113 protein-coding genes, 2 pseudogenes and 2 other annotated features (2 of these 117 only partly in view) are annotated in these 115,343 nt (G+C 45.6%); of the genes and pseudogenes, 86 read left to right on the top strand and 29 right to left on the bottom strand.

Features of this window, described 5'->3' with window-relative positions; all coding sequences use genetic code 11:
• On the top strand, positions 1–219 hold the end of the coding sequence (gene galT, locus NSQ12_RS20210; protein WP_339175484.1) for a UDP-glucose--hexose-1-phosphate uridylyltransferase. The gene continues 1,323 nt to the left of window position 1, outside the view; only the last 219 of its 1,542 coding nucleotides appear in the window; the start codon falls outside the window, past its left edge; it ends in the stop codon at positions 217–219.
• Positions 220–289: 70 nt separating this feature from the next.
• On the opposite strand, the gene NSQ12_RS20205 is transcribed toward galT, so the two are convergent.
• Entirely contained in the window at positions 290–535 is a 246-nt protein-coding gene (locus NSQ12_RS20205) for a GlsB/YeaQ/YmgE family stress response membrane protein (protein ID WP_009968363.1), read from the bottom strand.
• A gap of 515 nt (positions 536–1,050) precedes the next feature.
• Between NSQ12_RS20205 and qoxA the strand changes: the two genes are divergently transcribed.
• From qoxA to qoxD, 4 genes are read left to right on the top strand one after another with little or no spacing between them, the layout of a single operon-like run.
• A complete protein-coding gene (qoxA, locus tag NSQ12_RS20200) occupies positions 1,051–2,016 on the top strand; it encodes a cytochrome aa3 quinol oxidase subunit II (protein ID WP_010886637.1) in 966 nt (321 codons plus the stop codon).
• A gap of 27 nt (positions 2,017–2,043) precedes the next feature.
• Positions 2,044–3,993 carry a cytochrome aa3 quinol oxidase subunit I gene (gene qoxB / locus NSQ12_RS20195; RefSeq protein WP_003227407.1) on the top strand — a complete coding sequence of 650 codons (1,950 nt, stop codon included), beginning with the start codon at positions 2,044–2,046 and terminating at the stop codon, positions 3,991–3,993.
• A gap of 13 nt (positions 3,994–4,006) precedes the next feature.
• Positions 4,007–4,621, top strand: a complete 615-nt coding sequence (gene qoxC / locus NSQ12_RS20190; protein WP_003227409.1) for a cytochrome aa3 quinol oxidase subunit III — start codon at positions 4,007–4,009, stop codon at positions 4,619–4,621.
• A gap of 1 nt (position 4,622) precedes the next feature.
• On the top strand, positions 4,623–4,997 hold the full coding sequence (gene qoxD, locus NSQ12_RS20185; protein ID WP_003227410.1) for a cytochrome aa3 quinol oxidase subunit IV: 375 nt from the start codon (positions 4,623–4,625) through the stop codon (positions 4,995–4,997).
• Between the two features lie 42 nt (positions 4,998–5,039).
• Here the strand turns inward: qoxD and ywcE are convergent, their stop codons facing one another.
• Positions 5,040–5,303: a spore morphogenesis/germination protein YwcE gene (gene ywcE, locus NSQ12_RS20180; protein WP_339175482.1), complete on the bottom strand. Its 264-nt coding sequence runs from the start codon at positions 5,301–5,303 to the stop codon at positions 5,040–5,042.
• Between the two features lie 495 nt (positions 5,304–5,798).
• Here ywcE and rodA point away from each other — a divergent pair, with 495 nt between their 5' ends.
• From rodA to NSQ12_RS20165, 3 genes are all read left to right on the top strand, one after another.
• Positions 5,799–6,980, top strand: a complete 1,182-nt coding sequence (gene rodA / locus NSQ12_RS20175) for a cell shape-determining peptidoglycan glycosyltransferase RodA (RefSeq protein ID WP_015250943.1) — start codon at positions 5,799–5,801, stop codon at positions 6,978–6,980.
• Positions 6,981–7,085: 105 nt separating this feature from the next.
• Positions 7,086–7,835, top strand: coding sequence for an oxygen-insensitive NADPH nitroreductase (gene nfsA, locus NSQ12_RS20170; RefSeq protein ID WP_017696211.1), 750 nt, complete (start codon positions 7,086–7,088; stop codon positions 7,833–7,835).
• A 173-nt stretch (positions 7,836–8,008) separates the two neighbouring features.
• On the top strand, positions 8,009–9,010 hold the full coding sequence (locus NSQ12_RS20165) for an LLM class flavin-dependent oxidoreductase (protein ID WP_032722719.1): 1,002 nt from the start codon (positions 8,009–8,011) through the stop codon (positions 9,008–9,010).
• A gap of 37 nt (positions 9,011–9,047) precedes the next feature.
• Here NSQ12_RS20165 and vpr read toward each other — a convergent pair whose 3' ends face one another.
• Complete coding sequence (gene vpr, locus NSQ12_RS20160; protein WP_160221891.1) at positions 9,048–11,468, bottom strand: serine protease Vpr; 2,421 nt, start codon at positions 11,466–11,468, stop codon at positions 9,048–9,050.
• Between the two features lie 529 nt (positions 11,469–11,997).
• Between vpr and NSQ12_RS20155 the strand changes: the two genes are divergently transcribed.
• Both NSQ12_RS20155 and sacT read left to right on the top strand, forming a co-directional pair.
• On the top strand, positions 11,998–12,300 hold the full coding sequence (locus NSQ12_RS20155; RefSeq protein WP_003222155.1) for a hypothetical protein: 303 nt from the start codon (positions 11,998–12,000) through the stop codon (positions 12,298–12,300).
• 39 nt (positions 12,301–12,339) lie between these two features.
• On the top strand, positions 12,340–13,170 hold the full coding sequence (sacT, locus tag NSQ12_RS20150) for a sac operon transcriptional antiterminator SacT (RefSeq protein WP_103031203.1): 831 nt from the start codon (positions 12,340–12,342) through the stop codon (positions 13,168–13,170).
• A gap of 38 nt (positions 13,171–13,208) precedes the next feature.
• Here the strand turns inward: sacT and NSQ12_RS20145 are convergent, their stop codons facing one another.
• Entirely contained in the window at positions 13,209–13,979 is a 771-nt protein-coding gene (locus NSQ12_RS20145; RefSeq protein ID WP_033883421.1) for a formate/nitrite transporter family protein, read from the bottom strand.
• Between the two features lie 301 nt (positions 13,980–14,280).
• Between NSQ12_RS20145 and scrA the strand changes: the two genes are divergently transcribed.
• The 3 genes from scrA to NSQ12_RS20130 all read left to right on the top strand — a co-directional run bounded on the left by scrA (position 14,281) and on the right by NSQ12_RS20130 (position 17,444).
• Complete coding sequence (gene scrA / locus NSQ12_RS20140; protein WP_160221890.1) at positions 14,281–15,666, top strand: PTS system sucrose transporter subunit IIBC; 1,386 nt, start codon at positions 14,281–14,283, stop codon at positions 15,664–15,666.
• Complete coding sequence (gene sacA / locus NSQ12_RS20135; protein WP_160221889.1) at positions 15,663–17,102, top strand: sucrose-6-phosphate hydrolase; 1,440 nt, start codon at positions 15,663–15,665, stop codon at positions 17,100–17,102. The genes scrA and sacA overlap by 4 nt, the downstream gene beginning before the upstream one ends.
• A 93-nt stretch (positions 17,103–17,195) precedes the next feature.
• On the top strand, positions 17,196–17,444 hold the full coding sequence (locus NSQ12_RS20130; protein WP_088327213.1) for a hypothetical protein: 249 nt from the start codon (positions 17,196–17,198) through the stop codon (positions 17,442–17,444).
• 90 nt (positions 17,445–17,534) lie between these two features.
• On the opposite strand, the gene NSQ12_RS20125 is transcribed toward NSQ12_RS20130, so the two are convergent.
• The gene (locus NSQ12_RS20125; RefSeq protein ID WP_014665830.1) at positions 17,535–18,350 is read right to left on the bottom strand and encodes a bifunctional hydroxymethylpyrimidine kinase/phosphomethylpyrimidine kinase; all 816 of its coding nucleotides are present in this window, start codon (positions 18,348–18,350) and stop codon (positions 17,535–17,537) included.
• Positions 18,351–18,493: 143 nt separating this feature from the next.
• Between NSQ12_RS20125 and NSQ12_RS20120 the strand changes: the two genes are divergently transcribed.
• From NSQ12_RS20120 to NSQ12_RS20100, 5 genes are all read left to right on the top strand, one after another.
• Entirely contained in the window at positions 18,494–18,832 is a 339-nt protein-coding gene (locus NSQ12_RS20120) for a PadR family transcriptional regulator (protein ID WP_003227432.1), read from the top strand.
• On the top strand, positions 18,825–19,460 hold the full coding sequence (locus NSQ12_RS20115; protein WP_088327211.1) for a permease prefix domain 1-containing protein: 636 nt from the start codon (positions 18,825–18,827) through the stop codon (positions 19,458–19,460). Before NSQ12_RS20120 ends, NSQ12_RS20115 begins: the two co-directional genes overlap by 8 nt.
• A 47-nt stretch (positions 19,461–19,507) precedes the next feature.
• The gene (locus NSQ12_RS20110) at positions 19,508–20,041 is read left to right on the top strand and encodes a hypothetical protein (protein ID WP_088327209.1); all 534 of its coding nucleotides are present in this window, start codon (positions 19,508–19,510) and stop codon (positions 20,039–20,041) included.
• Between the two features lie 89 nt (positions 20,042–20,130).
• A complete protein-coding gene (locus tag NSQ12_RS20105; RefSeq protein ID WP_085185480.1) occupies positions 20,131–20,937 on the top strand; it encodes a glycosyltransferase family 2 protein in 807 nt (268 codons plus the stop codon).
• Between the two features lie 13 nt (positions 20,938–20,950).
• Positions 20,951–21,628, top strand: coding sequence for a uracil-DNA glycosylase (locus NSQ12_RS20100; RefSeq protein WP_014478341.1), 678 nt, complete (start codon positions 20,951–20,953; stop codon positions 21,626–21,628).
• 24 nt (positions 21,629–21,652) lie between these two features.
• Here NSQ12_RS20100 and NSQ12_RS20095 read toward each other — a convergent pair whose 3' ends face one another.
• Positions 21,653–23,023, bottom strand: coding sequence for an aldehyde dehydrogenase (locus NSQ12_RS20095; protein WP_088327207.1), 1,371 nt, complete (start codon positions 23,021–23,023; stop codon positions 21,653–21,655).
• 167 nt (positions 23,024–23,190) lie between these two features.
• On the opposite strand from NSQ12_RS20095, the gene NSQ12_RS20090 reads away from it, so the two are divergent.
• The 3 genes from NSQ12_RS20090 to NSQ12_RS20080 all read left to right on the top strand — a co-directional run bounded on the left by NSQ12_RS20090 (position 23,191) and on the right by NSQ12_RS20080 (position 25,283).
• On the top strand, positions 23,191–23,508 hold the full coding sequence (locus NSQ12_RS20090; protein ID WP_003243806.1) for a YwdI family protein: 318 nt from the start codon (positions 23,191–23,193) through the stop codon (positions 23,506–23,508).
• A gap of 19 nt (positions 23,509–23,527) precedes the next feature.
• Positions 23,528–24,850 carry a purine/pyrimidine permease gene (locus NSQ12_RS20085; RefSeq protein WP_015384975.1) on the top strand — a complete coding sequence of 441 codons (1,323 nt, stop codon included), beginning with the start codon at positions 23,528–23,530 and terminating at the stop codon, positions 24,848–24,850.
• A gap of 61 nt (positions 24,851–24,911) precedes the next feature.
• Entirely contained in the window at positions 24,912–25,283 is a 372-nt protein-coding gene (locus NSQ12_RS20080) for a DUF423 domain-containing protein (protein ID WP_003227446.1), read from the top strand.
• Positions 25,284–25,326: 43 nt separating this feature from the next.
• Here NSQ12_RS20080 and gerQ read toward each other — a convergent pair whose 3' ends face one another.
• Positions 25,327–25,872, bottom strand: coding sequence for a spore coat protein GerQ (gene gerQ / locus NSQ12_RS20075; protein ID WP_014481253.1), 546 nt, complete (start codon positions 25,870–25,872; stop codon positions 25,327–25,329).
• Positions 25,873–26,191: 319 nt separating this feature from the next.
• Between gerQ and spsA the strand changes: the two genes are divergently transcribed.
• The 23 genes from spsA (at position 26,192) to bacF (ending at position 51,027) form a co-directional block, all read left to right on the top strand.
• Positions 26,192–26,962, top strand: a complete 771-nt coding sequence (gene spsA / locus NSQ12_RS20070; protein WP_015250957.1) for a spore coat dTDP-glycosyltransferase SpsA — start codon at positions 26,192–26,194, stop codon at positions 26,960–26,962.
• A gap of 4 nt (positions 26,963–26,966) precedes the next feature.
• Positions 26,967–28,391 (top strand): CDP-glycerol glycerophosphotransferase family protein, encoded by a 1,425-nt coding sequence (locus NSQ12_RS20065; RefSeq protein WP_015714912.1) that lies wholly within the window; start codon positions 26,967–26,969, stop codon positions 28,389–28,391.
• A 20-nt stretch (positions 28,392–28,411) separates the two neighbouring features.
• On the top strand, positions 28,412–29,581 hold the full coding sequence (locus NSQ12_RS20060; RefSeq protein ID WP_088327205.1) for a DegT/DnrJ/EryC1/StrS family aminotransferase: 1,170 nt from the start codon (positions 28,412–28,414) through the stop codon (positions 29,579–29,581).
• Complete coding sequence (locus NSQ12_RS20055) at positions 29,582–30,451, top strand: GNAT family N-acetyltransferase (protein WP_003227457.1); 870 nt, start codon at positions 29,582–29,584, stop codon at positions 30,449–30,451. It abuts the gene before it with no gap.
• Positions 30,451–31,572, top strand: coding sequence for an N-acetylneuraminate synthase family protein (locus NSQ12_RS20050; protein WP_088327203.1), 1,122 nt, complete (start codon positions 30,451–30,453; stop codon positions 31,570–31,572). The genes NSQ12_RS20055 and NSQ12_RS20050 overlap by 1 nt, the downstream gene beginning before the upstream one ends.
• Complete coding sequence (locus NSQ12_RS20045; protein WP_085185486.1) at positions 31,565–32,287, top strand: spore coat protein; 723 nt, start codon at positions 31,565–31,567, stop codon at positions 32,285–32,287. The genes NSQ12_RS20050 and NSQ12_RS20045 overlap by 8 nt, the downstream gene beginning before the upstream one ends.
• 2 nt (positions 32,288–32,289) lie before the next feature.
• Positions 32,290–33,309, top strand: coding sequence for a PseG/SpsG family protein (locus tag NSQ12_RS20040; RefSeq protein WP_080529936.1), 1,020 nt, complete (start codon positions 32,290–32,292; stop codon positions 33,307–33,309).
• Between the two features lie 24 nt (positions 33,310–33,333).
• The gene (locus NSQ12_RS20035) at positions 33,334–34,074 is read left to right on the top strand and encodes a sugar phosphate nucleotidyltransferase (protein WP_017696230.1); all 741 of its coding nucleotides are present in this window, start codon (positions 33,334–33,336) and stop codon (positions 34,072–34,074) included.
• A complete protein-coding gene (rfbB, locus tag NSQ12_RS20030; protein WP_072173258.1) occupies positions 34,074–35,021 on the top strand; it encodes a dTDP-glucose 4,6-dehydratase in 948 nt (315 codons plus the stop codon). Before NSQ12_RS20035 ends, rfbB begins: the two co-directional genes overlap by 1 nt.
• Positions 35,022–35,034: 13 nt before the next feature.
• Positions 35,035–35,886 carry a dTDP-4-dehydrorhamnose reductase gene (rfbD, locus tag NSQ12_RS20025; protein ID WP_015250965.1) on the top strand — a complete coding sequence of 284 codons (852 nt, stop codon included), beginning with the start codon at positions 35,035–35,037 and terminating at the stop codon, positions 35,884–35,886.
• Entirely contained in the window at positions 35,879–36,334 is a 456-nt protein-coding gene (locus NSQ12_RS20020) for a dTDP-4-dehydrorhamnose 3,5-epimerase family protein (protein WP_014481242.1), read from the top strand. The genes rfbD and NSQ12_RS20020 overlap by 8 nt, the downstream gene beginning before the upstream one ends.
• 323 nt (positions 36,335–36,657) lie before the next feature.
• Entirely contained in the window at positions 36,658–37,122 is a 465-nt protein-coding gene (bslB, locus tag NSQ12_RS20015; RefSeq protein WP_003227472.1) for a biofilm surface layer hydrophobin BslB, read from the top strand.
• A gap of 177 nt (positions 37,123–37,299) precedes the next feature.
• Positions 37,300–38,574, top strand: a complete 1,275-nt coding sequence (gene rocG, locus NSQ12_RS20010; RefSeq protein ID WP_080529933.1) for a glutamate dehydrogenase — start codon at positions 37,300–37,302, stop codon at positions 38,572–38,574.
• Between the two features lie 226 nt (positions 38,575–38,800).
• The gene (pruA, locus tag NSQ12_RS20005) at positions 38,801–40,348 is read left to right on the top strand and encodes an L-glutamate gamma-semialdehyde dehydrogenase (protein WP_160221888.1); all 1,548 of its coding nucleotides are present in this window, start codon (positions 38,801–38,803) and stop codon (positions 40,346–40,348) included.
• A 73-nt stretch (positions 40,349–40,421) separates the two neighbouring features.
• Positions 40,422–42,122 (top strand): M20/M25/M40 family metallo-hydrolase, encoded by a 1,701-nt coding sequence (locus NSQ12_RS20000; RefSeq protein ID WP_088467436.1) that lies wholly within the window; start codon positions 40,422–40,424, stop codon positions 42,120–42,122.
• On the top strand, positions 42,122–43,534 hold the full coding sequence (locus tag NSQ12_RS19995) for an amino acid permease (RefSeq protein WP_172480949.1): 1,413 nt from the start codon (positions 42,122–42,124) through the stop codon (positions 43,532–43,534). The genes NSQ12_RS20000 and NSQ12_RS19995 overlap by 1 nt, the downstream gene beginning before the upstream one ends.
• 209 nt (positions 43,535–43,743) lie before the next feature.
• Positions 43,744–44,982, top strand: coding sequence for an MFS transporter (locus tag NSQ12_RS19990; RefSeq protein WP_088467434.1), 1,239 nt, complete (start codon positions 43,744–43,746; stop codon positions 44,980–44,982).
• Between the two features lie 151 nt (positions 44,983–45,133).
• A complete protein-coding gene (gene bacA / locus NSQ12_RS19985) occupies positions 45,134–45,748 on the top strand; it encodes a prephenate decarboxylase (RefSeq protein WP_009968341.1) in 615 nt (204 codons plus the stop codon).
• Complete coding sequence (bacB, locus tag NSQ12_RS19980; protein ID WP_003244300.1) at positions 45,738–46,445, top strand: 3-((4R)-4-hydroxycyclohexa-1,5-dien-1-yl)-2-oxopropanoate isomerase; 708 nt, start codon at positions 45,738–45,740, stop codon at positions 46,443–46,445. The genes bacA and bacB overlap by 11 nt, the downstream gene beginning before the upstream one ends.
• Positions 46,446–46,447: 2 nt before the next feature.
• The gene (gene bacC, locus NSQ12_RS19975) at positions 46,448–47,209 is read left to right on the top strand and encodes a dihydroanticapsin 7-dehydrogenase (protein WP_120363589.1); all 762 of its coding nucleotides are present in this window, start codon (positions 46,448–46,450) and stop codon (positions 47,207–47,209) included.
• 18 nt (positions 47,210–47,227) lie between these two features.
• Positions 47,228–48,646: an alanine--anticapsin ligase gene (gene bacD / locus NSQ12_RS19970; protein ID WP_038429808.1), complete on the top strand. Its 1,419-nt coding sequence runs from the start codon at positions 47,228–47,230 to the stop codon at positions 48,644–48,646.
• Entirely contained in the window at positions 48,643–49,827 is a 1,185-nt protein-coding gene (bacE, locus tag NSQ12_RS19965; RefSeq protein WP_339175459.1) for a bacilysin exporter BacE, read from the top strand. The genes bacD and bacE overlap by 4 nt, the downstream gene beginning before the upstream one ends.
• Complete coding sequence (gene bacF, locus NSQ12_RS19960; protein ID WP_338382419.1) at positions 49,828–51,027, top strand: transaminase BacF; 1,200 nt, start codon at positions 49,828–49,830, stop codon at positions 51,025–51,027.
• Positions 51,028–51,042: 15 nt separating this feature from the next.
• Here the strand turns inward: bacF and bacG are convergent, their stop codons facing one another.
• Together bacG and hemQ are read right to left on the bottom strand one after the other, a co-directional pair.
• Positions 51,043–51,822 (bottom strand): NADPH-dependent reductase BacG, encoded by a 780-nt coding sequence (gene bacG, locus NSQ12_RS19955; protein ID WP_339175456.1) that lies wholly within the window; start codon positions 51,820–51,822, stop codon positions 51,043–51,045.
• Positions 51,823–51,954: 132 nt separating this feature from the next.
• Positions 51,955–52,719 (bottom strand): hydrogen peroxide-dependent heme synthase, encoded by a 765-nt coding sequence (gene hemQ, locus NSQ12_RS19950; protein WP_003227507.1) that lies wholly within the window; start codon positions 52,717–52,719, stop codon positions 51,955–51,957.
• A 269-nt stretch (positions 52,720–52,988) separates the two neighbouring features.
• On the opposite strand from hemQ, the gene pta reads away from it, so the two are divergent.
• The 4 genes from pta (at position 52,989) to NSQ12_RS19930 (ending at position 56,957) form a co-directional block, all read left to right on the top strand.
• Positions 52,989–53,960, top strand: coding sequence for a phosphate acetyltransferase (gene pta / locus NSQ12_RS19945; RefSeq protein ID WP_003235941.1), 972 nt, complete (start codon positions 52,989–52,991; stop codon positions 53,958–53,960).
• A gap of 145 nt (positions 53,961–54,105) precedes the next feature.
• Complete coding sequence (cysL, locus tag NSQ12_RS19940; protein ID WP_014481233.1) at positions 54,106–55,005, top strand: cysJI operon transcriptional regulator CysL; 900 nt, start codon at positions 54,106–54,108, stop codon at positions 55,003–55,005.
• A gap of 48 nt (positions 55,006–55,053) precedes the next feature.
• Positions 55,054–55,899 (top strand): octanoyl-[GcvH]:protein N-octanoyltransferase, encoded by an 846-nt coding sequence (ywfL, locus tag NSQ12_RS19935; RefSeq protein WP_198878421.1) that lies wholly within the window; start codon positions 55,054–55,056, stop codon positions 55,897–55,899.
• A 167-nt stretch (positions 55,900–56,066) separates the two neighbouring features.
• On the top strand, positions 56,067–56,957 hold the full coding sequence (locus NSQ12_RS19930) for a carboxylate/amino acid/amine transporter (RefSeq protein ID WP_198878422.1): 891 nt from the start codon (positions 56,067–56,069) through the stop codon (positions 56,955–56,957).
• Positions 56,958–57,100: 143 nt separating this feature from the next.
• Here NSQ12_RS19930 and rsfA read toward each other — a convergent pair whose 3' ends face one another.
• Positions 57,101–57,877 (bottom strand): prespore-specific transcription regulator RsfA, encoded by a 777-nt coding sequence (gene rsfA, locus NSQ12_RS19925; protein WP_003243464.1) that lies wholly within the window; start codon positions 57,875–57,877, stop codon positions 57,101–57,103.
• A gap of 214 nt (positions 57,878–58,091) precedes the next feature.
• Between rsfA and NSQ12_RS19920 the strand changes: the two genes are divergently transcribed.
• The 7 genes from NSQ12_RS19920 to NSQ12_RS19890 all read left to right on the top strand — a co-directional run bounded on the left by NSQ12_RS19920 (position 58,092) and on the right by NSQ12_RS19890 (position 65,336).
• Positions 58,092–58,316, top strand: a complete 225-nt coding sequence (locus tag NSQ12_RS19920; protein WP_003222050.1) for a DUF1450 domain-containing protein — start codon at positions 58,092–58,094, stop codon at positions 58,314–58,316.
• A gap of 161 nt (positions 58,317–58,477) precedes the next feature.
• Positions 58,478–59,779, top strand: coding sequence for an HD domain-containing protein (locus NSQ12_RS19915; protein WP_015250978.1), 1,302 nt, complete (start codon positions 58,478–58,480; stop codon positions 59,777–59,779).
• A 35-nt stretch (positions 59,780–59,814) separates the two neighbouring features.
• Positions 59,815–60,315: a YwgA family protein gene (locus NSQ12_RS19910; protein WP_003227524.1), complete on the top strand. Its 501-nt coding sequence runs from the start codon at positions 59,815–59,817 to the stop codon at positions 60,313–60,315.
• A 111-nt stretch (positions 60,316–60,426) separates the two neighbouring features.
• Positions 60,427–60,897, top strand: a complete 471-nt coding sequence (locus NSQ12_RS19905) for an Rrf2 family transcriptional regulator (RefSeq protein WP_017696247.1) — start codon at positions 60,427–60,429, stop codon at positions 60,895–60,897.
• The gene (locus tag NSQ12_RS19900; protein ID WP_046664004.1) at positions 60,897–62,306 is read left to right on the top strand and encodes an MFS transporter; all 1,410 of its coding nucleotides are present in this window, start codon (positions 60,897–60,899) and stop codon (positions 62,304–62,306) included. The genes NSQ12_RS19905 and NSQ12_RS19900 overlap by 1 nt, the downstream gene beginning before the upstream one ends.
• A 46-nt stretch (positions 62,307–62,352) precedes the next feature.
• Positions 62,353–62,575: a binding site (T-box leader), on the top strand.
• 30 nt (positions 62,576–62,605) lie between these two features.
• Positions 62,606–62,827, top strand: a binding site (T-box leader).
• Positions 62,828–62,880: 53 nt separating this feature from the next.
• Positions 62,881–64,797, top strand: coding sequence for a threonine--tRNA ligase (thrS, locus tag NSQ12_RS19895; protein ID WP_339175450.1), 1,917 nt, complete (start codon positions 62,881–62,883; stop codon positions 64,795–64,797).
• Between the two features lie 119 nt (positions 64,798–64,916).
• The gene (locus NSQ12_RS19890; protein ID WP_003242889.1) at positions 64,917–65,336 is read left to right on the top strand and encodes a MarR family transcriptional regulator; all 420 of its coding nucleotides are present in this window, start codon (positions 64,917–64,919) and stop codon (positions 65,334–65,336) included.
• Positions 65,337–65,378: 42 nt separating this feature from the next.
• On the opposite strand, the gene NSQ12_RS19885 is transcribed toward NSQ12_RS19890, so the two are convergent.
• Positions 65,379–65,567: a 2-hydroxymuconate tautomerase gene (locus NSQ12_RS19885; RefSeq protein WP_003222038.1), complete on the bottom strand. Its 189-nt coding sequence runs from the start codon at positions 65,565–65,567 to the stop codon at positions 65,379–65,381.
• 108 nt (positions 65,568–65,675) lie between these two features.
• Between NSQ12_RS19885 and NSQ12_RS19880 the strand changes: the two genes are divergently transcribed.
• Together NSQ12_RS19880 and NSQ12_RS19875 are read left to right on the top strand one after the other, a co-directional pair.
• Complete coding sequence (locus NSQ12_RS19880) at positions 65,676–66,335, top strand: site-2 protease family protein (RefSeq protein ID WP_003243167.1); 660 nt, start codon at positions 65,676–65,678, stop codon at positions 66,333–66,335.
• 13 nt (positions 66,336–66,348) lie between these two features.
• Positions 66,349–66,867 (top strand): YwhD family protein, encoded by a 519-nt coding sequence (locus NSQ12_RS19875; RefSeq protein ID WP_014478300.1) that lies wholly within the window; start codon positions 66,349–66,351, stop codon positions 66,865–66,867.
• Positions 66,868–67,159: 292 nt separating this feature from the next.
• Here the strand turns inward: NSQ12_RS19875 and NSQ12_RS19870 are convergent, their stop codons facing one another.
• Positions 67,160–69,235 (bottom strand): transglycosylase domain-containing protein, encoded by a 2,076-nt coding sequence (locus NSQ12_RS19870; RefSeq protein WP_167408508.1) that lies wholly within the window; start codon positions 69,233–69,235, stop codon positions 67,160–67,162.
• A 201-nt stretch (positions 69,236–69,436) separates the two neighbouring features.
• Here NSQ12_RS19870 and speE point away from each other — a divergent pair, with 201 nt between their 5' ends.
• Together speE and speB are read left to right on the top strand one after the other, a co-directional pair.
• The gene (gene speE, locus NSQ12_RS19865; RefSeq protein ID WP_167408507.1) at positions 69,437–70,267 is read left to right on the top strand and encodes a spermidine synthase; all 831 of its coding nucleotides are present in this window, start codon (positions 69,437–69,439) and stop codon (positions 70,265–70,267) included.
• Positions 70,268–70,327: 60 nt separating this feature from the next.
• Positions 70,328–71,200: an agmatinase gene (speB, locus tag NSQ12_RS19860; protein ID WP_015250983.1), complete on the top strand. Its 873-nt coding sequence runs from the start codon at positions 70,328–70,330 to the stop codon at positions 71,198–71,200.
• Positions 71,201–71,267: 67 nt separating this feature from the next.
• Here the strand turns inward: speB and NSQ12_RS19855 are convergent.
• From NSQ12_RS19855 to rapF, 3 genes and pseudogenes are all read right to left on the bottom strand, one after another.
• Positions 71,268–71,682, bottom strand: a pseudogene (locus NSQ12_RS19855) (YbaK/EbsC family protein).
• A gap of 113 nt (positions 71,683–71,795) precedes the next feature.
• A complete protein-coding gene (gene phrF / locus NSQ12_RS19850) occupies positions 71,796–71,915 on the bottom strand; it encodes a phosphatase RapF inhibitor PhrF (protein WP_009968329.1) in 120 nt (39 codons plus the stop codon).
• Positions 71,899–73,044 (bottom strand): response regulator aspartate phosphatase RapF, encoded by a 1,146-nt coding sequence (gene rapF / locus NSQ12_RS19845; protein ID WP_029318693.1) that lies wholly within the window; start codon positions 73,042–73,044, stop codon positions 71,899–71,901. Before rapF ends, phrF begins: the two co-directional genes overlap by 17 nt.
• A gap of 2 nt (positions 73,045–73,046) precedes the next feature.
• Here rapF and NSQ12_RS19840 point away from each other — a divergent pair, with 2 nt between their 5' ends.
• From NSQ12_RS19840 to NSQ12_RS19830, 3 genes are read left to right on the top strand one after another with little or no spacing between them, the layout of a single operon-like run.
• A complete protein-coding gene (locus tag NSQ12_RS19840; protein WP_326256832.1) occupies positions 73,047–73,277 on the top strand; it encodes a hypothetical protein in 231 nt (76 codons plus the stop codon).
• A complete protein-coding gene (locus tag NSQ12_RS19835; RefSeq protein ID WP_088327185.1) occupies positions 73,274–74,629 on the top strand; it encodes a YncE family protein in 1,356 nt (451 codons plus the stop codon). The genes NSQ12_RS19840 and NSQ12_RS19835 overlap by 4 nt, the downstream gene beginning before the upstream one ends.
• Positions 74,630–74,668: 39 nt before the next feature.
• Positions 74,669–76,045, top strand: a complete 1,377-nt coding sequence (locus NSQ12_RS19830) for a YncE family protein (RefSeq protein WP_339175445.1) — start codon at positions 74,669–74,671, stop codon at positions 76,043–76,045.
• 5 nt (positions 76,046–76,050) lie between these two features.
• Here NSQ12_RS19830 and albG read toward each other — a convergent pair whose 3' ends face one another.
• From albG to sboA, 9 genes are read right to left on the bottom strand one after another with little or no spacing between them, the layout of a single operon-like run.
• Positions 76,051–76,752 carry an antilisterial bacteriocin subtilosin biosynthesis protein AlbG gene (gene albG / locus NSQ12_RS19825; RefSeq protein ID WP_015250988.1) on the bottom strand — a complete coding sequence of 234 codons (702 nt, stop codon included), beginning with the start codon at positions 76,750–76,752 and terminating at the stop codon, positions 76,051–76,053.
• Complete coding sequence (locus tag NSQ12_RS19820) at positions 76,749–78,029, bottom strand: pitrilysin family protein (protein WP_227058171.1); 1,281 nt, start codon at positions 78,027–78,029, stop codon at positions 76,749–76,751. Before NSQ12_RS19820 ends, albG begins: the two co-directional genes overlap by 4 nt.
• Before the next feature lie 4 nt (positions 78,030–78,033).
• Positions 78,034–79,194: an antilisterial bacteriocin subtilosin biosynthesis protein AlbE gene (albE, locus tag NSQ12_RS19815; protein WP_227058421.1), complete on the bottom strand. Its 1,161-nt coding sequence runs from the start codon at positions 79,192–79,194 to the stop codon at positions 78,034–78,036.
• Positions 79,184–80,494: an antilisterial bacteriocin subtilosin biosynthesis protein AlbD gene (gene albD, locus NSQ12_RS19810; RefSeq protein ID WP_227058172.1), complete on the bottom strand. Its 1,311-nt coding sequence runs from the start codon at positions 80,492–80,494 to the stop codon at positions 79,184–79,186. Before albD ends, albE begins: the two co-directional genes overlap by 11 nt.
• Positions 80,487–81,206: an ABC transporter ATP-binding protein gene (locus NSQ12_RS19805; protein ID WP_038429789.1), complete on the bottom strand. Its 720-nt coding sequence runs from the start codon at positions 81,204–81,206 to the stop codon at positions 80,487–80,489. The genes albD and NSQ12_RS19805 overlap by 8 nt, the downstream gene beginning before the upstream one ends.
• On the bottom strand, positions 81,203–81,364 hold the full coding sequence (gene albB / locus NSQ12_RS19800; RefSeq protein ID WP_003222006.1) for an antilisterial bacteriocin subtilosin biosynthesis protein AlbB: 162 nt from the start codon (positions 81,362–81,364) through the stop codon (positions 81,203–81,205). The genes NSQ12_RS19805 and albB overlap by 4 nt, the downstream gene beginning before the upstream one ends.
• Before the next feature lie 12 nt (positions 81,365–81,376).
• Positions 81,377–82,723, bottom strand: coding sequence for a subtilosin maturase AlbA (gene albA / locus NSQ12_RS19795; protein WP_024573031.1), 1,347 nt, complete (start codon positions 82,721–82,723; stop codon positions 81,377–81,379).
• Between the two features lie 24 nt (positions 82,724–82,747).
• Entirely contained in the window at positions 82,748–82,900 is a 153-nt protein-coding gene (sboX, locus tag NSQ12_RS19790) for a bacteriocin-like protein SboX (RefSeq protein ID WP_106073301.1), read from the bottom strand.
• The gene (sboA, locus tag NSQ12_RS19785; RefSeq protein WP_003222002.1) at positions 82,857–82,988 is read right to left on the bottom strand and encodes a subtilosin A; all 132 of its coding nucleotides are present in this window, start codon (positions 82,986–82,988) and stop codon (positions 82,857–82,859) included. Before sboA ends, sboX begins: the two co-directional genes overlap by 44 nt.
• Positions 82,989–83,300: 312 nt before the next feature.
• Between sboA and NSQ12_RS19780 the strand changes: the two genes are divergently transcribed.
• The 4 genes from NSQ12_RS19780 to fnr all read left to right on the top strand — a co-directional run bounded on the left by NSQ12_RS19780 (position 83,301) and on the right by fnr (position 87,534).
• On the top strand, positions 83,301–83,729 hold the full coding sequence (locus NSQ12_RS19780) for a DUF1934 domain-containing protein (RefSeq protein ID WP_017696263.1): 429 nt from the start codon (positions 83,301–83,303) through the stop codon (positions 83,727–83,729).
• Complete coding sequence (argS, locus tag NSQ12_RS19775) at positions 83,726–85,396, top strand: arginine--tRNA ligase (RefSeq protein WP_003227570.1); 1,671 nt, start codon at positions 83,726–83,728, stop codon at positions 85,394–85,396. The genes NSQ12_RS19780 and argS overlap by 4 nt, the downstream gene beginning before the upstream one ends.
• Positions 85,397–85,531: 135 nt before the next feature.
• Entirely contained in the window at positions 85,532–86,719 is a 1,188-nt protein-coding gene (gene narK, locus NSQ12_RS19770) for a nitrate transporter NarK (protein ID WP_339175440.1), read from the top strand.
• A 98-nt stretch (positions 86,720–86,817) separates the two neighbouring features.
• A complete protein-coding gene (fnr, locus tag NSQ12_RS19765; RefSeq protein ID WP_014481215.1) occupies positions 86,818–87,534 on the top strand; it encodes a fumarate/nitrate reduction transcriptional regulator Fnr in 717 nt (238 codons plus the stop codon).
• Between the two features lie 30 nt (positions 87,535–87,564).
• On the opposite strand, the gene NSQ12_RS19760 is transcribed toward fnr, so the two are convergent.
• Positions 87,565–88,284 carry a YwiC-like family protein gene (locus NSQ12_RS19760; protein ID WP_339175437.1) on the bottom strand — a complete coding sequence of 240 codons (720 nt, stop codon included), beginning with the start codon at positions 88,282–88,284 and terminating at the stop codon, positions 87,565–87,567.
• 143 nt (positions 88,285–88,427) lie between these two features.
• Between NSQ12_RS19760 and arfM the strand changes: the two genes are divergently transcribed.
• The 9 genes and pseudogenes from arfM to NSQ12_RS19715 all read left to right on the top strand — a co-directional run bounded on the left by arfM (position 88,428) and on the right by NSQ12_RS19715 (position 99,885).
• Positions 88,428–88,904 carry a Crp/Fnr family transcriptional regulator ArfM gene (gene arfM, locus NSQ12_RS19755; RefSeq protein ID WP_339175435.1) on the top strand — a complete coding sequence of 159 codons (477 nt, stop codon included), beginning with the start codon at positions 88,428–88,430 and terminating at the stop codon, positions 88,902–88,904.
• Between the two features lie 218 nt (positions 88,905–89,122).
• Positions 89,123–92,809, top strand: coding sequence for a nitrate reductase subunit alpha (locus NSQ12_RS19750; RefSeq protein ID WP_339175433.1), 3,687 nt, complete (start codon positions 89,123–89,125; stop codon positions 92,807–92,809).
• On the top strand, positions 92,799–94,262 hold the full coding sequence (gene narH, locus NSQ12_RS19745) for a nitrate reductase subunit beta (protein WP_339175431.1): 1,464 nt from the start codon (positions 92,799–92,801) through the stop codon (positions 94,260–94,262). Before NSQ12_RS19750 ends, narH begins: the two co-directional genes overlap by 11 nt.
• Before the next feature lie 25 nt (positions 94,263–94,287).
• Entirely contained in the window at positions 94,288–94,842 is a 555-nt protein-coding gene (gene narJ, locus NSQ12_RS19740) for a nitrate reductase molybdenum cofactor assembly chaperone (RefSeq protein WP_339175429.1), read from the top strand.
• The gene (gene narI, locus NSQ12_RS19735; RefSeq protein ID WP_003242665.1) at positions 94,839–95,510 is read left to right on the top strand and encodes a respiratory nitrate reductase subunit gamma; all 672 of its coding nucleotides are present in this window, start codon (positions 94,839–94,841) and stop codon (positions 95,508–95,510) included. Before narJ ends, narI begins: the two co-directional genes overlap by 4 nt.
• A 186-nt stretch (positions 95,511–95,696) precedes the next feature.
• Positions 95,697–95,902, top strand: a pseudogene (locus tag NSQ12_RS19730) (YitT family protein); the annotation flags it as partial.
• 130 nt (positions 95,903–96,032) lie between these two features.
• Positions 96,033–97,535 (top strand): cardiolipin synthase, encoded by a 1,503-nt coding sequence (gene cls, locus NSQ12_RS19725; RefSeq protein WP_041351299.1) that lies wholly within the window; start codon positions 96,033–96,035, stop codon positions 97,533–97,535.
• A gap of 88 nt (positions 97,536–97,623) precedes the next feature.
• On the top strand, positions 97,624–99,351 hold the full coding sequence (locus NSQ12_RS19720; protein ID WP_339175427.1) for an ABC transporter ATP-binding protein: 1,728 nt from the start codon (positions 97,624–97,626) through the stop codon (positions 99,349–99,351).
• A gap of 9 nt (positions 99,352–99,360) precedes the next feature.
• Positions 99,361–99,885 carry a dihydrofolate reductase family protein gene (locus NSQ12_RS19715; protein ID WP_339175425.1) on the top strand — a complete coding sequence of 175 codons (525 nt, stop codon included), beginning with the start codon at positions 99,361–99,363 and terminating at the stop codon, positions 99,883–99,885.
• Positions 99,886–99,926: 41 nt separating this feature from the next.
• Here NSQ12_RS19715 and NSQ12_RS19710 read toward each other — a convergent pair whose 3' ends face one another.
• The 3 genes from NSQ12_RS19710 to cls (NSQ12_RS19700) form a co-directional block, all read right to left on the bottom strand.
• Positions 99,927–100,199, bottom strand: a complete 273-nt coding sequence (locus NSQ12_RS19710) for a hypothetical protein (protein WP_086344433.1) — start codon at positions 100,197–100,199, stop codon at positions 99,927–99,929.
• An 80-nt stretch (positions 100,200–100,279) separates the two neighbouring features.
• Positions 100,280–101,242 (bottom strand): UV DNA damage repair endonuclease UvsE, encoded by a 963-nt coding sequence (gene uvsE / locus NSQ12_RS19705; protein WP_003227599.1) that lies wholly within the window; start codon positions 101,240–101,242, stop codon positions 100,280–100,282.
• Positions 101,243–101,254: 12 nt separating this feature from the next.
• The gene (cls, locus tag NSQ12_RS19700; protein WP_339175423.1) at positions 101,255–102,451 is read right to left on the bottom strand and encodes a cardiolipin synthase; all 1,197 of its coding nucleotides are present in this window, start codon (positions 102,449–102,451) and stop codon (positions 101,255–101,257) included.
• Positions 102,452–102,605: 154 nt separating this feature from the next.
• On the opposite strand from cls (NSQ12_RS19700), the gene NSQ12_RS19695 reads away from it, so the two are divergent.
• From NSQ12_RS19695 to pyrG, 4 genes are all read left to right on the top strand, one after another.
• The gene (locus NSQ12_RS19695; RefSeq protein ID WP_029318706.1) at positions 102,606–104,723 is read left to right on the top strand and encodes a heterodisulfide reductase-related iron-sulfur binding cluster; all 2,118 of its coding nucleotides are present in this window, start codon (positions 102,606–102,608) and stop codon (positions 104,721–104,723) included.
• A complete protein-coding gene (gene acdA / locus NSQ12_RS19690; RefSeq protein ID WP_032722686.1) occupies positions 104,720–105,859 on the top strand; it encodes an acyl-CoA dehydrogenase AcdA in 1,140 nt (379 codons plus the stop codon). Before NSQ12_RS19695 ends, acdA begins: the two co-directional genes overlap by 4 nt.
• A gap of 182 nt (positions 105,860–106,041) precedes the next feature.
• A complete protein-coding gene (gene rpoE, locus NSQ12_RS19685) occupies positions 106,042–106,563 on the top strand; it encodes a DNA-directed RNA polymerase subunit delta (RefSeq protein ID WP_003227609.1) in 522 nt (173 codons plus the stop codon).
• 241 nt (positions 106,564–106,804) lie between these two features.
• Positions 106,805–108,412 (top strand): CTP synthase (glutamine hydrolyzing), encoded by a 1,608-nt coding sequence (gene pyrG / locus NSQ12_RS19680; protein WP_003227612.1) that lies wholly within the window; start codon positions 106,805–106,807, stop codon positions 108,410–108,412.
• 81 nt (positions 108,413–108,493) lie between these two features.
• Here pyrG and NSQ12_RS19675 read toward each other — a convergent pair whose 3' ends face one another.
• Entirely contained in the window at positions 108,494–109,015 is a 522-nt protein-coding gene (locus NSQ12_RS19675) for a DUF2529 domain-containing protein (protein WP_014481199.1), read from the bottom strand.
• A 165-nt stretch (positions 109,016–109,180) separates the two neighbouring features.
• Here NSQ12_RS19675 and spo0F point away from each other — a divergent pair, with 165 nt between their 5' ends.
• The 7 genes from spo0F to rho form a co-directional block, all read left to right on the top strand.
• Entirely contained in the window at positions 109,181–109,555 is a 375-nt protein-coding gene (spo0F, locus tag NSQ12_RS19670) for a sporulation initiation phosphotransferase Spo0F (RefSeq protein WP_003227621.1), read from the top strand.
• A gap of 180 nt (positions 109,556–109,735) precedes the next feature.
• Entirely contained in the window at positions 109,736–110,593 is an 858-nt protein-coding gene (locus NSQ12_RS19665) for a class II fructose-bisphosphate aldolase (protein ID WP_003243339.1), read from the top strand.
• Between the two features lie 119 nt (positions 110,594–110,712).
• A complete protein-coding gene (gene fsa, locus NSQ12_RS19660) occupies positions 110,713–111,351 on the top strand; it encodes a fructose-6-phosphate aldolase (RefSeq protein WP_003227626.1) in 639 nt (212 codons plus the stop codon).
• Positions 111,352–111,729: 378 nt separating this feature from the next.
• A complete protein-coding gene (locus NSQ12_RS19655) occupies positions 111,730–113,019 on the top strand; it encodes a UDP-N-acetylglucosamine 1-carboxyvinyltransferase (protein WP_003227628.1) in 1,290 nt (429 codons plus the stop codon).
• 30 nt (positions 113,020–113,049) lie between these two features.
• The gene (glpX, locus tag NSQ12_RS19650) at positions 113,050–114,015 is read left to right on the top strand and encodes a class II fructose-bisphosphatase (RefSeq protein WP_003242962.1); all 966 of its coding nucleotides are present in this window, start codon (positions 113,050–113,052) and stop codon (positions 114,013–114,015) included.
• 214 nt (positions 114,016–114,229) lie between these two features.
• On the top strand, positions 114,230–114,391 hold the full coding sequence (locus NSQ12_RS19645) for a hypothetical protein (protein ID WP_003227632.1): 162 nt from the start codon (positions 114,230–114,232) through the stop codon (positions 114,389–114,391).
• A 30-nt stretch (positions 114,392–114,421) separates the two neighbouring features.
• Positions 114,422–115,343: the 5' portion of a transcription termination factor Rho gene (rho, locus tag NSQ12_RS19640; RefSeq protein ID WP_003221939.1), read on the top strand. It continues 362 nt past the right edge of the window; 922 of the gene's 1,284 nt are visible here — the first part of the coding sequence; the start codon lies at positions 114,422–114,424; its stop codon lies off the right edge, out of view.

Below are 115,343 nucleotides of genomic sequence, written 5' to 3'. Positions count from 1 at the left end.
CTCACTGCAAAGCATAGTGAATGGGCTCTTCGAATGATGAAAAAAAGAACCATAACAAAAGAGAATGCAGATCTAGTCATAAAAGAAGAGCTGGGACATGTATTCGCTCGCATTCTTGAACACGCCGGTGTGTTTAAACAGACAACGGAAGGAAAACAGGCCTTCAGAGGGTTTATCGACCAGTTGGGCGTCAAACCAGTCAAAAGCCTCAACCGCTAGGGTTGAGGCTTTTTCGATTTTTATGGCAAAACAAACACCCAAAGCGCTGACGCTTCGGGTGCTGCTGCTTTTATCCTCTTTTTCTGGTTAACAGGCTTACTAGAAAGACAACAATGGCTGCGCCAATTACCGCTGGAATAATGGCAAATCCCGCTAGGTGCGGCCCCCATGTTCCAAGCAGCCCGTGTCCGATCCAGGCGCCAATAAGACCTGCGATCATAGACCCGATAATTCCTCCGGGCATATCTCCTTTTACAAACAGGCTTCCAAGCCATCCGATAATAATAGCGACGATAAGTGAAATAAGAAAACTCATCATGCAACACATCCTATTTTTTATTTATTTGCTTATATCATTCCTCTTTTTTGTATAAGATAAACAACTGGATGCTCTCATAAAAAAATACGGACAATTCAGAGCATATTGGCTCTTCATTGCGCCTTTTCTTTCAATATTTGATGCGTTAAAATGGTAACCGTGTGAAAAGATGCTAGACAAGGAAAAAATAATTCCTATCTAGAATGTTTAACAAAATGAAATTTTTGATTGACCTAAGTTTTTTATTGTGGTAAACCTTAATTTGTCAGAATTAGTTCTTCATCATCTTTCTTTACTTTATATGCGGAAATAACTAGAAACTTTTCATCTTAAGCGATAGATGTGAATAAAGTTGGAGCAATTTTTGTCGATTTTATGACATTTAAGCGAAAATGGGATGAAGTTTATAAAAAAATAAAGCTAATAAGTGAAGTTTTTGATAGCATAACAAAGTAGAGAAAAGATTTTGAGGAAGTATGCACTTCAGATTTATTACATCAATAGGAAGGATGGTGATCTTCTTGTTCAGAGCATTAAAACCGTTGCTTGTATTAGCGCTGTTAACTGTGGTTTTCGTCCTTGGGGGATGCAGCAATGCTTCAGTACTAGATCCGAAAGGACCTGTAGCTGAACAGCAAAGTGATTTAATCCTGTTATCTATCGGATTTATGCTGTTTATCGTCGGGGTCGTCTTTGTTCTATTTACCATTATTTTAGTAAAATACCGCGACCGTAAAGGCAAAGATAATGGATCTTATAACCCAGAAATTCACGGTAACACGTTTTTAGAAGTAGTCTGGACAGTGATCCCAATTTTAATCGTCATTGCACTTTCTGTGCCAACAGTACAGACGATATATTCGTTAGAAAAAGCTCCTGAAGCAACAAAAGATAAAGAGCCTCTTGTTGTTTATGCTACTTCGGTAGACTGGAAATGGGTATTCAGCTACCCTGAACAGGATATTGAAACGGTCAACTACTTAAACATTCCTGTCGACCGCCCGATCTTGTTCAAAATCTCATCTGCAGATTCAATGGCTTCGCTATGGATTCCTCAGCTTGGAGGGCAAAAATATGCGATGGCAGGAATGCTGATGGATCAATACTTACAGGCTGACAAAGTGGGTACTTACGAAGGCCGCAACGCGAACTTCACAGGTGAACATTTTGCAGACCAAGAGTTTGATGTGAATGCAGTTACAGAAAAAGACTTTAACAGCTGGGTGAAAAAGACTCAGAACGAGGCTCCTAAGCTGACAAAAGAGAAGTATGATGAATTGATGCTTCCTGAAAATGTGGACGAATTAACGTTCTCTTCTACTCACTTGAAATACGTTGATCACGGACAAGACGCTGAGTACGCGATGGAGGCGCGCAAACGCCTTGGCTATCAAGCCGTTTCACCGCACTCTAAAACAGATCCGTTTGAAAACGTAAAGAAAAACGAATTTAAGAAGTCTGATGATACAGAAGAATGATATTGATCAGGAAAGGAGGAAGCCTGCATGAAATTCAAATGGGACGAATTTTTCGTAACTGGTGACCCATTAATTCTGGGCGCACAAGTTTCCATTGCGCTTTCAACCATTGCCATTATTTTTGTACTGACTTACTTCAAAAAGTGGAAATGGCTGTGGTCTGAATGGATAACTACTGTTGACCATAAAAAACTCGGAATCATGTACATTATATCTGCTGTAATTATGTTATTCCGCGGCGGTGTCGACGGTCTGATGATGCGTGCCCAGCTAGCGCTTCCGAATAACAGTTTTTTAGACTCAAACCACTATAATGAAATTTTTACAACTCACGGTACAATCATGATCATCTTCATGGCGATGCCGTTCTTAATCGGTCTTATCAACGTTGTTGTACCTCTTCAAATCGGTGCCCGCGACGTTGCGTTCCCTTACTTGAACAACCTGAGCTTCTGGACGTTCTTTGTAGGGGCGATGCTTTTCAATATTTCTTTCGTTATCGGAGGTTCTCCGAACGCAGGCTGGACGAGTTATATGCCGCTTGCAAGTAACGACATGAGCCCTGGGCCGGGTGAGAACTACTACCTCCTCGGACTTCAGATTGCCGGTATCGGTACCCTGATGACAGGGATCAACTTTATGGTAACAATCTTAAAAATGAGAACAAAAGGCATGACATTAATGCGTATGCCAATGTTCACATGGACAACACTGATCACAATGGTTATTATCGTGTTTGCTTTCCCTGTACTTACAGTAGCATTAGCACTTTTATCATTTGATCGTTTGTTCGGCGCTCACTTTTTCACATTGGAAGCAGGCGGTATGCCGATGCTTTGGGCTAACTTGTTCTGGATTTGGGGACATCCTGAAGTATATATCGTTATTCTTCCGGCGTTTGGTATTTTCTCAGAAATCATCTCAAGCTTTGCAAGAAAACAATTGTTTGGTTACAAAGCGATGGTTGGTTCTATTATCGCCATCTCTGTATTGAGTTTCTTAGTTTGGACTCACCACTTCTTCACAATGGGGAACAGTGCGTCCGTTAACTCATTCTTCTCAATTACGACAATGGCAATCTCAATCCCAACCGGGGTTAAAATCTTTAACTGGCTCTTTACAATGTATAAAGGCCGAATCAGCTTTACAACACCTATGCTGTGGGCGCTTGCGTTCATTCCTAACTTCGTTATCGGCGGGGTTACAGGGGTTATGCTTGCGATGGCAGCAGCGGATTATCAATACCATAATACGTACTTCCTTGTATCTCACTTCCACTATGTGCTGATCGCGGGTACTGTATTTGCTTGTTTCGCCGGATTTATTTTCTGGTATCCAAAAATGTTCGGCCACAAGCTGAACGAAAGAATCGGAAAATGGTTCTTCTGGATCTTTATGATCGGGTTCAATATTTGTTTCTTCCCGCAATATTTCTTGGGGCTTCAAGGCATGCCTCGCCGTATTTACACATACGGACCGAACGACGGCTGGACAACATTGAACTTTATCTCAACAGTCGGAGCTTTCATGATGGGTGTAGGATTCTTAATCCTTTGCTATAACATCTACTACAGCTTCCGTTACTCTACTCGTGAAATCAGCGGAGATTCATGGGGTGTGGGACGTACGCTTGATTGGGCGACTTCTTCTGCGATTCCGCCGCATTACAACTTTGCGGTGCTTCCTGAAGTCAAATCTCAAGATGCATTCCTGCATATGAAAGAAGAAAAAACTGAATTATACCCTGAAAGCAAATTTAAGAAAATCCATATGCCAAGCAACTCAGGCAGACCGTTCTTTATGTCTGTTGCCTTCGGTCTTGCAGGCTTTGGACTTGTCTTTGAATGGTACTGGATGGGCGTAGTCGGATTGATCGGAGTCCTGCTCTGCATGGTTCTGCGTTCATTCGAATACGACAACGGCTACTACATTAGTGTTGATGAAATAAAAGAGACGGAAAGAAAGATTTCCGAATAAGGAGGCGTGAGTTATGGAACATGCAGAACACGGCAATTCTAACGCGCCTATGGAATATCAATCTGAAACCGGCAGACTTAATATTCTCGGGTTTTGGATCTTTTTAGGGGCAGAAATTGTGTTGTTCTCAACACTATTTGCAACCTTCTTCGTTCTTAAAAACAGAACAGCTGGAGGTGTCTTGCCAGACGAACTATTTGAAGTCAATCTGGTAATGATTATGACGTTCTTGCTGCTGATCAGCAGCTTTACCTGCGGGATCGCTGTTCATGAAATGCGCCGCGGAAGTTTAAAAGGCGTAGTCATTTGGACAATTATCACTCTTCTTCTCGGTGCCGGCTTCGTCGGATGCGAGATCAACGAGTTTGTTCACTATGTACATGAAGGAGCGGCTCTCAGTACAAGTGCGTTCTGGTCTGGATTCTTTGTTTTACTTGGAACTCACGGAACTCACGTAACAATCGGGATTTTCTGGATCACAGGAATTCTGATTCAGTTGAAGAAACGCGGCTTAACTCCGCAAACTTCATCTAAAATCTTTATCTCAAGCTTGTACTGGCACTTCTTAGATGTTGTATGGATTTTCATCTTTACAGGTGTCTATCTCATGGGATTGGGGGGTCTGTAAAATGGCAAACAAATCTGCTGAACACAGTCACTTTCCATGGAAACACATTGTAGGTTTTATCCTGTCTATCGTTTTGACCCTGCTGGCTCTATGGGTTGCAGTGTATACTGACCTGAGCTCATCAGCAAAACTTTGGATTATCTTCGGCTTCGCCTTCATTCAGGCGGCGCTGCAGCTTCTCATGTTCATGCATATGACAGAGAGCGAAAACGGCACGATCCAAGTCGGAAACACACTGTTCGGATTCTTTGGCGCGATCGTTATCGTACTTGGATCCATCTGGATTTTCGCGGCTCACTATCACCATGGTGACCATATGGACGGAAATCCTCCTGGAGGCGCTGAACACTCAGAGCATTCTGGCCATAACGAATAATACAAAAAACCCTCTTCATTGGAAGAGGGTTTTTTGCTGTCTTCAGCTGCTTCGCTTTCTGCGAAGATACGGAAGGCCGTAAATGATAAATGCGGCGATATGAGCGACAAAGACGTTAACGGCAAACAAGATAATCATGAGAGTGTGTCCAAGTGGAGAAAGGCTTTCTGTTGCGTAAAAGAAGAAGAATACCCACATTAAAATGATTGGCGGAATAGCTGAGAGTGCGACTTTTTTGTTATCAAGCCAAATAAAGAGAGGCGTTGCGCTGGCAACCAGTAAGTAAGCAAAAAACATGTCCATCATACCCGTCTCCTTTCATTTTGTGATAACGTTTACAAAAATGAAATAGAGGAACTGAGTTGTGTCTGTTTTGTGATTGTTTTTTGAACATTCTGTTACAATTATTATACCATGTTTTCCAGAAATTGATACGTGTTTTTGCAGAAATGGACTGGATCTATCGTCTTATTTTTTTCGTTTAATGTGCTAGGAGAATGTATGGGCATGGGGCTCTGAATTTTTAGCTGTTTCTTATGAGGTATCACATTATTTGGGAACATAACACATTATCGCATTCGTTTTTTAACAAATTCTTTTGGTATGGCGTTTTTTTCATTTGAAAAGTTTTGTGTCAATCGAAACATTTCGGTTTATGATACGTCATATTTCGTGTAGCTGAAAAAGTGCCGCAAATGCTGAAAAAACATAAAAGGAAGCGAGCTTCACGTGTCATCTTGAACGTGGTTCATGTATAATAAACATTAGTGATTTTCCGATGAAAATGTAAGGCGGGATAGAATGAGTCGATATAAGAAACAGCAAAGCCCCTTTTATCAGGGGGATTTGATTTTTATATTTGGTGTGTTTTTTATTATAAGCGTAGTATCAATTTATGCTGCCGGTCAGTTTGGGCAGTATGGGAACACGGATTGGATTCAGCAAATTGTGTTTTATTTTTTGGGGGCTGTTGCCATTACAGTTCTTTTGTACTTTGATTTAGAACAGCTTGAAAAGTTAAGTTTATATATTTTTATCATTGGTATTTTATCTTTGATTATTCTTAAAATCAGTCCCGAGTCTATTGCACCTGTTATTAAAGGGGCAAAAAGTTGGTTTAGGATCGGTAGAATAACAATACAGCCGTCAGAGTTTATGAAGGTTGGTTTAATTATGATGCTTGCTTCAGTTATTGGAAAAGCTAATCCTAAAGGAGTTCGGACGCTTAGGGATGATATCCACTTGTTATTAAAGATTGCGGGTGTCGCAGTTATTCCTGTAGGTCTTATCCTGATGCAGGATGCTGGGACTGCGGGAATATGTATGTTTATCGTTCTTGTAATGGTTTTTATGTCAGGTATAAATTGGAAATTGATTGCGATCATAGCTGGTTCAGGTATCTTACTCATTTCATTAATTTTATTAGTAATGATAAACTTTCCTGACGTTGCTAAATCAGTTGGAATACAGGATTATCAAATTAAGCGGGTCACTTCTTGGGTGTCTGCTTCAAATGAGACACAGGAAGATTCAAATGACAGCTGGCAAGTTGACCAGGCCATCATGGCAATAGGATCTGGTGGTATTTTAGGTAATGGTATTTCTAATTTGAAGGTTTATGTTCCAGAGAGTACGACTGACTTTATCTTTTCTATAATAGGTGAGTCATTTGGCTTTATAGGCTGTGCAATTGTTGTCATCATGTTCTTCTTTTTAATCTACAGGCTTGTTGTTCTGATAGACAAAATACATCCGTTTAACCGTTTCGCTTCTTTCTTTTGCGTTGGCTATACGGCGTTAATTGTGATCCACACATTCCAGAATATCGGAATGAACATCGGCATTATGCCTGTTACCGGGATTCCGCTGCTGTTTGTCAGCTATGGGGGAAGCTCGACACTTTCCACGTTAATCGGATTTGGAATTGTATATAATGCAAGTGTGCAGCTGACGAAATACAGAAGTTATCTTTTTAATTCTTAATATGCAGACAGCCTTTACAGAGGCTGTCTTTTTTTGTGCAGAGCATTTCGCTTTTGAGATCACTTTTTTTCGGATATGATAAAAAGTGATAAGGAGGTTTTTGTGATGAATAACACAATCGAAACCATTTTGAATCATCGGTCAATCCGGTCTTTTACTGATCAGCTTTTGACAGCTGAAGAAATTGATACATTAGTGAAAAGTGCGCAGGCTGCGTCTACATCCAGCTATGTGCAGGCATATTCGATTATCGGGGTTTCTGATCCTGAGAAAAAACGTGAGCTGTCCGTGCTTGCTGGGAATCAGCCTTACGTTGAGAAGAACGGACACTTTTTTGTATTTTGTGCGGATTTGTACCGCCATCAAAAACTGGCTGAGGAAAAAGGTGAACATATTTCTGAGCTGCTCGAGAATACAGAAATGTTTATGGTTAGCTTGATTGATGCGGCGCTGGCAGCGCAAAATATGAGCATTGCCGCTGAATCCATGGGGCTTGGCATTTGCTATATCGGCGGCATTCGGAATGAACTGGACAAGGTGACAGAGGTGCTGCAAACGCCTGACCATGTGCTCCCGCTTTTCGGACTGGCAGTAGGCCATCCTGCGAACCTTTCCGGCAAAAAACCGAGATTGCCAAAGCAGGCCGTTTATCATGAGAATACGTATAATGTGAACACAGACGATTTCCGTCATACTATGAATACGTATGACAAAACCATTTCTGATTACTATAGAGAAAGAACAAACGGGCAGCGGGAAGAAACGTGGTCCGATCAAATACTGAACTTTATGAAGCAAAAGCCGCGTACGTATTTAAATGACTACGTGAAAGAAAAGGGCTTTAATAAAAACTAAAGCAAACCTCTCCGTCTGGAGGGGTTTTTATGTTTCACGTGTAACATATTCCGACAAATAGGGACAGGCTTTCACAAATAAATGGCGAATGATAGGAGACACTGATAAGCAGTGTGAGCGGCTTTGGAGAAAAAATAGAAGATCAGTGATACGATGAGGATGAGGTGGTAGGGATGGTTTCATTAAGTATATTAGATCAATCTCCAGTATCAGAGGGCAGCAATGCTGAAACGGCCTTACAGCAAACCGTTGCGCTTGCTCAAGCTGCTGAGGACCTTGGATATAAGAGATTTTGGGTTTCTGAGCATCACTTTTCAAAACGGCTGGCAGGGTCCAGTCCTGAGGTGCTAATCAGTCATATAGCGGCGAAAACAAAGCGAATCCGTGTTGGATCAGGAGGAGTCATGCTGCCGCATTACAGTGCTTATAAAGTAGCTGAAAACTTTCGTGTTCTGGAGGGGCTGACACCAGGAAGAATTGACCTAGGGCTTGGCAGAGCACCGGGGGGAATGCCGATTGCATCATGGGCGCTGAATGACGGCGGTAAGCGCAATGCTGATCAGTATCCGCAGCAAATTAAGGAGCTGACCATGTATTTGCATGATTTGGCGGATGACAAACACCGTTTTCCGAATCTGACGGCTGCGCCGCATATTTCAACGGCTCCGGATGTGTGGCTGCTCGGCTCATCTGGAGAAAGCGCGCTGCTCGCAGCTGAATCTGGCGCTGGCTATATGTTTGCCCATTTTATCAATGGAGAGGGCGGAGAGGGTACTGTCAGACAGTATAAGAGACGATTCAAACCGTCTGTGTTAGGAGATACGCCTCGAGCGGCAGTTGCTGTTTTTGTTCTTTGTGCTGACACGGAGGAGAAGGCAGAGGAGCTTGGGGCTGTGCTTGATTTTACACTTTTGGCGGGAGAGCAGGGTATTCCTTTAGAGGGAGTTCCTTCGTATGAAGCTGTTCGGAAAAATACGTATTCTCCTTATGAACAGAGACGAATTGCTGATAATCGAAATCGAATGATTGTCGGTACGAAAGAACAGGTTAAGGAGCGGCTGCTAGCTTTGAGTAAAGCGTATGAAACAGAGGAAATCATGGTGGTGACCATCACACATCATTTTGAAGATAAGCTCCGATCGTATCGATTATTGCAGGAGGCGTTTGCTGACTGATCTTTAAAAAGCCCTGCCGATTCGGCAGGGCTTTTTCTTATTCAACAGTGAAAGGTTCTTCGGTCAAAACCTGGCTTGACTTGCCTTTGTTCGCGGCATATGCGAGCAAGTAATACTCTCCGGCCGGAAGTTTGGTTCCGCCATTAATCGTGCCGTCCCAGTCAAAGTACTGGTAACCTTTATCTTGGTTTTTATAAATGCCGGCTTGGCCTGCGAAATCAAGGTTGCTGTCATAGACGAGGAACGCTAGCTCTTCCGCTCCCGCAGGAAGGTAGGTTTCAATTTGATAGGTACCTTGTACAGACCCTTCGCTGACAGAGACAGATGTGACTCTCGGATAATCGGGCTCTTTCACAATCAGCAATGTAGGTACCTTAGCGACCGTTTTTCCGCCTTCTCTGACGATAACCGTTCCTTCATAGGTGCCAGCTTTTGTTTTCTTCGTATTGACCTTTACTTTTGCAGTGGCTTTCCCGGTTTGATGTGCCGGAATCACAACACGACTTGTGCCGGATGTGGAGATGCCGCTGCCATTAAATGAGTATTCCAGTGTGTATGATTTTCTAATGGAAGATTGATTTTCAATCGTAAACGTTTCTTTTTTCGTTTCGTTTCCGTTTTCCTTCAAGAACGTGCCGTATGAATAGCTTCCAGGTGAGACGAGCGAATCTGCTTTGATTGCGTTCATGATTCTTGCGCTGCCTGCGCCTTGAGCGTTATGCGGATATACTTCCCCATCGCTATCCTTTAAAGTGACAGCGGTATTCATGATGGCGGTTTTAATCTGTTCAACGCTCCACTTTGGCTTGGCTTGTTTAATAACGGCAACCGCTCCGGCAATATGAGGCGATGCCATGCTTGTTCCTTGTTTTGATCCGTAGCCGTATGGATGGTCAGGATCGTGTGTTGGGATCGTGCTCACGATATTGACCCCTGGCGCGGAAATATCAGGCTTAATCATCCACGTATCCATAACAGGGCCGCGTGATGAGAAATCAGCCACTTGTTCACCGAGCGCTTTTGAGACCGTCAACTTGAATGTTGTTTTTGTCTCACCAGCTTTCAGGGCGCTGACGAGTTTTTCGCCGTCTTCTAATGAAAGCTTAATCGTTGGGACAGACATGCCTGGCACATTGGCTTCAATTTCTCCAGAGAGGTTGTTATACACAACCATGCCGATTGCACCGGCTTTTTTAGCGTTATCCGCTTTATCCACAAATGCAATGCTGCCTCGTTTGACAACGGCGACTTTGCCTGTCAGGTCTTTCCCTTCAAAATCCTTTGCTTCGCCGATTCCCGCTTCGACAAGCTCAACTTCTTTGTTATTGAGCGCTTTGACTTCGTCCTCCTTGTTATAGCCCATCACTTTTGCTGAAGAGTAGGAGCCGAATGTGACGGCGTATTCATTGAGCGGCAGCTGAGTCGCACCGACAGAAATCGCTTCTCTTGATGTGCCCGGCGATCCGACTGTCCAGCCGTTCGGTCCGCTGTTGCCGTTTGAGGTAACAGCGACAACGCCTTCTGACATGGCCCAGTCAAGCGCTGTGCTTGTCGCCCAGTCCGGGTTGTTTAAAGAGTTTCCGAGAGACAGGTTCATCACATCTGCTCCGTCCTGCACTGCACGTTCCACACCGGCGATGACGTTTTCCGTTGTGCCGCTTCCACCAGGCCCTAACACACGATAAGCAAGAAGTGTTGCATCAGGCGCTACGCCTTTAATTGTTCCGTTTGCAGCCACAGTTCCGGCTACGTGTGTGCCGTGGTCAGTCGCTCCGCCCCTCGGATCGCCTGTTGGTGTTTCTTTTGGATCGTAATCATTGTCCACAAAATCGTATCCTTTATATTGTCCAAAGTTTTTCTTCAGATCTGGGTGATTGTATTCAACCCCAGTGTCAATAATCGCCACCTTGATGCCTTTTCCTGTGTAGCCTAAATCCCATGCATCGTTTGCTCCGATATAAGGCGCACTGTCATCCATTTGCGGAGATACGGCGTCTTCGGAGATTGTGACGTCTTTATCCTTCATATTGTCTGTTTTATATGTGACGTTCGGGTACACTGCCTTAACGTCTTTTACCGCGAGAAGTTTTGGAATCTCATTAGCTGGAAGCTTCATAGAGAAGCCTGAGAATACCTGCTCATATTCCCGGTTTACTTTTCCGTTTTTCACCGCTTTGATTGCTTTGTTTTTTGCTTTTGTGCGAGCGGTTTTCAGCTTGCTTTTCGATTGGCTTTCTCCCGCTTCCTTCGCTTCTGCCAAGGATTTTTCTTTTAATTCCACTATAACGGTTGTTTTTTTGCTTGTCGTCATATCGATATCACCGAATACCTCGGCTTTTTCCAGATCAGCCGACGTTTTTGAAGAAGCCGGAGCTGCCTGGACGCCCGTAATACCTGTGGATAACGCAAAAAATAAGACGAAACTTACAAGCAGAAAGCGAATGATCCCCTTTTTCAATGTGTTTCCCCCTTTGTATTTAGAAAAAATGTGAAAGATCTAGTATATATTTCTTGAAAATTCAAAAAAATCCTTGTGTCATTTGGACCATTTATTGGATTTTGTTTGTGTATAACGAAGGAGTTATACACAGAACCCTGTGTATAAGTGAATAAACCTGTGTATATATATAGTTAGGAATATACGTTCGTATACAAAATATAGATAGAGTTTGTGGACATGTGGATATCTCTTGTGATTAAGTTGTTCTTATCTTTGGGATAACTTGTGTATAAAGTTTTTAAAGCGGTTCTCCAATTTTCATTTCAATTCTTTCAGCTTTCAACAAAACTTCTAAAAACTAGTTGGTTTTTTCACTCATATTGTGACAAAGAATTCTCTTTCCACGGTCTATCATAGAGTCATGAGTTTTGCTAGAGCTGCTAGTTTGCGAGAAAAGAAATCGGCCGTCTTTTCTTGCGGGCTGCGGCTGAGAAAACGGGCTGCTAAAAAGGCTGCCTGCCAAAAAGAAGCGGAGGGATGTTTTTCTATGAAACGTTTGCTTGTATCTTTACGGGTGTGGATGGTCTTTTTGATGAACTGGGTGACGCCGGACAGAAAAACTGCGGCTGCCGCGGTCTATTCGGCTCAGCGTACATACCAAAGAAAGGCGGCTGTGCAGGCCGCAGGACTCGTTTCGTTTTATGAGTGGCGGATGGCTGTGAATGAGGAAGAAAAGCAGAAAGCGAAAGCCGCCGCGCTTTATAAAAGAAGATGTTTGCAAGCCTTCAAGGAATCGCCAAAGCAGGAGAGAGCGGGCCCGCATCTTTACATGGCGGTCAAAAGGAGGTAAAATCCCAGTCAAAAGCAAATTGGCGGGAGAGATAACCTCTTGAAAATCTATAAAGTATTAAACAACAATGCGGCTTTAATAAAAGAGGATGATCAGGAAAAAATCGTGATGGGACCGGGAATCGCTTTTCAAAAAAAGAAAAATGATCTCATCCCTATGAATAAAGTGGAAAAAATCTTTGTCGTGCGCGACGAGAATGAAAAGTTCAAACAAATCCTGCAAACACTGCCGGAGGAGCATATAGAAATAGCTGAGGATATCATCAGCTATGCGGAAGGAGAGCTCGCGGCGCCGCTGAGCGATCACATTCATATCGCGCTTTCTGACCATTTGTCCTTTGCGATCGAAAGGATTCAAAATGGGCTGCTTGTGCAGAATAAATTGCTGCATGAGATAAAGGCGCTCTATAAAAAAGAATATGAGATCGGCCTGTGGGCGATCGGACATGTAAAAGAGACATTGGGCATGTCTCTGCCTGAAGATGAAGCGGGTTATATTGCCCTTCACATCCATACGGCGAAGATGGATGCGGAGAGCATGTATTCGGCGCTGAAGCATACGACCATGATCAAAGAAATGATAGAGAAAATAGAACAATACTTTAATCGAAAGGTGGATGAAAACAGCATTTCCTATCAACGCCTTGTCACGCATTTGCGATACGCGGTCAGCCGGTTGGAATCAAATGAAGCGCTCCATCGTATGGACGAGGAGATGCTTTATTTCATCCAAAAAAAGTATTCATTCGCCTATCAATGTGCGCTGGAGCTGGCGGAGTTTTTGAAAAATGAATATCAATTACATTTGCCGGAAACCGAGGCCGGCTATATCACGCTGCATGTCCAGCGTCTTCAAGATCTCTCGGAATAACCGATTTGACTTGCAGGGAGTGATCTCTGGAAGTTTTTTTATTGATCAGGATTCAGTGTGTAGTACATCCAGCCCATCATGACTATTCCCGCGGTCAGATTGCCGAGCGTAACGGGGATTAAGTTTCTGACTGCTCCCATCAGTGTCACTGTATCAGGGTGCTCGATCAAAAGCGAGATGGCGAATGTGCACATATTGGCAATGCTGTGTTCAAAGCCGGAAATAAAGAAGCAGAAAACGAAAAGCATCATGGTAAAAAGCTTTGCTCCTTCCCCTTTGAGAGACATTGGAATGAAAAAGGCGAGGCATACAAGCCAATTGCACAGCATTCCTCTGAAAAACAATTCGGAAGCCGGCGGCTCTATTTTGTGCTCTGCCAAATGAATCAAAAAGGAATGAACAGAAGGCTCCTCAAAAAGTCCCGTCGCGCTGATCAGGATGGCAAACAGAATGGCGCCGATTAAATTGCCGGCATAGCTTGACATCCACAAGTACAGGGTGTTGCGCCAGCTGAGTTTTTTCCGGAGCGCGGTATAGGTGAAATAAAAGGTGTTGCCGGTAAATAAATCTCCGCCTCCGTAAGCAATCATCAGAATAGCGGCCCCGAAAGTGACAGCGGCTGCCGGAAAGGCAAACGGAGAATCAGCCATAAAGAAATAGCTGCCTGTTTTGCTTGCGGCTGTAATGCCAAAACCAATAAACATACTGGCCAAAATGGACCGAAGCACATAACGGATTTTGCTTGAAGCGAATATGTTTTGTTTTTTCAAAGCATACTGTTCAACCTTTTGTAATGCTTGAGTTTCCATTGTCTTTTCCTGCTTTCTTTCATGATTGAGCATAGTATAGCACGATATTGTGAAGTATTTCACAATTAATTTTTACGAATTTTTGTCTACATGTTTTATCAAACTATTTAACTAAAAAAATAGTTGACGAAAACGCTGTCATGATTTATGATGAAAGCGTATTCTTAATCTGAATAAGCGGGATTGTGACTGGTAAAGCAGGCAAGACCTAAAATTTGCGTAAATGAAAAAGGATCGCTGTGTCCTTTATTCGTTGGCGAATTTTAGGTCTTTTTTGTTTAAATAAAAGGGGGAGAAATAGATGGATTACAAAGAGACTGCAAAACGCCTCATTGAGCTTCTCGGAGGGAAAGAAAATATTATCAGCGCGGCTCATTGTGCAACAAGACTGCGTTTAGTGATGAAAGATGAATCAAAGATAGATCAAGCACAAGTAGAAGAGCTTGATGGCGTCAAAGGGGCTTTCAGCAGCTCTGGCCAGTACCAGATCATTTTCGGAACAGGCCTTGTGAATAAAGTATTCGATGCCTTTTCTAAAGAAGCTGATATCGAGCGTGAAGAACACGTCAATCATCAGGATGCGGCAAAAGAAAAGCTGAATCCCGCTGCGAGATTTGCGAAAACGCTTTCTAATATTTTTGTCCCAATTATCCCGGCTATTGTGGCCAGCGGCCTGTTAATGGGATTGCTGGGTATGATCAATGCGTTTCATTGGATGAGCAAGGATTCTGCGCTTTTGCAGCTGCTTGATATGTTTTCAAGTGCAGCATTCATTTTCTTGCCGATTCTAATCGGGGTCAGCGCTTCAAAAGAGTTTGGCAGCAATCCATACTTGGGAGCGGTCATCGGGGGAATCATGATTCATCCGTCTCTTTTAAATCCATGGGGATTGGCGGAAGCCACACCTGATTATATGCATCTTTTCGGATTTGATATCGCGCTTCTAGGCTATCAGGGAACTGTCATCCCTATTCTGCTGGCGGTTTATGTAATGAGCAAGGTAGAGAAATGGACAAGAAAAGTGGTTCCGCATGCGGTAGACTTGCTTGTTACACCTTTTGTTACTGTAATTGTCACCGGGTTTGTTGCTTTTATCGCGATTGGCCCTCTGGGAAGAGCCCTTGGCTCCGGGATTACGGTTGCTTTAACTTATGTGTATGACCATGCCGGTTTTGTTGCAGGTTTGATTTTCGGGGGCACGTATTCACTCATCGTGCTGACAGGTGTTCATCACAGCTTCCATGCGATTGAGGCGGGGTTAATTGCAGATATAGGCAAAAACTACTTGCTGCCTATCTGGTCAATGGCGAATGTCGCACAGGGCGGGGCAGGCCTTGCCGTCTTCTTTATGGCGAAAAAGGCAAAGACAAAAGAAATCGCGCTTCCGGCAGCATTTTCCGCTTTTCTCGGCATTACTGAGCCCGTCATATTCGGAGTCAATCTTCGCTACCGAAAACCGTTTATCGCCGCGATGATCGGAGGCGCATTGGGTGGGGCATATGTCGTCTTTACACATGTAGCTGCAAACGCTTACGGGTTAACGGGAATTCCGATGATCGCCATTGCGGCTCCGTTTGGCGTCAGCAACTTGATTCACTATCTGATTGGCATGGCGATTGCAGCAGTGTCAGCGTTCATTGCAGCATTTGTCATGAAGATTAATGAGGATGAGGAGAGGAAAAAATGACAGCACATGACCAGGAGCTTCGTCGCCGGGCTTATGAAGAAGTGGAGAAAAAAGAGCCCATCGCTAACAGCGATCCGCACCGCCAGCATTTTCATATCATGCCGCCGGTTGGGCTGCTGAATGACCCGAATGGCGTGATTTATTGGAAGGGCAGCTATCATGTATTCTTTCAGTGGCAGCCGTTTCAGACGGGGCACGGCGCAAAATTTTGGGGGCATTATACGACACAGGATGTTGTGAATTGGAAGCGGGAAGAGATTGCGCTGGCTCCGAGTGATTGGTTTGATAAAAACGGCTGCTACTCGGGCAGCGCTGTCACGAAAGACGATCGGCTCTATCTGTTTTACACAGGAAATGTCAGGGATCAGGATGGAAATCGGGAAACGTATCAATGCCTTGCTGTTTCTGACGACGGGCTGTCCTTTGAGAAAAAGGGTGTTGTCGCCCGCCTTCCGGAAGGATATACGGCGCATTTTCGCGATCCGAAGGTATGGGAGCATGAAGGCACATGGTATATGGTGATTGGTGCGCAAACAGAGAATTTGAAAGGGCAGGCTGTATTGTTTGCTTCTGATAACCTGAGTGAGTGGAGATTTCTTGGCCCGATAACCGGCGCGGGCTTCAACGGGCTGGACGATTTTGGATACATGTGGGAATGCCCTGATTTGTTTTCCCTTCAAGGATCGGACGTGCTGATTGTTTCGCCTCAAGGGCTTGAGGCTGACGGTTTCCGTTATCAGAACGTATATCAATCAGGTTATTTTGTCGGCCGTCTTGATTATAACAAGCCTGAACTGAAGCATGGTGAATTTATGGAGCTTGATCAAGGTTTTGATTTTTACGCGCCGCAAACACTTGAAGATGATCAGGGCAGACGAATTTTGTTTGCATGGATGGCTGTGCCTGACCAGGATGAAGGATCTCATCCGACGATTGACTATCACTGGATTCACTGCATGACGCTGCCGAGACAGCTGACAATATCAGGCGAGAAGCTGATTCAGCAGCCGCTGCCTGAGCTAAAAGCCATGCGCAGAAATGAGAAAAAAATACACATCAACATGCATGGATCATCTGGTACGCTTCCAGTGGAAAAACCTGAAAGAACTGAGATTCTGCTGGAAGACATTCATACAGAGTCAGGCTTTTCAATCAGTATCCGCGGAACGGCTACGTTTTCCTTCCATAAAGACAAGGGGAATGTTACGCTGGAACGAAAGGGCTTTGACGGAAAAAGAACAGAAGCGAGACATTGCCGCATCAAGGATTTGCATACCGTGCACATGTTTATCGACGCATCCTCTGTTGAAATCTTTATCAATAACGGAGAAGAGGTCTTTAGTGCGAGATATTTTCCTTTCCCGGGAAATCATGAAGTAACAGCCAGTTCGACCGGGAAATCTGAAATGAATGTCAGAATTTGGACACTTATGTAGAAAATCCTTCTATTTTCTTATGTGAAATCTGAGCCATCTGTGCTATTCTTCAACGATAACCTACTATTTTTTTCTGTAAAAGGAGTTGTTTTCTTGAATATAAATGAACAGAAGATAACACCGGAATGTTTGGAAAAGGCTGCTAACCAAGTTGAAGATAAGCGGGAAGAATATAAGGATGTGCTGCTTCAGCTGAAAAAAATGCTTGGCGGAACAACGCCGCACAGTGAAACGGCGGAAATTCTCACGCGGGCATATGAACAAATGAAGGAATATGCACTTTTTGTTCAGTCGATAGAAACATTTTTGAGGAAATCTGCAAACAATTTAAAAATCAAATAAACAGGCTGCCGATGGGATCGGCAGTTTTTTCTGTGAAAAGTCTTCGGTGATTTAAAAAGGGCTGCCTCTTTGTTAGGCAGCCCCTTTTGTTTATGATTGTTGATTCAGGCGCAGTGCAGAATGCTTCGTAGGACCAACATACTGGTTTAGCGGGAAGGATTCTTTAATAGCCGCTGTGATGAATTCTTTCGCTGCGTAAATGGCTTCTTTGACTTCCGCACCTTTGGCGAGCTCCGCTGTCACGGCTGCTGAGAATGTACAGCCTGCGCCATGTGTATAAGGCGTATCGATCATTTCGCTTTCAAGGACTTCTGCTGTTTCTCCGTCATAGAGAACATCAACGGCTTTCTCATGTTTGAGTTTGCCTCCGCCTGTAATGACGACATATTGAGCGCCGAGTGCGTGAATTTTTTTCGCGGCTTCGATCATATCGTCAACTGTTTTTAGTTCATCCATGCCGCTGAGCTGGCTGGCTTCAAACAAGTTGGGCGTAATGACAGTGGCTAGCGGAGCCAATTGCTCACGCAGGGCTTGGGCGTGCTCCGGATAAAGGACTTCATTAGCACCTTTGCAAACCATAACCGGGTCAATTACCACATTTTTTAATTGTTTTTCTTTGATCGTTTTTGCCGCAAGCTCGATAATGTCAACGGTTGGCAGCATTCCTGTTTTCATGGCGTCCACGCCGATGCCGTCCGTAATTGTTGCAAGCTGGGCGCGGATTGTATCAGTATCGATCGGGAATACCTGATGGTCCCAGCTGTTGTTTGGGTCCATCGCAACGATCACCGTTAAGGCGGTCATCCCGTATACGTTTTTTTCTTGAAATGTTTTTAAATCAGCTTGAATCCCAGCACCGCCGCTGGAATCTGAGCCGGCAATGGTGAGTGCTTTATGCATAGACATGTCTTGAACCTCCATCATGTTTTGTCTTTCATTATAGTTAGATTTTCTCTGTATCACAATATAGAAGATCTATAGGAATCATTTGACAATCTCAACGGGCTTTCGTAAAATGCTACATAAGAAAACTAGGTAGGGGTTTTGAGATGTTAAATCGTGAGCTGGTTAAGGGAAGCACGGTTATATTGGTATTGACGCTTCTGAACGAGCGGCCGATGTACGGCTATGAGCTTGTAAAAGAAATGGGAAGCCGCAGCGGAAATGAACTGCAGATGAAAGAAGGGACCTTGTATCCTTCTCTTCACAAGCTTGAACGCCAAGGGTATATTTCTTCCTACTGGGAGAAGCAGGAGAAAGGACCGGACCGCAAATATTACCGGATTACAGACGAGGGCAAAGAAGTGCTGGCGGAACGCACGAAGGAATGGAGCGTATTTTCAGCCATGATGGACCGAATACTGAAGTGGAGCGGACAAAATGGATAAAGAAACATATGTATCCGAAATCAAAAGCGGGCTTAAAGGGCTTCCTGAGGGTGAGGCGATGATAGAAGAGATTGAGAGCCATATTGAACATCATCTGTTTCGCTCTTTTCAGGAAGGAAAGAGTGAGGAGGAAGCTATGCAGACTTTATTGCAGGCGTTTGGAACACCAACTGACATTGTTTCTTCGTTTAAGAAAATACAGCCAGTAACGTTCCGTGCGTTTTTGATGTTCCATCTTTTCTGTAACAGTGCCCTATTCGCTGTCGGCATTGCGATTACAATAATGCATGTATGGCTTGAATCACCGTTTGTTCAAGCAGTATGGAAAGGCATTTCTGTTTCTGTTTGGCTGATCTTAGCTGCATATATGATCTACTGGGTGCTGATTGGGTATCAAGGCGTGAAGGAGTTTGGAAAACGCGGAGAAAAGCTTGTTCTACATACGATTCTGATCTCAATGGTGCCAAACGTCAGTTTTATGCTTGTTTTTCTATTCAATGTAATTCCTGCTGCGCTGTTTCAATCCTTGTTGACACCTTGGTTTGTTGGAACTTGTGCTATTGCAACGCTGTTATTTCCGTTATTTGGCCGAATGGGCTGTTATATTGGCAGGCGTCAGCTTGCCTGATTTTTTAGATATATACATAGAAATTCTATGTAAAGGAGGTGTAGTTCGTGAGGATTAGCTCTTGTTTATATGGTTTTGTAGCTCATGGGGCAGTATTTTTGTTTACTGGTGGCTGCATGCTCTTGGCTATGGCAGCCAGCTTGCCTTTTGTTTTTCTGCTTGATCGGCTGCCTGATGTCGTCTTTACAGCAGGTGCCATTCTTACGCTGCTATGTTCATATGCTTATGTCTGGTTTTGGGCGGTCCGATTTGCATATAACCAGAAAATGCGCCTGTTTGAGGTTCAATTGGGGTCCTTTGTGGTGCTGGCCCTCATGATATCTTTGTTTTTATTGGATGGATCTAGTATGAAAGACATCATGATGAATTGGGACGATACAGGCTGTGCTTTTGTTCCGCCGGCTTTTACATTTTTGTGTCTTTCTTATGCACTGGTGCTGCTGCCGGTCTATCAATCTAAGCTGTGGCGTCTTATCCTTCCGAATGGCGTCCGCCTGAAAGATCTCTTTCATGTCTTTGGAAATCTGATGCTGATCATGGTGCTTCTGATCGGAGCCACTTTGCTGTTTCTATCATTGTAGTATGCCGTTTCAGTAGGATATTCCCACTGATCTCCCGTCCAATATATGTTTTAATAGTACATGACTATGAAAATGAGAAGGAGAGCATCATGAAGATTTCTATCGTAATTGTGACCTATAATCGGATTCCGGCTTTGTGTGAGCTTTTGGAGTCGATTTCCCGCCAGACCTTGAAGCCGTATGAAATTATTATTGTGAATGATGCCGGGGAATCGGTCGTGCCGGTCAAAGCACTTTATCCGGAACTGCCGATTGCTGTCATCAATTTAGAAAAGAACTCGGGGCATGTGGCTGCGAGAAATGCCGGTGTAAAAGAGGCGTCTGGCGATTGCATTATGCTGTGTGATGACGATGATTTCTTTACGCCAGGGCATATCGAGAAAATGACAAAGGAAATAGAAACGGCAGACTTCGTTCATTCTGATGCGGAAATAGTTTCGTTTGAAGAGAAAAACGGAACAAGATATCCAGTGTCACGGAAATTGTTTGCTTATACCGCTGACTATGAGGATATGAGAGTGTTTTCTACATACGTGCCGTCGGGCAGCATGTACAGACGTTTTCTGCATGATGAAATCGGGTATTTCGATGCTGATGTGCACAATTACTGGGATTGGGATTTTTATTTACGCGTGGCCAAGGATTACCGGGTGAAGCGTGTCCCTTGCGCCAGTGTGATTTATGCTTTCAGTGACGCGGGAGACAATCAGTCTGCGGACCTTGGCGCCAAGCGGAAGCAATATTTGGATCGTTTAAGTGAAAAGCACGGACTCGGGGAGCTGCCGACGAAAAACTTTGCCGTCCTGCTTGAAGAGCCTGAGATGAAGAGGCGGGAAGCAAAAAGTGAAATGGTTTGGGATGGCGAGCCTGTCTATTCCAGACTTCATCGTTCGTAAGGAGGCCTGAATCTTGAAACAGCTTTTACAAGACAGCTGGTGGAATCAGCTAAAGGAAGAGTTTGAGAAACCGTATTATCAAGAGCTCAGAGAGATGCTGAAGAGGGAATACGCGGAGCAAACGATTTATCCGGACAGCCGGGATATTTTCAACGCGCTGCATTATACATCATATGATGATGTCAAGGTCGTCATTCTGGGACAAGATCCGTATCACGGGCCGGGACAGGCTCAAGGTTTAAGCTTCTCTGTCAAGCCCGGTGTAAAGCAGCCGCCTTCGTTAAAAAATATTTTTCTTGAACTGCAGCAGGACATCGGGTGCAGCATCCCGAATCACGGGTCGCTTGTGAGCTGGGCAAAGCAAGGTGTTCTTTTGCTGAATACTGTGCTGACAGTAAGGCGCGGACAGGCGAATTCCCATAAGGGAAAAGGCTGGGAGCGACTGACGGACCGAATTATTGACGTGCTGAATGAAAGGGAGCGGCCGGTTATCTTTATTTTGTGGGGACGGCATGCTCAAATGAAAAAAGAACGGATCGACACGTCCAAGCATTTTATCATTGAATCGACGCATCCCAGCCCGTTTTCTGCGAGAAACGGATTTTTCGGGAGCAGACCGTTTTCCCGGGCGAATGCCTATTTGGAGAAAATGGGAGAGGCGCCGATTGATTGGTGTATTAAGGATTTGTAAAAAGCGCAGATACTCTGCGCTTTTTTATTTGAGTATTTTTCGAATCATTCGCAGCCCATTTTTGGAGGAAGGATAACGAAATGCGAAGTCGAAGCGGTTCGTTTGTTTGACGACGCTTTTTTTGTGCGTGAATGTGTTAAAACTGTCAAACCCGTGATAGCTGCCGATGCCGCTTTCCCCGACGCCGCCGAATGGCAAATACGGCGTCGCCACATGCATTAACGTATCATTGACACAGCCCCCGCCAAACGACAGATTTCCTAAAACAGCGCGCTCAATTTCTTTGTTTGTGGTGAAGAGATACAGGGCGAGCGGCTTAGGGCGCGATTGGACTTTTTCAATGACTTCCCCGATATTCCGGTATGTAAAGAGCGGAAGAATCGGCCCGAAAATCTCCTCCTGCATCACTTGAGAGTCATCTCTCACTTGTTCGAGAATGGTCGGCGCAATTTTGTGATGATCGGGATCAGATTGTCCGCCTGTGAGCAGGATGCCGTCATTCAGAAAGCTGAGCAGCCGCTGATAGTGGCGCTCACTGACGATTTTGCCGTACTGTGAATTCTGTTCCGGCTGAGGGCCGTAAAATTCTCTGATCGCACGCTTCATTTCTTCTGTGAGCTTCGTTTTGATGTCCTCGTGGACAAATAAATAATCCGGTGCGATGCAGGTTTGTCCCGCATTTGTAAATTTCCCGAAGACGATGCGTTTGGCGGCAAGCTGAATGTCAGCATCTTTATGGACGATGCAGGGGCTTTTGCCGCCGAGCTCCAAGGTTACGGGAATTAATTGTTTGGCGGCGGCCTCCATGACGATTTTTCCTACAGCTACACTGCCTGTAAAGAAAATGTAGTCAAAGGGCTGCTGTAATAATGCTGTGCTGACATCGGGCCCGCCTTCTGCCATAGCGACATAATCAGTAGGAAAAACGCTGCTGATGAGTTTGGAAAGAATAGCAGAAACAGCCGGCGTATATTCTGATGGCTTGAGAACGACCGTGTTCCCCGCCGCAATGGCTCCAATCAACGGAGAAAGCGCCAGCTGCAAGGGATAGTTCCAAGGTGCAATCACCAAAACGGTTCCATACGGCTCAGGAATGATGATGCTTTTGGAGCCTAGATGAGTCAGCGGCGTTTTGACTCGTTTCGGCTTGGACCATTTTTTCAGCCGTTTCATGACAAAGCTGATTTCCTCCAAGACGATTCCGATTTCTGTTGAGTATGCTTCTTGCTCGGATTTGTGGAGATCCTGGTAGAGAGCGGCTATGAGATCGGCTTCATGAGTTCTGACGGCTTGTTTCAGCTTTCGCAAAATGTTCAGTCTCGATTCAAGCGGTCTCGTATGTCCCGCCGCAAAATAGGCTTTATGCTTGCTGATGATAGAGGGGATGCTGTTCATTCCGTTTCTCCTTTTTGTAATGTATGGTGATTTATTATGTGAAAAATCTCTTCTGCTTGTCAATCGCGCAAGGTTTGTCAGAAAAAATAACAAACTCATATCTGCGTTTACAGCAGGAATTTGATAAAATGCAGGAAGACAACATTTATTTTTTTGGAGGGTGCTTCATGAACATTCATATATCTGCATTAATTCAAAAGATGGAAGAGGAGCTGAAAAAAGCAAAAACAGCTGAACGGGATGAGGAGCTGAAGCGTTATGTAGCGGTTGTCCGTTCTCTGTGTGATGTCGTGCTTGATCAGCCGGAGAACGCGAGCGCGCCCCGCATACAGCCGAGCGTTACGCCAAGTCCCGCCGCGCCGCCATCGACAGACCAGCTGATGATGGAAAAAATGATGGGGAGCGCGGGATTAAACAAATATCGAAAGCAAGAAAAAGAGAAGCAGGAAGAGGATGGAAACGGAGAGTCTTTATTTGATTTTTAAAGAGAGAGGTTGAGCTTACGTGAAATTGGTTCTTGGCGCGCTGCAATGGACAGCGTTTATTATTGCTGCGGCGATTGTTGTTCCGGTGGCGGTTGCCCAGTCGTTTCATCTGGATCACTCAGATTCTGCAAGATTGATTCAAAGCACTTTTTTTGTACTGGGAATTGCCGCCGTCATTCAGTGTTTGAAAGGCCACAGACTGCCGATCAATGAAAGCCCAGCCGGCTTGTGGTGGGGAGTGTATACGATCTACGCAGGGCTGACGGGAACTGTGTTTGCGACATATGGAGACACACTGCGGGGGTTGCAGGGAGCTCTTCTTGTAAGCGCTGTATGTTTCTTTTTGTTAAGTGTTTTCAAGGTCATTGACAGACTTGCAAAATTGTTTACTCCGGTTGTAACGGGCGTCTATTTATTGCTTCTTGTCATGCAGCTGAGTCAGCCCATTATAAAAGGAATTCTCGGAATCGGTTATCGACAGGACGGGGTGGACGGTCTTGTATTTGGCCTGGCGCTTGTTGTGATCGCTGCCGCTTTTATAATGACAAATTCGAACATCATGTTTTTTAAGCAATATTCTATTTTATTAGCCTTGTTCGGCGGGTGGGTGCTGTTTGCGGCTGCCGGAGCGGCAAAGCCGATTGAAATGCCGGACCGGCTGTTTCAGCTGCCTTCCCTGTTTCCTTTTGGGACACCGTTATTTAACAGCGGCCTGATCATCACTTCTATTTTTATTACCATCTTGCTGATTGTGAATATGCTGGCGAGCATGAAGGTTGTGGACATCGCCGTGAAAAAATTCAGCAAACAGCCTGATGGAAAGCATCATGAACGCCATGCCGGTTTTGCCGCTTCATTCAGCCATCTGCTTAGCGGTTTGACGGGAGCTATTGCGCCTGTTCCGATTTCGGGAGCCGCGGGTTTTATTGAAACGACCAAAATGCCTTCTAAAAAACCGTTTATGCTCGGCAGTATTCTGGTTATCGTGATCAGCGTAATCCCGTTTTTTATGAATACGTTTGCGAGCCTGCCGTCACCCGTTGGATTTGCGGTGAATTTTGTTGTGTTCTCCGCAATGGGCGGTCTGGCCTTTGCCGAATTTGATTCATATGAGAAAGAAGAATCAAAAAGGGTGAGGTCTATCATCGGTATCTCACTGCTGACAGGGGTCGGTATCATGTTTGTTCCTGAAACTGCGTTAAAGGGATTGCATCCGGTATTTATTTCTCTATTAAGCAACGGGCTCGTATTAGGGACGCTTGCTGCAATAGCAGCTGACCAGTTCCAGCTTTGGCGCAGGAGAAAATCCGACAATCTCGTGTCAACGGAGAACAAACATTGAATTTTGGTGCAGGTGCGATAAGATAAATGATATGAGTTTAACGAAAAGGCGGGAGAGATAGATGAAAGTTTTTATCATATTAGGGGCCATTAACGCCCTGCTTGCCGTGGGACTCGGAGCATTCGGCGCTCACGGATTAGAAGGGAAAATACCTGATAAATATCTTCAGGTTTGGCACACAGGCGTGCAGTATCATATGTATCACGCCCTTGGGTTATTCGTTGTCGCGTTTCTGGCTGATAAATTATCCGGCATAGGCAGTGTCACGACAGCCGGCTGGCTGATGTTTGCGGGAATTGTGCTGTTTTCCGGAAGCTTATATATTCTAAGTGTGACGCAAATCTCCATTCTTGGAGCGATCACCCCGCTCGGCGGTGTGGCGTTTATTATTTCTTGGATTATGATCGTTGTCGCAGCCGTCAAATATCTATAATCAAAAAAGCCAATCCTCATCATATGAGTGATTGGCTTTTTTCTTATCTTGGCGAATAGGACGCCATGGAATATGGATACGTATAAGCAATTTCTTCATCAAATGTAATGTAATCGAGGTAGATTGTCAGGAGCAGGTAGCGTGTTCCTGATTTCGGGTCGCTGATAATAATGTGATCCCGGCCCGCAGCTTCGATGACGCCGCGAAAAATCTTCGAGCCCCATTCCTTGCTGTTTTCAAATGTCATATAAATGGTGGCCGTTTTTCCCCGATTCAGGCGCAAAATATTCTCGATGTAAGATTCCTCAACAGGCAGCATGCCGGGAACGCTTTGGCCCGGTCCTGACGGTGTAGGCCCCGATGGAATTTGAAAACCGCCGCCCTGCTGCTGGCCCGGGAATCCAAATCCCTGCTGTCCTTGTTGTCCTTGCTGTCCCTGCTGCATTGGCATCATTGGCTGCATCCCCATTGGCTGCATTTGTGAGCCTTGGCCTTGCTGCGGGTACGGGTTGGCGCCAAACTGAGGCTGATACCCCTGCATATTATCAAATGCCTGCATTTGCTGATATTGATTTTTTTTCGGTTTCATATCGTTCCTCCTTTTTATGAAAACCATTCAAAACATGTTCTGGATGTATAGGTGAACGCTCCGCGATGACTCACCTCCGATGGAAAACGATCTTAGTCGCTGGTGCGATTTTTATCTCTTTCACCTTATGAGGCTGATGCTTGGATTATGCTGAAAAAGAACAGCGGACCGATCAGATTTCGCTCTGGGCAGCCGCTGTTTTTCAGAGACATACACAAACTTTTCGCATATTGGTTTGTATCCCTAGCGCAACTTGAGCATAAGCAACATAAGATAACGATAGTTTCAGGTGTGAAGTTCCAAGAAGGAGGTGTAGGATTTGCCTAAAGTATCAGTCATTATGACGAGCTATAACAAAAGCGATTATGTGGCAAAGTCCATTTCTAGCATACTCTCACAAACGTTTTCAGATTTTGAATTGTTTATTATGGATGACAACTCCAATGAAGAGACGCTGAATGTAATCCGTCCTTTTTTGAATGATAACCGAGTGCGTTTTTATCAAAGCGATATATCTGGAGTGAAGGAAAGAACAGAAAAAACGAGATACGCGGCACTGATCAATCAGGCGATTGAGATGGCGGAGGGTGAATATATCACCTATGCGACGGATGACAACATCTATATGCCGGACCGCCTCCTGAAAATGGTGCGGGAGCTCGATACCCATCCTGAAAAGGCTGTGATTTACTCAGCCTCCAAAACCTATCATTTAAACGAGAATCGCGACATTGTAAAAGAAACTGTCAGGCCTGCCGCTCAAGTGACATGGAACGCACCGTGCGCAATTGATCATTGCTCGGTGATGCACAGGTATTCGGTGCTTGAGAAGGTAAAGGAGAAGTTTGGCTCCTATTGGGATGAAAGCCCGGCGTTTTACCGTATAGGAGATGCCCGGTTCTTTTGGAGAGTCAATCATTTTTATCCGTTTTACCCACTGGATGAGGAGCTGGACCTGAATTATATTACCGACCAATCGATTCACTTTCAGCTGTTTGAATCAGAAAAAAATGAATTTGTCAGGAACCTTCCTCCGCAGCGAAATTGCCGAGAGCTGCGTGAATCATTAAAAAAGCTTGGAATGGGGTGAGAGCTTGTCGGCCTATTTAAGCAATTATTGGGTGCTGTACCGGAAGTACGTGGAGCTTTTTGACAAACTTCGCTACAAAGGGATTCCGCTTGGGCTTATCAGTAATTTTTATCAATACATCAGCCCTGAGCTGAGGGTGATGATGGAAGAAGAACCGGAATTATTCGGATCGGTGGATCAGCATATCGATGAGGGACAGATTCAGCCGTTTTTTGAAGAAAGAATCCAAAAAATCGTTAAAACAAATGACAAACCTGTTAAAGGGAAAGTCATTTTGCACTTTGATTACCTGCGTTTTTCAAACGGAAATTACTATCAATTTGATCCTGAAAAAACGGCTGTTTTGGCCAGATGGAGTTTGCCGCATTATTGTGATCTGCCTGTAATTAGCAAGCGGGAGATTGCGGATTCATGCCAAAAAGGCGATTCGAAGCAGTATCTCGAAACAGCCTGTTCGCTTCTCGCCCCTTATGATGATCACCCGGCATTTGGTGATCAAGCGTTTCGCGACCGGCTTTTCAAAGATATTCCTTTATTTATAGAGGCCATTGATACAGTTGATGCGCTGTTTGAACAGGAAAAGATTTCAGCTGTTATTGTCGGAACGGCAGAAGACATTTACAGCAGGGTGCTCGCTCTCATGTGTCAAAGAAAAGGGGCCGTCAGCATTTGTCTTCAGCATGGCGCATTGATGGGAGATGAAGCCTTCATTCCTGTTTTTACAACCTATCAAGCTGTTTTTGGTGCGTATGAAGCAGAGTGGTTCATACGAAAAGGCTGTAAACCCGAGCAGATTCTCGTAACGGGACATCCCCGCTTCGATCAGATTTTTAACAGAACGCCTATGGATATGTCCATATTCTATCGAAAACTTGCTTTTCAGCCGACTAAAAAAATTGTGCTCATTGCCACTCAGCCCTTTTCAGAAGACTTTTATTCCGGTGTGCTGCAGGGGCTTTCTGATCAGAAGCAGCTGCAGATCATTATCAAACCCCACCCGTGGGAAATCGGAAAAAACAAGCTTGATCTGTATCACGAGGCGGCGAAAAAACATAAAGCATGCAGAGTCATCAAAAAGGAGCTGGAGCTTTATGATTTGCTGCCGTATGCTGATGCCGCAGTGACGCAGACCTCGACAGTCGGTCTTGAAGCCATGCTGTTTCAAAAGCCTGTGCTGATCGGAAAATCGTCCGGAAATCGCTCGTATCCGTATTATGAGTCTCTTGGCGATTTTATGTTTGACCAGCCGGATGAACTGGTGCACACCTTGGTTGAGGTTCTTCGAAGTCCCGACGTGCATCAAAAAGCAGAAGAGGCGCGCCTGGCATTCATAGCGGCTAATTATCCGGTGGCAGAATCAACAAATGCTTTATTTGCGGAACTGAAAGCCAAAACAGGGGTTGATTACAGGCGGGAAGATACTGAATAAAATGATAGGAGCGCAAAGAAATGGTGCAAAAGAGAAATCATTTTCTCCCTTACTCATTGCCGTTAATCGGTAAGGAAGAAATTCAGGAGGTTACAGAAACGCTTGAATCGGGATGGCTCTCTAAAGGCCCGAAGGTTCAGCAGTTTGAAAAAGAGTTTGCCGCGTTTGTCGGGGTGAAGCACGCCGTGGCGGTAAATTCATGTACCGCAGCTTTATTTTTGGCTTTGAAAGCAAAAGGGATCGGGCCCGGGGACGAGGTCATTACCTCTCCGCTTACGTTCAGCTCGACTGCCAATACGATTATTCATACGGGAGCGACGCCTGTGTTTGCGGATATTGACCAAAACACGCTCAATATTGACCCGGTAAAGCTTGAGGCGGCCGTCACACCGCGAACGAAAGCAGTTGTGCCCGTCCACTTTGGCGGGCAGTCCTGCGATATGGATGCAATATTGGCTATTGCCCAAAATCATGGTTTATTCGTGCTGGAGGATGCGGCACATGCGGTATATACGACTTATAAGCAAAGAATGATCGGTTCTATCGGGGATGCAACGGCATTCAGCTTTTACGCCACCAAAAACCTCGCGACAGGGGAAGGCGGCATGCTGACGACTGATGATGAGGAGCTTGCCGATAAGATCCGGGTGCTAAGCCTTCACGGCATGAGTAAAGCCGCATGGAACCGTTATTCTTCAAATGGCAGCTGGTACTATGAAGTCGAATCGCCCGGCTATAAGATGAATATGTTTGATTTGCAGGCGGCCCTCGGACTTCATCAGCTGAAACGGCTGGATGATATGCAGAAACGGAGAGAAGAGATTGCCGGCCGCTATCAAACCGCTTTTCAGCAGATTCCTGGGCTGATCACGCCGTTTGTCCATGATGACGGCAGGCACGCCTGGCATCTATATGTTCTGCAAGTTGATGAAAAAAAAGCCGGGGTTACGCGCAGCGAAATGATTACGGCTTTAAAGGATAAATACAATATCGGCACTAGCGTTCATTTTATTCCAGTACACATTCATCCGTATTATCAAAAGCAATTTGGATATAAGGAAGCGGACTTTCCGAATGCCATGAATTACTATAAACGAACCCTTTCTCTCCCGCTCTATCCATCAATGTCTGACGACGATGCAGATGATGTCATTGAAGCTGTGCGGGATATCGTAAAAGGGGCTGATTAAGTGTATACGGTAAAAGAAAATGTCTCCAAAGAGGCAATTGAGGAATTTCTCCAAAGCAGAAAGCTTACACTGGATGTTCCGTATCAATTTTCCCTCGGCCTTTTTGAAAACAGCAGGCTCCAAGGTGTATTGCTTTACGAAGATTCTTTGTGGGAAAGCAAGGTGCTTCAGAAGAAAGTCATGAACGTCAAACTTCTTGCGGCAAATAGTACCGGGCAGCTAAAGAGGCTGTTTGAAGCTTTTTATACTGTACGCCAAATGGATGAAACGGATTTTATCTTTGTCCGTGTTCCGGCTGAAGATATCGGAGCCGCGCATGTGATACAGCAGCAGCCATCCTCTTACTTTGTCGGGAGTTTGCTGAAGCTGGCGATGCCTCCGTCTTTTTATGACAAAACACCGCCATTTTTTGAGCTGGGCCCGCCTGAGCCCGGAGACACAGAAGCGATATGTGAGCTGGCCCGAGACTCGTTTACAAAAAGCAGATATTTTCAGGATCCTCATCTCAGCCGCGATGCAGCAAACAAAATATTTCAGGAGTGGACACGAAACAATCTGAATGGAAGGGCGGCGGTCAATATTGTCGCTAAACACAATGGCGAGGTCATCGGCTATCTTCAGGGCTTATCAAGAGATGATGAATGCATTCTCGATTTGATGGCTGTAAAGCCGGGATTTGAAGGAAAACGTATTGCGTTTCATTTATTGGCGAATCTCATAGAACAACCGGAGACCCAGAAGCATAGAACGGTAACAGCGGGGACGCAGCTCCACAATGTAAGGGCGATCCGCCTTTATGAACGAATGGGCTTCACCGCTGAACAATCGTATTACTATTATCATATTTGGCCGGGCAAGGAGGCGAAATAATGGCAGCGTTTCAGATCGCGAATAAAACTGTAGGCAAAGACGCTCCTGTTTTTATTATTGCTGAGGCGGGGATTAATCATGACGGGAAGCTTGATCAGGCTTTTGCGCTGATAGACGCCGCGGCGGAAGCGGGAGCGGATGCCGTGAAATTTCAAATGTTCCAAGCTGATAGGATGTACCAGAAAGATCCTGGTTTGTACAAGACGGCAGCGGGCAAGGACGTCTCTATTTTTTCTTTGGTTCAATCTATGGAAATGCCTGCTGAGTGGATTTCACCATTATTGGATTACTGCCGCGAAAAGCAGGTGATCTTTTTAAGTACGGTATGTGACGAGGGGTCAGCTGATCTGCTTCAGTCTACCTCGCCGAGCGCTTTTAAAATCGCATCCTATGAAATTAACCATCTCCCGCTGCTCAAATATGTCGCCCGGCTGAACAGGCCGATGATTTTCTCGACAGCCGGAGCTGAAATCTCTGATGTTCACGAAGCTTGGCGCACCATCAGGGCAGAGGGAAACAATCAAATTGCCATAATGCATTGTGTGGCGAAATACCCAGCACCGCCGGAGTACAGCAACCTCAGCGTCATTCCGATGCTTGCCGCCGCTTTTCCTGAGGCGGTCATCGGCTTCTCCGATCATAGCGAGCATCCGACAGAAGCGCCGTGTGCCGCGGTTCGGCTCGGAGCAAAACTGATAGAAAAGCATTTTACGATCGATAAAGATCTGCCGGGTGCCGACCACTCGTTTGCATTAAATCCGGATGAATTGAAAGAAATGGTCGATGGCATCAGGAAAACGGAAGCTGAGCTGAAACAGGGGATCACAAAGCCGGTCTCTGAAAAACTGCTTGGCAGTTCATACAAAACAACAACCTCCATCGAAGGAGAAATCAGAAATTTTGCATACAGAGGCATTTTTACAACAGCTCCGATTCAAAAAGGTGAAGCCTTTAGTGAAGACAATACCGCAGTGCTTCGGCCCGGACAAAAGCCGCAGGGGCTGCACCCGAGATTTTTTGAACTGCTGACCAGCGGTGTTCGGGCTGTAAGAGACATTCCAGCCGACACAGGCATTGTCTGGGATGACATTTTACTGAAGGACAGCCCGTTTCATGAATGATATTCTCTTTATCATTCAAGCGAGAATGGGTTCAACAAGGCTTCCGGGAAAAGTGCTTCGGCCGCTCGGATCGAATCGTTTACTTGATATTCTCGTTCACCGTGTCCGGCAAAGCGCGTTTTACCAAAAGGATCGGGATAATCTTGTCATCGCCACGTCTGACAAAGAAACTGACGACATATTAGAGGCGCACTGTATCAAACAAGGCTTTCGTGTTTTCCGCGGGAGCGAAGAACGTGTCCTCGATAGGTTTGTGAAGGTCATAGAAGCTGTTAAACCGTCAGTCATCATCCGGTTAACAGGTGATAATCCGTTTGTCGATCCTGAGCTGCTCGATGTAATGATTCAGGCGCATTTTGATCAAGGCTCGGATTATACGTATATCCTGAATGCCCCATTAGGGATTTGCGGCGAAGTGGTCAACGCCAACCTGTTAATTGACATCAGCCGTATTCAGAATATGGAGGATCAATATCAGGAGCATGTCACGTTATATATAAGGAATCATCCAGCTCTTTATCGTGTTCAGTTTTTAGAGGCGCCGGAACGATTCCGCTCCCCTCAATATCGGCTGACCATTGATACAAAGGAAGACTATGAATCGATAAAGGCCCTCTATCAAAAAGCAGGCGAGCGCCCCGATGTATCCGCCTCAGAGCTTATCACCCTTCTGAACCGGGACCCCGATACGGCAATCGAACGAGAGGCTGAATAGCCATGCATGTTGGGATCTTCGCAGACGGCGGCTATGAAAAGGGAATGGGCCATGTTGTCCGGATGAAGAGACTTGCGGAAGAACTCAAACAGAGCTGCTTGATTACGTTTTACACGAATCAGGAGTCTGAAGCGTTTCTTCATGAAGAGCATTGGCGTGTCATCGTAAAGCCGGAGCTGCAGCAGCACGAATTTATTCTCCGGGAAATAAAAAGCAAGAAGCTTGATTTGCTTTTGTTTGATATTCTAGGCGCGCCTGCAGAGCTGTTAAAGAAAATAAAGACGGAGACAGATGCGAAAATTGTTCTTTTTGAAGAGAAAAACGGTAAATCGATTCAATATAGTGACGCAGTCATTAACGGAATTTACGGTGACATCAGAGGCAGGGTGTACATTCAGGGAAACACACGCATCTATGAAGGCCCGGACTATCTTATTCTTCACCCCGCCTTTCAGGCCGCAAGAGAGGATTACACACTTAAGAAAGACTGCCGCAATATCCTTGTTGCATTAGGAGGAAGTGATCCGAAGCAGCTTATTTTTAAAGTGCTGGCTGCCGCTGATCAAGTCCCCGACATAAAAGACAAAAACATAATGTTTGTGATGGGGAGCGCTTCACCGCATCAAGAGGCAGTCCGAAGGCGGATCGAAAAGAAGCCGCAGTACAAGATGACCGAACAGACAAATGATATGGCAGGTTTGATGAAACAAGCGGACGCAGCCATTGTCGCCGGCGGCATCTCTCTATATGAAGCCATTTGCATCGGCGTGCCGTGCCTTGTTCTTTCTCAGGTTGAGCATCAAACGGCAACAGCAAAAACAATTGCTGGCCAAGGCGCCGCTCTTGATCTTGGTTTGGGTGAGCTTGTACCGGATGAAACACTCATCTATCAGATGTCACGCATTATGAGCAGCTATCCTCTTCGCCTTTCTTTGCACAAGGGAGGAAGGCCGCTCGTGGATGGCAAAGGCATTATACGGGTAACAGCTATTCTTCAAGATTTATATGAACAAGAGATATAAAAATGCATGTAAGGAAGTGTTAATGTGAAAGGTGTTATTTTAGCCGGAGGAAACGGCTCACGCCTTATGCCCTTAACGAAAGCCGTCAACAAGCATTTGCTTCCTGTAGGCCCGTATCCGATGATATACTGGTCGATTATGAAGCTGGAAGAAGCCGGAATAAAAGACATTTTACTCATCAGCCAAAAGGAGCATATGCCGCAATTTTACAAACTGCTTGGGAACGGGGAAGAGCTTGGCGTTACTATCACTTATCAAGTACAGCCGGCAGCATCGGGCATTTCGGATGGGCTGTCTTATGCAAAGCGCTTTACGAAAAAAGAGTCTTTCATTTTATTATTAGGTGATAATATATTTGAAGATTCATTAAAGCCTTATACAGAACGCTTTGAACAGCAGGGGAAAGGAGCAAAAGTGCTTCTGAAAGAAGTTGATGACCCGGAACGTTTCGGGATTGCTGAGATTGATGAGAAAAACAAGCGGATTCGTTCCATCATCGAAAAGCCCGAACAGCCACCGACCAACCTTTGTGTTACCGGCATTTATATGTATGATGCAGAGGTGTTTTCATATATTGAACAAATATCACCATCAAAGCGCGGCGAGCTGGAAATCACCGATGTGAATAATCTATACATCGAAAACAGCCAGCTTACGTATGATGTGTTATCAGGCTGGTGGGTAGATGCCGGAACTCACGAATCGCTTTATCTCGCTTCCCAGCTTGTACACCAGGATTTACGGAAAGGACAGGACGAAAAGTGATGGCAAAATCATATTTAATTACAGGCGGGGCCGGCTTCATCGGGCTCACGTTTACAAAGCTCATGCTGAGGGAAACGGATGCGCGCATTACCGTTTTAGATAAACTGACGTACGCCAGCCACCCGGAGGAAATGGAAAAATTAAAGCAAAACAGCCGTTTTCGCTTTGTAAAAGGGGACATCAGCGTTCAGGAGGATATCGACCGCGCGTTTGACGAGACCTACGATGGCGTCATTCACTTCGCAGCAGAATCGCATGTGGACAGAAGCATTTCCCAAGCGGAGCCGTTTATCACCACAAATGTCATGGGGACATACCGATTGGCGGAAGCGGTCTTGAAAGGAAAAGCCAAGAAGCTGATTCATATTTCAACAGATGAGGTATACGGGGATTTAAAAGCGGATGATCCCGCGTTTACAGAAACGACGCCGCTTTCTCCTAATAACCCATACTCAGCCAGCAAAGCAAGCTCAGATTTGCTCGTGTTGTCTTATGTGAAAACCCACAAGCTTCCCGCCATCATTACTCGATGCAGCAACAATTACGGACCTTATCAGCACAGCGAAAAAATGATTCCGACGATTATCCGTCATGCGAAGCAGGGCCTGCCTGTTCCGCTGTATGGCGATGGACTCCAGATCCGAGACTGGCTGTTTGCGGAGGATCATTGCCGCGCAATCAAACTGATTTTAGAAAAAGGAACCGACGGCGAGGTGTATAACATCGGCGGCGGAAATGAACGCACGAATAAAGAGCTGGCGAGTGCCATTTTGAAGCATCTGGGCTGTGAGGAATTGTTCGCCCACGTGGAAGACCGAAAAGGGCATGACCGGCGCTATGCGATCAATGCATCTAAGCTGAAAAATGAACTGGGCTGGCGGCAGGAAGTGACGTTTGAAGAAGGCATTGCGCGTACGATTCAGTGGTATACAGACAATGACCGATGAGAAGGTGATCTGATTGACAAAGGTATTGGTAACTGGGGCCGGAGGACAGCTTGGCTTGGAACTATGCCGCCAGCTGAAGCAAGCCGGATATGAGGTCATTGCGTTAACAAAGAAGATGATGAACATTGCTGACCAGCGCTCAGTACGGCATTCGTTTGGCCATTATCAGCCGGATATCGTGGTCAATAGCGCCGCGTTTACGTCGGTTGATCAATGCGAGAAAGAGCTTGATAAAGCGTACTTGATTAACGGAATCGGCGCTTATTATACAGCGCTTGAGTCAACCCGCATCGGAGCTCAATATGTTCATATCAGCACGGACTATGTATTCAATGGGAAAGGAACCCAGCCATATAGGGAAGACGATCCCCTCGATCCGAAAACCATTTATGGCAAAAGCAAAAGGCTCGGAGAAGAACTGATACGATTAACGACAAAAGACAGCACGATCATCAGAACATCGTGGGTGTACGGACATGGCGGCAGTAATTTCGTTGAAACCATGCTGAAGCTTGCTGAAACGAAACAAGAGCTTCGGGTTGTCAGCGATCAAATTGGTTCGCCGACTTATACGAAGGATTTAGCAGAAGCGGTCATCAAGCTGTTCAGCCATCCGCCGGGCATCTATCATGTCAGCAATTCAGGCATATGCAGCTGGTATGAGTTTGCGACGGCAATTATGGAAGAAAGCGGGCTGGAAACAGCCATTTTGCCTGTAACGACAGAGGAATACGGGAACAAAACGCCCCGCCCGGCATACTCTGTGCTGAGCCATCGGGCTATTGAAGAAGCCGGCATCCGCCCCCGCCACTGGCGGGAAGCGTTACGAGAGTATTTGCAGGAAAGGAGCAGTGCGTGTGATTGATGGAGTCAAGGTGAAAAAATTGATGAAGCATAGCGATGACAGAGGCTTTTTTGCTGAGCTGGTCCGGGACGATGAGAATCTCCTTGAGCATTTTGGGCAGGCCTCTTGGTCGAAAAGCTATCCGGGTGTGATTAAGGCATTTCATTATCATGAGAAGCAGGATGATCTCTGGTTCTTCCCAACCGGCCACGCTCAGGTTGTCCTATACGATCTTCGAGAGGATTCAAAGACAAAAGGAGAAACGGACGTCTATTATATGGGCGAAGACAACCCGATGCTGTTATTAATCCCAAAAGGGGTGGCTCACGGATATAGAGTGCTGGGAGAGACGCCGCTGACAATTATCTATTTTACCACCATGTCGTATAACCCGGATCAGCCTGATGAAAAAAGAATTCCGTGGAATGATGAGACGATCGGTTTTAACTGGAACACTGAATTCAGATAAAAATAGGAACGTGATCAATCGAAGAGCAGAGGCATCTTCGACTTTTTTTGCCCTTTTTTAAAATAGGATAAAAGATAGAAAATGTCGGGCAGATGTTACTAGAAAAAGAGAGAGAAATCGTCCATTTGAACCTTGTATAAACAGGAAGTAATTCTCATTGAATTCCAAGTGTTAATATTCCTTAAAAAACATTTACTTCCATGGAAAATGATGATAGATTAATTTTTAAGAAAAAGAACTGGTAATTCGCGAATTATGAAAAAGCGCTTTTTCTGCAGAGGACGCTCTGGCCAAATTTCAACAATCAATTAGGGGGAAATGTCATGCTAAAAAGAACTTCATTCGTATCTTCATTATTCATCAGTTCAGCTGTTTTACTATCAATCTTACTTCCTTCGGGCCAAGCTCATGCACAGTCTGCATCAATCGAGGCAAAAACAATTAACAGCACGAAAGAGTGGACCACTTCTGATATTGAAGTGACATATAAACCAAATGCGGTGCTTTCTCTCGGAGCGGTAGAATTTCAATTTCCTGACGGGTTTCATGCTACGACAAGAGATTCAGTGAATGGAAGAACACTGAAAGAAACACAGATTTTAAACGATGGAAAAACAGTCAGACTCCCGCTTACGCTTGATTTGTTAGGCGCATCCGAATTTGACCTTGTCATGGTGCGTAAAACTCTTCCTCGCGCAGGCACTTACACGATTAAAGGCGATGTAGTAAACGGTTTGGGAATCGGCAGTTTTTATGCTGAAACGCAGCTGGTGATTGATCCCCGTTAATCGATAGATTTGTAGTCAGAGACTGAGATGTTTTCAGTCTCTTTTTTTTGTGGATTCAAAAGCTGGTACGGATCTTGCATGATGATAAGGGTGAATCCGATGCAGAAAGGAATTGGCGGGCTGATTTTTTAAAGCGCTTACATTAAAGCCGGCCAAAAAAACAATGAGGTGAAAAAGATGTCAGCAAAGCAAGTCTCGAAAGATGAAGAAAAAGAAGCTCTTAACTTATTTCTGTCTACCCAAACAATCATTAAGGAAGCCCTTCGGAAGCTGGGTTATCCGGGAGATATGTATGAACTCATGAAAGAGCCGCAGAGAATGCTCACTGTCCGCATTCCGGTCAAAATGGACAATGGGAACGTCAAAGTGTTCACAGGCTACCGGTCACAGCACAATGATGCTGTCGGTCCGACAAAGGGGGGCGTTCGCTTCCATCCAGAAGTTAATGAAGAGGAAGTAAAGGCATTATCCATTTGGATGACGCTCAAATGCGGGATTGCCAATCTTCCTTACGGCGGCGGGAAGGGCGGTATAATTTGTGATCCGCGGACAATGTCATTTGGGGAACTGGAAAGGCTGAGCAGGGGGTATGTCCGTGCCATCAGCCAGATCGTCGGTCCGACAAAGGATATTCCAGCTCCCGATGTGTACACCAATTCGCAGATTATGGCGTGGATGATGGATGAGTACAGCCGGCTGCGGGAATTCGATTCTCCGGGCTTTATTACAGGTAAACCGCTTGTTTTGGGAGGATCGCAAGGACGGGAAACAGCGACGGCACAGGGCGTCACGATTTGTATTGAAGAGGCGGTGAAGAAAAAAGGGATCAAGCTGCAAAACGCGCGCATCATCATACAGGGCTTTGGAAACGCGGGTAGCTTCCTGGCCAAATTCATGCACGATGCGGGCGCGAAGGTGATCGGGATTTCTGATGCCAATGGCGGGCTCTACAACCCAGACGGCCTTGATATTCCTTATTTGCTCGATAAACGGGACAGCTTCGGTATGGTCACCAATTTATTTACTGACGTCATCACAAATGAGGAGCTGCTTGAAAAGGATTGCGATATTTTAGTGCCTGCCGCGATCTCCAATCAAATCACAGCCAAAAACGCACATAACATTCAGGCGTCAATCGTCGTTGAAGCGGCGAACGGCCCGACAACCATTGATGCCACTAAGATCCTGAATGAAAGAGGCGTGCTGCTTGTGCCGGATATCCTGGCGAGTGCCGGCGGCGTCACGGTTTCTTATTTTGAATGGGTGCAAAACAACCAAGGATATTATTGGTCGGAAGAAGAGGTTGCAGAAAAATTGAGAAACGTCATGGTCAGCTCGTTCGAAACAATTTATCAGACAGCGGCAACACATAAAGTGGATATGCGTTTGGCGGCTTACATGACGGGCATCAGAAAATCGGCAGAAGCATCGCGATTCCGCGGATGGGTCTAATTTGAGAAGCCTCCGCAAAATAATTTTGCATTTGTTTTTTGCCTAAAGAGCAAAAATCGCAAAATAAATTTGCGTTCAAGATCGGAAATAGAGAAAGATGATCACCTGTTAGACAAATTTCTGTTCGATTCAACAAGTTTTTTCAGCAAAAGACAAGAAAATGGCATGATTCTTGCATTTTTATTCATATGCGAAGATATATTTCATAACACGAGGGGGACTACATATGACAGTCACATACGCGCACGAACCATTTACCGATTTTACGGAAGCAAAGAATAAAACTGCATTTGGGGGGTCATTGGCCTTTGTAAACACTCAGCTCGGCAAGCATTATCCGCTTGTCATAAATGGAGAAAAAATTGAAACGGACCGCAAAATCATTTCTATTAACCCGGCAAATAAAGAAGAGATCATTGGGTACGCGTCTACAGCGGATCAAGAGCTTGCTGAAAAAGCAATGCAAGCCGCATTGCAGGCATTTGATTCCTGGAAAAAACAAAGACCGGAGCACCGCGCGAATATTCTCTTTAAGGCAGCGGCTATTTTGCGCAGAAGAAAGCATGAATTTTCAAGCTATCTTGTGAAGGAAGCGGGAAAACCGTGGAAGGAAGCAGATGCGGACACGGCTGAAGCGATAGACTTTTTAGAGTTCTATGCGCGCCAAATGTTAAAGCTCAAGGAAGGGGCTCCGGTGAAGAGCCGTGCTGGCGAGTTCAATCAATATCATTACGAAGCGCTTGGCGTCGGCATCGTCATTTCTCCATTTAACTTCCCGCTCGCGATTATGGCGGGAACAGCGGCGGCAGCGATTGTGACAGGAAATACGATTCTCTTAAAACCGGCTGACGCAGCCCCGGTAGTGGCAGCAAAATTTGTCGAGGTCATGGAGGAAGCGGGTCTGCCAAACGGCGTTCTGAATTACATTCCGGGAGATGGAGCGGAGATCGGTGATTTCTTAGTTGAGCATCCGAAGACACGGTTTGTCTCATTTACAGGTTCCCGTGCAGTCGGCTGCCGGATTTATGAGCGAGCCGCCAAAGTGCAGCCGGGCCAAAAATGGCTCAAACGGGTAATTGCTGAGATGGGCGGAAAAGACACAGTGCTTGTTGACAAGGACGCCGATCTTGACCTTGCTGCATCCTCTATCGTGTATTCAGCATTTGGATATTCAGGACAGAAGTGTTCTGCGGGCTCCCGCGCGGTCATTCATCAGGATGTGTATGATGAAGTGGTGGAAAAAGCTGTGGCGCTGACCAAAACGCTGACTGTCGGCAATCCAGAAGATCCTGATACGTATATGGGTCCCGTGATTCATGAAGCATCCTACAACAAAGTGATGAAATACATTGAAATCGGCAAATCTGAAGGCAAGCTATTGGCCGGCGGAGAAGGCGATGATTCAAAAGGCTACTTTATTCAGCCGACGATCTTTGCAGATGTTGATGAAAACGCCCGCTTGATGCAGGAAGAAATTTTCGGCCCGGTTGTTGCGATTTGCAAAGCGCGTGATTTCGATCATATGCTGGAGATTGCCAATAACACGGAATACGGATTAACAGGTGCGCTTCTGACGAAAAACCGTGCGCACATTGAACGGGCGCGCGAGGATTTCCATGTCGGAAACCTATATTTTAACAGAGGATGTACCGGAGCAATTGTCGGCTATCAGCCGTTCGGCGGTTTTAATATGTCAGGAACAGACTCAAAAGCAGGCGGTCCCGATTACTTAATTCTTCATATGCAAGCCAAAACAACGTCCGAAGCTTTTTGATTTGAGAGAAATAAAATCGTGCGATTCTTTAGCGGATCGCACGATTTCAACTTTTTGATCAGGAGGACAATTTATGCAGTATACAAAAATCAGTCACATGAATCCGGCTGAAAGAGTGGAGGCGCTGACAGCATCTCTGGTCAGCCTCAGCAGCGTGAACGGCACCGTTGGAGAAGGGACAAAAGCAGATTTCATCAAAGAAGTGATCACGAGCTATCCTTATTTTCAGGAAAACCCCAGTCATGTGTGGGAACAGGCCATTCCCAATGACCCATACAAACGCAAAAATATTTTTGCGTTTATTAAAGGACATGGAGAAAGCCGAAATACAGTCATTTACCATGCCCATCTGGATACAGTTGGAATTGAAGATTTCGGCCCTTTAAAGGATATCGCTTTTGATTGTGAGAAATTGGCCGAGTATTTCAGCCGCTATGAGTTCGATCAGGATGTTCAGCGGGATGCCAAATCAGGCGATTGGATGTTCGGAAGAGGATCTGTTGATATGCAAAGCGGCATCGCCGTGCATTTAGCCAATCTCCTGCATTTTTCGGAGAACCTTGAGACGTTGCCGGGAAATGTATTGTTTATGGCCAATCCCGATGAGGAGAGCCAGCATTCGGGCATTCTCGCCAGCATTTCAGAGCTGAACCGGTTAAAAAAAGAAAAACAGCTTCACTATTTGGCTGCTATTAATACGGATTTTATTACCCCGCTTTACGATGGTGATCAGACAAGATATATCTATACCGGAGCCGCGGGAAAACTGCTGCCTTGCTTTTACATTTACGGGCGTGAAGTCCATGTTGGCGATACACTGGCAGGGATTGACCCAAATTTCATTTCATCTGAAATCACAAGCCGTCTCCACAATAACATCCATCTGGCAGAAAAGGTTGAAGGGGAGTTGGTTCTGCCACCATCCTGTTTGTATCAGCGTGATAACAAGGAATCCTATAATGTGCAAACGGCTGTCAGCACCAGCTTGTATTTCAATTGTTTTATTTATGAAAGAACAGCAAAAGAGATGATGGATTTGCTTTTTGAAGTCACTGAGGAAGCATGCCGGGAAACAGAACGAAAATTATCAGATTATTATGAAGAATATGCAAAAAGAGCCAACCTGCCAAAGAAACATTTATCATGGGACATTCAAGTGTATAGCCTGGAGCAATACTTAGAAAAGCTGAGAAACCGGGGGATAGATCCCGAGCAGTGTATCGAGCAGACATTCAAAGCCAACGAGCACCTTGAACTTCGCATGAGATGCTTTCAGGCAATCGAAGAGCTTCAAAAGCTTGACCCCGATCAAGGCGCAAAAGTCATTCTATTTTACGCACCTCCTTACCTGCCGCATAACTATTTGAAAGAAGATAGCGCAAGAGATCAGCTTTTGCAGCATGTGATAAAAGAAGCGGCTGACAAAACCGCTGAATCGACAGGCGAAACATTTGTCTTCAAAAAGTTTTTCCCCTACTTGGCAGACGGCAGTTTTTTATCACTGCACGAAACCGATGGCGAAATTGATTCTTTTATCAGGAACTTCCCTGGGTGGAATATGATTGGGACCATTCCGTTCAAAGACATACGCAAGCTGAATATTCCATCCATTAATATGGGCGTGTACGGAAAAGACGGCCATAAATGGACAGAACGAGTCTATAAACCGTACACATTTCATGTATTGCCTCTCCTCATACAGCAAACCACCGTTCACCTTTTGCAAAGCTACCGGATGACCATCACGGCAAAAGAACCAAAGGGGGAAGGATGATGCAGAATCATAAAAATGAATTGCAGCGCAGCATGAAAAGCAGGCATTTGTTTATGATTGCTTTGGGAGGGGTGATTGGCACTGGGCTGTTTCTAGGCTCTGGCTTTACCATTAGCCAGGCGGGACCGCTCGGCGCCATTGCCGCGTATATCATCGGCGGATTTTTAATGTATCTCGTCATGCTTTGTTTAGGAGAATTGGCTGTTGCCATGCCGGTGGCCGGATCGTTTCAGGCCTACGCCACTAAATTTCTGGGACCGTCGACAGGCTTTATGATTGGCTGGCTGTATTGGTTCAGCTGGGCGAATACAGTGGGGTTAGAGCTGACGTCAGCAGGCATTTTGATGCAAAGGTGGCTGCCCTCCGTTCCGATCTGGATATGGTGCCTCGTGTTCGGCATCGTCATCTTTTTGATTAATGCGCTCTCTGTCAGAAGCTTTGCAGAAATGGAATTTTGGTTTTCAAGCATCAAAGTGGCGGCGATCATATTATTTATTGTGATTGGCGGAGCCGCTGTGTTTGGCTTGATTGACTTTAAAGGCGGACAGGAGACACCCTTTTTGTCTAACTTTATGACTGATAGAGGACTTTTCCCTAATGGGGTGCTGGCCGTTATGTTTACGCTGGTCATGGTGAACTTCTCGTTCCAGGGAACGGAGCTTGTCGGCATTGCGGCAGGGGAAAGTGAAAGCCCGGAAAAAACACTGCCAAAGTCCATTCGAAATGTCATTTGGCGCACGCTGTTTTTCTTTGTGCTCGCTATGTTCGTCTTGGTTGCCATCCTTCCGTACAAAACGGCGGGGGTGATTGAAAGCCCATTTGTAGCGGTACTCGATCAAATCGGCATCCCATTTTCGGCAGATATCATGAACTTTGTCATCTTAACAGCCATTTTATCTGTTGCTAATTCGGGGTTGTATGCGGCGTCACGTATGATGTGGTCACTTTCATCAAATCAAATGGGTCCATCCTTTCTCACCAGACTGACAAAAAAAGGCGTGCCGATGAATGCCCTGCTGATTACGCTAGGCATTTCAGGCTGTTCGCTGCTGACAAGTGTCATGGCCGCAGAAACAGTGTATTTATGGTGTATCTCAATCTCGGGCATGGTGACAGTTGTCGCGTGGATGTCCATTTGTGCGTCGCAATTTTTCTTTCGCAGACGTTTCCTTGCTGAAGGCGGAAATGTGAATGATCTGGAGTTCAGAACGCCGCTTTATCCGCTAGTCCCGATTCTCGGATTTTGTTTATATGGAGCCGTGTTGATCAGCCTTATTTTCATTCCGGATCAAAGAATTGGCTTATACTGCGGTGTGCCGATCATTATTTTCTGTTATGCATACTATCATCTAAGCATCAAAAAGCGTATAAATCATGAACCGATTGAAAAAAAGCAGACAGAGGCGCAATAGAAAAAGCTCTCCGGGAGGCCGGAGAGCTTTTTTTACGTGGTACATCCTCATGTATTTTTAGAATGAAATATAGAAATATATAATGGGATTTAAATGAAAATAATAAAACTTATAAATATTTCGTTCGAATTGTAAATAGAGAAAAAACAATGCTAAACTATAATACAACTTTATGATAAGAAGATTATGGAAGAGGTGTTTGAGAAAGAATGAACAGCAATCAAAACAATGACATCAAAACAAAACATCATTTTCCGTTATTGTTGGCACTGGCTTTAACGATGGGGGTATTTGCGGCTGGATCTGAAGAGCTTGTAATCTCACCGCTGCTGCCGGATTTAGCAAAAGCCTTCAGCTCAGATGTCAGCGTCCTTGCATTATCTATCAGTATTTACGGCGTTATGATTTTTATCGGTGCGCCGCTTTTGGTTCCATTAGGCGATAAATACTCCAGAGAACTGAGTTTATTGGCCGGGCTTATGATCTTTATCATAGGAACGGTGATATGCGCTTTGGCTCAAAATATTTTTTTCTTCTTTTTAGGCCGGGCGCTTTCGGGATTGGCTGCGGGAGCGTTTGTTCCGACCGCATACGCAGTTGTCGGTGATCGTGTTCCTTATACATACCGGGGCAAGGTGATGGGACTGATCGTTTCAAGCTGGTCGCTGGCGCTGATTTTCGGAGTGCCGCTCGGATCATTTATCGGCGGCGTCCTGCATTGGAGATGGACGTTTTGGATTTTCGCCCTGATGGGCGTTTTAGTTGTCCTGCTGATTCTCCTTGAAATGCGCCGCCATGCCCAACATAAAAACAGCGGCAAGAAAGAAATAGAAGAGCCGGCAGGAACATTCCGGGATGCGCTGAAAGTCCCTCGTGTACCTGTTTATATCACGATAACCTTTTGTAATATGATTGGTTTTTACGGTATGTATTCCTTTTTAGGCACCTATCTTCAGGACGTTTTTACCGGAGGAAACACGGCTGCGGGCTTATTTATCATGATTTATGGAATCGGGTTTTCCATGAGTGTGATTACAGGAAAGATAGCCGACCGCATCGGAAAAATGCGCTCCCTTTTGATTGCGCTGGGGGTCATCAGCGTTCTGCTGGCGTGTTTACCATATGCGCCGGCGTCTATGTTTCTGTTAATCGCCAGCCTATTTATTTGGGGATTAATGCAAAGTTTGACGGTGACGCTGCTCAGCACCATTTTGAGTGACTGCTCAGAGCGTCATCGCGGAAAAGTCATGGTGTTTTACAGCCTCGCCTCGAATCTGGCCGTGACATTAGGTTCTGCTTTAATGGGACCCGTATATGTGGCATACGGCTATGCAGCTGTCGGATTGATTTGCGCCGCCATCACAGTCCTCGGATTTGTGCTCAGTGTATTCGCATATAAAAAGTACGGCAAACTTGAGCAGAAGGCCGATCAGTCCTTATCTCAATAAACAAAGTTTCTAAATTCCTATAATTAAAAACCCTTTTTAAAGGGTTTTTTTGTTTGTATGGGAATAATTATCAATATTTTCAAAAAACATTGACAGTTCAATTGCCGCTGGATAAAATTTACTTAAAATTTTAAAAGATTGGTTGGTGCTCATGATTATATTGGATAATAGCATTCAGACAAAAAAAAGAACTGATTCACTATCCAAACTCATTACAGTCAACACGCTCGGCCCTGAGGGGACAAGCAGTGAGTACGCAGCAAAGCATTTCATTTCCAATTTTACTCTTCTACAAGGGCTGAACAGTAAATTGTCCTTGCATGATACTTTTGAATCATGCATCGAAAGGACGCTCCAAAGCCCGCTGGAATATACCATCGTCCCACATGCTTACGATGGCATTAAGCATTTCTACATGAGGCCGGATTTGCAGCTATTGCAGATCTTCAGGTGCGATACACCGATGTACGGCCTGGCTGTTCGTCCTGATTTTGAATTCAGAGACGATATGCTTGATACATCTGTTATTGTTTCACATCCTTCACCTATTAATTTAATAAAATATTTTACCCGCAAAGATGTTCGTTTCAAACTAGTCAATTCAACCAGTCAAGCCGCAAGAAAAGTAAAAGAAGGTTTGTATGACATTGCCTTAACCAATGAGCTTGCACGGCAAAAGTACGGGCTAACCTTTGTAAAAACATTCAAAAGCATTCCAATGAGCTGGTCATTATTTGGAAAAGGAGACGTTGATGATGAAAACTAAAGAAGATATGCAGGAGCTTTATTTCCCGACACCGAAATTAATTGAATGGGAAAACGGAGTGAGGCAGTATTCAACCGTACGAGGGGATACTGAAGTATTAATGTCTTACGTCCCGCCGCATACCAATGTTGAACCCCATCAGCATAAGGAGGTCCAAATCGGCATGGTCGTTTCTGGCGAGCTGATGATGACTGTCGGAGATGTGACAAGAAAAATGACAGCCTTGGAATCTGCCTATATCGCGCCGCCGCATGTGCCTCACGGGGCAAGAAACGACACAGACCAAGAAGTGATTGCTATTGATATCAAGCGGCTGAAAGCTGATGAAACATATACAAGCCCTGAGGACTACTTTTTGGATATTTTCAAAACAAGAGACCTGCTGCCGGGCATGGAAGTCACGTTCTTTGTTGAGGATTGGGTAGAAATTATGCTTGCCAAAATCCCTGGAAATGGCGGAGAAATGCCTTTCCATAAACATCGGAATGAACAAATAGGCATCTGCATTGGCGGCGGCTATGACATGACGGTCGAAGGCTGCACAGTCGAGATGAAATTCGGCACAGCCTATTTCTGTGAGCCTCGCGAAGATCATGGTGCCATCAACCGTTCAGAAAAAGAATCAAAATCGATTAATATCTTCTTCCCGCCGCGCTACAACAGAGCAAAAGCAAAAAAAATGAAGGCGGATGAATGATCATGAACCTCACCGATAAAACCGTCCTCATAACAGGAGGCGCATCAGGCATTGGTTATGCTGCGGTTCAGGCTTTTTTGGGCCAGCAGGCCAATGTGGTTGTGGCGGATATTGATGAAGCGCAGGGAGAAGCAATGGTACGAAAAGAAAATAATGACAGGCTGCACTTTGTGCAAACGGACATCACAGACGAAGCTGCCTGCCAGCACGCAGTTGAATCGGCGGTTCATACATTTGGCGGGCTCGATGTCTTGATTAATAATGCAGGCATCGAAATCGTGGCGCCTATTCACGAGATGGAGCTCAGAGATTGGAACAAGGTGCTGCAAGTCAATTTGACCGGCATGTTTTTAATGAGCAAACATGCACTCAAGCATATGCTGGCCGCCGGCAAGGGCAACATTATTAATACGTGCTCTGTCGGCGGACTCGTGGCATGGCCTGATATTCCTGCCTATAACGCCACCAAAGGCGGGGTTTTGCAGCTGACTAAATCAATGGCTGTTGATTATGCGAAGCATCAAATTCGCGTGAACTGCGTATGCCCAGGGATCATCGACACACCGCTGAATGAAAAATCATTCCTTGAAAATAATGAAGGCACACTTGAAGAGATCAAAAAAGAAAAGGCGAAGGTAAATCCGCTGCTGAGGCTTGGGAAACCTGAAGAAATAGCAAACGTGATGCTGTTTTTAGCCTCGGATTTATCAAGCTATATGACCGGAAGCGCCATCACCGCAGACGGAGGATACACCGCACAATAGAGAAGGAGTGTTTTACATATGGAGAGAAAAACAGTATTGGTCATCGCTGATCTTGGAGGCTGCCCGCCGCACATGTTTTATAAAAGCGCTGCTGAAAAATATAACCTGGTCAGCTTTATTCCAAGACCTTTTGCAATTACAGCCTCCCATGCAGCATTGATTGAAAAATACTCGGTCGCGGTCATAAAAGATAAAGACTATTTTAAGAGTTTAGCTGATTTTGAGCATCCTGATTCCATTTATTGGGCGCATGAGGATCATGACAAGCCTGAGGAAGAGGTCGTCGAGCAAATCGTCAAGGTTGCCGAAATGTTTGGGGCGGATGCCATCACAACAAACAATGAATTATTCATTGCTCCGATGGCGAAAGCCTGTGAACGTCTGGGCCTGAGAGGTGCCGGCGTGCAGGCAGCCGAAAATGCCAGAGATAAAAATAAAATGAGGGACGCTTTTAATAAGGCCGGAGTCAAATCGATCAAAAACAAACGAGTCACAACTCTCGAAGATTTCCGTGCTGCTCTTGAAGAGATCGGCACACCTCTTATCTTAAAGCCTACATACTTAGCGAGTTCAATCGGTGTAACGCTGATTACGGACACTGAGACGGCAGAAGATGAATTTAACAGAGTCAATGACTATTTGAAATCAATTAACGTGCCAAAGGCGGTTACGTTTGAAGCGCCGTTTATCGCTGAAGAATTTTTACAGGGTGAGTACGGAGACTGGTATCAAACAGAAGGGTACTCCGACTATATCAGTATAGAAGGCATCATGGCTGACGGTGAGTATTTCCCGATCGCCATTCATGATAAAACGCCGCAAATCGGGTTTACAGAGACATCCCACATAACGCCATCCATTCTGGATGAAGAGGCAAAAAAGAAAATTGTCGAAGCTGCCAAAAAGGCAAATGAAGGGCTTGGCCTGCAAAATTGCGCAACACATACAGAGATCAAGCTAATGAAAAACAGAGAACCGGGTTTAATTGAATCGGCAGCCAGATTCGCCGGCTGGAATATGATCCCCAATATTAAAAAGGTCTTTGGCCTTGATATGGCGCAATTATTATTAGATGTCCTCTGTTTCGGAAAAGACGCCGATCTGCCGGACGGATTATTGGATCAAGAGCCTTATTATGTTGCCGACTGCCATTTGTACCCGCAGCATTTCAAACAAAATGGCCAGATTCCAGAAACTGCTGAGGATTTGGTCATTGAAGCGATCGATATTCCGGACGGGCTTTTAAAAGGGGATACTGAAATCGTTTCTTTTTCGGCCGCAGCACCAGGCACTTCAGTTGATTTGACATTGTTTGAAGCTTTCAATTCCATTGCTGCATTTGAACTGAAAGGCAGTAATTCACAGGATGTGGCTGAATCAATCAGACAAATTCAGCAGCATGCGAAGCTGACGGCAAAGTATGTGCTGCCAGTATGAAACCGCTGAAACCCAACTCTAAATACTTGCTTTACGGGCAGGCGCTATCGTTCATGGGAGACTATTGTGTTCTCCCTGCCCTGCTCATTTTGTCTACATATTATCACGATTATTGGGTGACGTCCGGGGTCATCGTGGTCAGAAGCATTCCGATGGTGTTTCAGCCGTTTTTGGGGGTTCTGGTCGACCGGTTAGACAGAATTAAGATCATGCTGTGGACGGATATCATCAGAGGCATCATCTTTTTGGGGCTCACATTTCTTCCAAAAGGCGAGTATCCGCTGATTTTTCTGGCCCTGCTGTTTATTTCTTATGGAAGCGGCGTGTTTTTTAATCCCGCCCGTCTCGCTGTCATGTCGTCCTTGGAATCAGATATTAAAAGCATCAACACGTTATTTGCAAAAGCGACAACCATTTCCATTATCGTCGGGGCGGCTGCCGGAGGGCTCTTTCTGTTAGGCGGATCTGTAGAGCTGGCTGTTGCCTTTAACGGTGTGACATACCTGGTTTCGGCATTTTTTATCAGCCGTATCAAGCTGCAATTTGTGCCGATTCAATCTGAAAACATAAAAGAGGCCTTTCAGTCTTTTAAGGAAGGGCTCAAGGAAATCAAAACCAATGTTTTTGTATTAAACGCCATGTTTACGATGATTACAATGGCTTTGCTGTGGGGAGTTGTGTACAGCTATTTTCCGATTGTCAGCCGCTTTCTGGGTGACGGGGAAATCGGCAACTTTATTCTCACGTTCTGCATCGGCTTCGGCGGCTTTATCGGAGCGGCGCTTGTCAGCAAATGGGGCTTTAACAACAATAGAGGCCTGACGTACTTTACCGTTTTATCCATTGTCTCGCTGGCGCTGTTTTTATTCACACCGATATTCGCTGTTTCTGTCATCGCGGCGATCCTCTTTTTCATCGCGATGGAATACGGGGAAGTGCTTGCAAAAGTGAAGGTTCAGGAAAATGCGGCAAACCAGATTCAAGGGCGCATTTTTTCAGTGGCCGAAGCGTCTATCGGATTATGCATTTCTATTGGTTCAATGTTCATTAACATCCTAAGCGCTCCGGTCATTATGGGGCTGATTGTCGTGATCGTATGCGGTTTGTTTTTGCATACGAAGCTCGTCAACAAATCGTTTTTGGAACGGGATAACAAAACGGAGCAAAAAGGAGTCTTTTAGATGGAAATAACACCGTCCGATGTCATCAAGACACTTCCAAGGCAGGAGTTTTCTCTCGTTTTTCAAAAGGTAAAGGAAATGGAAAAAACGGGAGCCCATATCATTAATCTCGGACAGGGGAACCCTGACCTTCCCACTCCGCCGCATATTGTCGAGGCTTTGCGGGAGGCTTCTCTGAATCCTTCGTTTCATGGATACGGCCCTTTCAGGGGCTATCCTTTTTTAAAGGAAGCGATCGCCGCGTTCTATAAAAGGGAATACGGAGTGACAATCAATCCTGAAACGGAAGTCGCGCTTTTCGGAGGCGGGAAAGCCGGATTGTATGTGCTGACACAATGCCTGCTCAATCCGGGAGACATCGCTTTAGTCCCGAATCCAGGCTATCCTGAATATTTATCAGGGATTACGATGGCGCGAGCTGAGCTTTACGAAATGCCGCTGTATGAAGAAAATGGCTATCTGCCGGATTTTGAAAAGATTGATCCAGCCGTGCTGGAAAAAGCGAAGCTTATGTTTTTAAACTATCCGAACAACCCCACTGGAGCTGTGGCTGATGCGGCTTTTTATGCAAAAGCTGCTGCTTTTGCGAAAGAGCATAACATCCATTTGATTCATGATTTTGCATACGGGGCGTTTGAATTCGATCAAAAACCGGCCAGCTTTCTTGAGGCAGAGGATGCCAAAACTGTCGGAGCAGAGCTTTATTCATTTTCAAAAACATTTAACATGGCCGGCTGGAGAATGGCGTTTGCGGTTGGGAACGAAAAAATCATTCAGGCCGTCAATGAATTTCAGGATCATGTATTTGTCGGCATGTTCGGCGGGCTGCAGCAGGCAGCGAGTGCGGCGCTTTCTGGAGATCCGGAGCATACGGAATCGTTGAAACGAATTTATAAGGAACGAATTGACTTTTTTACGGCGCTTTGTGAAAAGGAACTGGGCTGGAAGATGGAAAAGCCAAAAGGAACCTTTTACGTATGGGCTGAAATTCCGAATACGTTTGAGACATCTCACCAATTTTCCGATTACTTGCTGGAGCATGCCCATGTCGTAGTCACACCGGGCGAAATTTTTGGAAGCAACGGAAAAAGGCATGTCAGAATCTCCATGGTGTCGAAGCAGGAGGATCTGAGGGAATTTGTCATGCGGATTCAAAAGCTGAACCTGCCGTTCGGGTCATTACAAGAAACATCCCGCTAAAAAGCGGGATGTTTTTTATATGCTTTTCATGCTGCCGCCATCAGCGGAAATTTGCTGTCCCGTGATGTAGGAGGCTTCCTCAGAGGCAAGAAACGCGGCGAGCGCTGCGGTTTCTTCGGCTGATCCGACCCGTTTCATCGGAATCCCGGAAGCAATCTGTTCCTCTGCTTTCTGTTTGGATATGCTGTTCTTTTTCATCACATTTTCCACAAATTGATGATAACGGTCTGTAGCGATAAAACCAGGATTCAGACAGTTGACAGTAATGTTGTGAGGAGCAAGCTGGATGGAAATATTTTTACTGGCGTTAATTAAAGCGGCATTCATCATACTGTTTGTGAACATGTTGGCGCCGGGTTCTTTCCACAGATTTCCGACAATGTTGATGATTCTGCCAAACTCGTTTTGTTTCATCAGTGAGGAAGCACGCTTGATAGCGTCAATATAGGCAACGGTCTTTTGAGTGAACGTGGCCGTCATATCGTCTATATTGCAGTTATCAAATGTATCAGGCGCGCCGCCCGGGATATTATTAATCAGAACATCAAGCCGTCCGCATTGAGATTCGATTTCCTGAAAAATGCCCGCTCTCGTATGCCGGTCAGACATATCCCCCTCAAGGACAATGACGCTCGCCTCAGGATGCTTGGCCAAAATGTCTTCTTTGACAGATTCAATATTATCCAAATTTCGCGAATTAATGACGAGGGAAAAATGCTGGTCTGCTAATTTCAGAGCGATTGCTTTCCCGATCCCTTGACTGGCTCCCATAACAAATGCGGTTCGTTTTGACAAATAACTACACCCCTTTGAAAAAATTGGATTATTATCTACATCGTAAGAAAAAACGAAGAAAATAGCAAATTTTATTTAAATTCTGATAAATGAGGATTGAAAAACTCCCGCCGGATAGGGCGGGAGGGGATATTATACATATAGGAATTGAGGAAGTGTATCAAGCGAAAGGTGATTGCCGACAAAGAATGAACCAAATTCGCCATAGCGAGCGCTGACTTCGTCAAAACGCATTTCATACACTAGCTTCTTGAATTGAAGGACATCATCGCTAAATAATGTAACGCCCCACTCGTAATCGTCAAAGCCGACAGAGCCGGTGATGATCTGTTTGACTTTGCCCGCATAGCTGCGGCCGATTAAACCGTGGCTTCTCATCAAGTTTCTGCGTTCTTCCATTGAAAGCATATACCAGTTGTCGTTGCCGGATCTTCTTTTATCCATTGGATAGAAGCATACATATTTAGATTCCGGCAGTTCAGGGTAAAGGCGAGCGCGCACATGCGGATTTTCATAAGGATCGCCGTCACCGCTTGCCAAGTAGTTGCTCAGCTCTACCACTGATACGTAGGAGTATGCCGGAATGGTGAACTCAGCAAGTCTTGATTTGTTGAATTCAAGCTCAATTTGATTTAATTCTTCCATTGTAGGACGAAGGATCATCAGCATAAAATCAGCTTTTTGGCCGACGATGCTGTAAAGAGTTTGCGATCCTTTTCCTTCTTTTTGGGCTACGCCCCATTTTTCAAGCAACCCGGTGAATTCATGTATGATAGATTGGCGCTCATCACTGGACAGCAGCTTCCAGGAAGTCCAATCCATTGTGCGGAAATCATGAAGCGCATACCAGCCGTCAAGCGTTTTTGCAGCTTCATTCGTCATTTGCTGTTCACTCATTTATCTTCACTCCCATTATCTTTTCATGATTGCCTTCACTATACCATAGTTTATCCGATTCTACTGTGGAGAAACCTTGAACATCCCTTCCGTATAACTCCATCAAAATAGAAGAACCTATAAGGGAAGATTGAGTCACTTAAATTAGTTAGAAAAATAAGATTTTTTTATGAAAGCGCTATAATGAAAGTTGGCTGTTTGAATTTGATTGGAAGAAGAGTATGCTAGTAAAAGAAAGCGTTTTTGTAACTTTTTGAGGAGGTTTTATTGTGGCAGATTTATTTTCAACAGTGCAAGAAAAAGTAGCTGGAAAAGACGTTAAAATTGTATTTCCTGAAGGCTTAGACGAGCGTATTTTAGAAGCGGTCAGCAAGCTTGCAGGAAACAAAGTGCTGAATCCGATTGTGATCGGCAATGAAAATGAGATCCAAGCAAAAGCAAAAGAATTGAACCTTACGCTGGACGGCGTTAAGATTTATGATCCTCATACATATGAAGGCATGGAAGACCTTGTACAAGCATTCGTAGAACGCCGCAAAGGCAAAGCGACAGAAGAACAGGCTCGCAAAGCGTTATTAGACGAGAACTACTTCGGTACAATGCTGGTGTATAAAGGCCTTGCAGACGGACTCGTAAGCGGAGCTGCTCACTCGACAGCTGACACTGTCCGCCCGGCTCTTCAAATCATCAAAACAAAAGAAGGCGTGAAAAAGACTTCAGGCGTGTTCATCATGGCTCGCGGAGAAGAGCAATACGTATTCGCAGATTGCGCGATCAACATTGCGCCTGACAGCCAAGATCTTGCCGAGATTGCGATCGAAAGTGCCAATACGGCAAAAATGTTTGACATTGAGCCTCGCGTGGCAATGCTCAGCTTCTCTACAAAAGGCTCAGCAAAATCTGATGAAACAGAAAAAGTAGCGGATGCAGTGAAAATCGCGAAAGAAAAAGCGCCTGAACTGACACTTGACGGCGAATTCCAATTTGATGCTGCATTTGTTCCATCTGTAGCTGAGAAAAAAGCGCCGGATTCCGAGATCAAAGGGGACGCTAACGTATTCGTATTCCCAAGCCTTGAAGCAGGAAACATCGGCTATAAAATCGCTCAGCGTTTGGGCAACTTTGAAGCGGTAGGACCAATCCTGCAAGGTTTAAATATGCCTGTAAACGACCTTTCAAGAGGATGTAACGCTGAAGATGTTTACAATCTCGCATTAATTACAGCGGCGCAAGCACTGTAATAAAATTGAAGACGATGGCAGCTCTCGACCGAGGGCTGCCTTTTTTGCGCTTCCGTATAGCCTTCTTTACCAAGACGGATGATATGAGTACAATAAAGAAAACTAATCATAACCATATATTTCATTAATGACAGGGGTGGGGTTTTTGTATTACGACGTGCTGAAAACGTTTATAGCGGTGGTAGAAGAAAAAAACTTCACAAAAGCGGCGGAAAAGCTGATGATCTCCCAGCCCAGCGTCAGTCTGCATATCAAAAATCTTGAGAAAGAATTTCAAACGGCTCTTCTGAACAGGTCGCCAAAACACTTTACGACAACGCCGACAGGAGACATTTTATATCAAAGAGCAAAGCAAATGGTGTTTCTCTACGAACAAGCCAAGGCTGAAATCTATGCGCATCATCACTATGTGAAGGGTGAATTGAAAATAGCTGCAAGCTTTACAATCGGTGAGTATATTCTTCCGCCGCTATTGGCCCAGCTGCAAAAGCTGTATCCAGAGCTGAATCTAGATGTCATGATTGGCAATACAGAGGAGGTCAGCGAGCGTGTGCGGATGCTTCAGGCTGATATCGGGCTGATTGAAGGACATACAAACGAGAATGAGCTGGAAATTGAACCGTTCATGGAGGATGAAATGTGCATTGCCGCTCCAAATCAGCATCCGCTCGCCGGGCGGAAAGAGATTTCGATCAGCGATTTGCAGAACGAAGCGTGGGTGACAAGAGAGAAAGGCTCCGGGACGAGAGAATATCTTGATCATGTACTCAGTTCAAATGGACTTCGGCCGAAATCAATGTTCACCATCAGCAGCAATCAAGGTGTAAAGGAAGCGGTGATCAACGGCATGGGACTTTCGGTTCTATCCAGAAGCGTGCTGCATAAGGATTTGATCCACCGCGAAATCTCAATTCTGCATATTAAAGATTTCTCGTTAAAGCGCAAGCTGTCTTACATTCATTCTCCTCTCATGGAGAATACAAAAAATAAAGAAATTTTTATTACGATGCTGAAAAGCAATTATCAATCACAGCTGCTGAAATGATATAATAGTTTTCGTTCAATAAGCCTAACATGAAAGGGTTTTACATAGATGGCAAACCAACCGATTGATTTACTGATGCAGCCGAAATGGAGAGTCATTGACCAATCCAGTCTCGGCCCTTTATTTGATGCGAAGCAATCCTTCGCAATGGATGATACGCTGTGCATGTCCGTCGGAAAAGGCGTGTCGCCGGCGACAGCGCGCTCATGGGTGCACCACGATACAATTGTCCTTGGAATACAGGATACACGCCTCCCGTTTTTGCAGGATGGCATCTCCTTGCTGGAGAGCGAAGGATACCGTGTGATCGTACGCAATTCCGGCGGTCTTGCCGTCGTATTGGATGACGGTGTTTTAAATATCTCTCTCATATTCGAGGACGAAAAGAAAGGCATCGATATAGACAAAGGATATGAAGCGATGGTCGAGCTGATGAGACGAATGCTGAGACCGTATAACGCAAAGATCGAAGCCTATGAAATTGAAGGGTCTTATTGTCCCGGCAGCTATGACCTCAGTATAAATGGCAAAAAGTTCGCCGGCATCTCTCAGAGACGCGTTCGCGGCGGAGTCGCTGTTCAAATTTATCTCTGTGCGGATAAAAGCGGCAGTGAAAGGGCCGACTTGATCAGACGATTCTATCAAGCGGCGCTGAAAGACAAACAAAACGATAAAAAAGGCGTCTATCCGGAAATACGTCCGGAAACGATGGCGTCCTTAAGTGAGCTTCTGCAAAAAGACATCTCCGTACAAGACTTAATGTTCGCTTTATTGACGGAATTAAAAGCGTTAACCACTCATCTTTATTCAGCTGGACTGTCCACTGATGAGGAAATGGAATTTGAGAAAAACCTCGTCCGGATGGCTGAGCGGAATGCAAAGGTATTTGGGTGAACGTTCTTCGCATGCCGGCTGTATATGCCGGCATGCATTTTTTATCTCAAGCGGCATTTTACCCCAATAATCTTATTTTCAGATAAATCCTTCTTACATACAGATAACCACGACAAAAAGAAAAACGATAAAATGACATCAGCATCCATATTAAAGGGGAGAGGCAGATGAAGGGGAATATTTACAGCCTTTTTGTATTGATGGCGGCTTTTTTCTGGGGAACTACGGGAACCGTTCAGGCGTTGGCTCCAGAAAGCGCCACACCACTGGCATTTGGGGCGTTCAGGTTATTAATAGGAGGAAGCGCCATGCTGCTTGCGGTTTGGATCAGCCGGGAGCTTCACGTGAAAAATTGGTCATGGCCGCTCGTATTTTTAGCCGCTGTTTGTATGGCGTGTTACCAGCCGCTGTTTTTCACAGCGGTTAAAGAAACGGGAATTGCAGTGGGAACTGTGATTGCCATCGGCAGTGCGCCTATCATTGCCGGGACCCTCGAATGGGCCGTATTGAAGAAACGCCCGCGAAACTCTTGGTGGATTGCGACTGTGCTGGCTTTAACGGGTTGCTGGCTTCTGTTTTCCGACAGTTCCAATGTTCGGATTGATGTGGCTGGTGTTCTTATGGCGCTTGGAGCGGGTGCTTCTTTTGCAGGCTATACGCTCATCAGTAAAGCGATGATGAAAACCCAGCCTCCTCGAGCGACCTCCGCCGTTGTATTCATGATCAGCGCCATCTTACTGACGCCGCTATTATGGCAGTCAGATATCTCGTGGATATGGACCCCTAGAGGACTGGGAACAAGCCTTTACATCGGGTTAATTGCAACATGTGCCGCATACTTTTTGTTTGCGAAAGGGCTTACCGGGGTTCCGGCCTCGGCGGCGGTCACGCTGTCTTTAGCGGAACCGCTGACGGCTTCATTGCTTGGCGTGTTTTTCATAGGGGAAATGCTTTCGCCTTTCTCGTGGCTGGGCATTGCGCTTATGATGCTGGGGCTTTTGGTCATTTCTGCTGCGCCTCGGAAACAAAAAACGGCCGAGGCAGCTCACATGTCTTAATAGATTCACATAAGCTTGGCCTCATTTTACAAGAATAGCTGATCCGGCTGCAAAATGAGGAAATTCTCTTTTCTCAATAGAAAAGAGGATTTTGTACATGGCGAAAATCCCAAAACAGCTGCCCGTTTTGGGATTTTTCTATGTCATTCCGCTAATTTTTCTAAATTGCCGTTCCGGTCCATTTTGAAGGACGGAGAGGCATGTTCATCTTCTTCAAATAAAACTAGCTTTCTGGCTCTGTTCATAATTTTCACCAAGGTTTCATAATCTTCTTGGATCGTTTTTTGGTCTTTTTCAAGCTTTTGAACTTCTGCCTCTAGCTGCTCTGTTTTGTTTTGCAATTCCTGATTTTCTTTCTTTAAACGCTCGTTTTCCATTTTTAATGCTGATGATTGCTCGTGATTGCCTTCGTAATTCTGCAGGAAGCGGATCACATCATTCATCGTCATCTCAGGCGCAGCTGCAGGTGTTTGAGGAGACAATAAGTGTGATAGACTAGCTAACTCTTCCTTAAAGCTTTCATCAACAAAAGGCATATGTTCGCCAGACATTAAAGGTTGCTCATTTTCGACAGAAGGTGTTTCCGTTTTAACCGGCTCTTCTGCAGCGGTTTCTTGAATGATTTCAGGATCAACGGCAGGAGGCTGATATAATAATCTTTTTTTCGCGGGCTGCCCGTTTCCGAGCGCTCTCATCCGCTGTTTTCGTTGTTTCTTCGCAAGCTGAAGCGCTTTTTCATATTGATGGCGGACCACTGCGTTCCATCTGAATCCGCAGGCTGCGGATGTCCGGTTTAATTTATCGCCGACTTCTTCAAAGGCGTTCAGCTGAGTGCTGCCCTCCCTCACATGCCTAAGCACTGTTTCGGCTAAAAGCAGATCGTTTTCCTCTGACCAAGCGTCTTGTCGCTGTTTTGTCATTTATCTCAACTCCCATTTTTCTTTTCATGGTATTAGAATGTCCAGGTTGGAAAATATTTATACAAATTAGCTGAAAGAATAGGAGATACGAAGGATGGAGCGGCTTGCAGGAACAGTCGAATCCTTGTAAAATGAAGAGTGATGTGATTTTTTTTGAAACGTGATTTTAGGTTATTCACATAGATGAACATAGAAATGAAGGGAAGCGTACGTCATGGCTAATGAATTTCGAGTGTGTGATGATTGCCAAGCCACTAATATCAAAACATTGCTGCCGCGTTTGAAAGAAGTGGACCCGGACGCAAAGGTTGAGGTAGGATGCCAATCTTATTGCGGGCCCGGACGGAAAAAATCATTTGCTTTTGTGAACAATCGCCCGCTGTCAGCTCCGACAGAGGATGAGCTGATTGACAAAGTAAAAAAGAAAATAAAAAAGTAAAAACATATTTTTTCTTAGCCTCGGCCCTCAGGTCAGGCTTTTTTGCTTCACAAGATGTGTTTTTCATGAAGATGGAACAAATCGCCGGGCAAATTCAAGGATGTTTTCAAAGAATAGAGTCGATATAATAGAAACACGGCTAAAAAAAAGAGGGAATGACGATGGCGTATCCAAATGGAAAATTATCAGAAGAAAAAGTGTTTAAAGATCCGGTGCACCGCTATGTTCATGTTCGGGACAAGCTGATATGGGATTTAATCGGAACCCGTGAATTTCAGCGTCTCCGCAGAATTAAGCAGCTCGGCACGACCTATTTGACGTTCCATGGGGCTGAGCACAGCCGGTTCAACCATTCTCTCGGTGTCTATGAAATTGTCAGAAGAATGGTTGATGACGTCTTTAAAGGCCGCCCTGAATGGGATGACAGTGAGCGTGAACTCTGTTTGGCCGCGGCACTGCTTCATGACCTCGGGCACGGGCCGTTCTCGCATTCATTTGAAAAGGTCTTTCACCTTGACCACGAGGATTTTACAAGAGGTATCATTTTGGGAGACACGGAGGTTAATCAGGTGCTCAGAAAGGTGAGCCCGGGTTTCCCTCAGGATGTTGCTGAAGTCATTGCCAAAACATATAAAAACAAGCAAGTGGTCAGCCTGATTTCGAGTCAGATTGACGCAGACCGCATGGATTACCTCCAGCGCGACGCATATTATACGGGCGTCAGCTACGGCCATTTTGATATGGAGCGGATTCTTCGGGTGATGCGGCCGCGCGAGGATCAGATCGTCATTAAAGAAAGCGGAATGCACGCTGTCGAAGACTATATCATGAGCCGTTACCAAATGTACTGGCAGGTCTACTTCCATCCTGTGACCAGAAGTGCAGAGGTCATTTTAACGAAGATTCTTCACAGGGCGAAGCAGCTGCACGATGAAGGCTATGTCTTCACTCACGCTCCGGTTCATTTCTATTCTATTTTTGAAGGGAAATTGACACTGGAGGATTATGTAAAGCTGGATGAATCTATTATTTTGTATTACTTCCAGGCCTGGGAGGATGAAGAAGACGCGATTTTATCCGACTTGTGCCGCAGATTCATTAACCGCCAGCTGTTCCAATACGTTGAATTCAATCCGAATGAAGAAATGTCGGCTTATTTTGAGCTGACTTCATTGTTCAAAGAGGCGGGAATCGATCCGAGCTATTATTTGGTCGTTGATTCTTCATCAGATCTGCCATATGATTTTTACCGACCGGGAGAGGAAGAGGAGCGTCTGCCAATCCATCTCTTGACGCAAAACGGCCAAATTAAAGAGCTGTCCAGGCAGTCGGCTATTGTGGAATCCATCTCAGGTAAACGGCGGACGGACCACAAGCTGTACTATCCAAAGGACTTGATTTGTGACGGCTCTAAACATCCGGAAGCGAAAATGAAAATCCGGCAGCTGCTGGGACTGACATAGAAATTGGAAAGAAGGAAAAAGGAGATGTCGGGAATTTGTTGAAAGAACATGCAAAACTGATGAAGGTGTTCTCGGATTCTGGAGAAATCATCGGGCGAAAGAAGCTGCAGAAAATGATTTATATCGCCAAGAAAATGCAGTTTCCTTTCTATGAGAAATATGATTTTCACTTTTACGGACCATATTCAGAGGAACTGACGCTCCAGATTGAAGAGCTGTGCAACCTTGGATTTCTGCATGAGGTGAAGGAAAAAAAGGGCGGCTACTTTCAATACCGGTATTCGCTGACTGAGACAGGCTCCGCATTTTTAGACCATGCTGATCTGGACATGCCGGATATGAAAGGCTATATCGACAGTGTAAACAGCCGTTCATCACGGTTTTTAGAGCTGGTTTCCACGATCCTTTACTTTGACGGGCTTGAGGATGAGGAAAAGAAAGAAAAAGTCTTTACCATCAAAAGCAAGCAAAAATATACAAATGAAGAATATGACGAAGCGCTTCAATACATAGAGGAACTGAAGCAGATTTGTTAACCATACCAAGCAAAAGAAATGAATCGTTTCTTTTGCTTTTTTTATTGACAAAAGCTGCTAAGAGATTCATTATGGATAATAGTTATCCATAATGAATCAGGAGTGAATAGGATGAAAATGAAATCAGGAATGGAGCAGGCGGTTTCTGTGCTGCTTTTACTGTCACGGCTGCCTGTACAGGCTTCTTTGACGTCAGAGGCAATAAGCCAGCGATTGCGCGTGTCTCCGTCTTATTTGAAGAAGCTGATGAGAACATTGGTTCAAGCAGGTTTGGCAGAATCCTTGCCAGGGACGAAGGGCGGTTTTACCCTGACGAAGCCTTTGGCTGACATTACGCTTTATGATGTTTATCAAGCGGTCGAAGGCAGAGGTTCGATGTATCAGGGGAAAGGCCTGCTGCAATCTGTATTTGAGGGTGAAAGTCACTGTGTGCTGGAGACAGTCATGGGGGAAATCGAGGATAAATGGTCCAATCTTATGAGAGAAGAATCCTTGCAGCATGTCATGGACAGAGTCGGGGAATTGTATGATCTTGAAAAAATAGATGATTGGGTAATCAAGCAAGTGAAAGGGCAATTGTAATGAAAAATAGCGGGTCTATACAAGAATCAACATCATCAACAGGCATATCCGTGCTGATCGTGCTCGCACTTGGTTTCCTCATGGCAACTCTTGATGTGACCGTTGTGAATGTGGCGATGGCTGATATGAAAAACACTCTTTCAATGTCACTTTCAGGTGTAACTTGGGTTGTGGACGGGTACATTCTTACTTTTGCGTCGCTTCTGCTGGCGGGCGGAGCCTTGGCTGACCGTTTCGGCTCGAAGACGATCTATATCTTGGGTCTAGCCGTTTTTGTTCTGGCCTCCTGTCTATGCGCTGCATCTATAAATGGGCAGATGCTGATTGCCGGACGTCTCATACAGGGAATTGGGGCAGCATTGTTTATGCCAAGCTCACTCAGCCTTTTGGCTGCCTCTTACCCTGATGAGCGGGCGCGGGCGAGAATGTTTGGACTGTGGGCCGCGCTTGTTTCCGCCGCTTCAGGCCTTGGGCCCTTTATCGGGGGAGTGCTGGTACAGTTGGCGGGCTGGCAGAGTATTTTTCTGATCAATGTGCCAATAGGGGCTGCTGCGCTCATTTCAGCTTACCGAATCCTAAGCCGCGTCCCGGGAAAAAACGGCCGCGTGAACATCACCGGGCATCTGCTTGGCATGATGGCTCTCGGGTTTCTTTCCTATGCTTTGATACAGGGGCCTTCAGCGGGCTGGCGCTCGCCAGTGATTCTTGTAGCATTTACTGCAGCGATTTTGGCATTTGTGCTGTTTTTGCTGCGGGAAATTTCTGCAAAAGCACCCATCCTGCCGGCGTCCTTATACAAAAACGGCCGCTTCTCAGCTGCCCAATTTATCGGGTTTTTGCTGAATTTCGCCCTTTTTGGCGGCATGTTTATGCTCAGCCTTTTTTTGCAGGAAGCAGGAGGGGCAAGTTCCTTTATGGCTGGAGTGGAGCTGCTGCCGATGATGGCGGTCTTCGTGATCGGCAATCTGCTGTTTGCCCGTCTGGCGAATCGGTTTGAAGCCGGTCAGCTTATGTTTGTATCAATGGCGGTCAGCTGTATCATTGCATTGCTGTTGTTTGTGCTGATTTCTCCGGATTTTCCTTATTGGCAGCTGGCGGTGTTGATGTCTGTTATGAACCTCTGTACCGGTATTACAGTTCCTGCCATGACAACTGTGATCATGCAGGCTGCCGGGCAAAGACATGCGAATATCGCCGGTGCGGCGTTAAATGCAAACCGGCAAATCGGAGCCTTGGTCGGCGTAGCGATAACCGGGGTGATCATTCATCTGTCCGCCACTTGGTATGCCGGTGCCGGGTTTACATTTTTGATGATGGGGGCGGCATACAGCCTCGCTGCATTGCTTGTATGGCTGTTTCTGGCTGCCCATAACGGAACTGCTGCGTCAGAAAAAAATGTAAATCACTGATTGCGCTTTGTGGGAATATATAGTAAGATATAAAAAATTATTGAAACAACAGGCACTGATAAGGACACGAGATGCTTTTTACGGTTTCCAGAGAGGGAAGGAAAGGTGAGAGCTTCCCAGCTTAGTAATATCATTTACCGCCTTGGAGCAGCATTGGGGAACTGAAGTATCCAATGCCGTTTATGCTGCGTTATAGCACCGAGCCGACAACATAGTATTTGTCGGGAACTTGGGTGGAACCACGGGTTAATCACACACTCGTCCCTATCTGCGGGACGGGTGTGTTTTTTATGAATTGAATACATGCGATGAAAAGGACATGAATGATAGTTACGGTTTTCAGAGAGGGAAGGAAAGGTGAGAGCTTCCCAGCTTAGGAATATCATTTACCGCCTTGGAGCAGCATTGGGGAACTGAAGTAACCAATGCCGTCTATGCTGCGTTACAGCACCGAGCCGACAATATCGTATTTGTCGGGAACTTGGGTGGAACCACGGGTTAATCACACACTCGTCCCTATCTGCGGGACGGGTGTGTTTTTTTATATACAACAATGAATAAGGAGTGTTCTAAAATGAGTAAACATGTGCACATTCAGCTTCCGGACGGACAGATCCAGGAATATCCGAAAGGCATCACAATCAAAGAAGCGGCTGGTTCTATCAGTTCCAGTCTGCAAAAGAAGGCTGCCGCAGGTCAGGTCAACGGCAAGCTTGTTGATCTCAGCTTTAAGCTGGAGGAAGATGCTGAGCTTTCGATTGTCACACTCGATTCACAAGAAGGCTTGCAGGTGCTTCGCCACACAACAGCGCACGTGCTGGCCCAAGCAGTAAAACGGCTGTACGGCGAAGTGTCATTGGGGGTAGGGCCTGTGATTGAAGACGGCTTCTACTATGACATGAAGCTGGGGAAAAGCTTGGCATCAGGAGACTTAGAGGCCATCGAAAAAGAAATGAAAAACATAATAAATGAGAACCTTGAAATCAAACGTATAGAGGTTTCTTACGAAGAGGCTGAAGAGGTGTTTGCACAAAAAGACGAGCGGCTCAAGCTTGAGATTTTAAAGGATATTCCGCGCGGGGAGGATATCACATTGTACCAGCAAGGGGAATTCGTTGACCTGTGCCGCGGGCCGCATCTTCCTTCTACAGGGATGATCAAGGCGTTCAAACTGACAAGAGTATCAGGCGCTTATTGGCGCGGAGACAGCAAAAATGAAGTCCTGCAGCGGGTGTACGGGGTTGCGTTTCAAAAGAAAAAAGATTTGGATGCGCACCTGCATATGCTGGAAGAAGCGGCAAAACGAGACCATCGCAAGCTCGGCAAACAGTTAGGGCTGTTTATGTTTTCTGAAGAAGCGCCGGGGATGCCGTTTTATTTGCCGAAAGGGCAGATTGTCCGCAATGAGCTGGAGCGCTTCTCGCGTGAGCTGCAAACAAATGCCGGCTACGATGAGGTGCGTACGCCGTTTATGATGAATCAGCGGTTATGGGAGCAGTCAGGCCATTGGGACCATTATCGCGACAATATGTACTTTTCAGAAGTGGATGATACAAGATTCGCAATGAAGCCGATGAATTGCCCCGGCCACATGCTCATCTTTAAAAACAGCCTGTATTCTTATCGGGATCTGCCGATTCGCATGGCGGAATTCGGACAGGTGCACCGCCATGAATACAGCGGCGCTTTAAACGGAATGCTTCGCGTTCGGACGTTCTGTCAGGATGACGCCCATATTTTCGTTCGGGAGGATCAGATTGAGAGTGAGATCAAAGAAGCGATTCGGCTGATTGATGAGGTATATCGGACATTTGGTTTCGAGTATTCAGTTGAGCTTTCGACTCGCCCGGAGGATTCATTAGGCGATGACAGCCTTTGGGAAGCGTCGGAACGTGCCTTAGCACGCGTCCTTGAGGAGCTTGGCCTCTCTTATGAGATCAATGAAGGTGATGGGGCGTTTTACGGGCCGAAAATTGATTTCCACATAAAAGATGCCCTGAAACGGAGCCACCAATGTGCGACAATTCAGCTTGATTTTCAAATGCCGGAAAAATTTGATTTAACATATATCAACGAACACAATGAAAAGGTTCGTCCCGTTGTCATCCACAGAGCGGTTTTCGGCTCAATCGACCGTTTCTTCGGCATTTTGATCGAGCATTACTGCGGGGCTTTTCCAGTCTGGCTCGCACCGCTCCAGGTTCAAATCATACCGGTTTCTCACGTTCACTTAGACTATTGCAGAAAGGTACAGGCGGAGCTGAAGCAGGCGGGGATAAGAGCCGGCATTGATGAGCGCAATGAGAAGCTGGGCTATAAAATCAGAGAATCGCAGGTGCAGAAAATCCCGTACGTGCTGGTGCTTGGAGATCATGAGGAGCAGGAGAATGCGGTAAACGTCCGCCGATTCGGACATCAGCAGAGTGAACACGTTCCTTTCCAAACTTTTAAAGATAAACTTGTCAAACAGGTGGAAAATCGAGGCATTTAGGATAAAAGCTGTGAATTCACATTTTGCTTTTTTGACTTTCCCTATTCGGAATCAGTAAAATAATAAGTAAATCATATCGTTCGTATGTTATGAATGCATCTCGAAATGGGGAAATTTACATGGACCATGACAAACTGGAAGCAAATTTGCTGGATCACGCACTTACAAAATATTTGAAAAGCACGAAGCAATTAGATGAAGCCACCGTTCCGAAACACGTGAATAATGTAAGAGGATTTATTCTGCGGATCATATACAGACATGGGAGCTGCACCATAAAGGATATTTTGAAGGAGGTCACACTGTCTCCCTCTGCCACGACCACAGCTCTGAATCATTTAGAGCAGGAAGGGTTTATTGAGAGATCCAGAAATAACAATGACCGCCGCACTGTATGGATTACTCTTTCTGAATCGGGCCGGGGAGCGGCTGAACAAATGATCGAAAACCGCCAGCAGCTGATTGATGGCATGTTTGAACGTTTAACAGCCGAAGAGAAAAAGACGTTCTTGGCGATTATTGCGAAGCTGGCTCAATAGGGATAATAAAAGCCGGTGCGCGAAGCGCCGGCTTTATAGAGATTATTCCATATCGCTCAGGCGTTTGCCTGCGACGGCATAATGGTCTTTTCTCATTTCTTCTATAAAGACAACAATTTTTTCTTCAGAAGCACCGGTTGTTTCCTTTACGGCTTCTGTTACTTTCTCGACAAGATTGCGTTTTTGCTCGTCTGTACGGCCTTCGAGCATTTTGACAGTTACGTATGGCATGGGTGCTGAATCCTCCTTTATCTCGTTTCCTCTCTTTAGAAAAAGAGGCTTCTTATAGTATACTGAATAAAGTAAATTCTTGCATTTTGAGAAAGAGGGATATCTCACTTGGACCGTTTTTTATATTATCCGTTATCTTTAATGCCATACCTCGTCATCACGCTAATTGTGTCGTTTACGATGCACGAGCTTGCCCACGCTTATGTCGCATACAAATTCGGTGACGATACGGCGAAAAAACAAGGAAGACTGACGCTGAATCCCATTAAACACCTTGATCCGTTCGGAACCATTTTGATTCTGGTGGCCGGATTCGGGTGGGCGCGCCCCATTCCCGTGAATCGCCGTTTCTTTAAGAAACCCCGGCTTGCTGGTGTGCTCGTATCTATAGCCGGGCCCGTCAGTAACCTGATTCTTGCGTTTATTGGTTTCTTTTTGTTAGTGTTGATGCATGCGTACGGAATGGAAATGCTTGCGGCGTTCAGCACGGGGCTGGATCAGTTTTTTTCTATTTGGATACAGCTGAATCTTGTCTTGTTTTTATTTAATCTGCTGCCGCTTCCTCCGCTCGATGGCTATCGAATTATAGAAGATCTCGTTCCGCCGGGCGTGCGTGCCAAAATGACGCAGGCGGAGAGCTACGGCTTTATCGTGTTTTTGGTGCTGTTTGTGACACCGCTAGGATCTTACGTGCTGTGGCCGATGCTCAATGCAGGAAGAGATTCGATTTTAAAGCTGTTTTCAGCGATATTTCAACCGCTTTTGTAGGAGGTAGAACTTCATGGAAGAAAAAAAGAAAAAATCAATCGGGTTTAATATTATCAAAAGTGATCCGACAGACGGACACGGCGGTTTTGGCGTAGGGGCACTCAGCCTTGATAACATTTCTCCCGTATTCGTTGATGTAGAGGAAAAAGAAGCGTTCGTAGACATCGGCGCTATGCATGCCCGCAGCACCGTTGAAAAAGGAATTAAATTTCTCCCGAATAAAGAAGAAGTGCCGAACGGAAAACCATACTGGCTTGTGTGGGTAACGATTGACAGAAAAGAAGAGGGGCCTTATTACGCTGGTGTGACAGCCTGTGAAATGACGGTCGACAGAAGCATCAGAAGAGGCTACAAGTCGCTGCCTGAGCATGTGAATTTGATGGATAAATCCATGAAACGGAAAATCATCGTTGATAAAATGGACGACAGCTCGAAGCGTGTACTAGGTGAATTTCTGAAAAAGCATGATCAGGGCCTATGGGACCGTTCCTCAGATGAGTTAAAAACGAGCCTGCTTCCGGAAGACGATTGATTTGTGAATTTTCTGTGAACTTTTAAAGTATTTGAGATATTTTTCGTAAACATTGAGTAAACTGGTGATACAGAAATAGGACATGGAAAATCCCGAGCCGAAACAAGACTCGGGGTTTTTCATTTTTAGGGGGATATGAGTCGGCGACTGGGAGATGAAAGCCGGCGTCGAAGAAATGAGAAATTCACCACTTTATCCCAAAACTGATTGTTCAGCTCGATTGTCTAACATTCTTCCATCGATTATGAAGGAACCATACGAATAACCCGGCCTCCGAGGAGCCGGGTTATTTTCAATGATGTCGCCCCAGCCATTTGTCCCACCACTTTTTCTCGGAAGCGGGCTTTTCTTTGGTTGGAAGCCGGTCTTTTGTTTGTTTTGCGGGTTCTGCCCCGTAGCACACGTTTGCGGGTTCTGTCCCTTTCACAAAATATGTGTAATGCTTAGCGGCGCAGCCGGGACCTGATGAGTAGCCTGTTTCCGGATCAATGTACACACCGGTTACGCCTTTTGGCGGCTTGAACGCGGTTTCCGGTTCGCCTTTGAGCGCGTCCTCCATGAAGTCCGCCCAAATGGTTTTAGCATAGCTTTTTTCTTCGACCGAGTCGATGGTGCTGTTTTTGTCATAGCCGGTCCAAACACCTGCGGCCAGCTTCGGATTGAAGCCGATCATCCAGCTGTCTGCGCTGGTGGTTCCTGATTTTCCGGCATACGTTCTTGTCAGGCGGTTGGCTATCGTTCGCCCCGTAACCGACGTATATCCATTTAAATCGGTATCAAACATGCCTGTCATCATACTCGCTGTGACAAAAGCGGCTTTTTCATCAAGCACTTGTTTATGCTGATTCGGGTTTTCGTACAGCACGTGGCCGGCTGCGTCCGTTACCCTTGAAATAAAAGTCGGTTCGATTTTCTTTCCGCCATTTGCGAGCATGGCATAGGCGTTGACCATCTCAATCGGACGCACGGGTTCGGTGCCGAGTGCCAGAGACGGCAGTGCTTGAAGAGGGGCGGTAATGCCGAATTCCTTTGCCGTCTTTACAAGTTTGTTCGTGCCGAGAAAAAGATGCGTTTTCACAGCGTAAATATTGTCGGAAAGCGCCAGCGCCTGCAGAAGCGTAATCGGCTTGTTGGCATAGTATCCGTTATAGTTGCTTGGAGAATAGGTTTCTCCCTTTGCATCAATTTGAAACTCGGTTTCTTCGCTTTTCATCAAAGTGACTGGCGTAAATCCGCTCTGAATCGCTTTATAGTACAGCAACGGCTTGATCGTCGAAGCAGGCTGGCGCTTCGCCTGTGTCGTCCGGTCAAACGGGCTTTTTTGATAATCCCTGCCGCCGACAAGGGCGAGAACGTTTCCGGTGCGGGGATCAATGGCTGAAAACCCGACTTGAATGTCAGATCCCGCGTTAACTGTTTCGGTAATGGTCTCCTCGGCGATGCGCTGCATCCGCTTATCTACCGTTGTATAGACATTTAACCCACTTGTTTCAATTTGCTCCCGTGTCATGCCGAGCTTTTTCTCCAGCTCTCTCATCGCATTGTCATAGAAATAAGGAGCCTTTCTCTTGGAAACTTGTTTATTCAAAGGCTGATAGGAAAGAGGTTCCTTGATCAATTCATCCGCTTTCTTTTGGCTGATCATCTGCTGCTTTTCCATCATCCGCACAATCGTTTTCTGGCGTTCCTTGGCCTTCGTCTCATTGACATACGGTGAATAGCCGGAAGGGCCTTTCGGGATTCCTGCTAAAAGCGCCGCCTCCGCATCCGTCAGGTTTTTGGCATGTTTGCCGAAATACAGGCGGGAAGCTGCTTCAATGCCGTAGGCGCCGTGTCCGTAGTAAATCGTATTTAAATAGCCTTCTAATATCTCGTCCTTAGAATAGTTTTGTTCCAGACGGATCGTGTAGAACGCCTCATTCCATTTCCGTTTCCACGTTTTGTCGTGTTCAAGGTATAAGTTTCTCGCATATTGCTGGGTGATGGTGCTTGCACCCTGAACCTTGGCAAATGCTTTCAGGTCAGCAAGCGCCGCGCCGGCCATGCGTTTATAATCAAAGCCGTGATGATCGTAGAAATTCTGGTCTTCAATCGCCACTGTCGCTTTTACGATCGTCGGATTCATGTCCTTTAAGGGGACCCAATAGCGCTTTTCGCCGTAGTTCGTTTCCCCGAGCTTTGAGCCGTCACTCGCATACAAAATCGTGGATTGCGGCACTTGCACCGAGGGAGCGCCCTGGTATTTGGCTATCAAAATGACAGTCATAAACACGGCAGCTGCCGCCAAGGCCGCAAAAGCCCCTAAAAAGATAAAGGCGCGAACGGTTTTCAGCGTCAGTCTCAGCCGTTTATTTGTCATTGCATCCACAACGGGTTCCCCCTTTTTTTATGTTTCTACTATTATGAGAAAAAAAGATCGTTTTTAAACATCGCAGAACAGGACGCATCTTTACTTTTTCCCCGCCATCCTCTATACTTTTTCCTTAGGTGAAAATGAGATTTCAACCGAGAATAAAAGCTGATAAGACGCTTACAATAAATGAATACAGCCTCGAAAGGGAGATGACAATTGAGCGAACTTTGGTACACAGAGAAGCAGACGAAAAACTTTGGCATTACGATGAAGGTTAACAAGACGTTACATACAGAACAAACGGAGTTTCAGCATTTAGAAATGGTGGAAACAGAAGAGTTCGGCAACATGCTTTTTTTGGACGGCATGGTGATGACATCTGAAAAAGACGAATTCGTTTATCACGAAATGGTGGCGCATGTCCCATTATTCACGCACCCAAATCCGGAGCAAGTTCTCGTAGTCGGCGGCGGTGACGGCGGCGTTATCAGAGAAATCCTGAAGCACCCAAGCGTGAAAAAAGCGACACTTGTAGATATTGACGGCAAGGTTATCGAATACTCTAAAAAGTTCCTTCCTTCTATCGCAGGCAAACTGGATGATCCGCGCGTTGACGTGCAGGTAGATGACGGATTTATGCACATTGCAAAATCTGAAAATCAATATGACGTCATCATGGTAGATTCGACTGAACCAGTCGGACCGGCTGTAAACCTGTTTACAAAAGGATTCTACGCAGGAATCGCTAAAGCGCTGAAAGAAGACGGCATTTTTGTCGCACAGACGGACAACCCATGGTTTACACCGGAATTAATCACAAATGTACAGCGCGACGTGAAGGAAATCTTCCCGATTACGAAGCTGTATACGGCGAACATTCCGACATATCCGAGCGGTTTGTGGACATTTACAATTGGCTCGAAAAAATATGATCCGCTTGCAGTGGAAGACAGCCGCTTCTTCGATATTGAGACGAAATATTACACAAAAGATATTCATAAAGCGGCGTTTGTTCTGCCGAAATTTGTGAGTGACCTGATTAAATAATGAAGGTATGGCGCAGGAGCGAATCTTGCGCTTTTTTACAGGAAAGCGAGGGTATTATAGATGAGATTTGATGAAGCTTATTCAGGAAAAGTATTTATCGCGAGCCGTCCCGAGTGGGAAGAGGCGGACGCCATTCTTTACGGCATGCCGATGGACTGGACAGTCAGCTATCGCCCGGGCTCACGCTTTGGTCCAAGCAGAATCCGTGAGGTGTCAATCGGCCTTGAGGAATTCAGCCCATATTTAGACCGCGATCTGGCTGACTTGAACTTCTTTGACGCTGGCGACATTCCGCTGCCGTTCGGAAATCCGCAGCGAAGCTTGGATATGATTGAAGAGTACGTGGACAGCATTTTAGAAAAAGGGAAGTTCCCAATGGGTATGGGGGGAGAGCACCTCGTGTCATGGCCTGTCATTAAAGCGATGTACAAGAAATACCCAGACCTTGCGATTATCCATTTTGACGCACATACAGATCTTCGAGTTGATTATGAGGGAGAACCGCTTTCTCACTCCACGCCGATCCGTAAGGCGGCAGAATTGATCGGACCGCACAATGTGTATTCATTCGGAATCCGTTCCGGCATGAAAGAAGAGTTTGAATGGGCGAAGGAAAACGGCATGCACATCTCAAAATTTGAAGTGCTTGAACCGCTGAAAGAGGTGCTTCCGAAGCTGGCGGGCCGTCCGGTTTATGTCACAATTGACATTGACGTATTAGACCCTGCACACGCACCGGGTACAGGAACGGTTGACGCCGGCGGCATCACGTCTAAAGAACTGCTTGCATCGGTCCATGAAATTGCGCGTTCAGAGGTAAACGTAAAGGGCGCTGATTTAGTGGAAGTCGCACCGGTGTATGACCACTCAGAGCAAACGGCAAACACAGCCAGCAAAATCATCCGTGAAATGCTGCTTGGGTTTGTGAAATAAGTAAACATCCAGACGATGTCTGGATGTTTTTTTATTCCCAGTCTTTACAAACATCAATCCACGCTTTTTAGATAGAAAATTCGGATAATCCTCCTCGATAGCGGAGTTTCTTCTGCCACATGCGGGGAAAACAGTCCCAAACCGTTTCAGCGATACATCAAGATAAACCTCAAGATCATGAGCCAATCCAAATGGGCAAACTCCTCCAATTTCATGGCCTGTCTGCTCCAGCACCTCATTAGGAGAGAGCATTCTTGCTTTAAAGCCAAATGTTCGCCTGAACGTTTTGTTGTCGATCTTGGCATCGCCGGCTGCCACAATCAGAATCGTCTGATCTCCTTCCCCTCTGAAGGACAGGGACTTGGCGATTCTAGTCGGGCTTACGCCGATCGTCTCAGCTGTCTGTTCAACACTGTCGCGCTCGACGTTTCGAACTCCGTCACATCATTTTCTCGATTCCACTGTGTAAAGTGGGTTCTCACACTTTACAGAGACATGCTGCATTTCCACTCTCTTCAAGATTATTGAAAAAAATCATAGCATGGATTGGGAGACTGGGTAAAGAGGGGACAAAAAAACCGCCGATGGACGGCGGTTAAATCATTCCTCGTTGTGCAACTTCAATTTGGTGTGTAGGTGCATTTGCAATAGTTGTTGCCACGAACACAGTGCTTAGAGCCAGACAAGAGAGTAATAGTTTAGACTTCAATTTCATACAAACTCACTCCTCCTTGAATAAGTTGCCTTACTTGTTCCACCTTCAAAAAATAAGCAGAAGCTTTTTGAAAATTTTTACGTTCATGATAATATTTTGCCACATCAATAGCGAAATCTTCAAGATCAGCATACAACATTTTACTTTCGAGAAAATCAAAAAATCCTTGAATTGCTTCTTCATCCGGGCCTGATAAGTATAAAGATTTCAAAAATTCAAACTCTGATAAATATATTACATCTCCGGCCTTTTGTGAATAAGCCATTCCCTTACTATGATATTCATGAGCTTTATCCATTTTTCCTAATTTATAATGGATCTGTGTAATTAAAAAATACGCTTGAGGTAAGGAAGGAAGAATATTTGATTCTTCAAAAACAGCTATTGCTCTTTTGAAATAAGTTATGGCATCCTCATATTGGCTTTGGCTGTTTTTACAAAGCCCGATATTGTACAAAGTTCTTCCCATTAATTGGGGCTGCTTTTCAGCTTCTGCCATAGAATAAGCTTTTTGAAAATGTGAGACGGCATCCTCATACTGTTTTAAATCTAAAAAATTGGTGGCAAATAAAGAATGACACTGCAGCAATCTTATATTATAAGCTTCATTTTCTTTGTATATTTCATATGCTTGCCGTGCATAGTCCATTGAAAAATACGTTTGTTTCATATAGTAATAAGATTCAGACATCTTAAAGAAAAACTCAGCTTTCTCTATCCGATCCTTAACGAATATCAGCTTGCTTTCGGCCTTTTTGAAAAATTTAATAGCCGACAGATATTCCCGCTGATCCAGCTCATACATGCCTCTGAAGAAATTAAAATAGTACTCAAGCAGACCAGTTAAACGAGCCTGTTTTTTATCAATCTCAAGCAGCAGATCAGACAGTCTCGGCTGTTCCTCAATCCTCATTTTTTCTAACGGTTCAAGGTACTCAAGCATTAGGTTGTGCCGAAACTCCATCAGTGAATAGTACAAATGAAGGTCTTGATCTTCTTCCATTTGATCCAGCTCTTGCTTGATTTCTCGTCGCAAATATTCTGCATCGGGTATGCTGAATCGGCGTATGTACATATACCATTCGTTAATCTTTTCTCCGATGGAAGAAGAAGATATGACACCTGTCACGTTTGCAAATCCCTCCCTTCATAATTCTATATATGTCATATTTTATCATCAACATTCTTGTGAGAAGCGCAAAAAAACCGCAATTTTTTCTTTCGTTACACCGCATGTTTGGAGATATATTTTCAAAAAGAAGCGTTTACCCTCAGCAATTTGTACAAGCAAGCACGTTACACTTCCATATTCTGTTATATCTGCGTGAGCAGTGTATGTCTGAAAAGGAAGTGAAGGAATGAGAAAAAACAAGCTTTCCTTTAAAGAAAAAGCAGGAGCAGAACAAGAAGAGTGCTTATGTTTTTGTGAGGGAGAAGCAAGCCGAGAAGCCATGTTTCAAGCGCCGATTGAATTACCTGAAGGATTTGTCGTTGATCCGGCTGAAGCTGTTGCAAACGTGACGTGGAATGCAGACAGCCTTTCTTGTGTCAGTGACCGTTGCTTAATTCAAACGGGGCCAGAGCCTGATGAGGTCGGTGTTCAATTTGCAGTGCGCCTGCAGGGAACCGTTACGCTACTCGTCAGTGTCTCACCTGTGCGAAATCAATATGGACAAGGGGACGGGGCTGTTTCCGTCATTCACAATGCAGAAATCGATCAAGTCGTCTATTATTCCGATGAACCGGATGATTGCCCGGATATCAGTGACATCACGATTGAGAACCTTGTTGTTGTTCCGCCGTTTTACGGCAGTCCTTTATCGGTGACGGGGACGATTGTGCTTGTACCGGAGCCGGAACCCGTCTACGCGTTTACAGCGAATCCAAATGATCAATCAGTTTCTGTGATTGATACAAACACCCATACTGTTGTGACAACGATTGCTCTTCCGTACAATCCGGCAGGTATTGAAATTACGCCAGATAAAAGCGCTGTGTTTGTCTTACATCCCAACAATAATGTGATTTCTGTCATCGATTATGACACATTAACAGTGACAGCAACTATATTGCTGGATCAGCCGCCTCGATTGATTAGATTTATCCCTAATCATGAGTTTGCTTATGTTTTCACCGGTACTGCCATTTATGTGATTGGAATTGATACGTTGACTGTTGAGAGGTCTATTCCTGTAGAAGGTTTTGATATTGCAATTGACCCCAATGGGTTGTTCGCCTATGTTCTTAATTTTGGGTTAGTGCAAAAAGTGGACTTATCTACCGGTGAAGTCTTAGGAACGATTGAACGAGAGCTTATCGTATCATCCATAGAAACAGATTCTACGGAGCGGTATGCGTATGTATTAGAACAAGAATTCTTATTCAATTATTTGACGGTTATTGATTTAAATACGTTTACGATCAGGGATACCCAAGAGCTGGAGCCTGACGGGCTATATGTAATGTTTACGAGTGGATCAGAGGTGTATTTACATGACAGCTTCACTGGCAATTTATATTCTGTCAGTCCGAATGGAGCAGGTGTAATTGGAAATCTTCCGCAATCAGCAACAGACTATGCGTTTACCCCGATTGGCGATTTTCTGTATGCAACTCGTTTTATAGAGCAGAGCATCATTGTTTACAACACAGATGATTATTCTGAGGAAACTGTGATATCTCTTGGGGTTTCACCGGGAGCTATTGCGATCTAATCAACTGAATGCTGTGCATTTTTAAAAGGACGTGAAATCATGAAAAAGAATGATCTTTCTGCTTTACAGGAAAATTGTTTCTGTTTTTGTGATGAGGAAATTAGCCGAGAAGCGCCGTTTCAAGTGCCGATAGATATCCCTGAGGGCTTCAAGGTTGATTCGGCCGAAGCGTCAGCGGCTGTTACATGGAGTACAGACAATTTGTCCTGTATCAGTGAGCCTTGCTTAATCCAGACTGGGCCGGAACCAGAAGATATCGGTGTTCGATATGCTGTGAGAGTACAAGGGACCATTACGCTTCTTGTCAGTGTGTCGCCTGTGCGAAATCAATATGGACAAGGCAATGGGGCGGTTTCTGTGATTCATACTGAAGAGATTGATCAAGTTGTTTATTATGCAGCACAGTCTGACCGCTGTCCTGATTTTAGTCAAATGACAGTGGAAGATCTGCTCATTGTACCGCCTTTCTACGGCAGTCCGCTTACGGTGACCGGGACACTTGTTTTACCGCCATCACCAGACCCTCAATCGTATGTGTTTACTGCCAATACTGGAGACAGCACGGTTTCGGTTATTGATGCAGATTTAAACACTGTTGTAAAAACAATCCCTTTTTCTGACGTGCCAACTAATCTAGGCGTTACTTTCGATAAAGCATTCACGTATGTCCTCCATGGAAATACCAACCTTGTCTCAGTGATTGATAATAAAACATTAACCATCATAAATACCATTACTGTTGGAGGAGGGCCGAGAAAGATCGAATTTGATCCAACAGATGGGTTCGCATACGTGATGGCCGCCGGATCTATATATGTGATTAACACGGCCTCTCAATCGGTCATTGATGTCATTCCGATACCCGGCGCTTTAGACTTTGCTCTTGATCCGAATGGACAGTATGTCTATACCGCTAATGGAAGCAGTTGGTCGGTTGATAAATATGATGCAAATACTGGGCAGTTGGTAGAAAGTATCATAGATTCATTTGAATTTCCCAGTTTAATTGCAACTCCTTACGCTGGAAATTTTGCGTACGTGTTGAATGGTGAGCTGTGGCCGAAAGGTGTAACGGAGATTAGTTTGTCTCCATTAAGCAGGGGAGGGGACTTCAGCCGTTTATTTGAAACGCTGAGGACGATTGTATTTTCTCTCGATAGCACTAGAGCTTATTTTCTAGAGCCATATAGTGAACCGTTTCTTATTAATAACTTATATGTAGTTAATACGGCCAGACAGAGGATCATTGCAAACGTGTCTCTCCCCGGCGCTTTTGACCTCGCCGTAACGCCGGACAAACAGTATATTTATGCGGCACAGCCCAACGACAATGCTGTGACCGTGTACCGCACAAGTGATTATACAGCCGTGACGGTGATTCCGGTTGGCGCGGGTCCGTCTGCGATTGCGATGTAGCTATTTTATAGATCAAGAGAAGCGGTGCTGCGATAAGAGAATCGTTTATAAATAAATGATCCGATTTGCTGAATGGTAGCCAGGATAATCAGAAACAGCAGTTCACTTATAGAGAAACTGAGCATCCACCAAATCCCGGCTGCTGCCAGCGCTCCCGCAAACACTTTTCTGAACAGGCTGCCGTGCCGGAAAAGCTGCCGCAAATACGTTCGCATGCAAAACAATAAATACAGGATCAGTAGCATCGCAAGTCCCATTGAAAGGGCAGGGGGCGTGTGAAGGCGGAAAGGGACGGCTTTAACGATTTCGAACATGCAGCCGAATATGATGACTTGGCACAACACGGCAGCCATCACGTATGTTTGGCGGACGTTTTTATAGCTGTCACGCAGCGATTTGACGTCTTCTGCATATCGGCTGCACAAGTTGTGTTGCTGAAAGTCACAGCAGCTTTGATGAGACTGTGTGAGTTTCTGAAAAGCTGCTGTCATGTTTTTCACGGATTGGGTGACATAATGAAGATAGAGAAAAGCAGGCAGCATCAGGAGGGCAGCGGTACAAGCCAGCAGCCCGAGCCGCACAGCGTCATTGTTGATCATCTGTACATATTGGGCGGCGGCTTCGGCAACGGCCTGAACCCAGCCGAAGGAATAAGCCGCCATACCTATAAGCAGCAATAAAAGGGTAAAGACAGTGTTTTTTTTCATTGTCTGATCGCCTCTTTCTGAGAAACGTGAATGATCGCTTTGTTAGAAGATGCCATTGCATCAATGAGAGACAAGAAAACCTGCGTATCCATATCTTGAATGATGTAGTACATGTCAAGAAACGAGCAATCGCACCTGTCACACTCAGCTGCCCACTCGAAGCATTTACGCACATAATCGCTGTCATAAATGATCGCGTCTGTCAAAGAATCCTTGCCGTATTGAAGCCAGGCGGCAACCTGTTCTTTCTTCTGTGTGACATAGTATGAAGCCACATCGATATAAGCTGAAGAATGGGTCCCTTGACTGTGAAGGATCAAGAAACCGCCATCCTCATAGATATAAGTCTCGGCTGACAAACGATCGATTTCTAGGCGGTACGTTTGCTGAATCTCTTGAAAAAACGGTGAATCTAATTGAAATAGAATACGAGCCGCGATATCCCAATAAAGCTTTATCGCCAACAGATCGTTTTGCCCGGGAAGTGCGCCGATCTGTAATCCGGTCCAGGTATCTTCCATCCGCTCCTCATCACCCAGCACCATTTTTTGTGAGAGGGCTGGAGGGCATGCCGGGATGATTTTTCTTTCAGCATGATAATCCGGACGCTTTTCCAGCTGGAGGTGAGGAGGCAAAAGCGTTTCTGTATTTTCTGAGCCCCCAATCAAAAACAGCGTCATCCGTTGGGCTTGGTAGGCAGCCTTATAGGCTTTTTGTAAATCATTGATGTCCAGCGCCTCAATATCTTCGATTCTGCCTGCGGGGAAAACGGCAGCTGGTGAGGAGGGAGAAAGCATGCTGATCAGCTGATAATGATATGAGAGCTGATGGTTAAGGTGTGCTGTTTGAATTTCGCTTGTAATCACAGCTTTTTCCTGAGCGACAATCTTCTTGTCAAATGAGTGGTTCCATAAAGCATCAAGCAGGATGGGGATCGTTTGTCTGAGCCGATCCGGTAATGAGGTAAACATGAAATTGGTATCGGTGTAGGTAGTGAATGCGTTTAAAAGCGCGCTATGCGCAAAAAAATCACTGTACAGATTGCGGCCGTTATGCCAGAAGAGAAGATGCTCTAAAAAATGCGCTGTGCCATACGGAAGCAGTGTATCACCGGATTCTGCCCGTATACATACATCCCGGCTTCCAAAATCGATTTTTACATTGCACAGCCGCAGGTGGGCGCGGGGGAATTTCAATCTGAATATTTTTAGTCCGCTGTCTGTGTATCTGATATCGGTTCGTTCATCCAGCTGTTGAAAAAAGGCTTTCTTTTCCATCTCTTCATCCCCTTACTACATGAGCTCCGATATAATTGATGGTCGTTATGAATTGCAATACATCACGGCATGTAACCGCTGAGATGCCATCCAGCAAGGCTTCTTTCGTGCAGGAGAAGCGGCGCAGGATCCCCATATAGGCCAATAGACCTTCGGGAGAATCGAATTGCAGCAGCAATTCATTGCGTAAAAACTGCTTTGCCTGTTCTAGTTCCCGCTCATCTGTATGAAAAGCTGAGACAGCTTCCAAAACGCGCGGGGGAATGTCTATCTCATGAAGCTGATCTGTACATATTGAAACAAGCAGCAAATTGTTCATGACATCGTAACGGGTGATAACGTGATAGACTGCCAGATCCTTCTCTCTGAAGTGCTTGAATAAAGCGGAATGGCCGTACTTTCCCAGTAATCCGTCTATTAGCTGTATTTTGATATAATCGCTGGCATCTTTCATCTCTCCGCAGTCAAATCCGAGTGTCAAGACGGAAGGACCTGCAGCGCTGCGTGTCTCTGTTTCAAAAACATGCCAGTTTACGGGTATTCTTCCGGACGTTATAGCGGACGTTTGCGGGGCATGTCCCCGAACATCACATGCATGTACTTGTCCCAATATGTTCAGCTGTTTTTGCTGGGACACTAAATCAACGATAAAGTCCGTTGCGTCGAGAAACCGTTTAGGATGAATCGCCTTTATCCTGTCTTTCCGGCCAAACATGCCTGTGCCGTACATCGGGTTTCCGAAGACCTCCTCAGCCAAGCGCGCCGCCGAGTAGGAGAAAGGATCAGTGAATTTCTTTTCGATTCTCAGCAGCAGCTCATTCCTGGCCTTTTCAACTGCTTCGAATGAAAGAGAAGAAGGGAAAGACAAGTCTGCAAAAGTTTTCAGCAGGGCGTCAACATGAAAATTCCCGTTATATAATGGGTGAATCAAACGGGTCCCGCAGGTTTTCAGCTGCTGATCAAAAAAGAGATTCGCTGAGTACATGAAACGGCTGCCGGCAGCACAACCGAAAGCGTCAATGATTTGCTCCTTCAGGTATGCGGCGGCGCCGTAAAAATAAATCGTTTCTTCCTCAGGTTCCGCCGCGCTTTCGATCGGTTTCAGAAAGCTCGCGGCGATTGAAATAGTTGAAAATTGATGAGTCTTCAGCAGGTTAACTTCCAAGCCGTTCTCTTTTGCTTGTATCAAAGAAACCACCATCCTGTTTTTGCAGGTAATAGACTATGACCAGACCGACTATCGGAATGACCGCCAAGGATACAGCGGTGCCGGCTAATGTGGCTAAGAATAGGGGAAGACAAAACAGATAAGACCGATATTTTGAGAAACCGCTCCATAGCTGCTGCTCAGTCTGCCAGCTGAAGGAGGGCCTTTTTTCATCCGCAGTTAACCTGATAAAAGCTCCCGCCAGCAGCAACTCAATGCACTGCAAAAAAGTGAGAACTGAAATCGGGCGGCCGCTGATGAAACCCACAATCATCACGACAAGGAGAAATCCGCCTGCCAATAGGCCTGAATAAAAGCGATATTTCGCCCAAAACATCGTTTTCCGCTTGATCGGAAGCGTGATGAGCAGCATCCGGTCATTTTTTTCAATCGAGTACAAAAGGGCGATCGGCGAGCAGATGAGCAAAAGCGCGGAAATCACGATGTAAATCACTTGCTGATTGAAGATGCCGGTATTCATCATCTGGAACGAAAAGAAGCCGCTGAAAGCCGCCATTACCGCGTAATTTAACAGCATCGCTTTAGAAGAGATAAATCGGTTCCATTCTCTTTTGTAAAACGAAAACTCAGATCGCCGCATAAATGAATGCATCTTGCCCTGCTGCGGAGGTGCCTGCAGAAAGACAGGAAAGTCAATGACCACCGCCCACAGGATATGGACCGCGCAAAGCGGAATCGTGGCGGCCGGCATCAAAGCGGCGCTGAGACATACACAGGCGAATATCGCCGCATGCAGCAGAAACATCCAGTTCTTCTTTTTGGCGAAATAGTTGCTTAGCACAACTCCGAAAATAATGGAGTAAACGGTAAAAAACGAAAACCTGCCGAGCCAAAACAATGTTTGCGCCCCTGACAGCGTTCCGTTTCCAAATAAGAACAACGGTAAAATAAAAAAGAATAAAGTTCTTCTCAAACAGGTATCGACAAACAAAACGACACTCTGGGCGAGCCAAAAGCTCCGTGAAGAAATCGGCAGCAGGCAGCTCAGTTTCATATAAGATTCCTTCCATTGAGATGTCACAGAAAGAAACACCATATATGCGTTCATTAAGAGAAGCGCGAGTATGATATACGTTTTGCGCAACACCGATTCATCAATGCCGGCCTGGCGGATCAGCCCGATTTCAAACACGGCCAGAATGACAAGGCCTGCGGCAATGCGGATGGCGTCCTTTTTCCCTTGCCGGCTGTAAAGCTGTTTGAACAGCAAAGACATGATGGGGATTATGTTATTCATGGCCGATCACCTCGAAAAATTCCCGCCGCAGATCGGTCTCCTCTCCAATCGGAATGACCTTTTGGATCTGTTTGTTGTGAAGAATAGCCGCATAGTCACAAAATCTTTGCACGACATCGAGCAGATGAGAAGAAAACAAAATGGTCCCGCCTGCTTCACAGTACTCACACATTTTCTGATAAAAAACCTCTATCGATTCCACATCCAAACCGACGAGCGGCTCATCCAAAATAAACAGGGGAGCGCGCAGCAATAAGCCTGTCATCAATACAACTTTTTGCCTGTTCCCCAAGGACAGCTCCGAAATTCTCCTGTTGATGTATTTTGAAAAATGAAAGGCCTCGGCCAAACTGGCAAACTGCTGCTCTGAAAAATCCTTTTGATAAAGCGAATGGACGAAAGACACATAGTCCTTCGCCGTAATTTCTGTAAATAGCAGCGGATAATCGGCGGCGAAGTAACGGTGAGTCTTCAGCTGATCTGATGTTTTCTGCGGCATGCCGGCCTCCGCTTCAATTCCGCACAGTGTAAAGCGTCCGCTGAAATTGCGGTTCACGCCTGTCAGCGTATTAATCAGTGTCGTTTTTCCGGCGCCGTTTACCCCAAGCAACCCGTAAACGGCGCCTTTTTCTAAATGTAAATCTACTTGTTCTAAGATGACGTTGTCCCGTTCATACCAAACGGATACATCGTGTATATCCAAAATGCTCATCGCGAGTCAGCCTTCCGCGCGCGCATCCCGAACAGAATGGCAATGGCAATGAAAATCAGCGTAAACAGATAATCGCTTTTGACAAAATAGACGACTGCGCCGATGACAAAGATAAATGAAAGGATATACAGTAAAATTCTTCTTTGTGCTGGTGACAAATCGTTTCCCTCCTAAATAAGCTGGACCACGTCTTCTAATTGTTCATTTTTCGCCCAAGAGCAAATGTTTTTCCGGTGATATTTGTTAGAGTTCAGCCCTTTTAAGTAACAGCCTCCGCAATAGCCGCTGAACGGGCATTTGTCTTTCATGCAATGTTCGCTGAACCGCGGCGCTTGCGCTTGCCACAGTTTATGGACGAGAGGGGAGTTAAAGATGCTTTCATAGGAATCATGAAAAATATTTCCCAATGAAAATTCCTTTGGAAAGAGGGCGCAAGGACGTACTTCGCCGAACGGGCTGATCACAATGGACTTCCAGCCAGCGCCGCAATTTGCCGCGCGTTTTCTCTCATAAGGAATAATCGGAATCAGATCTTTAAACTCATCAATCACATTTTGCTCGTATTCCATAAACTTGCGGTGCTGCTCGGCGTCTTTCGTTGGATGGACAATATCCCTGCCTCTTCCGAAATCGTCAACCCAATTGTAAGAGAACGCCTTCGCCCCGAGATCCCGAACCTTTTGGGCCATATCGTGGATTTCCCACATGTTTTTTTCGAAGACAGACATGGCGACTCTGACAAATATACCGTGGTCACTCAACAATTTTATCGTTTTACAAGTTTGGGCAAAAGAGCCTTTTCTCCCTCTAAAGGAGTCATGGACCTCGGAATTGACACTATCAAGAGAAATGCCGACGATGATTTTTTGCTTGTAAGTCTTCAAAAGCTCCAAACTCTCTTTTCGCATGAGTGTTCCGTTTGTTAAGACAGCGACTTTTTTGAACTTTTTACACACATAGTCAAGAATCTCATTGGCATTTGGATGGACAAAAATTTCCCCACCCGTGATTTCGCATGTCAATACACCGTTATCAAACAGCATATCAGCCGTTTTTTTGAATTGCTCAATCGACACGGTGCCGAGCGCTTCAGGTGAGCTTTCCAAATAACAGTGGGCGCATTTCAAATTACAGCGGTGCGTCAGTTCAAAGGTGGCGTGCAGGGGCATCGGAAATTCATTGCTTCCGCTCGTGGTGATGGTATGGCGGCTGGCCCGGTTTCCAAGCTGGATCACCTGCTTGTTCTGGAGCATGTTGAGCATGTCGTAATACCAATCTTTATGGTCTTCCGGTGATTCATCATACACTGCACATTGCTCAGCTAAAATCTGCTCAGCTGTTTTTTGGCCATCCATGCGCATGCAGAGCTCGTAAGCCGTTTTGTTGAGATCCAAATACTCAAAGTCAGAAATGGAGACATTATCGCGCAAGTAGTCGATTTCTAACACGCCGCCCTCAGGAAGCTGGTGAACCCTTACACTTTCATTAATAAATGGAAACATCTGCTCTATAAACAAAATACCATCCCCTATACATATGATTCAAATGAAAAACGGTTGTGTATGTATATCCAAGAGGTAGATTTTAGTTAAAAATTGTAATTTACTTAAAAAGGGCATAGTAGAATGACTATGCCCTTTTGGGAGATCCTTATCCCCATAGACCGAATAGACCTGTTGCACCGGCAATTTCAAAATCAGGGATAGGACCGTCCACTAGACAAGCGGCTCCGATCGAGCATGTTGCACAACCTTTGTTTTCTACAATGACAGCTTTTTTCATAATTGAATCCTCCCTTTATTTGTTTTTCTAGCAGATCTATGTTGTACTTTTATCTTAAAACTATCAAATTACTAATTCAATACATATATTTTGAAAAAAATGTGAAAAGGAAATGATAGATTTCGGAAAAATGTAACATTTCCTAAAGGTAATTAGTGATATGATTTTCTCTTCTATATAAGGAAATGCTTTTTATGAGGTTTATCTTCAAATCTGATGAGCAATGATGGTAAGATAGAAGCAGTTGAAGTTTACAAACCGAATGATTATACTATTCAAGTCAAAGTGGAATGATGAAAAGGACGTGTCAGAATGAAGCAAGAGACACCGATAACACTCCATGTGAAGTCTGTGATCGAGGATGACGGAAACCAAGAAGTCATCGAATTCCGCACCACCGGATTTTACTATGTAAAACAAAATAAAGTGTATCTATCTTATTATGAAGAACACGACTTAGGCAAAGTCAAAACGATTGTGAAAGTAAGCGAAGGCGAAGTCCTGGTCATGAGGTCAGGCGCTGTCAAAATGAATCAGCGTTTCATAACGGGAGCTTCCACAATTGCTAAATATAAAATGTCATTTGGTGAGCTTGAGCTGAAAACAAGCACAAAATCGATTCAATCTGATCTCGATGAAGAAAAAGGCCGTATCAGCATCGCATATGACATGCATGTCGGAGACGAGCAGGAGCATTTACATAATATGACGATTACGTATGAGGGAGGAACTCACGCATGAACATTGCGGAACAAATGAAGGACGTGCTGAAAGAAGAAATCAAAGCGGCCGTTCTGAAAGCGGGACTGGCTGAAGAAAGCCAGATTCCCAATGTTGTTTTAGAAACACCGAAAGATAAAACACACGGCGACTACTCAACGAATATGGCGATGCAGCTGGCAAGAGTGGCAAAAAAAGCGCCGCGTCAAATCGCTGAAGAGATTGTCGCCCATTTTGATAAAGGAAAGGCTTCGATTGAAAAACTGGATATCGCCGGCCCGGGTTTTATCAATTTCTATATGAACAATCAATATTTAACAAAGCTGATTCCGTCTGTACTGGAAGCAGGAGAAGCATATGGGGAAACGAACATCGGAAACGGTGAACGAGTTCAGGTAGAATTCGTATCAGCGAATCCGACGGGAGACCTTCACCTCGGGCATGCGCGCGGGGCGGCTGTCGGCGATTCCTTGTGCAACGTGCTTTCAAAAGCGGGTTACGATGTAAGCCGCGAATACTACATTAACGATGCGGGAAACCAAATCAACAATCTGGCGCTCTCTGTTGAAGTCCGTTACTTTGAAGCACTCGGATTGGAAAAACCGATGCCGGAGGATGGCTACCGCGGCGAGGATATCATTGCGATCGGAAAGCGTCTCGCTGAGGAATACGGTGATCGTTTTGTTAACGAAGAGGAAAGTGAACGCCTCGCGTTTTTCCGTGAATACGGCCTGAAATACGAGCTGGAAAAGCTGCGCAAGGACTTGGAAAACTTCCGTGTGCCGTTTGATGTGTGGTATTCAGAAACTTCACTGTACCAAAATGGAAAAATCGACAAGGCGCTTGAAGCGCTCCGCGAAAAAGGCCATGTCTATGAAGAAGACGGCGCGACTTGGTTCCGTTCCACGACGTTCGGCGATGATAAAGACCGCGTATTGATCAAGAAGGACGGCACGTACACGTACCTGCTTCCTGATATCGCGTATCATAAGGACAAGCTTGACCGCGGCTTTGATAAGCTGATCAACGTTTGGGGCGCCGATCACCACGGCTACATCCCGCGTATGAAAGCGGCAATCGAAGCGCTGGGCTATGAAAAAGGAACGCTTGAAGTAGAAATCATTCAGCTCGTTCACCTTTACAAAAACGGCGAGAAAATGAAAATGAGCAAACGGACCGGTAAAGCCGTAACGATGCGTGACCTGATTGAAGAAGTCGGCTTGGATGCCGTTCGTTACTTCTTTGCAATGCGAAGTGCGGACACCCATATGGATTTTGACTTAGATCTTGCTGTATCAACATCTAACGAAAACCCCGTGTATTATGCACAATACGCGCATGCACGTATTTGCAGCATGCTTCGCCAAGGGGAAGAGCAGGGACTTAAACCGGCGGCAGATCTTGATTTCAGCCATATTCAATCAGAAAAAGAATATGATCTGCTGAAAACGATCGGCGGCTTCCCAGAGGCAGTGGCGGAAGCAGCGGAAAAACGAATTCCGCACCGTGTCACAAACTATATTTATGATCTGGCTTCTGCTCTGCACAGCTTCTACAACGCAGAGAAAGTCATCGACCCTGAAAATGAAGAGAAGAGCCGCGCGCGCCTGGCTTTAATGAAGGCAACGCAAATTACGCTGAACAATGCGCTTCAGCTGATCGGCGTATCGGCTCCGGAAAAAATGTAATCACGATCAAAAGGACAAAGTCTTCGGGCTTTGTCCTTTTTTTATGAGAAAAACGTGTGATGTAATTCACAATCCTGTTTGCCGAGTTTTTGTATGATAAGACTGATTATTGAATCATTGAAAGGGGCAAGCCAAATGATCAACCGTCAACACATTCAATTATCGTTACAGTCATTAAGCTTGGTGGCAGGGTTTATGGTTTGGGTGCTGATTTCATCACTCATTTCCCAAATCACATTAGATATTCATTTAAGCAAGGGTGAGATTTCTTTGGTGACGGCGATTCCTGTGATCCTCGGGTCGCTTCTCCGCATTCCTTTAGGGTATTTAACGAACAGGTTTGGCGCGCGGCTCATGTTTATGGTCAGCTTCATCCTGCTTTTATTTCCTGTATTTTGGATCAGTATCGCGGATTCTCTGTTTGATTTAATCGCAGGCGGCTTTTTCTTAGGGATCGGGGGAGCGGTGTTTTCCATTGGGGTGACCTCCCTCCCGAAATATTATCCGAAAGAAAAGCACGGTGTCGTCAATGGGATTTACGGTGCAGGAAATATCGGGACAGCCGTTACGACATTTGCAGCGCCGGTTATCGCTCAAGCCGTCGGGTGGAAATCAACCGTGCAGATGTATCTGGTTTTGCTGGCTGTCTTTGCCTTACTGCACGTATTGTTTGGCGACAGGCATGAGAAGAAGGTCAAAGTTTCTGTTAAGACTCAAATCAAAGCAGTTTACCGAAATCATGTGCTATGGTTTCTGAGCCTGTTTTATTTTATTACGTTCGGTGCCTTTGTCGCCTTCACTATCTATCTGCCGAACTTACTGGTGGAGCATTTTGGGCTGAATCCTGCAGATGCCGGCTTGCGGACGGCTGGCTTTATTGCGGTTTCTACGCTGCTCAGGCCTGCGGGCGGATTCCTGGCTGATAAAATGAGCCCGCTCCGCATCTTGATGTTTGTTTTTGCCGGGCTTACATTATCAGGCATTATCCTATCGTTCTCGCCGACAATCGGCCTTTATACGTTTGGATCATTAACCGTGGCCGTCTGCTCAGGAATAGGAAACGGGACTGTTTTTAAACTGGTGCCTTTCTATTTTTCGAAGCAAGCGGGGATTGCCAATGGGATTGTGTCTGCCATGGGCGGATTAGGCGGCTTTTTTCCTCCGCTCATATTGGCGAGTGTGTTTCAGGCAACAGGCCAGTACGCGATCGGGTTTATGGCGCTTTCAGAGGTGGCGTTAGCCAGTTTTGTCCTTGTCATATGGATGTATTGGCAGGAAAGAATGAAAACACACACGGAGAGAAACAGCCAGAGCATCAACTAACACTGGGGCATTCACAAGATTGTTAGTTTTTTCTGAATGAGTGCAAATCAATTCACGTTACAATAAACACACAACGTGACTTTCTTCGAGGTGAGCTCATGAATTTTCTCTCTGTTCGACCATCTGATAGTGATCTTATTTCCAGCGATCTGCATGAATTGCTGGAATCGATCAGCACGAAAAGAAAAATGGAAAAACACACGTATTTGTTTCGAGAAGGAATGGATGCAGAAGAGCTTTATCTGATTCAATCAGGACTCATTGAAATCGGCAAGCTGACATCTGACGGAAAAGACTTGACGCTTAGAATCTGCCAAAAGCATGATATCGTCGGAGAATTAACACTTTTCACTGAAGAACCGAGGTATATGCTCAGTGCAAAAGTGCTAGAGGATGGCGAGGTGCTCGTCATTAATAAAAATAAGCTGGAAAAAGAATTAATCCAAAACGGCGCTTTGACATTTGAGTTCATGAAATGGATGAGCACGCACCTCCGGAAGATTCAGTCCAAAATCAGGGATCTGCTTCTTCATGGCAAAAAGGGGGCGCTCTATTCCACCCTTATCCGTTTATCAAACAGCTACGGAGTGGAGCGAAGCGACGGCATTCTGATTAACATTGTCCTGACAAATCAGGATTTGGCAAAGTTTTGCGCGGCTGCACGGGAAAGCATCAATCGTATGCTCGGAGATCTCCGCAAAAAAGGGGTTATTTCGATAGACGAATCCGGAAAAATTATTTTGCACAAGCGGGACTATTTACGATGTGAGATTGAGTGTGAAAATTGCCCGCTGGAGATTTGCAATATTGACTGAAAAAACAAGGACAGTGGTGTCCTTGTTTTTTCACCTTGTCATAAAGAGGCACATGACGGCAAGAAAGAAGCAGGCATTCACGATTTCTAGAATGCCAATCGTTTTTACGGGCCAATCCCTTCCATGAAAAAACCATGCCCGCAAGCTGCTCGGGATAAAAGCGAGAAACGCCCATCCTGCTCCGAAAAGAGCGGATAAAAAGGGGAGCAGCAGGTGATATCCCCATGACCAGTATGCAAATGCCCTGTTTTTTCTTTCACGAATCACCGATTTCACATAAAAGGAACTCCCGATAAAAAATAAAGCAGACTGCAAGAAAATAAACCAAGCCCAGCCGTCAAGGGTTCCCATCCCCAGCCAGCAGCTCGCAAACCCGCCCGAACAAAAGAACAAGACACCTGCAACATCATTCAATAAGGCTCGTTCGTTTTTTCTGCGGGCAAAATACATATGTATGAGAAACAGCGGCAGTAAAGAAACGCCCACCCAGATGAGAGGCGGCTTATGAAAGACCGAGATCATCAAAAAGCAGCAGGCGGGAAAACCGTAATAACACATCCACTTTTGATATGGTTTGCTTTGTTTCTTTTTTAAGGCAAGCGTAACGGGATAAACCGCTAAGTATAGGAAAAGCCAGCCTAGGAAGAGCGGAATATGCCAAATAACGGGGCCTCCCTTGGCCATGCCGAGTAAAAATGGGATCAGCAGCATCGCCCACGCGCCGTGCTGCTTCGGAATCAGCACCTTCATCGAAATCCTCCTTTTTTCTTTCATTATAAATGCAGTCACCCTCCTGATAAGTGACATTCATCATACAGGCTGTGAAATACATCACTGCTGTACAGGCTCAGTCGAGCTACACTAAAGCTACCCTTAGCACAGGAGGTTTTCCTATGAATCAGTGTGACTATTTATTATTTCTGAAACAACTTCCTATGTTTAATGAAGTGCCTCTATCCATTGTCGAAACCTTGCTGAAAAACGGCACGTTTATCCGCGGCTCATGTGATCAGTCTCCATCTTTTCTTCATTCTCAATCTGTTTATATTGTATTAAAAGGCAGTGTCCGTTTCATGGACACGAGGCTCCCTGAAGGGTCGAAAACCGTTGCGCTGTGGGAAAAAGGGGATGTGTTTCCGATTGATGAAAAAGGCGGGCTTTATTTATCGCCCTTTATCTCAGTCAGTGCCACTTCAGACATTCTGATTCTCAACATCCCATATTACATATTTAAGAAAATGATGTCTTATCATCCGCAGCTGCAAATGAACTTTTTGGCTATGCTTCAGCAAAATGTTTTTTGTTCCTATCAATTATTTTTGCGGTATTTGCATACATCACAGGATGAAAACGCTGAGCCCGGTTCTTAAATAGAGCCGGTTTTTTTTGATCTTTGAATGAAAGGCAGCTAATGACCCAAGCGTTCTGCCTGAACTCAGCCTTCCTCACATCTTGTGAAAATCCTTCCTTCTCCTTTGTGTGAACATTTTGTGAAAAAAGCAGAGTGTGTGACATAGTTCACAAGGAAACACGCTGTCTCTGTTTATAGTGAACTTAGCATCACCTGACTCGGAAGGAGTGAACTCTCATGAAGAAAAAGAAAAGGAGTCCGTTGTTTAGGAGATTGAATTATTTCTCTCCTATCGAACACCATTCAAATAAACATAGCCAAACCACCCGCGAAGATCGCGATTGGGAGAATGTATACAGAAACAGATGGCAGTACGACAAAGTCGTTCGCTCCACCCACGGCGTTAACTGTACAGGGTCTTGCAGCTGGAATATTTATGTGAAAAACGGAATTGTCACGTGGGAAGGGCAAAATTTAAATTATCCATCAACAGGCCCGGATATGCCTGATTTTGAACCGAGAGGCTGCCCGCGGGGGGCCAGTTTTTCATGGTATATCTACAGCCCGCTGCGTGTGAAATATCCATACGTGCGCGGTGTGCTGATCAATTTGTGGCGGGAGGCATTGCAGACGCATCAAAATCCATTGGAAGCCTGGAAATCGATCGTTGAAAACCCTGAAAAAGCGAAGTCTTATAAACAGGCGAGAGGGAAAGGCGGTTTTGTGCGCGCTGAATGGCCGGAGGTGCTGAAGCTGATTTCAGCCTCTCTGCTGTATACAGTGATGAAATACGGACCTGACCGAAACGTCGGTTTTTCTCCGATTCCGGCCATGTCCATGATCAGCCATGCATCAGGCTCCCGGTTTATGTCGTTAATCGGAGGCCCTATGCTCAGTTTTTATGACTGGTATGCGGATCTTCCACCAGCATCCCCGCAAATTTGGGGTGACCAGACGGACGTTCCGGAAAGCAGTGATTGGTACAATTCCGGCTATATTATCACATGGGGCTCCAACGTTCCGTTAACGAGAACGCCTGACGCGCATTTTTTGGCGGAGGCCCGCTATAAAGGCGCTAAGGTCATTTCGATCAGTCCGGATTTTGCGGAATCCTCAAAGTTCGCGGATGACTGGCTGAGTATTCGCCAAGGGACTGACGGGGCGCTTGCGATGGCGATGGGTCACGTCATTCTGCAGGAATTTTACGTGAACCAAGAAACTGAACGTTTTATTGAGTACGCGAAGCAATACACTGATTTTCCATTTCTCGTCACCTTGTCAAAAGAAAATGGCGTATACACAGCGGGACGGTTTCTGCATGCGAAGGACATCGGGCGGAAGACAAAGCATGATCAGTGGAAGCCTGCGGTTTGGGATGAACGAACAAGTTCATTTGCCATACCCCAAGGGACAATGGGCTCGCGCTGGGACGGGCAGCAGAAATGGAACCTGCACATGATTGATGAAGAAACCGGGGAACCGATTGAACCCCGTCTCTCTGTGCTGGGAATAGAGGACGAAATCGGCACGGTGCGCATCCCGTATTTTTCAAATGACGGAAACAAAGTGCTCGAGCGGGATCTTCCTATTAAAAAAATGAACCTGAACGGTGAAGAAACATACATCACGACCGTGTTTGACTTGATACTGGCTAACTACGGCGTGAACCGGGGCATCGGCGAACGATCGGCTGTCTCCTATGATGATCCTGAGCCGTTTACGCCTGCCTGGCAGGAACAAATGACAGGAATCAAAAAAGAAGCTGTCGTTAAGATTGCCAGAGAGTTTGCCCAAAATGCGATCGATACAGACGGCCGATCCATGATTATCGTAGGGGCCGGCATTAACCACTGGTTCAACTCCGACACGATCTACCGAGCGGTGTTAAATCTTGTTTTACTTGTAGGCGCCCAAGGCGTAAACGGCGGAGGCTGGGCCCATTACGTGGGGCAGGAAAAGCTCCGACCTGCTGAAGGGTGGCAGACGATTGCAACTGCAAAGGACTGGGAGGGCGTGCCTAAGCTGCAAAACGGCACCTCATTTTTCTACTTTGCGACAGATCAGTGGCGTTATGAGGACCAGCCGATCAGTGATTTGGCATCGCCGATTGCTGCGTCATCCCGCTACAAGCACCACGCTGATTACAATGTGCTGGCCGCGCGGCTGGGGTGGCTTCCGTCTTACCCGACTTTCAATCAAAATGGCATCGATCTGTATAAAGAAGCTGAAAAAGCAGGGGCAGCAACACCCGAAGACGTTGGTGCGTACGTGGCCTCACAGCTCCAAAAGAAAAAACTGAAATTCGCGATTGAAGATCCTGATAATGAAGTGAATTTCCCAAGAAATCTTTTCGTATGGCGGGCAAATCTGATCTCAAGCTCAGGAAAAGGGCATGAATATTTTCTCAAGCATTTGCTGGGGACGACAAACGGCTTGATGAATGACGACAGCGACAGCATCCGCCCTGAAGAAATCAAATGGCGGGAGCAGGCGCCGGAAGGAAAGCTCGACTTGTTAATCAATCTTGACTTCCGAATGGCCGGTACGGCGCTGTATTCCGATATCGTGCTGCCGGCGGCGACATGGTATGAAAAACACGATCTCAGCAGCACGGATATGCATCCGTTCATTCATCCATTTGCTCCTGCGATCTCGGCTCCGTGGGAATCGAAGTCAGACTGGGATATTTTCAAGGCGCTGTCAAAAGCCGTTTCCGATCTGGCAGAAGAAGTCGATATGGAGCCCGTGAAAGAAGTGGTTGCGACGCCGCTCCTCCACGACACCATGCAGGAATTGGCCCAGCCATTCGGCAAAATCAATGACTGGAGCAAAGGCGAATGTGAAGCCATTCCGGGAAAAACGATGCCGAACATCCAAGTCGTTGAACGGGATTACAAACACATTTTTCATAAAATGACTGCACTTGGTCCGAACGTTGCTTTAAAGCCGAGCGGAACAAAAGGGATGAGCTGGTCAATAGCCGATGAATATGAATCACTCAAACAGAGATTGGGAGAAATCACCTCGGACAGTGTCGCAAAGGGATGTCCAAATATAAGTGAAGCAAAGCAGGCAGCAGAAGCGATTTTAACCCTATCATCCACTTCGAATGGAAAGGTCGCCGTCAAAGCATGGGAATCACTTGAAAACATCACGAACCTGAAGCTGAAAGATCTGGCGGAAGAACGCGAGGAAGAATGCTTTACGTTCGAACAAATTACAGCCCAGCCGAAAACGGTGATCACGTCTCCAGCGTTTTCCGGCTCTGAAAAAGGCGGTCGCAGGTATTCGCCGTTTACAACGAATGTTGAAAAATTAATTCCGTGGCGGACGCTGACAGGCAGACAATCCTACTATGTCGATCATGAACTGATGATGGAATTCGGTGAAACGATGGCGACATTCAAACCGATCCTCCAGCATCGCCCGTTTCTGAGCAAGCGGCCTGATCAAGAGGGAAAAGAAATCGTCCTCAATTATTTGACGCCGCATAATAAATGGTCTGTCCACAGCATGTATTTTGATTCTCTGCCGATGCTGACTCTGTTCCGCGGCGGGCCGACCGTGTGGATGAATAAAGATGATGCAGAGGACACGGATATCAAAGACAACGATTGGATTGAATGCTTTAACCGAAACGGTGTTGTCGTCGCGAGAGCGGTTTTGTCTCATCGGATTCCTAAAGGAATGGCGTTTATGCACCATGCCCAGGACCGCCACATCAACGTGCCCGGCACAAAGCTGACGAATAACCGCGGAGGCACCCATAACAGCCCGACAAGGATTCACGTCAAGCCGACACAGATGATCGGTGGCTACGCCCAGCTCAGCTACGGCTTTAATTATTACGGTCCAACGGGGAATCAGCGCGACCTGAACGTCGTCATCCGCAAGCTGAAGGAGGTCGATTGGCTTGAAGATTAAAGCGCAAATCGGTATGGTCATGAACTTGGATAAATGCATCGGCTGCCACACGTGCAGCGTCACCTGTAAAAACACGTGGACAAACCGTTCCGGTGCGGAATATATGTACTTCAATAATGTAGAAACAAAGCCGGGCATCGGCTACCCGAAGCAATGGGAGGACCAGGACAAATATAAAGGCGGCTGGACATTGAAAAAAGGAAAGCTCGAGTTGAAATCGGGCTCGAAAACCAATCGGCTTGCAGGCCTTTTCTATAATCCGAATCAGCCGTCGATTGATGATTACTATGAGCCCTGGAACTATGATTATGAAACATTAACGAACAGCCCGCAGAAAAAACACCAGCCGGTAGCACGCCCGAAATCGTCCTTAACGGGGGATTTTATGAATATCGAATGGGGACCGAACTGGGAGGATGATCTCGCGGGCGGCCACATAACGGGACTTGAAGATCCCAACGTACAAAAGATGGAGGAATCGATCAAAACAGAATTCGATGAGGTCTTTATGATGTATTTGCCCCGTATTTGCGAGCACTGCATCAACCCGGCGTGCGTCTCATCCTGTCCATCCGGCGCCATGTACAAACGCGAGGAGGACGGCATTGTGCTTGTGGATCAAAACGCATGCCGTTCATGGAGATATTGCGTCTCATCCTGTCCTTATAAAAAAGTCTATTTTAACTGGCAAACGAACAAAGCGGAAAAATGCACACTCTGCTTTCCGCGTTTGGAGGCGGGACTGCCAACCATCTGCTCTGAGACGTGTGTTGGCAGAATCCGCTACCTCGGCGTCATGCTGTATGACGCGGACAAAGTGGAGGAAGCGGCATCTGTTGAAAATGAAAAGGATCTCTACCATTCACAATTGGACGTTTTTCTTGACCCAAATGATCCTGAGGTTGCCAAGCTGGCAAAAGAACAAGGCATTCCGTCTGATTGGATAGAGGCTGCGCAGCAATCGCCGATCTATAAAATGATCATTGACTGGAAGATTGCGCTGCCGCTTCACCCAGAGTACCGCACGCTGCCAATGGTGTGGTACATTCCGCCGCTCAGTCCGATTATGAATCTCTTTGAAGGAAAAGGCAGCCGGCAATCCGCAGAAGATATTTTTCCGGCTATCGACCAAATGAGAATCCCGATTGATTATTTGGCGCAGCTGTTAACAGCCGGTGATACGGATCATATTCGGTCAACGTTAAAGAAAATGTCTGTCATGCGCCAGTATATGAGAGCGAACCAGACGAATAAATCAATCGACCCGGAACTGATCTCCAGTGTCGGCTTAACAGAACAGCAAATTGAAGATATGTATCGGCTGCTTGCGATTGCCAAATATGATGACCGCTTTGTGATACCGAGCAGTCATCGAGAAGAAGTTTCAGATTTATATGCTGAACAAGGGAGCTGCGGCTTATCATTTTCAGGCGGCCCCGGCTCCTGTTTCTAACTTTTGATAAATGAGGTGTAACAAGATGAACACCACAGACCGGCAAATGACGTTCTCCGCTCTTTCCTCTCTTCTCTCTTATCCGGATGAAGAGTGGAGAGCCGAGATTCCCGAATGGAAGGCTCTTATCCATGAAATCGGCAACCGGCAAATCCGAGAGAAGCTGCTGCACTTTTTCGAGGCGTCAGCCAGCTTTTCACCGGAAGCGCTGATTGAACACTATGTCTATACGTTCGACTTTGGAAAAAAAACAAATATGTATGTCACCTACTTTAACTCGGGCGAGCAAAGGGAACGCGGCGTTGAATTGCTGCATTTAAAAAACACATACGAGCAATCCGGTTTCCTGCCGACAGAGAAAGAGCTGCCTGATTATCTGCCGCTGATGCTGGAATTTGCTGCGGCTGCAGAAATTGAAGCAGCGAGAAGCGTGTTTGAGAAATATCTGTCCAATGTGAGGGAGCTGGCATCCCGTCTCGAAAAAAATGACAGTATATACGCTGAACTGCTGCACGTGCTGCTGGCCGCGCTTGAAACCATCGGCGTACGTGAAAGCGTTGAAGGGGCTGTTCAGGCATGAGCGGGCAGATCCTCTGGGGTATTATGCCATACATTGTATTGACGATCTTTATCGGCGGCCATATTTACCGCTACCAGCATGACCAATTTGGCTGGACGGCGAAATCAAGCGAGCTGTTAGAAAAGAAAAAACTTGCGGCGGGCAGCACACTTTTTCACTGGGGACTGCTGTGCGTTGTCGGCGGGCATGTCATGGGGATTCTGATCCCAGAAGGCGTGTATGCTTCCCTTGGCATTTCAGAGCATATGTATCACAAAATGGCGATTGGCGCTGGCTTGCCGGCGGGCATTGCGGCATGTACCGGACTTGTCATCCTGACGTACAGAAGGCTGTTTGACAAAAGAATCCGCAAAACGAGCTCGCCATCCGATATCCTTACGCTCCTCCTGCTGCTGTTCATGATGCTGTCAGGCGTTGCGGCCACGTTTCTCAACATTGATTCGAAAGGATTTGATTACCGGACCACAGTCGGGCCCTGGTTCAGGGAAATCGTTTTGTTCAGGCCTGACGCCTCTTTGATGGAGAGTGTCCCGCTATGGTTTAAGTTTCATATTGTGATAGGATACGTCGTTTTTATCCTGTGGCCGTTTACGAGATTGGTTCATGTGTTCAGTCTGCCGCTCAAGTATCTGACCCGCAGCTACGTTGTATATCGGAAACGCTCGTGAAAATCCCCCTTGCAAGAGGGGGATTTTTTTATCTTGATGAAAACATAAGATATCTTCTGCCAAGGTAATGGCTGGGCGGCCGGGAATCCTATTGTGTTTGTATTTGGAAAAAACATCAAGAATAAAACGGATTTTACTCATTTTAAACCGGCGGAACAGCAGATTATTATCCAGCCTGACTAACTCCTTATTTTCTTTCTGATCAATATCCCGTTTTATATATTTTCTCTCATCAGAATGGGTATCAAATTTACTCTATCCACCGTATTTGCAGTCACAGCACCGCCTTCTTTTCGGCGCTTGCCGGAGTGCTGAGCGGGTTCGGCCTGCCGCTCATGTTGTCACTCGGCGTTGCCAATAGTCTTGCTTTATTTCTGCAGAAACGATGCGGATGAATTCCGTGACAGTTAGTTTTCTCTAAACCTCTCCTCCTTTGGCGGAGAGGTTTTTTGCTTACAAGGTTTATCGGTTAGAAAAAAGAGGTAATACAGAGGTAATTGAATCAGATTGGAGAGAATCAGGATGCTGAAAAGGAGACTGGAATTTTTCTTTTTATATATGATGCTCATCGGGGCATATGTCATCTGGTTTTTTCCGGTTTCCAGGCTTGAGTTTTACGGAGGATTGCTTTGCTATATAAGCATTATTTTGTTCAGCATCTATTCATTAATTCTTGAAAACCGCACCTCGCAGCACACGCTGCTATGGATACATATTCTTGTCTTTTTTCCAATCGTCGGCTACGTGTTTTATCTGTTTTCGGGACAGCTTTATGTAAAGGGAAAGCTGTTTAAGACAAAACGAATGTACAACAGGGAAAAGCTCAGGAAGCTGTTTGACAAGGAGGAAACGCCCGAAGTGACAGGGCTGAAGGACAATCAAGAGAGGTTCTTTACATATTCCATCAGGGCTGCCCATATGAATATCAATACGAAAAGCAACATCAAAGTGCTGAAAAACGGCGAAGAAACCTTCCCGGACATTTTCAAAGCAATGAGAAAAGCGGAATCTTACATACATATTGAATACTACATGTTTAAATCAGACATGCTCGGACACGGCATGATGGATATTATGATGGAGAAAGCGCGCCAAGGTGTCGAGGTGAGGTTTTTATACGATGCGGCAGGAAGCATGAAGCTGGCAAGAAGAGATATTATGAGAATGAAACAAGCGGGGGTGGACATCGTCCCGTTTTCTCCGCTGAAATACGGGTTTTTCAACCAGAAGCTGAATTTCAGAAATCACCGGAAAATCGTGATCATCGATGGGAAAACCGGTTTTGTGGGTGGATTAAATGTTGGGAAGGAATATATCAGCAGAGATCCGTACATCGGATTTTGGAGAGATACACACCTGCGGCTTGAGGGGGAAATTGTGCAAACGCTCCACGCTATCTTTATGCTGGATTGGGAATACGTCTCCAATGAAGTGTTAATTGATCAAGAGGAGTACAATACCCCGGTTCCCGTGGAAGGAGGAGGCATTTATCAAATTGTCGCGACAGGCCCTGACATGAAGGAAAGCATGAGCGATCTTTATTATGAAATGATTTCTTCAGCGCAGAAATCAATATGGATCGCCACGCCCTATTTTGTCCCCAATGAATCCATTCGCACGGCGCTAAAAGCAGCGGCGACAAAGGGGGTAGAGGTAAGGGTTATGGTGCCGGAGAAGAACGACAGCTTTTTGACCCAATACGCGTCGAGGTCCTATTTCCCGGAGCTGCTCCTTGAGGGCATTGAAGTGTACTCCTACCAAAAAGGCTTCATGCATCAAAAAGTCATGATCATTGATGGCGATCTCGCCTCCGTCGGTACCGCGAATATGGACATGCGCAGCTTTCAGCTCAACTTTGAAGTGAATGTGTTCTTCACGGATGCCGAAGCGATCCGAACCCTTGAGGCCCATTTTGAAGAAGATATGCAGGAAAGTGAAAAGCTCAGCCCTGTCGGCTTTTATAAAAGAGGCGTGGCTGACCGGACAAAAGAGTCATTTGCCCGCCTGTTTTCTGGTGTTCTGTAAGAAAAAAGAAATCTGATCTTTCAAAACAGCCCGTGTATAGTATAATTGAGAAATATTATCAGTTATTTATACATTGGGGGAAGATAGGGTGCTGCGGCAATTTTTTTCATATTATAAACCATATAAAACGTTGTTCTTTCTCGACTTTTTCTCAGCGATCGCGGGAGGTTTAATGGAGCTGAGTTTTCCTTTGATCGTCAATTATTTTATTGATACCTTGCTGCCGGGCAGGGACTGGGGGCTGATCATCGCGACCTCAATCGGGTTATTTGCGGTGTACGCGCTCAGCTCGGCTCTTCAGTATATCGTGACCTACTGGGGACACATGCTTGGTATCAATATTGAGACTGATATGAGAAAGTCGCTTTTTGACCATTTGCAAAAGCTCTCGTTCAAATTTTACGACAACAACAAGACGGGAACGCTGATGTCGAAGCTCACGAACGATTTAATGTATATCGGTGAAGTCGCCCATCACGGTCCGGAAGACTTATTCATTGCGGTCATGACCATTCTCGGGGCGTTCGGAGTGATGCTGTTTATTAACTGGCAGCTTGCTTTATTAACGTTTATCATTATGCCGATCGTCATTTGGCTAGCGCTTTATTTCAACAAAAAAATGACCAAAGCATTTACCACGCTGAACAAGGATATCGGAGACTTCAGCGCGCGTGTAGAAAATAACATCGGCGGCATCCGGCTTGTGCAGGCGTTCGGAAATGAAGCATTTGAAAAAGAACGCTTCGCCGTCAACAACCAGCGTTTTCGTGTCACAAAGCTTTCTTCCTACAAAATCATGGCAAAAAACGGTTCAATCAGCTATATGCTGACCCGGTTTGTCACGCTGTTTGTCCTTTTGTGCGGGACGTGGTTTGTCATTCGCGGCTCCTTATCGTACGGGGAATTTGTGGCGTTTGTGCTCCTGACGAATGTGCTGTTCAGGCCTATTGACAAAATTAATGCCATTATCGAAATGTATCCGAGGGGGATCGCGGGTTTCAAAAGCTATATGGAGCTCATGGAGACAGAGCCGGATATTCAGGACTCGCCTGATGCGAAAGATGTTTCCGGCCTGAAGGGCAATATCCACTATAAACATGTTTCGTTTGGCTATGATGGCCATCACAATGTCCTCAATGACATCAACCTATCCATTCAAGCGGGGGAAACGGTGGCGTTCGTCGGTCCGTCTGGTGCGGGGAAATCAACGCTTTGCAGTCTGCTTCCGCGTTTTTATGAAGCATCGGAGGGAGACATTACGATTGACGGCATCAGTATAAAAGACATGACGCTTTCTTCGTTGCGCGGGCAGATTGGCGTCGTGCAACAGGACGTTTTCTTATTCTCGGGCACGCTTAGAGAAAATATCGCCTACGGCCGACTAGGCGCATCAGAAGAAGACATTTGGCAAGCTGTGAAGCAGGCGCATCTGGAAGAGCTCGTCCATAACATGCCCGATGGGTTGGATACTATGATTGGCGAACGCGGCGTGAAGCTTTCCGGCGGGCAAAAACAGCGTCTGTCAATTGCAAGGATGTTCTTGAAAAATCCGTCGATCTTGATTCTCGACGAAGCCACCTCAGCTCTTGATACAGAGACGGAAGCGGCGATCCAAAAGGCGCTTCAAGAGTTGTCTGAGGGGCGTACGACGCTTGTCATCGCCCACAGGCTGGCAACGATCAAAGACGCGGACAGAATTGTAGTCGTCACAAACAACGGTATTGAAGAACAAGGCCGTCATCAAGACCTGATCGAAGCCGGAGGCCTATACAGCAGGCTGCATCAAGCGCAATTCGGGCAAATGGTGCATCGATAGGAGGAGAACATGGAAAGAAAAACTGTGCTGTACATTGCTGTTTCATTGGACGGGATGATCGCAAAAGAAGATGGAAGCATCGATTGGCTGGATGAATTTGAAGGTGAGGGTGACAACGGTTACAGTGATTTTTATCAGACTGTTGATACAGTCATTTTAGGGCGGAGCACATATGAGCACGTTAAAGTGCTAACACCGGTTTTCCCGTATCAGGATAAAACCTGCTATGTTTTTACAGGATCGCCCGACAGTTATCAAGATGAACATGTGACGTTTATCAATGAGGGAGCCAGAGCCTTCACTGCCCGTTTGAAACAGGAAAAAGGCTCAAACATCTGGGTAGCTGGCGGGGCAGAGCTGGTGAATGCCTTTATGAAAGAAGATGCCATCGACGAATTCATCATCACTGTTATTCCCGTCGTATTAGGAAGCGGCATCCCGCTGTTTCACGAACTAACAAATGAAACAAAACTGCGGTTAAAAGGGACAAAACAATTTGGACAAGCGGTTCAGCTCCATTATGTAAGAGCATAAGAAAAAGGATAGACAGATGTCTATCCTTTTTTGTATGTAAGTTAGAGCGCTTCTCTCTCAGCAGGCTCGATGAAATTTTGGAATTTTTCAATGAGCTGTGATGCTTTTGTTCCTTCAACTACGATTAGATATTCCTTTTCATTATGAGCCATGCGGAACGTTTCAAGCTCAATTAAGCTTTTGATTTTGCACATCGTTTTCTTTGAATAAATATAAACCTCGTGGCTTCCGGAATGGCACATTTTATAAAGATGAATCAAATTTCTTAAAGTAAAGGCCTGTGCGGCTACTTTCAGAGACTTGATATTTTTCATGATCTTTCTCCTCCATCGATTGTTGTCTTATATAGCCTAAGTTCCCAAAGCTGACAAGTCGTAAACCTATTTTTGCCCATTTATGACTTCCATTGCAGCGCACCGCCCCCGATGCGTTTGACACCGCGGATGGAGCTTAATTCATCCATCAAGCGGAGAAGCGCCTTGTCTTTCTGCTTTGCTTCAATCATGAAATCAATATTCGTTCCCCATTGCCTAAAGCGTTCCAACAGCGGCAGCAAAAAGTTGGCGTCAACATAATCGGCATGGCTGCGTATCGCTTGCTCCGATTTTGGGGAAGACAAGTGAACCTTTGGCTGAAGGCCGATCCGCTCCCACGTTTTGATCATGCGGGGCAGTGCTACATTCAGGTCGGCGTGATCGTCTGGATTGGCGTAAAAATGATGAAAGTCAAAGACAAACGGAACATCCTCCTGCTCACAGACCTGAAGCGTTTCTTCTGTTGTATATGTTTTATCATCATTTTCAAGTGTCATCCGCTCTTTGATCTCCTGCGGCAGCTGTTTTATATTTTGATGAAATTGTGCAGTGGCGGTGTCTTTATTTCCGTAAGCGCCGCCAATATGAATGTTGATAACGGAGCGATCAGCAATGCCCATGGCCTCAAGCATGCGGTAGTGATACGCCATATCGGTTACCGCATTTTTTGTGACGGATTCCTTCGGGCTCGTAAACAGAGTGAATTGATTTGGATGAAAGCTTGTTCGCAGTTGATGTGTTTTAACAAGCTCTCCAATCTCCCGAAACTCTTTTTGAAACGGTGTTACAAAATCCCACATCACGTCGGGATGCGTAGCCAGCGGCACAATCGAACTGGAAAAACGGTACAAAGGAATGCCGTGGCCGATGATATAGTGAAGGGTTCTCATCGTATTGCGCAAATTGGCTTTTGTCACAGTCAGAAGCGCTTCTTTTCTTTCAGTCTTTGAAAGCTTTGAATACCGCGCGAATGTCAATGTTTTAGCGGGAGACGCATCCCAAAGGCTCATCGCATTTGAAACGAACCCGAATCTGAAAATCATAGGAACTCTCCTTTATAAGAAATAAGATAATGCCCTGCCGAGCCATTCCGCCGGGCGCTGCCTGAATGTGCGCTTGCTGAAATCCTCCATCGTCAGCAGCTCCGACTTTTTCATATCCTCCTCAATCGTGGCATAGACTTCACTTGTAAACGCTTCGTCATCAATTTCGACATTCACCTCTTCATTTAAAAACAGGCTCCGTTTATCGAAGTTGGCTGTTCCGATTATGCTGAGATGGTCGTCTATGATGAGGGCTTTTACATGATAAAATCCTTGATAATAACGATAAATAAGACAGCCGGCATCCAAGAGCTCCGAATAATACGTAAAAGCTGCTTCTCGTACCAGCGGATGGTCTGATTTCATCGGTACAATGATTCTCACGGATACGCCGTTTTTTCTTGCATTAATAAGGGCCTCTTGAAGCGGTTTTGATGGAATGTAATAAGGCGTGCAAACCGTAAGGCGATTCTTCGCTTGTGCAATGTTGGCCAAGTATATGTTTTCAAGGGAATAACCGTCGGTCGCATATATCTTGTGAGAAATAGCCCCTTGCTGAAGCTTTGGCCAAACATCCGAACCCAGTTCGATTCCGGTATTTCGTTTTAGATCAGAAGCAAAAAGCGTTTGAAGATCATGTACGCCTTCTCCCATCATGCGCAGATGATAATCCTCCCAATTGCCGAACTTCGCCTTCTTTCCAAGATATTCTTCGGCGATGTTAAACCCGCCGATATAACCGATTTTTCCGTCTATCACCGTAATCTTCCGGTGATTCCGTTTTTGCATGTGAAAAAAGAAAAAAGGAAAACGGGGACGATTCATCACATGGACATGGACGCCGGCATTTTTCATCGTCTGCAGCGCCGTTTTTTTAATTGCCCGGCAGCCCGCCCAATCCAGAAGCAAATAAACGGATACGCCAGCTTGGGCTTTTGTTTTCAGCAAGGTATACATATTGTGGCTGACCTCATCATTTTTCATAATAAAAAACATCATGTGAACAGAAGAGGCGGCCTGGCGAATATCATTCATCATCCGCTCAACGAGATCAGCGCCGCAGTGGATCAATTCGATGTCACTCTTCTTTTTTGAAAAAACAGGCTCGTACGCCTTTTTTCTGTATCCGGCACGGCCCATGAAGATATCAAGCAGAATCAAGGCAAAGAAAATAACGACAATGATCATAATCACGATAAATACCTTCATACCGGCACTCCTTTCCGTAGTAAAGGTAGTGTGCCCGAACAGCAGGAATTTAATTATTGACTGAACACTCATTCATTATTTATCATAAAGATAATCTTATACAGATTCGGGGGTAGGGGATCGCGGTCTTTATCAGTAAAAAGGGGGAATTGGAATGAGCGGCTTTCTCATCGCAAATGCATTATTATTTCTGATTGTAACCGCTTACGCTGTCTATTTGTTTGTGTACTTGGTCAAAACGAGACTGGCCTACATCAAGCTCGGCCAGAAAGAACAATTTGATCAACGGTTCAAGGAAAGGCTTCACGCCATATGGGTGAATGTATTCGGACAGAAAAAACTGCTCAAGGACAAGAAAAGCGGAATCATTCACGTCATGTTTTTCTACGGATTTATATTGGTTCAGTTCGGAGCAATTGACTTTATCATCAAAGGACTGGCTCCCGGCCGGAATCTGCCGCTTGGCCCGGTCTATCCCGCCTTCACCTTTTTTCAGGAAATTGTTACGTTTCTCATTTTAATTGCTGTTGGGTGGGCATTCTACAGACGTTATATCGAAAAGCTCGTGAGGCTGAAACGCGGTTTCAAAGCCGGACTCGTTCTCATTTTTATCGGAGGATTAATGCTGACCGTTCTGCTTGGGAACGGGATGAATCTGATTTGGCATGAGCATGGGCTTTCTTGGAGCGAGCCAATTGCCTCAGGTATTGCGTTTATGCTTAGCGGTGTCGGGAAAACAGGCGCGGCGGTGATTTTCTATATCGCATGGTGGATCCATCTTCTGTTCTTGCTTAGCTTTTTAGTGTACGTGCCTCAGTCGAAGCATGCCCATTTAATCGCCGGCCCGGCAAACGTCTTTTTCAATCGAATGGAATCTGCCGGAAAACTTGAAAAAATTGATTTTACCGACGAAACGAAAGAAAGCTACGGAGCGGGAAAAATTGAGGATTTCAGACAGTCTCAGCTGCTTGATCTATACGCGTGTGTCGAGTGCGGCCGCTGTACCAATATGTGTCCTGCAACAGGCACCGGAAAAATGCTGTCTCCGATGGACTTGATTTTGCGTCTCAGAGACCATCTCACGGAAAAAGGCGCTGCCGTCACCTCGCGCTCCCCATGGGTGCCCGCAGCAGCGTTTCGGCATACGAGAGGCAATCAGCTGGCTGCGGCGTCAGCGGGCAGCGGATCGCAGGAAGCCGCAGCGGCGCTTGATTACAATCCAAGCTTGATCGGCGACGTCATCACAGAGGAAGAAATTTGGGCATGCACCACTTGCCGGAACTGTGAGGATCAATGCCCGGTCATGAATGAGCACGTGGATAAAATCATCGATCTCCGCCGCTACCTCGTACTGACAGAAGGAAAAATGGACAGTGACGCCCAGCGCGCAATGACTAGTATTGAGCGGCAGGGGAATCCGTGGGGCCTCAACCGCAAGGAACGTGAAAATTGGCGTGACGAGGCGCCGGATGCTGAGATTCCGACTGTAAAAGAAATGAAAAAAGAAGGAAAAGAATTTGAGTACCTTTTCTGGGTAGGCTCCATGGGGTCTTACGACAACAGAAGCCAGAAAATCGCAATTTCCTTTGCTAAGCTGCTTAATCACGCGGGCGTGTCCTTCGCGATCCTCGGCAATAAAGAAAAAAATTCAGGAGACACGCCGCGCCGCCTCGGAAATGAATTTTTGTTCCAAGAGCTGGCTGAGAAGAATATTTCTGAATTTGAAAAAAATGATGTCAAAAAAATCGTTACGATCGATCCTCATGCATACAATTTATTTAAAAACGAATATCCGGATTTCGGATTTGAAGGCGAGGTTTATCATCATACAGAAGTGCTGGCCGAGCTTGTGAAAAACGGAAAATTAAAGCCGCAGCACCCGCTTCATGAGACGATTACCTTCCATGATTCGTGCTATTTGGGCCGGTACAATGAAGTCTATGATCCGCCGAGAGAGATTTTGAAAGCCATTCCGGGCGTGCAGCTTGTTGAAATGGAGAGAAACCGGGAAACCGGCATGTGCTGCGGAGCCGGCGGGGGATTAATGTGGATGGAGGAAGAAACAGGCAACAGGATTAACGTCGCCAGGACAGAGCAAGCGCTCGCAGTCAACCCATCGGTGATCAGTTCCGGCTGTCCGTACTGTCTCACAATGCTTGGGGACGGCACAAAGGCGAAGGAAGCCGAAGACCAAGTCAAAACGTACGACGTCGTCGAGCTTCTGGCTCAATCCGTTTTAGGCGCTGATCTGAAAATGGGGGAGAAGCAATGAATTTTTCATTATCAGAAGAACATGAGATGATACGAAAATTGGTGCGCGATTTTGCGAAGCATGAGGTGGCCCCGACAGCGGCAGAACGGGACGAACAAGAACGCTTCGATCGCGAGCTGTTTCGGGAAATGGCAAATCTGGGGCTGACGGGAATTCCGTGGCCTGAAGATTACGGCGGAATCGGAAGTGACTATTTAGCCTATGTCATCGCGGTGGAGGAACTGTCAAAAGTGTGCGCCTCCACCGGAGTGACGCTTTCCGCCCATATCTCTCTCTGCAGCTGGCCGCTGTTTGCCTTTGGAACAGAGGAGCAGAAGACAGAGTACTTAACACAGCTGGCTCTCGGAGAGAAAATCGGCGCATTCGCTTTGACCGAAGCATGGTCTGGGTCTGACGCCGGCAGCATGAAAACAACTGCTGAACGAATCGGCGATGACTATGTGTTGAATGGTTCAAAAGTGTTTATCACAAACGGCGGCGTTGCTGATATTTACATTGTTTTTGCCGTCACCGATCCCGAGAAAAAGAAAAAAGGCATTACCGCTTTTATAGTAGAAAAGGATTTTGAAGGATTTTTTACAGGCAAGAAAGAAAAGAAGTTAGGCATCCGTTCTTCACCGACAACGGAAATCATGTTCGAAGATTGTGTAGTGCCCGCATCAAAGCGTCTCGGAGAAGAAGGAGAAGGCTTCAAAATCGCGATGAAGACGCTTGACGGAGGCAGAAACGGCATAGCCGCACAAGCCGTGGGCATCGCCCAAGGAGCACTTGATGCGGCACTTCAATATGCAAAAGAGCGAAAGCAATTCGGAAAATCGATCGCCGAGCAGCAGGGCATCGCTTTTAAACTCGCGGATATGGCGACAATGATAGAAGCTTCAAGGCTATTGACCTATCAGGCTGCGTGGTTAGAATCATCGGGCCTTCCATATGGAAAAGCTTCCGCCATGTCCAAACTGATGGCTGGGGATACGGCGATGAAGGTAACGACCGAAGCCGTGCAGATTTTCGGCGGCTACGGCTATACAAAAGATTATCCGGTAGAACGCTATATGCGTGATGCAAAAATCACGCAAATCTATGAAGGCACTCAAGAAATTCAAAGACTGGTCATCTCCAGAATGCTCGCGGATTAACGGAAAACATCTCTCAGTCGGATCACTCTTGTAAAATTATTTAAATTAACGCTGTTAAGGGTAGCATATTCTGTTTTATTTTGTTTATAATGAGAGGTATGGTTTGTATAAGAACGATACAAAATCGCTTTCATTATTGATAAAACAGATACATATAAGTAATAGAAAGGGAGTGTCCGACCTTGGGTATCAAACAATATTCACAGGAAGAGCTAAAGGAAATGGCTTTAGTTGAAATCGCTCACGAATTATTTGAAGAACATAAAAAACCAGTTCCTTTTCAGGAGCTTTTAAATGAAATCGCATCTTTGCTCGGCGTGAAAAAAGAAGAGCTTGGAGACCGCATCGCTCAATTTTATACAGATTTAAACATTGACGGCCGCTTCCTGGCGCTTTCTGACCAGACGTGGGGGCTTCGCAGCTGGTATCCGTATGATCAGCTTGATGAAGAAACTCAGCCGACAGTCAAGGCGAAAAAGAAAAAAGCGAAGAAAGCAGTCGAAGAAGATCTTGATCTTGACGAGTTTGAAGAGATCGACGAAGACGACCTTGATTTGGATGAAGTTGAGGAAGAACTCGATCTTGAAGCCGACGATTTTGACGATGAAGATCTTGATGAAGACGACGATGATCTTGAGATCGAAGAAGATATTATTGATGAAGATGATGAAGACTATGATGATGAAGAAGAGGAAATTAAATAGTATCAGATTTCATCTTCAAAACGATCTTGACTTTCATAGTCGAACTATGTAGTATGTATTTTGGGCTCTTCAAAAACGAAGAGAGAACATAGTACGTTATGCTCCCTTTCAAGAAATTGAAAGGGAGCTTTCTTATTTTCACCCCTCATTTTTCTTATAAATCATTTAAAAGGCTAAATGATTTTTTATAAAATAGTACATTTTAAAAATGTAGCTAAGAGCGAAGAGAGGAGCAAACGAAATGACGAAATATATTTTTGTAACCGGGGGAGTTGTATCCTCACTTGGAAAGGGTATTGTAGCAGCTTCATTAGGGCGTTTGCTGAAAAACCGCGGACTGAACGTGACGATTCAAAAATTCGATCCATACATCAACGTTGACCCGGGAACAATGAGCCCTTACCAGCATGGTGAAGTATTCGTAACGGATGACGGCGCTGAAACAGACTTGGACCTTGGTCACTATGAGCGTTTTATCGACATTAACCTGAATAAATTCAGCAACGTGACAACAGGTAAAATCTATTCAACAGTTCTTAAAAAAGAACGCCGCGGAGATTACCTTGGCGGAACCGTACAGGTCATTCCGCACATCACAAACGAATTGAAAGACCGTGTTTACCGCGCAGGGAAAGAGACAAACGCAGATGTTGTCATTACAGAAATCGGCGGTACTGTCGGAGATATCGAATCACTGCCATTCCTTGAAGCGATCCGCCAAATGAAGAGCGACATCGGCCGTGAAAACGTAATGTACATCCACTGTACGCTTGTACCTTACATTAAAGCTGCTGGCGAATTAAAAACAAAACCGACACAGCACAGCGTAAAAGAATTGCGCAGCTTGGGCATTCAGCCAAACATCATCGTCGTTCGTACAGAAATGCCGATTTCTCAAGATATGAAAGATAAAATCGCGCTATTCTGCGACATCGATACAAAAGCGGTTATTGAATGTGAAGATGCGGACAACCTTTACTCCATTCCGCTGGAGCTTCAAAAACAAGGGCTTGATAAGCTTGTTTGCGAGCACATGAAATTGGCATGCAAAGAAGCGGAAATGTCCGAGTGGAAAGAGCTTGTTAACAAAGTCAGCAATCTGTCTCAAACGATTACAATCGGCCTTGTCGGCAAATACGTTGAGCTTCCTGACGCATACATTTCTGTTGTCGAGTCTCTCCGCCATGCGGGCTATGCGTTTGACACAGATGTAAAAGTGAAGTGGATCAACGCGGAAGAAGTGACAGAAAACAATATCGCAGAACTCACAAGCGGAACAGACGGCATCATTGTGCCGGGCGGATTCGGAGACCGCGGTGTTGAAGGCAAAATCGTCGCGACAAAATACGCGCGCGAAAATAACATTCCGTTCTTGGGCATTTGCTTGGGCATGCAGGTGGCGTCTATTGAATACGCACGAAACGTATTGGGCTTAAAAGGCGCCCACTCAGCGGAAATTGATCCGTCAACTCAATACCCGATCATTGATCTTCTTCCTGAACAAAAGGATGTTGAGGATCTCGGAGGAACGCTTCGTCTCGGCCTTTACCCTTGTAAGCTTGAAGAAGGCACGAAAGCCTTTGAAGTGTATCAGGATGAAGTGGTGTACGAGCGCCACCGCCACCGCTATGAGTTTAACAATGAATTCAGACAGCAAATGGAAGAGCAAGGCTTCGTATTCTCAGGCACAAGCCCTGATGGACGCCTTGTTGAAATCATCGAGCTGAAAGACCACCCTTGGTTCGTGGCTTCTCAGTTCCACCCAGAGTTCAAGTCAAGACCGACAAGACCTCAGCCTCTATTCAAAGGCTTTATCGGAGCGTCTGTCGAAGCTGCAAATCAGAAGTAATAAAAAAGACTTGCCGTTTGTCAAAAGCGGGCAAGTCTTTTTTATTTGTTTCCGGCAAGTTCCAGCATGTACAATGAGATATTATGCATACTCTTGCAGAATTTCTTTTAGTGTAAACGATAAAGCGTGATAGACATACAGTGCTGTCATTAAAGAGGGAAACCCGTAACGGGTGCCGTCTTCGTCGGGAACAAGCGGCATTTTTAATTTAGAATCAATATGGACATCACAATACTGTTCTATTCCCGCACTGTCTTTGGCTGCGGGCGATACGCATACGACTCCCGCACCTTTTTCATAAAGCTCTTTTGCGAGCGCCTGTTCTTCGGCTGTGCCCGTCCCTGAACAAAACATCAGCACCCTGTCGCTTTCTGTCACTTCCTCAGCGCTTTCTGGAAAGGCTTTGACAGATGGGAAGGGTTCTTTGCTTTCGGTGGCCTCAAAAAAGACGCCCTGAAGCTCATTTGCTCCGTATAAATAAATGGAATGCCCGCTGATCACCGCTTGAGCAAGCAGCCGCGCCCCATCTTCAATCGCGTCAGATTCCTTATCCTGAATGCGGGAAAAAATACCTGTTAACTGCGTCGTGAATATTTTCAACATAAGTGAATCCTCCTTTATAACGTACAATATCAGTATACAACAAAAGAGAAAATGCTCAGAAAATGTCGTAAAGTAGACTATTATAATTAAAGGAAATAGGAAAATCAAACAGAATACATACAATACTGCTTACTTTTGACGAAAATCATAATATTGGGGTGTAAAATGATGAATGAAAAAATTTTAATCGTTGATGATCAATACGGCATTCGTATTTTGCTAAATGAAGTGTTCAATAAAGAAGGCTACCAGACGTTTCAGGCTGCGAACGGCCTGCAGGCGCTTGACATTGTGACAAAAGAACGGCCCGACCTTGTGCTTTTGGACATGAAAATTCCCGGCATGGACGGAATCGAAATCTTAAAACGGATGAAGGTCATTGACGAAAACATCCGGGTCATTATCATGACGGCATACGGAGAGCTCGACATGATCCAGGAATCGAAGGAATTGGGCGCTCTGACGCACTTTGCCAAGCCGTTTGACATCGACGAAATCAGAGACGCCGTCAAAAAATATCTGCCCCTGAAGTCTAACTGACAAAAAGAAGAAACAAATGAATCATGTCATTATGTTGCCGATTTGTCGAAAAGTTGGTATCCTAGTTATGGAGAAAAAGCGATCTGAGTATTTACATATGACAGCAATATATGGGTCATGCTAGGGTGGAAAGCTTTTTTCGCTAGAAGACAATCAGGCTACATAAGGAGGACATTCGACATGCCTTTAGTTTCTATGACGGAAATGTTGAATACAGCTAAAGAAAAAGGGTACGCTGTAGGACAATTTAACTTAAACAACCTTGAGTTTACTCAAGCGATTTTACAAGCAGCTGAAGAAGAAAAATCTCCAGTGATCCTTGGTGTTTCCGAAGGTGCGGGACGCTACATGGGCGGCTTCAAAACAGTCGTTGCTATGGTAAAAGCACTTATGGAAGAGTACAAAGTGACAGTTCCTGTTGCGATTCACTTAGACCACGGTTCAAGCTTTGAATCTTGTGCGAAAGCGATTCATGCAGGTTTCACATCTGTAATGATCGACGCTTCTCACCATCCATTTGAAGAAAACGTAGCAACAACTGCTAAAGTTGTTGAGCTTGCTCATTTCCACGGAGTATCTGTAGAAGCTGAGCTTGGAACAGTAGGCGGACAAGAAGATGACGTTATCGCTGAAGGCGTAATCTACGCTGATCCTAAAGAGTGCCAAGAGCTTGTTGAGCGCACTGGCATCGACTGCCTTGCACCTGCATTAGGTTCTGTTCACGGCCCTTACAAAGGTGAGCCAAACCTTGGATTCAAAGAAATGGAAGAGATCGGAAAATCAACTGGTCTTCCGCTAGTTCTTCACGGCGGTACTGGAATTCCGACTGCTGACATCAAAAAATCAATTTCACTTGGTACAGCTAAAATCAACGTGAATACTGAAAACCAAATTTCTTCTGCAAAAGCTGTTCGCGAAACATTGGCAGCTAAGCCTGACGAGTACGATCCACGTAAATACCTTGGACCAGCTCGTGAAGCGATCAAAGAAACAGTTATCGGTAAAATGCGTGAATTTGGTTCTTCAAACCAAGCTTAATTCAATTGGAACTTTTTATAGCCGCCTGACAGCTTGACAGGCGGTTTTCCGTCTATCTTTAGAAAGCGCAATCATATTCGCAGTTCAGAAAATTTCTTAATCAGGGAGGCTTTTTGAAAATGTTATTCTTTGTTGATACAGCCAATATCGATGAAATTAGAGAAGCGAATGAATTAGGAATTCTCGCCGGTGTAACGACGAATCCTAGTTTAGTAGCAAAGGAAGCTAACGTATCATTCCACGACCGTCTTCGCGAGATCACAGACGTCGTGAAAGGGTCTGTAAGCGCAGAGGTTATTTCTTTGAAAGCTGAGGAAATGATCGAGGAAGGAAAAGAACTGGCGAAGATCGCTCCGAACATTACGGTGAAAATCCCAATGACGTCTGACGGTTTAAAAGCGGTAAGAGCACTTACTGACTTAGGCATCAAAACAAACGTTACATTGATCTTCAATGCCAACCAGGCGCTTCTTGCTGCCAGAGCGGGGGCAACATATGTATCTCCATTCCTGGGACGTTTAGATGACATCGGCCACAACGGGCTTGACCTGATTTCAGAAGTTAAACAGATTTTTGACATTCACGGCCTTGACACGCAAATCATTGCAGCGTCAATCCGCCATCCGCAACACGTGACAGAAGCTGCTCTTAGAGGGGCTCATATCGGCACAATGCCGCTGAAAGTCATTCATGCGCTCACTAAACACCCGTTAACAGACAAAGGAATCGAACAATTCCTGGCAGACTGGAACAAATAATGAAAGGGGCGGCAAACAGCTTTATGCCTGTTTGCCGCGGCCTTTGTATTTCACCGACCTGATACAGCGGATCTTCAGATGCTGACGCCGCTTTACAGAGAAGGAATCATTGGGCTGCAGAAGCTGATATCGGAATGAAGGGTATGCGTACTGCTTTTGCCGGATGACGACGATGTCTCTCGAGCCGGCGGGTCTCTGTGCATCTTTTGAAACCTGTACCCCCCAAAGCTTCGCTATTTTCTTCCTGATATTTTACAATGTGTTGTATTCTTTCTCTTCGAATTGGCTAGATTTTGGACATGAGCTTTATTTGCAGAGACAGAATAAAATGACATTTTATTTAGCTCCGCAGCTATCTTCTTATGGAAGGAGACTATCATGGAAAAGTTGAATATTGCCGGCGGTGACTCGTTAAACGGTACAGTACATATCAGCGGCGCTAAAAACAGCGCTGTTGCGTTAATACCTGCAACCATTTTGGCAAATTCCGAGGTGACAATTGAAGGGCTTCCAGAGATTTCAGATATTGAAACGCTGCGTGACCTGTTAAAGGAAATCGGCGGCAACGTGCATTTTGAGAATGGGGAAATGGTTGTTGACCCTACGTCGATGATCAGCATGCCGCTTCCTAATGGGAAAGTAAAAAAGCTTCGCGCGTCATATTATTTAATGGGGGCGATGCTTGGCCGCTTCAAGCAGGCGGTCATTGGATTGCCTGGCGGCTGTCACTTAGGGCCCCGTCCGATTGATCAGCATATCAAAGGCTTTGAAGCACTCGGAGCTGAAGTAACCAATGAACAAGGCGCCATTTATTTGCGAGCTGAAAGGCTGAGAGGCGCACGGATTTATTTAGATGTCGTAAGCGTTGGGGCAACGATTAACATTATGCTCGCCGCTGTTTTGGCAGAAGGGAAAACGATCATCGAAAACGCTGCCAAGGAGCCTGAGATCATTGACGTCGCGACATTGCTTACCAGCATGGGCGCCAAAATCAAAGGTGCGGGCACCAATGTGATTCGAATCGACGGCGTGAAGGAACTGCACGGCTGCAAGCATACGATCATTCCGGACAGAATTGAGGCCGGGACATTTATGATTGCAGGGGCTGCAATGGGCAAGGAAGTCATTATCGATAACGTCATTCCCACTCATCTAGAGTCGTTAACGGCAAAGCTGAGAGAAATGGGCTATCATATCGAAACAAGCGACGACCAGCTTCTCATTGTCGGCGGGCAGAAGAACTTAAAGCCGGTTGACGTTAAAACCCTCGTATACCCGGGGTTTCCGACTGATTTACAGCAGCCGATGACGGCGCTACTGACAAGGGCGAAAGGGACGAGTGTCGTCACAGACACCATCTACTCGGCAAGATTCAAGCACATTGATGAGCTGAGACGAATGGGTGCCAATATGAAAGTAGAAGGCAGATCTGCCATCATCACAGGTCCTGTCGAGCTTCAAGGCGCAAAAGTGAAGGCGAGTGATCTGCGTGCCGGAGCCTGCTTGGTGGTAGCCGGACTGATGGCTGATGGCGTCACGGAAATTACGGGACTGGAGCATATTGACCGCGGATACAGCAGCCTTGAGAAGAAGCTTGAAGGGCTTGGAGCGACAATTTGGCGTGAAAGAATGACTGACGAAGAAATAGAACAGCTTCAAAATTCATAATGGTTTCTTGTGAGAGGAGATCGTGTTGAAATGGAAAGAAGTTTATCAATGGAATTGGTACGTGTGACCGAAGCTGCGGCATTGGCATCAGCAAGATGGATGGGCCGGGGAAAAAAAGATGAGGCTGATGAAGCGGCAACAAGTGCAATGAGAGACGTTTTTGATACAGTGCCGATGAAAGGGACCGTTGTAATCGGTGAAGGGGAAATGGACGAAGCGCCAATGCTGTATATCGGGGAAAAACTCGGAAACGGGTACGGACCTCGCGTTGATGTCGCAGTTGACCCTCTTGAAGGCACAAACATCTTAGCAAGCGGCGGCTGGAACGCGCTGACGGTTATCGCGGTCGCAGACCATGGCACGCTTCTGAATGCTCCTGACATGTATATGCAAAAAATCGCAGTCGGTCCGGAAGCGGTGGGCTGCATTGACATCGAAGCACCTGTCATTGACAACCTTAAAGCGGTGGCAAAAGCGAAAAACAAGGACGTTGAGGACGTCGTTGCCACAATTTTAAACCGTGAAAGACACGCAAAAATCATTTCCGAGCTTCGTGAGGCCGGCGCCAGAATCAAATTGATCAATGACGGCGATGTCGCAGGCGCCATCAACACGGCTTTCGACCACACGGGCGTTGATATCCTGTTCGGATCAGGCGGCGCTCCTGAGGGTGTTCTTTCCGCTGTTGCGCTAAAAGCACTCGGCGGAGAAATCATTGGTAAACTTCTTCCGCAAAGCGAAGAAGAAATCACTCGCTGTCACAAAATGGGCCTTGATTTAAGCAAAGTCCTTCGCATGGAAGACCTTGTGAAGGGTGATGACGCGATTTTTGCAGCTACAGGGGTTACTGACGGCGAGCTGTTAAAAGGAGTTCAATTCAAAGGCTCTGTCGGTACAACTGAAAGCTTAGTTATCCGTGCAAAATCGGGCACTGTTCGTTTCGTTGACGGCAGACACAGCTTGAAAAAGAAACCAAATCTTGTAATCCGTCCATAACAAACAGAAAAAGCGGGTGTGAGCCCGCTTTAACTTTTGCAGAAAAGCGTCAACTCTATCAATTCCGTGTCAAAACCTTATTTCAGTTGAATAATTTTTTGAAATAAGGTAAAAATAAAGAGTGCTGCGAATTTTACTGCGTAATACCTTCTTTTAAGCACTAGGAAAGTTTCAATTTCTACCGCATACAGACGATATAAGTATTGATCTTCTCATGTTTTTGTCCTCGCTTCCTTCAAAACTCATTAAGACAATCCTTTTAACAAAAGCGCCGATCATGGGTGGAAGTGTTACCGATAGAAGTTCCTTTATGTTAAAAAAAGAATGTGCTTTGGCGGATGTTGTGCAAAAGCAGCAGATGACATGTTCAGAGTAAGATATTGACTATGAAAAGCGTGGTGTTTTTATGAAAGACGTATCTATTTCCTCTTTGGAAAATATGAAATTGAAAGAGCTTTATGAACTTGCAAGACATTATAAAATCTCCTATTACAGCAAACTGACAAAAAAAGAACTCATTTTCGCCATTCTGAAAGCGAATGCAGAACAGGAAGATCTGCTGTTTATGGAAGGCGTTCTTGAGATCATCCAGTCTGAAGGTTTCGGCTTTCTGAGACCGATTAACTACTCTCCAAGCTCAGAAGACATTTACATCTCAGCTTCACAAATCCGCCGTTTCGATTTGCGGAACGGAGACAAAGTATCTGGCAAGGTTCGCCCGCCAAAAGAAAATGAGCGTTACTATGGACTTTTGCACGTTGAAGCAGTAAATGGGGATGATCCCGAATCTGCAAAAGAGCGTGTGCATTTCCCGGCTCTTACGCCACTTTATCCGGATCGTCAAATGGTGCTTGAAACAAAGCCGAACTTCTTGTCTACAAGAATTATGGACATGATGGCGCCGGTTGGATTTGGGCAGCGCGGATTGATTGTTGCGCCGCCGAAAGCCGGAAAAACGATGCTGCTGAAGGAAATTGCCAACAGCATTACAGCGAACCAGCCTGAAGCAGAGCTGATCGTGCTTTTAATTGACGAAAGACCTGAGGAAGTAACCGATATCGAGCGCTCTGTAGCTGGGGATGTCGTCAGCTCAACGTTTGATGAAGTGCCGGAAAACCATATCAAAGTGGCCGAGCTTGTGCTTGAACGTGCGATGCGTCTCGTGGAACACAAAAAAGACGTCATTATCCTGATGGACAGCATCACACGGCTTGCCCGCGCCTACAACTTAGTGATTCCGCCAAGTGGAAGAACGCTTTCCGGGGGGATTGACCCAGCGGCGTTCCACCGTCCGAAACGCTTCTTTGGGGCTGCGAGAAATATCGAAG

It is taken from the genome of Bacillus sp. PS95 (assembly GCF_037963565.1).
Classification (GTDB): Bacteria; Bacillota; Bacilli; order Bacillales; family Bacillaceae; genus Bacillus; species Bacillus subtilis.
This window is presented reverse-complemented; position numbering and strand designations above follow the sequence as displayed.

Bases quoted from the DNA above. Each gene is read 5' to 3' on its own strand.
- ywfL (WP_198878421.1), top strand. From the start codon at position 55,054: ATGGCAAACCAACCGATTGATTTACTGATGCAGCCGAAATGGAGAGTC.
- qoxD (WP_003227410.1), top strand. From the start codon at position 4,623: ATGGCAAACAAATCTGCTGAACACAGTCACTTTCCATGGAAACACATT.
- rfbB (WP_072173258.1), top strand. From the start codon at position 34,074: ATGGCAAAATCATATTTAATTACAGGCGGGGCCGGCTTCATCGGGCTC.
- scrA (WP_160221890.1), top strand. From the start codon at position 14,281: ATGGATTACAAAGAGACTGCAAAACGCCTCATTGAGCTTCTCGGAGGG.
- NSQ12_RS20090 (WP_003243806.1), top strand. From the start codon at position 23,191: ATGAACATTCATATATCTGCATTAATTCAAAAGATGGAAGAGGAGCTG.
- NSQ12_RS19995 (WP_172480949.1), top strand. From the start codon at position 42,122: ATGCAGAATCATAAAAATGAATTGCAGCGCAGCATGAAAAGCAGGCAT.
- uvsE (WP_003227599.1), bottom strand. From the start codon at position 101,242: ATGATTTTCAGATTCGGGTTCGTTTCAAATGCGATGAGCCTTTGGGAT.
- gerQ (WP_014481253.1), bottom strand. From the start codon at position 25,872: ATGAAACCGAAAAAAAATCAATATCAGCAAATGCAGGCATTTGATAAT.
- albD (WP_227058172.1), bottom strand. From the start codon at position 80,494: ATGAATAACATAATCCCCATCATGTCTTTGCTGTTCAAACAGCTTTAC.
- pyrG (WP_003227612.1), top strand. From the start codon at position 106,805: ATGACGAAATATATTTTTGTAACCGGGGGAGTTGTATCCTCACTTGGA.
- NSQ12_RS19835 (WP_088327185.1), top strand. From the start codon at position 73,274: ATGAGAAAAAACAAGCTTTCCTTTAAAGAAAAAGCAGGAGCAGAACAA.
- NSQ12_RS19760 (WP_339175437.1), bottom strand. From the start codon at position 88,284: ATGAAGGTGCTGATTCCGAAGCAGCACGGCGCGTGGGCGATGCTGCTG.
- NSQ12_RS19890 (WP_003242889.1), top strand. From the start codon at position 64,917: ATGGACCATGACAAACTGGAAGCAAATTTGCTGGATCACGCACTTACA.
- thrS (WP_339175450.1), top strand. From the start codon at position 62,881: ATGAGTAAACATGTGCACATTCAGCTTCCGGACGGACAGATCCAGGAA.
- NSQ12_RS20155 (WP_003222155.1), top strand. From the start codon at position 11,998: ATGAAACGTTTGCTTGTATCTTTACGGGTGTGGATGGTCTTTTTGATG.
- sboA (WP_003222002.1), bottom strand. From the start codon at position 82,988: ATGAAAAAAGCTGTCATTGTAGAAAACAAAGGTTGTGCAACATGCTCG.
- NSQ12_RS19750 (WP_339175433.1), top strand. From the start codon at position 89,123: ATGAAGAAAAAGAAAAGGAGTCCGTTGTTTAGGAGATTGAATTATTTC.
- rodA (WP_015250943.1), top strand. From the start codon at position 5,799: ATGAGTCGATATAAGAAACAGCAAAGCCCCTTTTATCAGGGGGATTTG.
- bacD (WP_038429808.1), top strand. From the start codon at position 47,228: ATGGAGAGAAAAACAGTATTGGTCATCGCTGATCTTGGAGGCTGCCCG.
- speB (WP_015250983.1), top strand. From the start codon at position 70,328: ATGAGATTTGATGAAGCTTATTCAGGAAAAGTATTTATCGCGAGCCGT.
- NSQ12_RS19915 (WP_015250978.1), top strand. From the start codon at position 58,478: ATGGCGTATCCAAATGGAAAATTATCAGAAGAAAAAGTGTTTAAAGAT.
- rsfA (WP_003243464.1), bottom strand. From the start codon at position 57,877: ATGACAAAACAGCGACAAGACGCTTGGTCAGAGGAAAACGATCTGCTT.
- albG (WP_015250988.1), bottom strand. From the start codon at position 76,752: ATGAAAAAAAACACTGTCTTTACCCTTTTATTGCTGCTTATAGGTATG.
- glpX (WP_003242962.1), top strand. From the start codon at position 113,050: ATGGAAAGAAGTTTATCAATGGAATTGGTACGTGTGACCGAAGCTGCG.
- acdA (WP_032722686.1), top strand. From the start codon at position 104,720: ATGAATTTTTCATTATCAGAAGAACATGAGATGATACGAAAATTGGTG.
- NSQ12_RS19780 (WP_017696263.1), top strand. From the start codon at position 83,301: ATGAAGCAAGAGACACCGATAACACTCCATGTGAAGTCTGTGATCGAG.
- NSQ12_RS19820 (WP_227058171.1), bottom strand. From the start codon at position 78,029: ATGGAAAAGAAAGCCTTTTTTCAACAGCTGGATGAACGAACCGATATC.
- NSQ12_RS20205 (WP_009968363.1), bottom strand. From the start codon at position 535: ATGAGTTTTCTTATTTCACTTATCGTCGCTATTATTATCGGATGGCTT.
- NSQ12_RS19645 (WP_003227632.1), top strand. From the start codon at position 114,230: ATGTTTTTGTCCTCGCTTCCTTCAAAACTCATTAAGACAATCCTTTTA.
- NSQ12_RS19920 (WP_003222050.1), top strand. From the start codon at position 58,092: ATGGCTAATGAATTTCGAGTGTGTGATGATTGCCAAGCCACTAATATC.
- NSQ12_RS19830 (WP_339175445.1), top strand. From the start codon at position 74,669: ATGAAAAAGAATGATCTTTCTGCTTTACAGGAAAATTGTTTCTGTTTT.
- NSQ12_RS20105 (WP_085185480.1), top strand. From the start codon at position 20,131: ATGAAGATTTCTATCGTAATTGTGACCTATAATCGGATTCCGGCTTTG.
- NSQ12_RS19905 (WP_017696247.1), top strand. From the start codon at position 60,427: ATGAAAATGAAATCAGGAATGGAGCAGGCGGTTTCTGTGCTGCTTTTA.
- NSQ12_RS20125 (WP_014665830.1), bottom strand. From the start codon at position 18,350: ATGTCTATGCATAAAGCACTCACCATTGCCGGCTCAGATTCCAGCGGC.
- NSQ12_RS20145 (WP_033883421.1), bottom strand. From the start codon at position 13,979: ATGGAAACTCAAGCATTACAAAAGGTTGAACAGTATGCTTTGAAAAAA.
- NSQ12_RS19930 (WP_198878422.1), top strand. From the start codon at position 56,067: ATGAAGGGGAATATTTACAGCCTTTTTGTATTGATGGCGGCTTTTTTC.
- fsa (WP_003227626.1), top strand. From the start codon at position 110,713: ATGTTATTCTTTGTTGATACAGCCAATATCGATGAAATTAGAGAAGCG.
- bacF (WP_338382419.1), top strand. From the start codon at position 49,828: ATGGAAATAACACCGTCCGATGTCATCAAGACACTTCCAAGGCAGGAG.
- NSQ12_RS20115 (WP_088327211.1), top strand. From the start codon at position 18,825: ATGGATAAAGAAACATATGTATCCGAAATCAAAAGCGGGCTTAAAGGG.
- NSQ12_RS20080 (WP_003227446.1), top strand. From the start codon at position 24,912: ATGAAAGTTTTTATCATATTAGGGGCCATTAACGCCCTGCTTGCCGTG.
- NSQ12_RS19665 (WP_003243339.1), top strand. From the start codon at position 109,736: ATGCCTTTAGTTTCTATGACGGAAATGTTGAATACAGCTAAAGAAAAA.
- arfM (WP_339175435.1), top strand. From the start codon at position 88,428: ATGAATCAGTGTGACTATTTATTATTTCTGAAACAACTTCCTATGTTT.
- NSQ12_RS20000 (WP_088467436.1), top strand. From the start codon at position 40,422: ATGCAGTATACAAAAATCAGTCACATGAATCCGGCTGAAAGAGTGGAG.
- argS (WP_003227570.1), top strand. From the start codon at position 83,726: ATGAACATTGCGGAACAAATGAAGGACGTGCTGAAAGAAGAAATCAAA.
- NSQ12_RS19805 (WP_038429789.1), bottom strand. From the start codon at position 81,206: ATGAGCATTTTGGATATACACGATGTATCCGTTTGGTATGAACGGGAC.
- NSQ12_RS20040 (WP_080529936.1), top strand. From the start codon at position 32,290: ATGCATGTTGGGATCTTCGCAGACGGCGGCTATGAAAAGGGAATGGGC.
- qoxB (WP_003227407.1), top strand. From the start codon at position 2,044: ATGAAATTCAAATGGGACGAATTTTTCGTAACTGGTGACCCATTAATT.
- NSQ12_RS19875 (WP_014478300.1), top strand. From the start codon at position 66,349: ATGGAAGAAAAAAAGAAAAAATCAATCGGGTTTAATATTATCAAAAGT.
- NSQ12_RS19715 (WP_339175425.1), top strand. From the start codon at position 99,361: ATGGAAAGAAAAACTGTGCTGTACATTGCTGTTTCATTGGACGGGATG.
- narK (WP_339175440.1), top strand. From the start codon at position 85,532: ATGATCAACCGTCAACACATTCAATTATCGTTACAGTCATTAAGCTTG.
- pruA (WP_160221888.1), top strand. From the start codon at position 38,801: ATGACAGTCACATACGCGCACGAACCATTTACCGATTTTACGGAAGCA.
- bslB (WP_003227472.1), top strand. From the start codon at position 36,658: ATGCTAAAAAGAACTTCATTCGTATCTTCATTATTCATCAGTTCAGCT.
- nfsA (WP_017696211.1), top strand. From the start codon at position 7,086: ATGAATAACACAATCGAAACCATTTTGAATCATCGGTCAATCCGGTCT.
- NSQ12_RS19710 (WP_086344433.1), bottom strand. From the start codon at position 100,199: ATGAAAAATATCAAGTCTCTGAAAGTAGCCGCACAGGCCTTTACTTTA.
- NSQ12_RS19695 (WP_029318706.1), top strand. From the start codon at position 102,606: ATGAGCGGCTTTCTCATCGCAAATGCATTATTATTTCTGATTGTAACC.
- narI (WP_003242665.1), top strand. From the start codon at position 94,839: ATGAGCGGGCAGATCCTCTGGGGTATTATGCCATACATTGTATTGACG.
- fnr (WP_014481215.1), top strand. From the start codon at position 86,818: ATGAATTTTCTCTCTGTTCGACCATCTGATAGTGATCTTATTTCCAGC.
- narJ (WP_339175429.1), top strand. From the start codon at position 94,288: ATGAACACCACAGACCGGCAAATGACGTTCTCCGCTCTTTCCTCTCTT.
- bacE (WP_339175459.1), top strand. From the start codon at position 48,643: ATGAAACCGCTGAAACCCAACTCTAAATACTTGCTTTACGGGCAGGCG.
- NSQ12_RS19655 (WP_003227628.1), top strand. From the start codon at position 111,730: ATGGAAAAGTTGAATATTGCCGGCGGTGACTCGTTAAACGGTACAGTA.
- rocG (WP_080529933.1), top strand. From the start codon at position 37,300: ATGTCAGCAAAGCAAGTCTCGAAAGATGAAGAAAAAGAAGCTCTTAAC.
- NSQ12_RS20120 (WP_003227432.1), top strand. From the start codon at position 18,494: ATGTTAAATCGTGAGCTGGTTAAGGGAAGCACGGTTATATTGGTATTG.
- bacB (WP_003244300.1), top strand. From the start codon at position 45,738: ATGAAAACTAAAGAAGATATGCAGGAGCTTTATTTCCCGACACCGAAA.
- NSQ12_RS19675 (WP_014481199.1), bottom strand. From the start codon at position 109,015: ATGTTGAAAATATTCACGACGCAGTTAACAGGTATTTTTTCCCGCATT.
- bacA (WP_009968341.1), top strand. From the start codon at position 45,134: ATGATTATATTGGATAATAGCATTCAGACAAAAAAAAGAACTGATTCA.
- cls (WP_339175423.1), bottom strand. From the start codon at position 102,451: ATGAAGGTATTTATCGTGATTATGATCATTGTCGTTATTTTCTTTGCC.
- bacC (WP_120363589.1), top strand. From the start codon at position 46,448: ATGAACCTCACCGATAAAACCGTCCTCATAACAGGAGGCGCATCAGGC.
- NSQ12_RS19885 (WP_003222038.1), bottom strand. From the start codon at position 65,567: ATGCCATACGTAACTGTCAAAATGCTCGAAGGCCGTACAGACGAGCAA.
- ywcE (WP_339175482.1), bottom strand. From the start codon at position 5,303: ATGATGGACATGTTTTTTGCTTACTTACTGGTTGCCAGCGCAACGCCT.
- NSQ12_RS20165 (WP_032722719.1), top strand. From the start codon at position 8,009: ATGGTTTCATTAAGTATATTAGATCAATCTCCAGTATCAGAGGGCAGC.
- hemQ (WP_003227507.1), bottom strand. From the start codon at position 52,719: ATGAGTGAACAGCAAATGACGAATGAAGCTGCAAAAACGCTTGACGGC.
- spo0F (WP_003227621.1), top strand. From the start codon at position 109,181: ATGATGAATGAAAAAATTTTAATCGTTGATGATCAATACGGCATTCGT.
- NSQ12_RS19990 (WP_088467434.1), top strand. From the start codon at position 43,744: ATGAACAGCAATCAAAACAATGACATCAAAACAAAACATCATTTTCCG.
- NSQ12_RS20045 (WP_085185486.1), top strand. From the start codon at position 31,565: ATGAATGATATTCTCTTTATCATTCAAGCGAGAATGGGTTCAACAAGG.
- NSQ12_RS20060 (WP_088327205.1), top strand. From the start codon at position 28,412: ATGGTGCAAAAGAGAAATCATTTTCTCCCTTACTCATTGCCGTTAATC.
- NSQ12_RS20095 (WP_088327207.1), bottom strand. From the start codon at position 23,023: ATGAACAGCATCCCCTCTATCATCAGCAAGCATAAAGCCTATTTTGCG.
- sacA (WP_160221889.1), top strand. From the start codon at position 15,663: ATGACAGCACATGACCAGGAGCTTCGTCGCCGGGCTTATGAAGAAGTG.
- NSQ12_RS20050 (WP_088327203.1), top strand. From the start codon at position 30,451: ATGGCAGCGTTTCAGATCGCGAATAAAACTGTAGGCAAAGACGCTCCT.
- phrF (WP_009968329.1), bottom strand. From the start codon at position 71,915: ATGAAATTGAAGTCTAAACTATTACTCTCTTGTCTGGCTCTAAGCACT.
- qoxC (WP_003227409.1), top strand. From the start codon at position 4,007: ATGGAACATGCAGAACACGGCAATTCTAACGCGCCTATGGAATATCAA.
- NSQ12_RS19900 (WP_046664004.1), top strand. From the start codon at position 60,897: ATGAAAAATAGCGGGTCTATACAAGAATCAACATCATCAACAGGCATA.
- cls (WP_041351299.1), top strand. From the start codon at position 96,033: ATGCTGAAAAGGAGACTGGAATTTTTCTTTTTATATATGATGCTCATC.